At 73.5% G+C, this 112127-nt stretch carries 99 protein-coding genes, 1 pseudogene and 1 riboswitch (2 of these 101 cut by a window edge); of the genes and pseudogenes, 56 read left to right on the forward strand and 44 right to left on the reverse strand.

Annotated elements, in window-relative coordinates:
* A protein-coding gene (locus ACIGW4_RS01780) for a formylglycine-generating enzyme family protein (RefSeq protein ID WP_399577785.1) crosses the window boundary here: on the reverse strand, positions 1-591 show its 5' portion. It extends 306 nt beyond the left edge of the window; only the first 591 of its 897 coding nucleotides appear in the window; its start codon is at positions 589-591; the stop codon falls past the left edge of the window.
* Between the two features lie 83 nt (positions 592-674).
* Positions 675-2078 (reverse strand): sulfatase, encoded by a 1404-nt coding sequence (locus tag ACIGW4_RS01785; RefSeq protein ID WP_123457080.1) that lies wholly within the window; start codon positions 2076-2078, stop codon positions 675-677.
* A gap of 367 nt (positions 2079-2445) precedes the next feature.
* Here ACIGW4_RS01785 and ACIGW4_RS01790 point away from each other — a divergent pair, with 367 nt between their 5' ends.
* Positions 2446-3246 carry a crotonase/enoyl-CoA hydratase family protein gene (locus tag ACIGW4_RS01790; RefSeq protein WP_123457079.1) on the forward strand — a complete coding sequence of 267 codons (801 nt, stop codon included), beginning with the start codon at positions 2446-2448 and terminating at the stop codon, positions 3244-3246.
* 81 nt (positions 3247-3327) lie between these two features.
* Positions 3328-5520 carry an ATP-binding protein gene (locus ACIGW4_RS01795; protein ID WP_399577789.1) on the forward strand — a complete coding sequence of 731 codons (2193 nt, stop codon included), beginning with the start codon at positions 3328-3330 and terminating at the stop codon, positions 5518-5520.
* Between the two features lie 48 nt (positions 5521-5568).
* Here ACIGW4_RS01795 and ACIGW4_RS01800 read toward each other — a convergent pair whose 3' ends face one another.
* The 3 genes from ACIGW4_RS01800 to ACIGW4_RS01810 all read right to left on the reverse strand — a co-directional run bounded on the left by ACIGW4_RS01800 (position 5569) and on the right by ACIGW4_RS01810 (position 12832).
* Positions 5569-5793 (reverse strand): hypothetical protein, encoded by a 225-nt coding sequence (locus ACIGW4_RS01800; RefSeq protein ID WP_359590305.1) that lies wholly within the window; start codon positions 5791-5793, stop codon positions 5569-5571.
* A 10-nt stretch (positions 5794-5803) separates the two neighbouring features.
* Positions 5804-10660 (reverse strand): DNA repair ATPase, encoded by a 4857-nt coding sequence (locus ACIGW4_RS01805; protein ID WP_399577791.1) that lies wholly within the window; start codon positions 10658-10660, stop codon positions 5804-5806.
* Positions 10661-10771: 111 nt separating this feature from the next.
* A complete protein-coding gene (locus ACIGW4_RS01810; protein ID WP_399577793.1) occupies positions 10772-12832 on the reverse strand; it encodes a flotillin family protein in 2061 nt (686 codons plus the stop codon).
* A 217-nt stretch (positions 12833-13049) separates the two neighbouring features.
* On the opposite strand from ACIGW4_RS01810, the gene ACIGW4_RS01815 reads away from it, so the two are divergent.
* On the forward strand, positions 13050-14111 hold the full coding sequence (locus tag ACIGW4_RS01815) for a PucR family transcriptional regulator (protein WP_398706706.1): 1062 nt from the start codon (positions 13050-13052) through the stop codon (positions 14109-14111).
* A 186-nt stretch (positions 14112-14297) separates the two neighbouring features.
* The gene (locus ACIGW4_RS01820) at positions 14298-15329 is read left to right on the forward strand and encodes a hypothetical protein (protein ID WP_399577795.1); all 1032 of its coding nucleotides are present in this window, start codon (positions 14298-14300) and stop codon (positions 15327-15329) included.
* A gap of 27 nt (positions 15330-15356) precedes the next feature.
* Here ACIGW4_RS01820 and ACIGW4_RS01825 read toward each other — a convergent pair whose 3' ends face one another.
* The 6 genes from ACIGW4_RS01825 to ACIGW4_RS01850 all read right to left on the reverse strand — a co-directional run bounded on the left by ACIGW4_RS01825 (position 15357) and on the right by ACIGW4_RS01850 (position 20646).
* Positions 15357-16802: a cytochrome P450 gene (locus ACIGW4_RS01825; RefSeq protein WP_399577798.1), complete on the reverse strand. Its 1446-nt coding sequence runs from the start codon at positions 16800-16802 to the stop codon at positions 15357-15359.
* Complete coding sequence (locus ACIGW4_RS01830; protein ID WP_359590317.1) at positions 16799-17422, reverse strand: ATP/GTP-binding protein; 624 nt, start codon at positions 17420-17422, stop codon at positions 16799-16801. Before ACIGW4_RS01830 ends, ACIGW4_RS01825 begins: the two co-directional genes overlap by 4 nt.
* On the reverse strand, positions 17403-17759 hold the full coding sequence (locus ACIGW4_RS01835) for a DUF742 domain-containing protein (protein WP_123457071.1): 357 nt from the start codon (positions 17757-17759) through the stop codon (positions 17403-17405). The genes ACIGW4_RS01830 and ACIGW4_RS01835 overlap by 20 nt, the downstream gene beginning before the upstream one ends.
* Complete coding sequence (locus ACIGW4_RS01840; protein ID WP_260174617.1) at positions 17756-18163, reverse strand: roadblock/LC7 domain-containing protein; 408 nt, start codon at positions 18161-18163, stop codon at positions 17756-17758. Before ACIGW4_RS01840 ends, ACIGW4_RS01835 begins: the two co-directional genes overlap by 4 nt.
* 1 nt (position 18164) lies before the next feature.
* Entirely contained in the window at positions 18165-19700 is a 1536-nt protein-coding gene (locus tag ACIGW4_RS01845; protein WP_399577802.1) for an ATP-binding protein, read from the reverse strand.
* 364 nt (positions 19701-20064) lie between these two features.
* On the reverse strand, positions 20065-20646 hold the full coding sequence (locus ACIGW4_RS01850) for a sortase (RefSeq protein WP_398706700.1): 582 nt from the start codon (positions 20644-20646) through the stop codon (positions 20065-20067).
* 322 nt (positions 20647-20968) lie between these two features.
* Here ACIGW4_RS01850 and ACIGW4_RS01855 point away from each other — a divergent pair, with 322 nt between their 5' ends.
* Both ACIGW4_RS01855 and ACIGW4_RS01860 read left to right on the forward strand, forming a co-directional pair.
* A complete protein-coding gene (locus ACIGW4_RS01855) occupies positions 20969-22033 on the forward strand; it encodes a right-handed parallel beta-helix repeat-containing protein (protein WP_359590323.1) in 1065 nt (354 codons plus the stop codon).
* A gap of 52 nt (positions 22034-22085) precedes the next feature.
* On the forward strand, positions 22086-23123 hold the full coding sequence (locus tag ACIGW4_RS01860; protein WP_398706698.1) for a methyltransferase: 1038 nt from the start codon (positions 22086-22088) through the stop codon (positions 23121-23123).
* A gap of 76 nt (positions 23124-23199) precedes the next feature.
* Here ACIGW4_RS01860 and ACIGW4_RS01865 read toward each other — a convergent pair whose 3' ends face one another.
* The 7 genes from ACIGW4_RS01865 to ACIGW4_RS01895 form a co-directional block, all read right to left on the reverse strand.
* Positions 23200-23532: a TcmI family type II polyketide cyclase gene (locus ACIGW4_RS01865; RefSeq protein ID WP_030690533.1), complete on the reverse strand. Its 333-nt coding sequence runs from the start codon at positions 23530-23532 to the stop codon at positions 23200-23202.
* Between the two features lie 36 nt (positions 23533-23568).
* Entirely contained in the window at positions 23569-24048 is a 480-nt protein-coding gene (locus ACIGW4_RS01870; RefSeq protein WP_123457066.1) for an SRPBCC family protein, read from the reverse strand.
* 1 nt (position 24049) lies between these two features.
* Positions 24050-24307, reverse strand: a complete 258-nt coding sequence (locus tag ACIGW4_RS01875) for an acyl carrier protein (RefSeq protein ID WP_123457065.1) — start codon at positions 24305-24307, stop codon at positions 24050-24052.
* A gap of 26 nt (positions 24308-24333) precedes the next feature.
* A complete protein-coding gene (locus ACIGW4_RS01880; RefSeq protein ID WP_398706695.1) occupies positions 24334-25584 on the reverse strand; it encodes a beta-ketoacyl synthase N-terminal-like domain-containing protein in 1251 nt (416 codons plus the stop codon).
* The gene (locus tag ACIGW4_RS01885; protein WP_399577807.1) at positions 25581-26849 is read right to left on the reverse strand and encodes a beta-ketoacyl-[acyl-carrier-protein] synthase family protein; all 1269 of its coding nucleotides are present in this window, start codon (positions 26847-26849) and stop codon (positions 25581-25583) included. Before ACIGW4_RS01885 ends, ACIGW4_RS01880 begins: the two co-directional genes overlap by 4 nt.
* Positions 26846-27271: a cupin domain-containing protein gene (locus ACIGW4_RS01890; protein WP_123457062.1), complete on the reverse strand. Its 426-nt coding sequence runs from the start codon at positions 27269-27271 to the stop codon at positions 26846-26848. Before ACIGW4_RS01890 ends, ACIGW4_RS01885 begins: the two co-directional genes overlap by 4 nt.
* A 115-nt stretch (positions 27272-27386) precedes the next feature.
* Positions 27387-28511, reverse strand: a complete 1125-nt coding sequence (locus ACIGW4_RS01895; RefSeq protein ID WP_123457061.1) for a SchA/CurD-like domain-containing protein — start codon at positions 28509-28511, stop codon at positions 27387-27389.
* Between the two features lie 232 nt (positions 28512-28743).
* Here ACIGW4_RS01895 and ACIGW4_RS01900 point away from each other — a divergent pair, with 232 nt between their 5' ends.
* Together ACIGW4_RS01900 and ACIGW4_RS01905 are read left to right on the forward strand one after the other, a co-directional pair.
* Complete coding sequence (locus ACIGW4_RS01900) at positions 28744-30402, forward strand: FAD-dependent oxidoreductase (protein ID WP_399577810.1); 1659 nt, start codon at positions 28744-28746, stop codon at positions 30400-30402.
* 141 nt (positions 30403-30543) lie between these two features.
* Entirely contained in the window at positions 30544-31245 is a 702-nt protein-coding gene (locus ACIGW4_RS01905) for an adenosylcobinamide amidohydrolase (RefSeq protein WP_123457059.1), read from the forward strand.
* A 104-nt stretch (positions 31246-31349) separates the two neighbouring features.
* On the opposite strand, the gene ACIGW4_RS01910 is transcribed toward ACIGW4_RS01905, so the two are convergent.
* On the reverse strand, positions 31350-31997 hold the full coding sequence (locus ACIGW4_RS01910) for an alpha/beta fold hydrolase (protein ID WP_398706691.1): 648 nt from the start codon (positions 31995-31997) through the stop codon (positions 31350-31352).
* 398 nt (positions 31998-32395) lie between these two features.
* On the opposite strand from ACIGW4_RS01910, the gene ACIGW4_RS01915 reads away from it, so the two are divergent.
* Positions 32396-34633, forward strand: coding sequence for an alpha-N-acetylglucosaminidase (locus tag ACIGW4_RS01915; RefSeq protein WP_399577813.1), 2238 nt, complete (start codon positions 32396-32398; stop codon positions 34631-34633).
* Positions 34634-34690: 57 nt separating this feature from the next.
* Here the strand turns inward: ACIGW4_RS01915 and ACIGW4_RS01920 are convergent, their stop codons facing one another.
* Positions 34691-36223 carry a TerD family protein gene (locus ACIGW4_RS01920; protein ID WP_399577816.1) on the reverse strand — a complete coding sequence of 511 codons (1533 nt, stop codon included), beginning with the start codon at positions 36221-36223 and terminating at the stop codon, positions 34691-34693.
* Positions 36224-36442: 219 nt separating this feature from the next.
* Between ACIGW4_RS01920 and ACIGW4_RS01925 the strand changes: the two genes are divergently transcribed.
* The 3 genes from ACIGW4_RS01925 (at position 36443) to ACIGW4_RS01935 (ending at position 41444) form a co-directional block, all read left to right on the forward strand.
* Positions 36443-38518, forward strand: a complete 2076-nt coding sequence (locus ACIGW4_RS01925; RefSeq protein ID WP_399577818.1) for a DUF4139 domain-containing protein — start codon at positions 36443-36445, stop codon at positions 38516-38518.
* 8 nt (positions 38519-38526) lie between these two features.
* Positions 38527-40089 (forward strand): mucoidy inhibitor MuiA family protein, encoded by a 1563-nt coding sequence (locus ACIGW4_RS01930; RefSeq protein WP_399577821.1) that lies wholly within the window; start codon positions 38527-38529, stop codon positions 40087-40089.
* A gap of 275 nt (positions 40090-40364) precedes the next feature.
* On the forward strand, positions 40365-41444 hold the full coding sequence (locus ACIGW4_RS01935) for a nitric oxide synthase oxygenase (protein ID WP_399577824.1): 1080 nt from the start codon (positions 40365-40367) through the stop codon (positions 41442-41444).
* A 43-nt stretch (positions 41445-41487) separates the two neighbouring features.
* On the opposite strand, the gene ACIGW4_RS01940 is transcribed toward ACIGW4_RS01935, so the two are convergent.
* Complete coding sequence (locus ACIGW4_RS01940; protein WP_398706683.1) at positions 41488-42066, reverse strand: helix-turn-helix domain-containing protein; 579 nt, start codon at positions 42064-42066, stop codon at positions 41488-41490.
* A gap of 145 nt (positions 42067-42211) precedes the next feature.
* On the opposite strand from ACIGW4_RS01940, the gene ACIGW4_RS01945 reads away from it, so the two are divergent.
* The 3 genes from ACIGW4_RS01945 (at position 42212) to ACIGW4_RS01955 (ending at position 44188) form a co-directional block, all read left to right on the forward strand.
* Complete coding sequence (locus ACIGW4_RS01945; protein ID WP_123457051.1) at positions 42212-43048, forward strand: EamA family transporter; 837 nt, start codon at positions 42212-42214, stop codon at positions 43046-43048.
* A 39-nt stretch (positions 43049-43087) separates the two neighbouring features.
* Positions 43088-43777 carry a B3/4 domain-containing protein gene (locus ACIGW4_RS01950; RefSeq protein WP_123457050.1) on the forward strand — a complete coding sequence of 230 codons (690 nt, stop codon included), beginning with the start codon at positions 43088-43090 and terminating at the stop codon, positions 43775-43777.
* 114 nt (positions 43778-43891) lie between these two features.
* Positions 43892-44188, forward strand: coding sequence for a hypothetical protein (locus ACIGW4_RS01955; protein ID WP_123457049.1), 297 nt, complete (start codon positions 43892-43894; stop codon positions 44186-44188).
* Here the strand turns inward: ACIGW4_RS01955 and ACIGW4_RS01960 are convergent.
* The 5 genes from ACIGW4_RS01960 to ACIGW4_RS01980 all read right to left on the reverse strand — a co-directional run bounded on the left by ACIGW4_RS01960 (position 44175) and on the right by ACIGW4_RS01980 (position 48244).
* A complete protein-coding gene (locus tag ACIGW4_RS01960; protein ID WP_399577828.1) occupies positions 44175-44489 on the reverse strand; it encodes a hypothetical protein in 315 nt (104 codons plus the stop codon). The two genes, ACIGW4_RS01955 and ACIGW4_RS01960, sit on opposite strands and share 14 nt — an antisense overlap.
* A gap of 82 nt (positions 44490-44571) precedes the next feature.
* Positions 44572-44919, reverse strand: coding sequence for a DUF190 domain-containing protein (locus ACIGW4_RS01965; RefSeq protein ID WP_123457047.1), 348 nt, complete (start codon positions 44917-44919; stop codon positions 44572-44574).
* A 76-nt stretch (positions 44920-44995) separates the two neighbouring features.
* Positions 44996-45121, reverse strand: a complete 126-nt coding sequence (locus ACIGW4_RS01970; protein WP_255325155.1) for a hypothetical protein — start codon at positions 45119-45121, stop codon at positions 44996-44998.
* A 65-nt stretch (positions 45122-45186) separates the two neighbouring features.
* Positions 45187-48033 carry a class IV lanthionine synthetase LanL gene (gene lanL / locus ACIGW4_RS01975; protein WP_399577832.1) on the reverse strand — a complete coding sequence of 949 codons (2847 nt, stop codon included), beginning with the start codon at positions 48031-48033 and terminating at the stop codon, positions 45187-45189.
* Between the two features lie 52 nt (positions 48034-48085).
* The gene (locus ACIGW4_RS01980; RefSeq protein ID WP_185094730.1) at positions 48086-48244 is read right to left on the reverse strand and encodes a hypothetical protein; all 159 of its coding nucleotides are present in this window, start codon (positions 48242-48244) and stop codon (positions 48086-48088) included.
* A gap of 229 nt (positions 48245-48473) precedes the next feature.
* On the opposite strand from ACIGW4_RS01980, the gene ACIGW4_RS01985 reads away from it, so the two are divergent.
* The 10 genes from ACIGW4_RS01985 (at position 48474) to ACIGW4_RS02030 (ending at position 58972) form a co-directional block, all read left to right on the forward strand.
* Entirely contained in the window at positions 48474-49592 is a 1119-nt protein-coding gene (locus ACIGW4_RS01985; RefSeq protein WP_399577834.1) for a hypothetical protein, read from the forward strand.
* 46 nt (positions 49593-49638) lie between these two features.
* On the forward strand, positions 49639-51510 hold the full coding sequence (locus ACIGW4_RS01990; protein WP_399577837.1) for a serine/threonine-protein kinase: 1872 nt from the start codon (positions 49639-49641) through the stop codon (positions 51508-51510).
* A 130-nt stretch (positions 51511-51640) separates the two neighbouring features.
* Positions 51641-53335 (forward strand): sensor histidine kinase, encoded by a 1695-nt coding sequence (locus ACIGW4_RS01995; RefSeq protein WP_399577841.1) that lies wholly within the window; start codon positions 51641-51643, stop codon positions 53333-53335.
* Complete coding sequence (locus ACIGW4_RS02000; RefSeq protein ID WP_030690508.1) at positions 53332-53733, forward strand: roadblock/LC7 domain-containing protein; 402 nt, start codon at positions 53332-53334, stop codon at positions 53731-53733. Before ACIGW4_RS01995 ends, ACIGW4_RS02000 begins: the two co-directional genes overlap by 4 nt.
* Positions 53730-54083, forward strand: coding sequence for a DUF742 domain-containing protein (locus ACIGW4_RS02005; RefSeq protein WP_123457042.1), 354 nt, complete (start codon positions 53730-53732; stop codon positions 54081-54083). The genes ACIGW4_RS02000 and ACIGW4_RS02005 overlap by 4 nt, the downstream gene beginning before the upstream one ends.
* Complete coding sequence (locus tag ACIGW4_RS02010; protein WP_399577844.1) at positions 54064-54690, forward strand: GTP-binding protein; 627 nt, start codon at positions 54064-54066, stop codon at positions 54688-54690. Before ACIGW4_RS02005 ends, ACIGW4_RS02010 begins: the two co-directional genes overlap by 20 nt.
* Positions 54687-55916: a cytochrome P450 gene (locus ACIGW4_RS02015; RefSeq protein ID WP_398706669.1), complete on the forward strand. Its 1230-nt coding sequence runs from the start codon at positions 54687-54689 to the stop codon at positions 55914-55916. The genes ACIGW4_RS02010 and ACIGW4_RS02015 overlap by 4 nt, the downstream gene beginning before the upstream one ends.
* Positions 55913-57157, forward strand: a complete 1245-nt coding sequence (locus tag ACIGW4_RS02020; protein WP_123457039.1) for a cytochrome P450 — start codon at positions 55913-55915, stop codon at positions 57155-57157. The genes ACIGW4_RS02015 and ACIGW4_RS02020 overlap by 4 nt, the downstream gene beginning before the upstream one ends.
* A gap of 221 nt (positions 57158-57378) precedes the next feature.
* Positions 57379-58458 carry a tryptophan--tRNA ligase gene (trpS, locus tag ACIGW4_RS02025; RefSeq protein ID WP_123457038.1) on the forward strand — a complete coding sequence of 360 codons (1080 nt, stop codon included), beginning with the start codon at positions 57379-57381 and terminating at the stop codon, positions 58456-58458.
* A 76-nt stretch (positions 58459-58534) separates the two neighbouring features.
* Positions 58535-58972, forward strand: a complete 438-nt coding sequence (locus ACIGW4_RS02030; RefSeq protein ID WP_399578179.1) for an Lrp/AsnC family transcriptional regulator — start codon at positions 58535-58537, stop codon at positions 58970-58972.
* 9 nt (positions 58973-58981) lie between these two features.
* Here ACIGW4_RS02030 and ACIGW4_RS02035 read toward each other — a convergent pair whose 3' ends face one another.
* The gene (locus tag ACIGW4_RS02035) at positions 58982-59434 is read right to left on the reverse strand and encodes an SRPBCC family protein (RefSeq protein WP_123457037.1); all 453 of its coding nucleotides are present in this window, start codon (positions 59432-59434) and stop codon (positions 58982-58984) included.
* Between the two features lie 374 nt (positions 59435-59808).
* Here ACIGW4_RS02035 and ACIGW4_RS02040 point away from each other — a divergent pair, with 374 nt between their 5' ends.
* Genes ACIGW4_RS02040 through ACIGW4_RS02055 form a run of 4 tightly spaced genes read left to right on the forward strand, consistent with a single transcriptional unit; the run spans position 59809 to position 63550 of the window.
* Positions 59809-60897: a substrate-binding domain-containing protein gene (locus ACIGW4_RS02040; RefSeq protein ID WP_123457036.1), complete on the forward strand. Its 1089-nt coding sequence runs from the start codon at positions 59809-59811 to the stop codon at positions 60895-60897.
* Positions 60898-60955: 58 nt separating this feature from the next.
* Positions 60956-61735: an ATP-binding cassette domain-containing protein gene (locus ACIGW4_RS02045; RefSeq protein ID WP_123457035.1), complete on the forward strand. Its 780-nt coding sequence runs from the start codon at positions 60956-60958 to the stop codon at positions 61733-61735.
* Positions 61732-63009 (forward strand): sugar ABC transporter permease, encoded by a 1278-nt coding sequence (locus ACIGW4_RS02050; RefSeq protein ID WP_398706665.1) that lies wholly within the window; start codon positions 61732-61734, stop codon positions 63007-63009. Before ACIGW4_RS02045 ends, ACIGW4_RS02050 begins: the two co-directional genes overlap by 4 nt.
* Before the next feature lie 37 nt (positions 63010-63046).
* A complete protein-coding gene (locus ACIGW4_RS02055; RefSeq protein ID WP_123457033.1) occupies positions 63047-63550 on the forward strand; it encodes a DUF6328 family protein in 504 nt (167 codons plus the stop codon).
* A 27-nt stretch (positions 63551-63577) separates the two neighbouring features.
* Here ACIGW4_RS02055 and ACIGW4_RS02060 read toward each other — a convergent pair whose 3' ends face one another.
* Positions 63578-64585: an aminoglycoside phosphotransferase family protein gene (locus ACIGW4_RS02060; RefSeq protein WP_399577851.1), complete on the reverse strand. Its 1008-nt coding sequence runs from the start codon at positions 64583-64585 to the stop codon at positions 63578-63580.
* Between the two features lie 254 nt (positions 64586-64839).
* On the opposite strand from ACIGW4_RS02060, the gene ACIGW4_RS02065 reads away from it, so the two are divergent.
* A complete protein-coding gene (locus tag ACIGW4_RS02065) occupies positions 64840-66156 on the forward strand; it encodes an amidohydrolase family protein (protein WP_399577853.1) in 1317 nt (438 codons plus the stop codon).
* Positions 66157-66641: 485 nt separating this feature from the next.
* The gene (locus ACIGW4_RS02070; RefSeq protein WP_399577855.1) at positions 66642-67982 is read left to right on the forward strand and encodes an amidohydrolase; all 1341 of its coding nucleotides are present in this window, start codon (positions 66642-66644) and stop codon (positions 67980-67982) included.
* A gap of 127 nt (positions 67983-68109) precedes the next feature.
* Here the strand turns inward: ACIGW4_RS02070 and ACIGW4_RS02075 are convergent, their stop codons facing one another.
* The 3 genes from ACIGW4_RS02075 to ACIGW4_RS02085 form a co-directional block, all read right to left on the reverse strand.
* The gene (locus tag ACIGW4_RS02075; protein WP_123457029.1) at positions 68110-68484 is read right to left on the reverse strand and encodes a VOC family protein; all 375 of its coding nucleotides are present in this window, start codon (positions 68482-68484) and stop codon (positions 68110-68112) included.
* A 344-nt stretch (positions 68485-68828) separates the two neighbouring features.
* On the reverse strand, positions 68829-69206 hold the full coding sequence (locus ACIGW4_RS02080; protein ID WP_123457028.1) for a peptidase inhibitor family I36 protein: 378 nt from the start codon (positions 69204-69206) through the stop codon (positions 68829-68831).
* Positions 69203-69850 carry a hypothetical protein gene (locus ACIGW4_RS02085; RefSeq protein ID WP_399577858.1) on the reverse strand — a complete coding sequence of 216 codons (648 nt, stop codon included), beginning with the start codon at positions 69848-69850 and terminating at the stop codon, positions 69203-69205. The genes ACIGW4_RS02080 and ACIGW4_RS02085 overlap by 4 nt, the downstream gene beginning before the upstream one ends.
* A gap of 150 nt (positions 69851-70000) precedes the next feature.
* Here ACIGW4_RS02085 and coaD point away from each other — a divergent pair, with 150 nt between their 5' ends.
* Entirely contained in the window at positions 70001-70468 is a 468-nt protein-coding gene (gene coaD / locus ACIGW4_RS02090) for a pantetheine-phosphate adenylyltransferase (protein WP_399577859.1), read from the forward strand.
* On the opposite strand, the gene ACIGW4_RS02095 is transcribed toward coaD, so the two are convergent.
* Both ACIGW4_RS02095 and ACIGW4_RS02100 read right to left on the reverse strand, forming a co-directional pair.
* Positions 70423-71109: a hypothetical protein gene (locus ACIGW4_RS02095; protein WP_399577862.1), complete on the reverse strand. Its 687-nt coding sequence runs from the start codon at positions 71107-71109 to the stop codon at positions 70423-70425. The genes coaD and ACIGW4_RS02095 overlap by 46 nt on opposite strands.
* A gap of 112 nt (positions 71110-71221) precedes the next feature.
* On the reverse strand, positions 71222-71782 hold the full coding sequence (locus ACIGW4_RS02100) for a L,D-transpeptidase (RefSeq protein ID WP_123457025.1): 561 nt from the start codon (positions 71780-71782) through the stop codon (positions 71222-71224).
* Between the two features lie 198 nt (positions 71783-71980).
* On the opposite strand from ACIGW4_RS02100, the gene ACIGW4_RS02105 reads away from it, so the two are divergent.
* A complete protein-coding gene (locus ACIGW4_RS02105) occupies positions 71981-73192 on the forward strand; it encodes a hypothetical protein (protein WP_399577865.1) in 1212 nt (403 codons plus the stop codon).
* 57 nt (positions 73193-73249) lie between these two features.
* Here the strand turns inward: ACIGW4_RS02105 and ACIGW4_RS02110 are convergent, their stop codons facing one another.
* Positions 73250-74290: an NAD(P)-dependent alcohol dehydrogenase gene (locus tag ACIGW4_RS02110; protein ID WP_399577867.1), complete on the reverse strand. Its 1041-nt coding sequence runs from the start codon at positions 74288-74290 to the stop codon at positions 73250-73252.
* 392 nt (positions 74291-74682) lie between these two features.
* Here ACIGW4_RS02110 and ACIGW4_RS02115 point away from each other — a divergent pair, with 392 nt between their 5' ends.
* The 5 genes from ACIGW4_RS02115 to ACIGW4_RS02135 all read left to right on the forward strand — a co-directional run bounded on the left by ACIGW4_RS02115 (position 74683) and on the right by ACIGW4_RS02135 (position 79629).
* Positions 74683-75339 (forward strand): beta-glucanase, encoded by a 657-nt coding sequence (locus tag ACIGW4_RS02115; RefSeq protein ID WP_399578181.1) that lies wholly within the window; start codon positions 74683-74685, stop codon positions 75337-75339.
* Positions 75340-75484: 145 nt separating this feature from the next.
* Positions 75485-76216, forward strand: a complete 732-nt coding sequence (locus tag ACIGW4_RS02120) for a hypothetical protein (protein WP_359591094.1) — start codon at positions 75485-75487, stop codon at positions 76214-76216.
* A gap of 225 nt (positions 76217-76441) precedes the next feature.
* Positions 76442-77494, forward strand: coding sequence for an iron-siderophore ABC transporter substrate-binding protein (locus ACIGW4_RS02125; RefSeq protein ID WP_123457020.1), 1053 nt, complete (start codon positions 76442-76444; stop codon positions 77492-77494).
* Between the two features lie 15 nt (positions 77495-77509).
* Positions 77510-78544 (forward strand): FecCD family ABC transporter permease, encoded by a 1035-nt coding sequence (locus ACIGW4_RS02130; protein WP_399577872.1) that lies wholly within the window; start codon positions 77510-77512, stop codon positions 78542-78544.
* Positions 78541-79629: a FecCD family ABC transporter permease gene (locus tag ACIGW4_RS02135; RefSeq protein ID WP_399577874.1), complete on the forward strand. Its 1089-nt coding sequence runs from the start codon at positions 78541-78543 to the stop codon at positions 79627-79629. Before ACIGW4_RS02130 ends, ACIGW4_RS02135 begins: the two co-directional genes overlap by 4 nt.
* A gap of 65 nt (positions 79630-79694) precedes the next feature.
* Here ACIGW4_RS02135 and ACIGW4_RS02140 read toward each other — a convergent pair whose 3' ends face one another.
* A complete protein-coding gene (locus tag ACIGW4_RS02140; RefSeq protein WP_123457017.1) occupies positions 79695-80270 on the reverse strand; it encodes a histidine phosphatase family protein in 576 nt (191 codons plus the stop codon).
* Positions 80271-80435: 165 nt separating this feature from the next.
* Positions 80436-80513: riboswitch (cobalamin riboswitch) on the forward strand.
* 60 nt (positions 80514-80573) lie between these two features.
* Here ACIGW4_RS02140 and ACIGW4_RS02145 point away from each other — a divergent pair.
* From ACIGW4_RS02145 to ACIGW4_RS02155, 3 genes are all read left to right on the forward strand, one after another.
* Positions 80574-80801, forward strand: coding sequence for a CbtB-domain containing protein (locus tag ACIGW4_RS02145; protein WP_123457016.1), 228 nt, complete (start codon positions 80574-80576; stop codon positions 80799-80801).
* A 14-nt stretch (positions 80802-80815) separates the two neighbouring features.
* A complete protein-coding gene (locus ACIGW4_RS02150) occupies positions 80816-81643 on the forward strand; it encodes a CbtA family protein (protein ID WP_399577878.1) in 828 nt (275 codons plus the stop codon).
* Positions 81644-81853: 210 nt separating this feature from the next.
* The gene (locus tag ACIGW4_RS02155; protein ID WP_398706645.1) at positions 81854-82261 is read left to right on the forward strand and encodes a VOC family protein; all 408 of its coding nucleotides are present in this window, start codon (positions 81854-81856) and stop codon (positions 82259-82261) included.
* Positions 82262-82307: 46 nt separating this feature from the next.
* On the opposite strand, the pseudogene ACIGW4_RS02160 reads toward ACIGW4_RS02155, so the two are convergent.
* Positions 82308-82913 (reverse strand): annotated as a pseudogene (locus ACIGW4_RS02160) (integrase core domain-containing protein); the annotation flags it as partial.
* Positions 82914-83091: 178 nt separating this feature from the next.
* Between ACIGW4_RS02160 and ACIGW4_RS02165 the strand changes: the two are divergent.
* Positions 83092-84117: a LacI family DNA-binding transcriptional regulator gene (locus ACIGW4_RS02165; protein ID WP_399577880.1), complete on the forward strand. Its 1026-nt coding sequence runs from the start codon at positions 83092-83094 to the stop codon at positions 84115-84117.
* A 68-nt stretch (positions 84118-84185) separates the two neighbouring features.
* Here ACIGW4_RS02165 and ACIGW4_RS02170 read toward each other — a convergent pair whose 3' ends face one another.
* Positions 84186-86954 (reverse strand): glycosyl hydrolase, encoded by a 2769-nt coding sequence (locus ACIGW4_RS02170; RefSeq protein WP_399577882.1) that lies wholly within the window; start codon positions 86952-86954, stop codon positions 84186-84188.
* 257 nt (positions 86955-87211) lie between these two features.
* Here ACIGW4_RS02170 and ACIGW4_RS02175 point away from each other — a divergent pair, with 257 nt between their 5' ends.
* The 4 genes from ACIGW4_RS02175 to ACIGW4_RS02190 all read left to right on the forward strand — a co-directional run bounded on the left by ACIGW4_RS02175 (position 87212) and on the right by ACIGW4_RS02190 (position 91920).
* On the forward strand, positions 87212-88516 hold the full coding sequence (locus ACIGW4_RS02175) for an extracellular solute-binding protein (protein WP_123457012.1): 1305 nt from the start codon (positions 87212-87214) through the stop codon (positions 88514-88516).
* A gap of 126 nt (positions 88517-88642) precedes the next feature.
* Positions 88643-89605: a carbohydrate ABC transporter permease gene (locus tag ACIGW4_RS02180; protein WP_123457011.1), complete on the forward strand. Its 963-nt coding sequence runs from the start codon at positions 88643-88645 to the stop codon at positions 89603-89605.
* Complete coding sequence (locus ACIGW4_RS02185) at positions 89602-90468, forward strand: carbohydrate ABC transporter permease (RefSeq protein WP_399577885.1); 867 nt, start codon at positions 89602-89604, stop codon at positions 90466-90468. The genes ACIGW4_RS02180 and ACIGW4_RS02185 overlap by 4 nt, the downstream gene beginning before the upstream one ends.
* Positions 90469-90516: 48 nt before the next feature.
* Positions 90517-91920 (forward strand): GH1 family beta-glucosidase, encoded by a 1404-nt coding sequence (locus tag ACIGW4_RS02190; RefSeq protein WP_398706638.1) that lies wholly within the window; start codon positions 90517-90519, stop codon positions 91918-91920.
* 79 nt (positions 91921-91999) lie between these two features.
* Here ACIGW4_RS02190 and ACIGW4_RS02195 read toward each other — a convergent pair whose 3' ends face one another.
* The 3 genes from ACIGW4_RS02195 to ACIGW4_RS02205 form a co-directional block, all read right to left on the reverse strand.
* A complete protein-coding gene (locus ACIGW4_RS02195) occupies positions 92000-92533 on the reverse strand; it encodes a hypothetical protein (protein WP_399577888.1) in 534 nt (177 codons plus the stop codon).
* Positions 92534-92742: 209 nt separating this feature from the next.
* Positions 92743-93138, reverse strand: coding sequence for a hypothetical protein (locus ACIGW4_RS02200; protein ID WP_185094728.1), 396 nt, complete (start codon positions 93136-93138; stop codon positions 92743-92745).
* Between the two features lie 59 nt (positions 93139-93197).
* The gene (locus ACIGW4_RS02205) at positions 93198-94616 is read right to left on the reverse strand and encodes a chondroitinase-B domain-containing protein (RefSeq protein WP_399577890.1); all 1419 of its coding nucleotides are present in this window, start codon (positions 94614-94616) and stop codon (positions 93198-93200) included.
* Between the two features lie 642 nt (positions 94617-95258).
* Here ACIGW4_RS02205 and ACIGW4_RS02210 point away from each other — a divergent pair.
* Positions 95259-98945, forward strand: coding sequence for a choice-of-anchor D domain-containing protein (locus ACIGW4_RS02210; protein WP_399577893.1), 3687 nt, complete (start codon positions 95259-95261; stop codon positions 98943-98945).
* 61 nt (positions 98946-99006) lie between these two features.
* A complete protein-coding gene (locus ACIGW4_RS02215) occupies positions 99007-100353 on the forward strand; it encodes a hypothetical protein (protein ID WP_399577895.1) in 1347 nt (448 codons plus the stop codon).
* Between the two features lie 27 nt (positions 100354-100380).
* Here ACIGW4_RS02215 and ACIGW4_RS02220 read toward each other — a convergent pair whose 3' ends face one another.
* Positions 100381-101079: a substrate-binding domain-containing protein gene (locus ACIGW4_RS02220; protein ID WP_123457004.1), complete on the reverse strand. Its 699-nt coding sequence runs from the start codon at positions 101077-101079 to the stop codon at positions 100381-100383.
* A 96-nt stretch (positions 101080-101175) separates the two neighbouring features.
* Here ACIGW4_RS02220 and ACIGW4_RS02225 point away from each other — a divergent pair, with 96 nt between their 5' ends.
* The 8 genes from ACIGW4_RS02225 (at position 101176) to ACIGW4_RS02260 (ending at position 109021) form a co-directional block, all read left to right on the forward strand.
* Complete coding sequence (locus ACIGW4_RS02225; RefSeq protein ID WP_398706629.1) at positions 101176-101943, forward strand: IclR family transcriptional regulator; 768 nt, start codon at positions 101176-101178, stop codon at positions 101941-101943.
* Between the two features lie 103 nt (positions 101944-102046).
* A complete protein-coding gene (locus ACIGW4_RS02230; protein ID WP_123457002.1) occupies positions 102047-103258 on the forward strand; it encodes a 4-hydroxybenzoate 3-monooxygenase in 1212 nt (403 codons plus the stop codon).
* A 26-nt stretch (positions 103259-103284) separates the two neighbouring features.
* The gene (locus ACIGW4_RS02235) at positions 103285-104310 is read left to right on the forward strand and encodes an amidohydrolase family protein (protein WP_123457001.1); all 1026 of its coding nucleotides are present in this window, start codon (positions 103285-103287) and stop codon (positions 104308-104310) included.
* Positions 104311-104327: 17 nt separating this feature from the next.
* The gene (gene ligK / locus ACIGW4_RS02240; RefSeq protein ID WP_399577899.1) at positions 104328-105017 is read left to right on the forward strand and encodes a 4-carboxy-4-hydroxy-2-oxoadipate aldolase/oxaloacetate decarboxylase; all 690 of its coding nucleotides are present in this window, start codon (positions 104328-104330) and stop codon (positions 105015-105017) included.
* Positions 105018-105019: 2 nt separating this feature from the next.
* Positions 105020-105937 carry an amidohydrolase family protein gene (locus tag ACIGW4_RS02245; RefSeq protein WP_399577902.1) on the forward strand — a complete coding sequence of 306 codons (918 nt, stop codon included), beginning with the start codon at positions 105020-105022 and terminating at the stop codon, positions 105935-105937.
* 23 nt (positions 105938-105960) lie between these two features.
* Positions 105961-107268: a protocatechuate 4,5-dioxygenase subunit alpha gene (gene ligA, locus ACIGW4_RS02250; RefSeq protein WP_398706623.1), complete on the forward strand. Its 1308-nt coding sequence runs from the start codon at positions 105961-105963 to the stop codon at positions 107266-107268.
* Position 107269: 1 nt separating this feature from the next.
* A complete protein-coding gene (locus ACIGW4_RS02255; protein ID WP_123456997.1) occupies positions 107270-108244 on the forward strand; it encodes a Gfo/Idh/MocA family oxidoreductase in 975 nt (324 codons plus the stop codon).
* 183 nt (positions 108245-108427) lie between these two features.
* On the forward strand, positions 108428-109021 hold the full coding sequence (locus tag ACIGW4_RS02260; protein WP_399577905.1) for an aldo/keto reductase: 594 nt from the start codon (positions 108428-108430) through the stop codon (positions 109019-109021).
* Positions 109022-109187: 166 nt separating this feature from the next.
* Here ACIGW4_RS02260 and ACIGW4_RS02265 read toward each other — a convergent pair whose 3' ends face one another.
* The 3 genes from ACIGW4_RS02265 to ACIGW4_RS02275 form a co-directional block, all read right to left on the reverse strand.
* Positions 109188-109646, reverse strand: coding sequence for a MaoC family dehydratase (locus tag ACIGW4_RS02265; protein ID WP_399577908.1), 459 nt, complete (start codon positions 109644-109646; stop codon positions 109188-109190).
* A gap of 67 nt (positions 109647-109713) precedes the next feature.
* Positions 109714-111261, reverse strand: coding sequence for a long-chain fatty acid--CoA ligase (locus ACIGW4_RS02270; protein WP_399577911.1), 1548 nt, complete (start codon positions 111259-111261; stop codon positions 109714-109716).
* A 10-nt stretch (positions 111262-111271) separates the two neighbouring features.
* Positions 111272-112127, reverse strand: partial view of an amidohydrolase family protein gene (locus tag ACIGW4_RS02275; RefSeq protein ID WP_123456994.1) — the 3' portion only. 32 nt of this gene lie beyond the right edge of the window; the window shows 856 of its 888 coding nt (coding positions 33-888); its start codon lies beyond the right edge, outside the window — the gene reads right to left on this strand; its stop codon occupies positions 111272-111274.

Below are 112127 nucleotides of genomic sequence, written 5' to 3' on the forward strand. Positions count from 1 at the left end.
GCGGCCGTCGGGCATGAGCTCGTCGCCCCACGGGTACCGGCGCTGTTCCAGGCCGCCGCGGGCCGCGTACTCCCACTCGGCCTCGGTGGGCAGGCGGGTGCCGGACCAGGCGCAGTAGGCCTGGGCGTCGTGCCAGGACACGTGGACGACGGGGTGGTTCTGCCGGTCGGTGACGTGCGAACCGGGCCCCTCGGGGTGGCGCCAGTCGGCCCCCTCCACCGCCCGCCACCACGGGACGGCCGCCACGGGCGCGGAGACCGCGGCGACCTCGTCGGCGAGGAAGGCCCCGAAGGTGAAGGAGAAGCCGAAGCGTTCGGCGTCGGTGACGTGTCCGGTGGCTTTGACGAAGGTGGCGAACTGCGCGTTCGTCACCGTCGTGGCCGCGATCCGGAAGGGCTCCACGACCACCTCGCGGACCGGGCCCTCGGCGTCGGCGGGGAAGCCCACCGGGTCGTCGGTGCCCATGAGGAAGCGTCCTCCGGGCAGGGCGAGGAGCTGCCGGGCGATCCGGGAGGGGCGGGCCGGAGGAAGGGGCGGGGCGAGGGTCAGGACGGAAGGGTGGGCGCGGCCTGGGGTGCAGCATTCGGGCATGACGGCTCCGGCGGAATCGGAGGGGTGGGCGGCCGGCCCCGTGCGTCGCGGCACGGGGCCGGCCGGTGGTGCGGTGCGGCGGCTCAGGCCACGCGGTCGGCGGCGAGCCGCGCGGCCAGGGCGGGGACGCCGAGGGCCTGCTCGTCGGCCGGTGTGGCCTGGTAGAGCTTGTTGGTCAACTGGTACGGGTCGTCGACCAGGTCGTAGTACTCGCGGAACTTCACCTGTCCGGTGCCGGACACCGTGCCGTTCACATCGGTCGTCAGGTCGTAGTACTCCGTGTACTGCTTGTCCTTGGCCACGTACGAGGACCAGGTGGGCGCACCGCCGGTGCCGGTGCCCTGCTTCCACCACTCCACCAGCAGGTGGTCGCGGCTGTAGGAGGAGAGCAGGGACCGGCCGTCCTGCGGGGCGCTCGGGGTGATGCCCGCCGCGTCGAGGATGGTCGGCGCGATGTCGATGTTCGCCACGATGCGGTTGTCCTGGGTCCCCGCGCCCAGGCCGCCGGCCGGCCAGGAGAGGTAGAACGGCACCTCGTGGGCCGGACGGTAGGGCACCGACTTCGCGGTCCAGCCGTGGTCCCCCCAGCTGAAGCCGTTGTCGCCGATGTAGATGACGAGGGTGTTGTCGAGCTGGCCCAGGGCCTGGAGCTTGTCCTTGAACGCCTGCACCGCGTCGTCGACGGAGAGCAGGGTGCGCAGCTGCTCGGCGCGGATGGTCCGGCCGTCGGCGAGGGTGCCGGTGGCGTTCCTGATGTACGCCGGCTTGTCGCTGCGGTCGTTCTCGGGGACCGAGGGGCGGCCGTTCCAGTCCGGGACGACGGCGTCCGCGTACTTCGCCTCGGGGGTGCGGGGACCGTGGGAGGCGTACGGGGTGACGTACGCGAACCAGGGCCGGGTGTCGGTGGCGGCCTTGTCGAGGAAGTTCAGGGTGCGGTTCCTGACGATGGTGGTGGTGTAGCCGTTGATCGTCTGGACGGTGCCGTTGACGTTCCACTGGGCGTCGACGTAACCGGGCTGGAGAAGGGCGAACTCCTCGAAGTGCGGCGGATTGTCCGCCAGGGTCCAGGAGTTGAGGTACTTGCCGAACAGGCCGGTACGGTAGCCCGCCTGCCTGAGGTACTTCTGCACGGTGGTGCTCTGGTCGAGCGCGTACGAGGCCTTGTTGTTGCGCACGCCGTGGTTGTGGGCGTGGCGGCCGGAGAACACGCTGGAGCGCGAGGGCGCGCACAGCGGGGTGGTGACGTGGCCGTTGGTGAACTTCACGCCTTGGTCGGCGAGCCAGGCGACGGTCTTGGGCAGCGCCCATTCGGTGTGCTTGGGCTGGTCGTCGGTGACGATCAGCAGGATGTTCGGCCGGCCGGCGGCGGCAGCGGCGCCGGCTCCGGCGACCTGCGCGAGGGCGGGTACGGCGGTCGCGGCCGCGACGGCGGCGGCGCCGCCGAGGAAGCCTCGTCGGCTGACCTGCGGGCGTCGGTTCTCGCTCATGGTGTCCATTCCTCTGGGTGCGACTGCACAAGGGGCACGGCGGCCGGACGCACGGGGAACGTGTGGTCGGGCCGTCGCGGGAAGGGGAAGAGACGGGAGTCGGGCGGGGGCGCCAGGTGGGGATCCCGTGGGGGGGAAGGGGCGCGTTCAGCGCGCCGGGGCGACCGGACAGAGGGCGCTCGCCAGGTGCCCTTGGTCGACGTGGCGGCGCGCAGTGAGGATTCCTGCTGCCATGGGCACGACAGTATGGGGAGTGGCTCCCCGGTTCCATGTACGGCGGATGAAATGGCGACCGTCGTGCCCGCCCCTCCTCCGTGCCGGGCTCCCCGGTCTGGCCGCCGGACCGCGGTCGCGTGAGAATGCCCGCATGACCGATGCATCAGCGACACCGGCGGAGCAGGACGCCGTCCGCGTCGAGCGCGACGGGCCCGTGACCACGGTGGTCCTGTCCCGGCCCGCCGCCCGCAACGCCGTGGACGGGCCGACCGCGCGGCGGCTGGCCGACGCCTTCCGGGAGTTCGAGGCCGACGAGGAGGCCTCGGTCGCGGTGCTGTGGGGCGAGGGCGGCACGTTCTGCGCGGGCGCCGACCTCAAGGCCGTCGGCACCGGGCGCGGGAACCGGGTGGCGCCCGACGGCGACGGCCCGATGGGGCCGACCCGGCTGCGCCTGACGAAGCCGGTCGTCGCGGCCGTCAGCGGTCACGCGGTGGCCGGCGGGCTCGAACTGGCCCTCTGGTGCGATCTGCGCGTGGTCGAGGAGGACGCGGTCCTCGGGGTGTTCTGCCGCCGGTGGGGAGTGCCCCTGATCGACGGCGGCACGGTCCGGCTGCCCCGGCTGATCGGCGAGAGCCGCGCCATGGACCTGATCCTGACCGGCCGGCCGGTCCCGGCCGCCGAGGCCTACGCGATCGGGCTCGCGAACCGTCTCGTGCCGCCGGGCCGGGCCCGGGCCGCGGCGGAGGAACTCGCCCGGGAGATCGCCGCGTTCCCCCAGCTGTGCCTGCGCCACGACCGCCTGTCCGTCCGGGAGCAGCACGGCCTGCCCGAAGCCGAGGCGCTGGCGGCCGAACTGCGGCACGGCATGGTGCCCCTGTCGGCCGGCGAGACCCTCGGCGGCGCCGCGCGCTTCGCGGCCGGGGCGGGACGGCACGGTTCCTTCGACTCCTGAGCCGTCCGGGCCGTGACGGAGTCCCGGAACGTGATGGTGAATCAGGTGAGTCCGGTCGCGGGGCTCGCTACCATGTGCGACGTGAATTCACGCGCGCGCTGGCTCGTAGGGATCGCGAGTACCGCCGGGGCGTTCGCCGCCGCCGGTGCGGGGTGGGACGCGTTCGGGGACGTCGGCCCCGTGCAGTACGCACTCGCGGGAATCACCGCCCTGGCCAGCGGAGCCCTGGCCTATGCCCAGAGCCCCCGGAGCGGTCCGGGCGGGCCGGGGGGATCGGTGCCCCGGGAACTACCCCGCGACATCACCGACTTCACCGGCCGGGACGGTGAACTCGACGCCCTGGTAGGGCTCCTGCGCCGACGCGGTCGGTCGGCCGGCCCCCTCGTGGCCGCCATCGCGGGCAAAGGGGGCCTGGGCAAGACGACCCTCGCGATACGGGCGGCGCAACGCGCGGCGGACGACTATCCGGACGGCCAGCTGTTCGCGAACTTACGGGGATACGACCTCGTCCCCGCCGAACCGGCGGTGATACTGGGGCACTTCCTGCGGGCGCTGGGCACCGACCCTCGTGAGATACCGGACGCGCTGCACGACCGCGAGCAGCTGCTGCGCACCCTCACCGCCGGACGCCGTCTGCTCATCGTCCTCGACAACGCCAACGGCCCCCGCCAGGTGCGGCCCCTGCTGCCCGGCACCCCGGACGTCGCCGTGATCGTCACCAGCCGTACCCCGCTCAGTACCATCGAAGGAGCCCACACCATCGTGCTTGACCTCTTGGAACCCGAGGAAGCGGTCGAGTTGCTGGGCCGGGTGGCGGGAGCGCGGCGCGTGGCGGACGATCCGGCGGCCGCGCGACGCCTGGTGGCGCTCTGCGGGCACCTGCCCCTGGCCGTACGCATCGTGGGGGCACGGCTGGCCGAGCGGCCCGACGTCCCGCTGGCGGACCTCGCCGACCGGCTCGCCGACGAACGCGACCGGCTCGACCACCTGGAGATCGGCGACCTCGACGTCCGCTCCACGTTCATGCTCAGTCACCGAAGTCTGCCGGAAGAACAGCAGCGGGCCTTCCGCGTGCTCGGCCTCTTTCCCGGCACGGACTTCACGGCCTGGGCGCTCGCCGCGCTCATGGACGTCCCGCTGCGCACCGCCGAACACCACCTCGACGCCCTGGTGTCCGCGCAGCTGCTCGACGCGACCGGCCCCGACGAGACCGGCACCGTGCGCTACGCCTTCCACGACCTGATCCGAGCCCTCGCCCGCGAGCAGCCCGAGCCCGGGGCCGCCGCCGCGACGGAGCGGCTCCTGGGCGCCTACCTCACGCTCGCCGCCACCGCGGAGGACCGCTTCCAGCCGGGCGAGGTCCGCAAGACCGGCGCCCATCCGCGCCACCCGGTGGAGGCCCGCGCTCTCGATCGTCTGCTGCGGGACCCGGTGGTCTGGTTCATCAGCGAGCAGCGCAACATCGTCGCCTGCGTGCGGCTGGCCACGGCGCGCGGGTTCTGGGACGCGGCGTGGGAACTCACCCACATCGGCGCCCCGTTCTTCGAGATGCTGGCCGCCTGGGACGACTGGGAGACCGCCGTCGAGCTGGCCCTCGACGCGGCTCGCCGCTCGGGCGACCGCCGGGCCGAGGCCATCACCCTCTTCGACACCGGGGCGCTCCGTCGGGACCTGGGCCGGCTCGACGAGGCCCTGGTGGCGTACGAGGGTGCCCGTGCGGGGTACACCGCCTCCGGTGACGAGCACGGGCTGGCGGCCCTCCTGCTGCTCGAAGGCATCATCCACCGCAACCTGGGGGACTGGGAGCGGGCGGCCCGGCTGCTCGGCGACGGCGTCGTGCGCCTCGGGGCGGCCGGGGACCGCAGGCTCGCGGCCCAGTCCCGGCGCAGCCTCGCGATCGTCCTGGGGAACCAGGGACGGCACGGCGAGGCGATCCCGCTGTTCCAGGAGGCGCTGGCCGAGTTCCAGAGTCTGGGCGACCGGCGGGCCGAGGCGTACGCCTGGCGGAACCTGGCCCAGGCCCAGCTGGAGTTCGGCGAGCCCGAGGCTTCGGCGCGCTCGTTCGCCCGGAGTCTGGAGATGACCCAGCGGCTGCGGGACCAGCGGGGCGAGGCGAGGGCGCTGCAAGGCCTCGGCCGGGTGAGCGTCGCCGAGGGCGCCGCGGCGGCCGCGCTGCGGCGTTTCGCACAGGCCCGGCAGATCGCCGAGGCGACCCACGACCGCGTCCTCACCCGGGAACTGGACCGCGACATCGCCTCGGCGAACCGTTCGTGACGGGCGCCGGCCTTCCGGCGCCCGGGGCCACGGGCCGGCCGCGCGCTGTCATTCGCGCATCCGGTAGAGCCTGATGTCCCGGTTGACGAAGAGGTGGACGTAGCCGCAGGACCAGCAGATCAGTCCGGTCGCCGACTCGTTCGCCCAGGCCATGTTGAAGAACTCCATGCCCGTGCTGTTCAGCTTCACCTCCCGCTCGCGGAAGGTGTCGTTGTCGCACACCTGGCAGCGGATCGTCTTCTGCCCGATCGCCGCGTGCACCGGCTTGGCCATGCCGTCTCTCTCATCCTCCGCCGGTTCCGGCGGTGTTCCGTGGTGGGTGGGGCGCGTCCGTCGCGCGGGTGAGCGCCGCCTCGACGGCCGTGATGCGGTCGGCGAGCAGGCCGAGGGCGTCGACCGCGCGGGCCAGGGGGTCGCCGCCGGAGTCCCCGGGCGCGCGGGCGCGGGTGCGGGCGGCGTCCAGTTCCGTGCGGCGCGCGGACTGGGCCGGGGTGAGGGTGCCGCGCAGCGCGGCGAGTTCGAGGAGGTTGGCCTCGGCGTCGGTGGTCAGCGTCTGGGCCTCGGCGGTGTAGTGGTCGTCGATCAGGGCGGCGAGTTCGGCGTCGTCCATGACGGGCGAGAGGCGGGCCGCGATCTTGTTCATCGTACGGTACGACCCCTGGAGCAGGAACGGCGGTCCGGTGCGGGCCTCGTCGGCGGTGGCGGCGGAGGCGATGTACGCCGCGTTGACGGCGAGGACGGTCTCCCGGGCGGTGAGGAGACGGCGGAGGACGGCGAGGACCCGGTCGAGTTCGGCCGGGGCGTAGGGGTGGGCGAGCCGGTCGCGGCGTGCGGCCGGGTCCCCGGCGGCCAGCCGGGTGAGAAGCTCCAGGTCGGCGCGGTCGCGGCCGGCGAGCGGGGCGAGGAGCGGGTGGGAGGTGAGGGCGTTCTCGACGAAGCTGAACGCGAAGGCCTCCTCCTTGCCGGTCAGCACGTCGCCGAGGTTCCACACGTCGGCCCGGCTGGCGAGCATGTCCGGTACGCGGAAGGAGCGCCCGGACTCGGTGTACGGGTTTCCGGCCATGCAGACGGCGAAGCGTTTTCCGCGCAGGTCGTGGCCGTCCAGGGTCCGGGTGGCGTCGCAGAGGGGGATGAACTTCTGCAGGAACTCCGGCGAGGTGTGCTGGATGTCGTCCACGTACAGCAGGACGTTGTGGGCGGCGGCCAGGGCGAAGGCGATCTTCTCCAGTTCCCGGCGGGCGGCGGCGTCGGGTGCCGCGGCGGGGTCGAGGGAGGTCGTCCGCCGGCCGAGGGCGGGACCGTCGACCCTGACGAGCAGCAGGCCGAGGCGTTCGGCGACGTACTCGACGAGGGTGGTCTTGCCGTAGCCGGGCGGGGAGAGGAGCAGCAGCAGGCCGTGGGAGTCGCCGCGCCCGGCGGCTCCGGCGGCGCCGAGCTGCTTGGCGAGGTTGTCGCCGAGGAGCGGGAGGTAGACCTCGTCGACGAGCCGGTTGCGGACGAAGGACGACGTGACCCGGGGGCGGTGGGCGTCCAGGCGGAGGCGGACGCGCTCGGCGGCGAGGAGTTCCGCCCGCCGCCGCCGGTGGGCGCGGAAGGCGGGAGCGTCGACGGCGGCGAACCGCCGTGTCCGGGCGAGGAACTCGTCGAGCCGCAGCTCCAGCGAGCGGGCCCGGACCCGGGGGTGCTCGCCGAGGAGTCCGGTGACCGTGGCCGTGGTCGGGGCGTCGACCTCGTAGCGGTCGAGCCCCGGGCACAGTTCGACGGCGACGGCCTCGGCGAGCACCCCCGGGTCGTACGGTTCCCCGGACGCCGACGCGTACGAGGCGAGCCAGGCCTCGACGAGCCGGCGTCGTGCGTCCGGCCCGGTGAGGGCGGCGAGGGCGTCGTCGTAGGCGGAGGAGCCGGCGGTGCGGCGGAAGGCGGCGAGGAGGGCGCGGGCCGCGCCGGAGACGGCGAAGCCCGCCGGGCCCGAGGCGAGTTCGTCGGTCAGGTACGCGGCCGCCGCCGGGTCCCCGGTCGCTTCGGCGAGCTCCTCCCTCAGCCCGTCGAGGGCCGCGTCGGTGCCGAAGAGGTCCCGGGCCCGGGTCAGCGCGACCGCCTGGTGGGTCCACTGCTCGCGGCACTCGGCGGTGGCGGACGCCCAGAAGAGCTGGGCGGTCGCGCGCGCCGTCCCGGTGTGGCGCAGCGGTCCGGCGCCTTCGTCGAGTTTCAGCAGCGCCTCCAGGATCAGCGCCGCGTCGTGGTCGTGGACGCCGCGCTCGTGCCCCTCGTCGTAGGCGGCCTCGGCGGCCTGCCGGGCGAGCGCGCCGAGGTCCGCTCCGGCGAGGCGGTCCGTGCCGTGCTCGGCCAGGAGGCGCGCGGCGAGGTGCTCGGCCCGGTAGACCTCGGGCGATTCGGAGGGCAGGGTCCGGTCCCAGAGGTGACGGGTGGCGGCGAAGGCCGGGTCGGTGACGGGTGCGCGGTAGTCGGTTCCCGTCAGGGCGAGGACGAGGGTCCCCCCGCTCCCGCCGTCGCTCTCGGCCCCGTCCGCGTCCCCGTCCGCGTCCTCGTGCGGTACGAGGGTCAGCTCGGGGGCATGCCGGGTGACGGCGAAGCGGTGCCGGCCGAGGCGGATCGTGTCGCCGCCCTCGGAAAACAGCTCGGCGCGGTCCCGCAGTGCCCGCCCGGCCTCCTGGCGGGCGGCGCCGAGGCGGTTCTCCAGTTCCTCCGCCCTGGCCCGGTCGCCGAGCTCCCGGAGTTCGTCGCCGATGCGCCGGACCCGGGTGACCATGGGGTCGGAGGCGAAGTAGGTGTGCACCTCGTCCAGGTCGGTCAGGTTCGCCGCCTGCCGGGCGACGGATTCCAGGAGCCGGGCGGCCGAGCCGGCGAGGCGCGCGGCGCGGCGGGCACGGGCGTCCTGGAGGGACTGTCCGCGTGCGGTGAAGGCGTCGTGGATCTCGGTGCGCCGTTCGGCGACGACGGCGAGGAAGCCGTCGTGCCCGGCGAAGCGGGATTCCAGGTGCTCCAGCTGGAGCAGGAGCCGGCCGAGCTGTTCGGCGCAGCGGTCGGGGGTGTCGGCGGCGGCCAGGGCGCCGGTGACGGCCTGGCCGAGCAGGGCGAGTTCGGCGGCGAACTCGGCCCGCCCCTCCTGGTCGAGGAGTTCGGCGCGGCGGGCGGCGAGGCGGGCCCGGGCGCGGTTGAGCGCGCCCAGGACGTCGGCGACGCGCGCCAGGATCGAGGCGCGGACGGTGGCGTCGCCGACGTCGAGGCCGGCGATGACCTCGCCGAGGGTGCGCAGTTCGTGGGCGCGGGCGTCGATCCGTTCGCCGGCCGGGCCGGTCTCGGCGACGGTGGCGAGCGCCCCGGCCTCGGTGGCGAGGCGTTCGGCCTCGGCGCGGTGGGCGGTGAAGGCGTCTTCGCCCCGGAGGAACGCGACGGCCCGCCGGACGGCGGAGACGATGTCGGCCTCGACGTCCGCGGCGAGGGTGTCGATGCCCGCCGTGTCGGCGTACCGCATGTCCCTGAGGGTCTCCAAGTGCCCCTGTGCGGTGCGGAGTTCGGCGATGCGGGAAATCCACTCCCCGGCCGTGGCGGGCGCCTCGCTCCGAATGCGCCGGGCGAGGCGGCCGATCTCCCGGGCGGAGTCGGCGAGGGCCTCGGCCGCCTGCCGGGTGAGCGCCGTGACGGTGCCGAACTCGTCGAGGACCTGCGCGGCGACGGCCCGCAGCTCGGCCAGGGGGGTGCCCAGGTCGCCGGTGTCCGGGTCGCCCAGCCAGTGGTGGACGTCGCCCGCCCGTACGCAGGCGGCGACGAGCGCCTCGTACGCCTCGGCGGTGGGCGTCGGCTCGGTGGCCTGCCGGGCGATCGAGAGGCAGTCGGCGATCCCCCGGACGAGGTCGGCGTTGCCGACGCGGGCCAGGGGTCCGTTCCCCGCGGGGCGCCGGTGGGTGTCGGAGACGTACGGCGTGCGCCAGATCTGCACCGGGTGGGCGCGGCCCGGCTCGCCGGACCCGTCGCGGAGCACGGCCATCGTCCCGTCGTCGAGCAGGGCGTGTCCGCGGCAGAGGAGCGGGGTCGCGATCTCCTTGCCGATGGGCGCGTACGGGAGGAGCAGGGTCCGGCCCTCCGCGGGGGCACGGAAGACGAAGAGGAGGTGTTCACCGTCGGGCGAGCGGACCGTCCGGTCGTAGGTCTGCCCCGTCGTGTCGGTGTCGAAGGTCCTCACGGCGCCGGAGGCGAGGCAGTAGCCGCCGGGGAACACGATCCCCTCGTCCTCGGGCAGCCGCAGGCACGCCTGTCCTATGGCGTCGAGCCTGACGACGGCGCCGGTCAGGGTGTTGAGGACGAGGTGGCGGACGTCCTCCTTGTAGGGGCGGACGCGCACCAGGACCAGTGCGCCCACGACGGCGTAGGCCACCTCGGCGTCGGCGAGGGACTGCAGCGGCTCGTCGACCGGCTCCGTGTGGACGCTCCCGGCCGTGTCGGTGTCGTCGTCGGTCCTGACCGTCAGCGCCCCGCCGACCGTGGAGACGAACAGGCGGCCGCCGAGCGAGATGTGCGGGTGCCGGCCGGGGACGTGGTCGTCGCGGGTCGTCTCCACCCACGCGAGGTCGTCGGAGGGAGGGAGGACGTGGTCGCGTTCGCCCCGGGCGTCGAGGAACCGCACCTCGCCCGCGGGCCCGACGGACCAGCGCAGGACCCGCAGGTCGTCGCTCCGCTCCCCCGTCCGGAAGACGGCGAGGAGCCGGTCCTCGACACGGCGCAGCCGGATCAGGCGCGCGCCCCGGTAGTAGCGGTGCAGCGCGGAGAACTCCCGTACGAAGGCGGGGTCGTCGAGGAGTCCGGGGACCGCCTCCGGGGGCAGCGCGTTCAGGTCGCGGTCGTGGAGGGTGAGGACGTCGGCGACCGAGACCTCGGAGGCGCCCGTGCCGGAGGGCCGGGAGCCGAGGAGCAGGACGTCGCCGACGGCGACGACGTCCTGGGGCACGCAGGGGCGGCCGGTGTCGACGCGGCGGGTGGCGGTGAGCGCGAGCTCGCCGGAGCCGAAGGCCGCGATCCGCTCCTCGTCGAGGGCTCCGGCCCGCCTGGCCAGCTCGGCGGCCCGTGCCGCGAGCCGGTCGCGCAAGACCGTGTACGTGTCCTCGTCGATTCCGGCACCCATCTCGTCCCGCTCCTTGTACGGTGGTGAGTACGGGTCCGGTGCCGCCAACTCCCCCGTTTGCCGGCACCGGACCCTCTGCGACCGCTCCTCGTGCGGTCGGTTCCCCTGCGGTCAGTTCCCGGCGGCGCCGTTCAGCGCCGCCGTCTCCCTCGGCGCCGGCGTGGCCGGGCCGGGGATCCGGGCGTCGGGCGCACCGGGGTTCACGACCTTGGCGAGGAGCGCGGCGGAGGCGCTGAGGTTCTGCACGTCGGTCGTGGACAGCGAGCCCAGCACCTTGCCGAGGTCCTCGGTGAAGGAGCCCGAGCCGTTCAGCCAGGGGCCGGCGAGCTCCTGCGCGGTCCGGCTGTGGTCCACGAATCCGTCCACGGACTTCCCGAGCGCGATCGACTGCACCAGCCGGTCGAGGAAGACCGAGTCCCCGCCGACGATGTCGATGTCGGCGTGCTCCAGACCGGCCGCGAGGACGGTGGCCTGCGCCTCGGCGACCTGCCGCTGGACGTCGAGCCCGGCGAGCCGGATCTCCTTCTCGGCGGCCAGGCGCAGCCGGTACTCCTCGTGGGTGCGGGAGGCCTCGTCCAGCGCGGCCATCGCCGCCGCCTTCTCGGTCAGACCGGCCGCCTCGGCCTTCAGCTTCTCGCCGATCGCCGTGGCCTCGGCCAGCGCCTTCTCCCGTGTGCCGGCCGCCTCGGCGAGCGCCTTCTCGCGGGCCCCGGCCGCCTCGGCGCGCAGCCGGGCCTCGGTGGCCTCCGCCTCGGCGCGGCCGGACTTCTCGACGACGTCGGCCTCCATGTCCCGCACCCGCACGGCCGCGAGGCCCTCGGCTGCGGCCTCGGCCTGGATGCCCTCGGCGAGGCGGATCCTGGCGCGGGCGTCCAGGTCGGCCGCCTTGGTGCGGGCCTCCGCCAGGGTGAGCTCCTCCGCGGCCCGGTGGAGGGCGGCCTGCTCGGCCGCCTCCGCCGCCTTGATGTCCTTGACCAGCCTCTCCTGCGCCTCCGCCTCGGCGGCGATGACGACGGCCTGCCGGGTGCGCTCGGCCTCCTCGACCACACGCAGCCGCTTGATGGACTCCTCCTGCTCGGCGACCGTACGGTCCACCACGACCCGTTCCCGGATCACCTCGGCGATCTCGCGGCGCTCGGCTTCGACCTCCTTGTCGGCCGCGATGCGGGTCAGCTGGGTCTCCCGGTCGCGGGCGATGACCTCCAGGAGGCGGTCCTTCTCGATCCGCTCGTTCTCGACGGCGATGACCCGCTCGCGGTTCTTCTGCGCGACGGCCACCTCGCGGGCCTGGTTCTCGCGCTGGACGCCGAGCTGCTCCTCGGTCCTGAGGAAGGCGCTCTGCGCCCGCAGCCGCTCCTCCTCCACCACGCGCGCGGTCTCGGCCTCCTCGCGCGCCCGGGAGGTGTCGATCTCCCGCCGCTGCTTGATCTCCGCGTCGGCCTGACGGCGCTCCAGCTCCAGGATGGCCTCGCGGGCGTCGACGTTCTGCCGGGTGATCTCCTTCTGTTCGTTCTGCCGGTACTCGTTCGTCCGGATGTTCTCCACGGCCGTCAGTTCGGTGATCTTGCGGATGCCCTGGGCGTCGAGGATGTTGCCGGGGTCGAGCTGGCTCAGCGGCGTCTGCTCCACGTAGTCGATGGCGGCGTCCTCCAGGTGGTAGCCGTTGAGGTCGATGCCGATGAGCTCGATGATCCGGAACCGCAGTTCCTCGCGCTTGGTGTAGAGGTCGGTGAAGTCGAGCTGCTTGCCGACGGTCTTGACGGCCTCGGAGAACTTGGCGTGGAACAGCTCCTCCAGGGTCTCCTTGTGGCTGGCCCGGTCGGTGCCGATGGCCTGCGCGACCTTGACGACGTCCTCGACGGTCTTGTTGACCCGGACGAAGAAGGAGATCCGGATGTCGGCGCGGATGTTGTCCCGGCAGATCAGCCCGTCCCTGCCCATCCGGGAGATCTCGAAGGTCTTCACCGAGATGTCCATGACCTCGGCCTTGTGCAGGACGGGCAGCACGATCTGCCCCGTGAAGGTGACGTCGACCCTGCGCGTCCTGGAGACGATCAGCGCCTTGCCCTGCTCCACCTTGCGGAACAGCCGGCCGGCCGCGAGGAGCAGGACGACGGCGACGAGCAGGACGACGGCGATCAGCACGCCGGCGCCTCCGGTGATGGCATCCATGAGAAACCCCGTCCGCTTTCTGTCTCCCGGCACCGGGCCGACGCCCATGCCCTCCCGTGGGGCCATCCTGAGGCTTGGTCACCCGTCCGGCATTGCCGTGATCCGGCAGTCTTCGGCGTCTTTCCGATGCCGGTCGCACACCCCGGGGAGGGGCATGTCACCCTTGATCACCGCGCGTCGAGAACGTGTCGGGGACGCGTCGGGAACGGGGGGATCCATGACGGAGAGGGAGCCGGCCGAGGAGTACCTGGAGGGGTACGCCGAGATCCTGGCGGGGATGTGCGCGACCCGCCGCAGGCTCACCCGTGAGGAGCGCGAGGCCCTGGGCGCGCTCGGGGAGCGGGCCGCCGAGGCCGGCATCGGGCTGCGGGCCCTCGTCCGGGCCCATCTCTCCACCGCGCGGCGGGTGCGTCCCGGTCTGTCGCAGGCCGCCGCCGAGCACCTGCTCAGCGCCGTCGAGCAGGCCGTGGACGCCTTCGCCGAGGGGCACGAGCGGGCCCAGTACCTGGCGATACGCCAGGAGGAGGCGGCGCGGCGCGAGTTCATCGACGACCTGCTCAACGGCCGCAGCGACCTCGGCCGGCTGGCGGAGCGGGCCGAGCGCTTCGGGCTGCTCCTCTCCCACGCCCACGCCGTCGCCGTCGCCCAGGGCCCGGAGCCGTACGGCGACGGCTACGCGGTCCCCCGTACCGTCGAGTCCTCGCTCACCGCCCGCTTCGGCAACCGCCGCATCCTGCTCACCACCAAGGACGGGCGGCTGATCTGCGTCGCCCCGGCCGACGAGCCCGAGGTCCTCGCCCACTTCGCCAAGCAGGCGTACGCGGCGACCGACGGCGGCCGGGTGGCGATCGGCCGCGCGCATCCGGGCGCGGGGGGCGTCGTCCACTCCTACGAGGAGGCCCTCAACGCCCTCGCCCTGGCCGAGCGGATGGACCTGGACAATCCGGTCCTGTACGCCGCCGACCTCCTCGTCTACCCCGTGCTCACCCGCGACCGGCAGGCCATGGCCGAGCTCGTGGGCACCGTCCTCGGCCCGCTCCGCCAGGCCCGGGGCGGCGCCGAACCCCTCCTGGACACGCTCACGGCGTACTTCGACAGCGGATGCGTCACCGCGCAGGCGGCCCGGAGCCTCAGTCTCAGCGTGCGGGCCATGACGTACCGCCTCGACCGCATCCACCGTCTGACCGGCGCGGATCCCGGTGATCCCGTCCAGCGCTACACCCTCCAGACGGCCGTCATCGGCGCCCGGCTCCTGAACTGGCCCGCCCAGCCGCTGTGACACGTCTGGCGCCGGTCACCGGAGGGTCCGTTGTGTTTCGCGAGTGAACCCGAACTGATCGCCGATCTCGGTTAGTTGAACGGTTTCCGGTCGTCTCTGGTGGGCAGGTTTGCAGAGCCGTGGACCGGGCATCGTCCGGCCTCGCGGCACAGCGATGCGGGCCGGAGTGAGAAGGAGGTCGGTCCCATGACCGTGCGTGCCGTCGAGCTGCCGCAGTTGTGGATGCCCTACGCGCTGCGGGTGAATCCGTATCTCCCGGCCCTGCACGAGGAGAGCGAGTCCTGGGCGCGCGGCATGGGGATGCTGGACGACGACCGGTGGCCCCGGGCGCGCACCCCGATATGGACGCGGTCGAAGTTCCACGCCATGACCGTCGACCAGCTGACCGCATGGACCCTTCCCGACGCCTCCTTCGAGGCCTTACGGCTCAACCACCGGTTCAACATCTGGGCCCTCGCCTGGGACGACTACTTCGCCGCCGCCTTCAAGCAGACCGGGGACCTTCCCGGAGCCCGGGCCTTCACCGCCCGGCTGCACGCCTTCCTGCGGCCCGAGCGCGGCGCCCGGCTGCCCGAGCCGACGAACGCCGTCGAGCGGGGGATCGCCGACCTGCAGCAGCAGCTCTTCCCGCCGAGGCTGGCGCACTGGCGGACGGAGTTCAACCGGGCCCTGATGCGGTACGTCGACGCGGGGGTCGAGGAACTGGCCAACAGCCGCAGCGGCCGCGTCCCCCACCTGATCGACTACGCCCCGTTCCGCCGGGAGAGCTTCGCCGCCTACACCGCCCCCTACTCCGTGGAACTGGCCACCGGCGCGCGCATACCCGAGCGGATACGGCACACCCGGACCGTCCGCGCCCTGCTCGACGCCTTCATGGATTTCATGGGACTCGCGAACGACATCGCGTCCTACGAGAGGGAGGTGCACGAGGAGAAGGACGTCAACAACCTGGTCCTGGTCGTCGGGACCTCCCTGGGCATCGACCTCCACGACGCCGTGCCCGCCGCCCTGAACCTGGTGAACGCCCGGCTGCGGGACTTCGAGCACCTCCGGCGGAGCGAACTCCCGCCGCTCGTGAGGAACTCCGGCCTCGACCGCGACGAGCGGGCCGAGCTGGAGACCTGGCTCGGGGGAGCCTGCGGCTTCCTCTCCGGCCTCCACGCCTGGTACACCGGAGCACCCCGCTACGCCTCCGGGGACGTGCCGTTCCCGGGGTGAGGGCAGCGGGGTGCTCCCGGCGCGGGCCTACCTCCCGCGCAGGAGGCGCCTGAGGCGCGTCAGCCAGGAGGCGCGGGGCTCGGGCCCTCGTGCCGTCCCGGGGGCGGGCACCGGCCGCGGGGGCGGCACGGGCCTGCCGTTGCTCTGGGGCGGCGGGGCCGGGAGCGGGGCCGGGAGGTCGTCGGACTGGGGCGGGCGCGGGGCGAAGGTCACGGGGAGGGCCGTGAGGTGCCGGGCCCAGGTGGAGGAGCGCCAGCTGAGGCTCTCCTCGGGGACGGCCAGCGCGATGTCGGGCAGCCGGGTGAGCAGGATGTCGATGCCCGCGTCGGCGATGATGCGGCCGATGTCCTGGCCCGGGCACTCGTGCGTGCCGGCGCTGAAGGAGAGGTGGGCGCGGTTGTGGTGCACGGGGGTCGCGGAGTCCGGGCGGATCGTCCGGTCGACGTTGCCCGCGGCCAGACCGAGGAGGAGCATGTCGCCCGCCTTGATCTGCTGTCCCCCGAGGGTGGTGTCGCCGTTGGCCCAGCGGCCCGGGCACACCATGAGCGGCGGCTCGTCCCAGAGGACCTGCTCGACCGCCTCGGGCAGCGTCATCTGGCCGCCCGCCAGCGAACCGCGGAAGCGGGGGTCGGTGACGACCATGCGCATCACGTTCGACATCAGGTTGGCGGTCGTCTCGTAGCCGGCGAGCAGGATGAGCCGCAGGTGGTGCTGGACCTCCTCGTCCGTGAGGCCGGCGGGGTGGGCGAGGAGCGCGGAGGCGATGTCGTGTCCCGGCCGGGCGTGCTTCTCGGCGACGAGCTTTTCGAGGCACTCCAGTACGTAGGCGTTGCTGGCGAGCGAGGTCTCGGTGGCCTTGAACAGGTCACGGGCGGCGTGCACGAGCCTGGGGGCGTCCTCGTCGGACATCCCGAGCAGATGGCTGAGGGTGAGCATGGGCACGGCCTCGGTGAACTGCTCCACCAGTTCCGCCTCGCCGTTCTCGCAGAAGGTGTCGATCACCTGGTGGGCGAAGCGGGTGATGTGGCGCCGGACGCCCCGGTGGTCGAACTGGTCGAGGCCGGCCGTGACGGCGCCGCGCAGCCGCTGGTGCTCCTCGCCGTCCGCGCAGACGCAGTCGGGGCGCCAGCCGATCATCGGGATGAGCGGGGAGGTGGCGGGGTCGATCTCCCCGCTGCGCCAGCCGTGCCAGACGCGGGGGTCGCGGGAGAACTGGGTCGGGCGGCTGGCCACGTCGCGGTTCTCCAGGTACCCCAGGACGAGCCAGGCGCGCACGTCGCCGTCGAGCAGGACGGGCGCCACCGGGCCGTGGGCGGCGCGCAGCTTCTCGTAGAGGCCCATGGGGTCCGTCTCCGCGGCGGGGCCGTAGAGTCGGGTGGCCCCGCCGGGGCCGTCGGCGATGTGGGCCGGGCAGCCCGGGGGCGGGACGGCCCCGGGCTGCGCGGGGGCGTGTTCGGTGGGCGGGACGGTCATGCGGTCTCCTGGGCGGCGGCGAGGGTGCACAGGTAGCCCATCAGCGAGAGCAGGGCGTCGCGGCAGGACGCCCGGTCCCGTGCGTCACAGGTGACGATGGGCACGGTCTCACTGAGGGCCAGAGCGGTGCGGAGGTCTGCTACGGGGTACTTCGGGGCCTCCGGGAAGGCGTTGACGGCCACGACGAACGGGACGCGGCGGTCCTCGAGCCGGGTGATGACCTCGAAGGAGACTTCGATCCTGCGGGTGTCGACGAGGACCACCGCGCCGAGCGCGCCTTCGAAGATGCCGTTCCACAGGAACCAGAAGCGCTCCTGTCCGGGGGTGCCGAACAGGTAGAGGATCAGCTCCTCGTTGATGCTGATCCGTCCGAAGTCCATCGCGACGGTCGTGGTCTTCTTGTCCTTGGCGCCGGGGTTGTCGTCGATCCCGACGCCCGCCTGCGTCATGGTCTCCTCGGTGGTCAGGGGCGGGATCTCGCTCACCGCCCCGACCATGGTGGTCTTGCCGACCCCGAAGCCGCCGACGACGACGACCTTGACCCCCCTGGCACCGTGGGGCAGCAGCAGGTCGGTGTCGCGCCGGCCGACGTCGAGGACGTCAGAGCTTGCGTAGTCCATGGATCACCGCCTCCAGCAGGCCGCGTTCGGGGTAGGCCGCCACGGGGACGGGCGCGATCGCCTCGACCCGTTCCTCCTCGACGAGTTTGGAGAGCAGCACGGTGACGACGCTGAAGGGGAGGCTGAGGTACGCGGAGACCTCGGCCACCGAGAGCGGGTAGGAGCACAGGGAGAGGATGGCCGCGTGCTCGGGCTGCATGGCGGGGTCGGGCTCGGACCTCGTCGCGATGAGGGTGACCAGGTTGAAGGACTTGGCCACGGAGTCCGGGTCACCGGTAATGACGTAGAGCGGAACGGGTGTGCCTTCATTCCAGGGATCCTGGTTCTCCGATGTCACATCGCCTGCCCGACGTCCTCACGGGGCGGGCTGGTCATGTGCTGACCGATCCGGATCACCAGCGTCCGCATGCGGTCGCCGAGGAGCCCAGCGTCCACCTCCTGGTCGGCGAGGACCGCGAGATAGGCCCCGGGGCCGGCCGCCATCAGGGAGAAGTAGCCGCCGTCGGCCTCGATCCCGACCATCCGCGTCGACCCGTCCCCCTCCGGGAACATCTGCGCGATGGCCCGCGCCAGGCTCTGGATGCCGGAGCAGGCGGCGGCGATCGCGTCGGCGGCGTCGGGGGCCGTGTTCGCCTTCCCGATGCACAGGCCGTCCGACGACAGGAGGACCACGTGTCGCACGTACGGGACGCTGTTCGCGAGCTCCGTGAGCATCCAGTCCATGTTCGGCAGTGGCTGCATGTTACTCGTCCTCATCTGACGGTTCGCTGGGGGAAGGGGAAGGTTCGGCGACCGCTCTCCTGTCGCCTCGCTTGTCGCCGTTGAACGCCTCCCACATCAGGCCCGGCTGGCGGGCTCCGGCGGAGGTGCCCCGGGAGGCCGCCGGATCGGCGGGCGCGGGCCCCGTCTGGACGACCGGGGTGGGGACGGGCGACTCGCGTCGTCGCTGCGGGAGCACGGGGGACTCCCGTCGTCGTTGCGGGAGTCCGCCGGCGGTCTTCCCGACCTCGCCGGAGCCCGTGGCGTCGGGCGCCGGGGTCGGCCGGGGCAGGACGGGGCCGCCGCCCGCACGCCTCCGGGCGATGTCCGGGATCCGCAGGGCGGACGGCGGGACCGTGGTGATCAGGTTGCGGGGGACGAGGACCACGGCCCGTACGCCTCCGTAGGCGGAGGTGCGCAGGTCGACCTCGCAGCCGTGCTCGCGGGCCAGCCGGCTGACGACCGGAAGACCGAGCTGGGTGAGTTCGCCCAGGCCCGAGAGGTTGATGCTGTTCTGCGACTGCGCCATGACGCGCTCGACGCGCTGCCGGACCTCTTCGGTGAGTCCGACGCCGCGGTCCTCGATCTCGATGGCGATGCCGGAGGGCACCTCGCTCGCGGTCACCTCCACGGGGGTGTGCGGCGGCGAGAACGTGGTGGCGTTGTCCAGGAGTTCGGCGAGGAGGTGCATCAGCGGTTCGGCGCCGGGGCCGATCACCGCCACCTCCGCGATCGACGTCAGCTTCACCCGGGGGTAGTCGACGATGCGCGACATGGCCCCGCGCAGGACGTCGTAGAGCGGGATCGCCTTGGACCACTGGCGGCCGGGCCGGGCGTCGCCGAGGACCGCGATGCTGGCCGCGAGGCGGCCGATCAGGGCGTTCCGGTGGTCGACGTTCTGCAGGCCGCGGGAGACCACGAGGTCCGTGCCGTGCAGGATCTGCATGGCGTGGAGGTCCTTGGCGAGCTGGTGCACGATCGCCTGGACCCGGCGCGCGACCGCCACCAGGGCCCGCTGGGAGGCGTCCCGGGTGTGCTCCTCGGCCTCCACGGCCTCCAGGAAGGTCCGCATGGCCCCCTTGAGCGCCTCGGTGTAGTCGGGGTCGAGGTGCTTCCCGAAGGTGATGGCCGCCAGGATCTCCGAGGCGGGGTCGCCCTTCTGGAGACGGGCGACGGCGGCGGGCAGGAGCTCCTCGCCGAGCCAGGAGACGGCGGCCCGCTGGTCGGCCAGGCGTCCGAGCAGTTCGGCCTCGCGCTGGGCGTGCCGCTCCGTCGCCTCGGCGCTCGCCCGGGTGTGGCGGTCCGCTTCGGCCGCGCGGGTTCGGCGCGCGGCGGTGGCGGAGGTGAGGGCCGTCAGGAGGACCGCGGCGAGTCCGCACCAGGCGATCGGTGTCCGTATCGGCGCGGGACAGAGCAGCAGCGCCGTGACGGAGGCCGCGGCCAGAACTCCGGGAGGGAGGAGCCATACCCGGGCGACGGCGGTCGGCCGGGGTCTGGAAATTGAACCTGCACGAACCATCAAGGGGTCCCTAAACCGTCTGAAATGAACGGACTGAGGTGATGCGATGCGCCGACGGTTCGCTTCGAGATCGCGTCGATGGCCGTTTTCCTCGCGGCCGCGCTCCGTCCGTGCGCTCGCAGCGTTCATGACTCGCTGTGAGCGCTCCGCAACACATCGGGGAGCATAGTCAGTTCGGGTTCGCCATGTGACCTTGCTGGAGGGACAGCCTCCACCGGTCATTCCATGGAGATAAAAACGACCAATCACCGCATTGAAAATGCAATAAACCGATCACGTTCTGGCTTACGTGACACAAGGGAGTGGCCGCCACCCGGACGTCCGGATGGCGGCCACTCCCCGTCGAGGAACAGCTCCTCGATGATCAGACAGAGATACGGGCTCCCCTCGTACGCCGGCGCAGCCGGACCGCCCCGGCCGCCGCGGCACCGGCCAACAGGACACCGCCCAGGACGAGCGGGCCGCGCGCGGAGTCCGTCGTGGCTTCCCCCGCGGGGGCCGCCACGGACTTTCCGACGGGGGCGGCCGCCACGGGCCTTCCGGCGGGGCCCGCCGCTCCGGCCGCCCAGCCGAAGCCGGCCTCGACCCCGCCGTGGGGCCGGCCGGAGATCTGGTACGTGACGGTCTGCTTGATCCGCGGCGGGCACTTCAGGGTGACCGTGTCCGTGCCGGCGGCCGCGCCCTCCGGGACGACGAACCGGCCCACCAGGACGCCCGGCCGGTCGCCCGGCAGGAGGTGGAACCGACCGCCCGCTTCCGACTCCCCCTTGCCGTAGGTCTCCTTGCCGCACGCGGTGGTGGAGACGGTGACGGTGGTGCCGGGCGAGGCGTTCAGGGGGGTGATGCGGACATCGGACTCCCCGGGCGCGGCGAGCGCCGTGGGGGCGGACAGGACGACGGCGCCGACGATCAGGCTGACCTGCAGACCGGTACGTGCGCGACGCATGCTTCTCTCCTTCGGTGGAGCTTTCCGGCCGGCTCCTTCGCGCGGCACCCGTGCTGTGCTCCGTGCACGAGGCAAAGGCCGTTGCGCGGCCCCCGCAACGCGGGGAGCGCGTTCGGCCGTCCTCCGGTCGGGCTCACGGCCGTCGTCGGCCGCACCCGTCGCAGCAGGTCACCGCGGTGGGCGTACCGCCCCACGGGTGATCTCGCCCCGCACGCGAACGGCCCAGTGCCGGTACGCCCGTCCGCCGAGGCCCTCCGCCCGCCCCGTCCCGGCCGGGGGATCAGCGGTGGCGGGCCGGAACACCCGCTCATAACTTCGCGATATGACGAAACGACAGATCGCCCTCCTGGCGTGCACCGCGGCCCTCACGGCCTCTGGTCTCGGCGCCGCCGCGCCGTCGGCCGACAGCTGGTCGGTGCACCGCGTGAAGCCGGGCGAATCGATCCAGAAGGCCGTGGACTCCGCGCGCCCCGGCGACACGATCCTCCTCTCCCCGGGCACGTACCGCGAGAGCGTCCGCATCACCACCCCGCACCTGACGCTCCGCGGTTCGAGCGTCTTCCCCACCGTCATCGCGCCCCCGGCCGCCCCGGGCACCGACGCCTGCGCCCGAGCGGGCAACGGCGTCTGCGTCACCGGCACCGAGGCCCGCCCCGTCCAGGGCGTGACCGTGCGCTCGCTGACCCTCCGGGGCTTCGCCAAGAACGGCCTGTGGGCCAAGTGGACCGACCGCCTGCGCGTCCAGGGGGTCACCGCCGAGTCCAACGGCACCTGGGGCATCGCCCAGGAGCGTTCCGTCCGCGGCGTGCTGCGGCACAACACCGCCCGGAACAACGGGGACGCCGGGATCTTCCTGGCCAACACCGTCACCGAGGAGGGCGGGGCCACCGACACCCACGGCACCGTCGTCAGCGGCAACCGCGTCTCCGGCAACCGCATCGGCATCACCGTGCGGCGGCTGCGGAACCTGACCGTCGACCACAACGAGGCGACCGGCAACTGCGCCGCCGTGTTCGTCGTGGGCGACGAGTCCACGCCGCGCGCCGGGGCGATGACCGTGCGACAGAACCACGTCCACGAGAACAACAAGCTGTGCCCGAAGACCCCGCGCCTGCCCGCCCTGCAGGGCTCGGGCATCGTGCTCACCGGCGCCGAGGACACCGTCGTCGCGCACAACAGGGTCGAGGACAACGTGGGCGGCTCGCCGCTGTCCGGCGGCATCGTGCTGTTCAAGAGCTTCGTGGGCGTCCCCAACGAGCGGATCGAGATCCGCGACAACGTGGCGCTGCGCAACGGCGCCGCCGACCTGGCCGACCGGGACACCGGAAAGACCAACACCTTCCGCGGCAACACCTGCGGCGTCTCCGAGCCCGCGGGCATGTGCTGACCCTCCCCCTCCCCCACCCGTACGGCACGACAGCAAAGGCAAGGCGAAACAGATGACGACCGTCGAATCCGCCGCATCCGCTCCCCCGCCGCCCATGCGGCTGAGAGAACTCGTCTTCGGCGCGGCGTGCGCCGCCGCCGTGCGCGCGGCCGCCCGCCTGGGCGTGGCCGACGCCCTGGGCGACGCGCCCATGACCGTCGAGGACCTCGCGGCCGCGGTGAAGACCGAACCGCGGACCCTGCGGCGGCTGCTGCGCGCCCTGTCCTGCCAGGGCGTGTTCACCGAACAGTCCGACGGCACCTTCGCGCACACCGAGATGTCCCGTCTGCTGCGCGAGGACGACCCGCACAGCCTGCGCTACATCGCGCTGTGGTGCACCGAGCCCTGGACCTGGGACGTCTGGCCCAAGCTCGACGAGGCGGTGCGCTCCGGCCGGAACGTCTTCGAGGACGTGTACGAGCGGGAGTTCTTCTCGTACCTCAACGAGGAGGCGCCCGAGTCCGCGTACGTGTTCAACCGGGCCATGACGACGTCGAGCAGGCAGTCGGCCGAGGACGTCGCCGAACTGCTCGACCTGAGCGGGGCCTCCTCCGTCGCGGACATCGGCGGCGGCCAGGGCCACGTCCTGGCGAGCCTCCTGGAGAAGCACCCGGCGCTGCACGGCACGCTGCTCGACCTGCCGGCGGTGGTCGGCAACGCCGATCCCCGGCTGCGGGAGGGCGGCTCGCTCGCCTCCCGGGTCCGGATCGAGCCCGGCGACTGCCGCGAGGACGTCCCCGTCCAGGCCGACGTCTACATCATCAAGAACATCCTGGAGTGGGACGACGACAGCACCCGCAGGCTGCTGGCGAACCTCCGGAAGGCGGCGCGGCCCGGAGCCCGCGTCGTCGTCATCGAGAACCTCGTGGACGACACCCCGTCGATGAGGTTCACGACCGCCATGGACCTGCTCCTGCTGCTCAACGTCGGCGGCGCGAAGCACACCAGGCAGAGCATGGTGGAGCGGCTCACGGACGCCGGGCTCGTCATCGGCGAGATCCGTCCGGTCAACGCGTACCTGCACGCCTTCGAGTGCACCGTCCCGGCCTGATCGGCCGGAAACCCGAGGCCGCCCGCTCCGCGTCTGACGCGGGGCGGGCGGCCTCGGGTTTCACCGGGTTCCCGGCTCAGGAGCCGGCGTCCCGCTCCCAGCGGTAGAAGCAGTGCGCCATGGCGTCCTTGGGGCTGCGCCAGGTCGTCGGGTCGTACGCGCTGACGTACGCCGACAGACGCTCGCTGACGCCGCGGAACTCGGGGTGTCCGGCCAGCCTGGCGACGTTCGGCGCCGGGTCCTGCTCGGACTCGATGAGGTGCAGGTAGACGTCGCCGAACTGGAACAGGCTGCGACGGGCGACCCCCACCAGGTGCGGCAGTTCGCCGCGGTCGGAGTCGGCGAACACGTCCGCGATCGCGGGCGCCGAGCCGGGCGCCATGCGGGCGACGATCAGTGCGTGGTGCATCGTTTTCCTTCCTCGGACGGTTCTGTCCGGGATCCGTCAGGCGGGCGTGACCGGGGCGCTCTGCCGCTCGCGCGCGGCCTGCACGATGCGGTCCCGGATGAGGGCCATCTGGGTGCGGGAGTTGCGGTTGATGTTGTCCGTCATCCACGCGTCGTCGACGGGGGCGTCGGGCTTCATCGCGAAGTCCTGGATCCAGCGCATCTGGACGCCGCCGGGCAGCTCCTCGTACTCCCAGGCGATGTCCATGTGCGCGAACGGCCCGGTCTCGACGCGGCGGGCCCGGACCCGCCGGTTCGCGCGGTCCGTGGTGCGCTCCGACACCCAGCTCCAGACCGTCCCGTTCTCGTCCGGGTGCATGGTCAGCCGGAACCTGGTGGTGTCGCCCTTCCGTTCGAGGACCTCGACGGAGGCGTACTCGCTGAAGAGCCGGGGCCAGTTCTCGATGTCGTTGGTCATGTCCCAGACGAGGTCGAGGGGGGCGTCGATGGTGATGCTGTTGTCGGTGTGTCCGGACACGTCAGACTCCTGCGAGGGTGTTGTTGACGAGGGCGACGAACTCCGCCGGCGTCTTGCAGCGCTCGGCGTCGGTGGGCAGCGCCACGCCGTGCCGGTTCTCCAGCTCGCCGACGATGCCGAGGAGGCCGAGCGAGTCGACGCCGAGGCCGCTGAACGGGGTCTCGGGGTCCTTCTCGAGCTGTGCGGGGTCGACGGTGACGCCGGCCGACTGCTTCATCAGCGCGGCCAGTTCGCCGAAGGTGAGTCCGGTGGTGATCATGTGCGTTTCTCCTTCCCCGCCCGGTCCTACCGGGCGAGTCCGCCACCGCGGCGCACGACGAGCGCCGCGTTGGATCCCATGAGTCCCCTGCTGAGGACGAGGGCCGTGCGCAGCTCGGCGGGCCGAGCCGCGGACATCACCACGTCGAGGTCGCAGTCGATGTCGTACACGTTGGGGGTGGGGGGCACGAGGCCGTGTTCCATGGCGAGCACCGCGGCCGCGGCGTCCAGGACGGGCGCCCCGCAGTAGGCCCGGCCGTAGCCGGTCTTGGGTGCCGTCACCGGGACGCGCGTGGCGTGCGCGCCCAGCACGTCGGCGAGCGCCAGGGCCTCGGCGCGGTCCGCCTCCGGCACGCCGAGGGCGTCGAGGAGGACCACGTCGATCTCCTCCGGGGCGCAGCCGGCCTCGTCGAGGGCGACCCGGACGGCCTGGGCGAGCCCCTCCCGGGACTCCTTCCAGCGGGAGGCTCCGGTGAAGGTGGCGCCGTGGCCGGCGACGGTGGCCCGTACGGTCGCGCCCCGGTCGAGGGCGCGGGCCTCGTCCTCGACGAGGAGCATGGCGCCGCCCTCGGCGGGGACGAAGCCGCAGGCCTTGGCCGTGAAGGGCCGGTAGGCGCGGTCCGGGTCGTCGACGGTGCTCAGCTCCGGGTAGCCGAGCTGGCACACCATCGAGTACGGGGCGAGGGGGGCCTCCGCGGCTCCGACGACCACCGCGCCGGTCCCCCGCCGGACGGCGCGGGCGGCGTGGGCGAGGGCGTCGAGGCCGCCGGCCTCGTCGCTCGCGACCACCCCGCACGGGCCCTTGAAGCCGTGCCGGATGGAGATCTGTCCGGTGCTCGCGGCGTAGAACCAGGCGATGGACTGGTACGGGCCGACGAACTTGGAGCCCTGGCCCCACAGCTTCTGCAGTTCGCGCTGGCCGAACTCGCCGCCGCCCGATCCGGCGGCGGTGACGACGCCGACGGAGAAGGGGTCCTCGCCCCCGTCCTCGTGGGCCAGGCCGGCGTCGTCGAGGGCGAGCGCCGCGGCCGCCATGGCGTAGTGGGTGAACCGGTCGGTCTGGACGAGGAAGCGCTCGTCGATGAGGGCCGAGGCGTCGAAGCCCTCGACCTGGCCCGCGACCTTGAGGGGCAGGTGCTCGCAGCCCTCGCGGGTGATCCGTCCGAGAACGCCGAGGCCTTCCCGGACGGACTTCCAGTACGCGTCGGTGCGCAGTCCGTTGGGGGCGATCACACCGATTCCGGTGACGACCGCCCGCCGTGGCCGCTGTGTGCTCATGGTGTCCTCCCGCCCGGCCCGGTCAGGAGCACGGCGGACTGGAAGCCGCCGAAGCCGCTGCCGACGGAGAGCACGTTCCTCAGCTTCCGGGGGCGGGCGGTGCGCGGCACGTAGTCCAGGTCGCACTCGGGGTCGGGGATCTCGTAGTTGGCGGTGGGGGGCACCACCTGGTGCTTCAGGGCGAGCACGCAGGCGGCGACCTCTATCGCGCCGATCGCCCCGAGCGAGTGGCCCACCATGGATTTGATGGAGCTCATGGGCGTGTCGTAGGCGTGGGAGCCCAGGGAGCGCTTGACGGCGGCGGTCTCGTGCCGGTCGTTCTGGCGGGTGCCCGAGCCGTGCGCGTTGACGTAGTCGATCGCCGTGGGGTCGAGCCTGGCCTGGTCGAGCGCGGTGTCGATCGCCCGGGCCATCTCCAGCCCCTCGCCGGTCAGTCCGGTCATGTGGTAGGCGTTGCCGTAGGTGGCGTAGCCGCTGATCTCGCAGTAGATGTGCGCGTCGCGGGCCCTGGCGTGTTCGTACTCCTCCAGGACGAGGACCGCCGCGCCCTCGCCCATGACGAAGCCGTTGCGGCGGTCGTCGAAGGGCTTGGAGGCGTGCTCGGGGTCGTCGTTGTCGGGCGACGTGGCCTTGATGGCGTCGAAGCAGGCCATGGTGATCGGGGAGATCGGCGAGTCCGACGCCCCGGCTATGACGACGTCCGCCCGGCCCTCCTCGATGGTGTGGAAGGCGTAGCCGACGGCGTCGAGGCCGGAGGTGCAGCCGGTGGAGACGGTCTGCACCGGGCCGCGGGCCCCGAACTGTTCGGCGACCACCGCGGCGAGCGTGCTGGGCGCGAAGGCCAGGTGCAGCTTCGGGTCGGCGGCGCGGTGGTCCACGTCCCACCGCCGCCCGCCCTCGCTGACCAGGACGTAGTCGTGCTCCAGCCGGGTGGTGCCGCCGACGGCGCTGCCGAGGCTGACGCCGACGCGCCAGGGGTTCTCGGCGGCGGTGTCGAGCCCGGAGTCGCGTACGGCCTCTCCCGCGGCGACGGCCGCGAACTGGACGTACCGGTCGTTGTGCTCGCTCAGTTCGGGAGGCAGCCCGTGGGCGTACGGGTCGAAGTCGCACTCGGCGGCGATGCGGGAGCGCAGGCCGGCGGGGTCGAACAGGGTGATGCCCCGGGTCGCCGTCCGCCCTTGGGCGAGGAGGTCCCAGAAGGCCGCCGTGCCGGTGCCGCCCGGTGCGACCACACCGATGCCGGTGACGGCCACGCGCCGGGTCACTCGAGGGCCCCCTCCCGCTCCAGGGCCCGATCGGCCTCGGTGTCCTCGGTGTCGACGTGGCCGAGGCTCGGGTGCGGGGCGAGGGGCCCCAGGTGGAAGACCATGCGGGCCTCCACCTCGCCGACGTTGCGGAAGCGGTGCCGGACGTCGATCGGGATCAGCAGGCCCTGGTCGGGCACGAGCGTGTGCGTCTCACCGTCCAGGTCGACTTCGAGCAGGCCCTGGACGACGTACACGAACTCCTCGGAGTACGGGTGGTAGTGCTCGCCGATGCGGTCGCCCGGCTGGACGATGGCCAGCCCCATGAAGCCGCTGGTGGAGCCCACCGTGGCGGGGGTGAGCATGGCCCGCAGGTCACCTCCGCGTCTGCGGTTGGGTTCCGTGTCGCTCAGGTTCACGATGAGCGGACGCTGCTGGAGCATGGTTGATACCTCCGGGTGTGGCGATGACGGGTGACGCACGGTCGGGCGCGGGACCCACCGTGGGGAGCCAGGGGCGAGGCCCACGGTGGGGGCCGGGGAGCCTGGGACCGTTCCCTCAGGAGTCGGCCGCGCGACGGTCGGTGACGGGCAGCATGTCGGCGTGCGACAGGAGGCGGTTGAGGTTGCGCTCGGTGTCCAGGGATCCCTCGATGCCGATCGCGGCGCCGTCGAGGAGCCGTTCGAGCACCTTGGCCTTCCGTTCGCCCTTGACGCCGAGGGCGGCGACGGGATCGAGGTCGAGGTCGCCCTCGACGTCGATGAGGCGCACCACGACGTCGTCGCGCTGGAAGACGGTGCTGCCGTACACGGGGCTGTCGGGGTCGACCGCCGCCTCCGCGTCCTGCTGGGCGAGCAGCCGCGCCAGGTCCGAACCGCGGCCCTGCTTCGCGGGGTAGTACAGGGCGTGGCGCCGCAGGCCGGCCGGTTCGGGGCGGGCGGAGACCACGTGGTGCACGGCGGGGAGGGCCGCCCGGGTGAAGAAGACGCGGGCCGACTCGGGGTCGGTGAGGTCCCGGTCCTGCTCCAGGTAGGGGTTGATGGCCTCCTCGACGGCCCGGACCCCGGGCTGCCGGGCGACGTGCCGCAGCGCAGACAGGAGGTCGCCCTCCACCTCGACGGCCCGCACGACGCGGTTGCCGTGCATGAACAGCGAGGTGCGGCGCAGCCGCGTGTTCTCGTCGACCTGGGCCTCGGGCGACTCGTAGCCGGCCAGGAGCTCCGCGACCTTCGACTCGGAGCCGGGCTTGACGGTGAAGGTGAGCGCGTGGCGGGTCACGCCGTCGCCCACGCGGGCCGCCACCTGCTCGCCCGAGGCGGTCTCGGGCGTGAGCGGCCGCTGGGCGCCGGTCTCCCGGAGGATGCTGTAGCGCATGGACCGGGTGTCCCGGACGCAGCTGTGCATCGGCTTGACCATCTCGACGTGCTCCTCGCTGTTCACCCAGGCGAGGAAGGGCGGGGCGCTCTCCCACTCGCTGGTGATCAGCCACTGCGAGGGGTTCTCGATGGACTGGCACAGCTGGTCGCTGATGTGTCCGGGGACGCCGGCCACCTGCTTGCGCATGACCTCGTACGCCTCCAGGAACTGCTGCTGGGCTCCGTCGTACAGGTCGAGCAGCAGGATCACCCGCAGCCTGGACCCGTCGAACACCGACTGCGATATGCGCGGCGTGGTGGTGGTCATCCGGCGCACCTCTTTCTCTTCTGCGAGAGCGGGAAGGGACCGCCTGACCGGGAAGGCCGGGGTCGTCATGTACCGAACCTTCACGCGGCCCCGACGTCCCCGCGAGCCCCACGGGGCGGATGAGTGAACCGCGCGTCATTCGGGTGGCCCGCGCGCACGGTCCCGGGCTCGGCCGGGCAGGCATCTGCATCCCATCCCCGACCCGCGTCACCGGTGACGCTGGAGGCCATCGATGAAACGAAGCGAAGCGACCGGTGAGATCGGACACCGCACGCCCGTACTCATCGTGGGCGGCTCCCTGGTGGGCCTGTCCACCTCGCTCTTCCTGGGACGTCTCGGCGTGCCGCACACGCTCGTCGAGCGCCATGCGGGCACCTCGATCCACCCGCGCGGACGCGGGAACAACGTGCGCACCATGGAGGTCTTCCGCGCCGCCGGTGTCCGGGGGCGCATCCACGAGGCCGCGAAGACCCTGTCGTCGAACAACGGGATCCTGCAGACGCCGACCCTGGTGGGCGATGCCGGCGAGTGGCTGTTCCGGCACATCGACCCGGGCGGCGGCCTGGCCCGGTTCAGCCCCGCCGAGTGGTGCCTGTGCAGCCAGAACGACCTCGAACCGGTGCTTCTGGAGAGCGCGCGGGAGCTGGGCGGGGACCTGCGGTACTCGACCGAGCTGATGTCGTTCGAGCAGGACGCCGAGGGGGTGACGGCGCGGGTCAAGAGCCGGGAGACCGGCGAGCACACCACCATCCGGGCGGACTACCTCGTCGCGGCGGACGGCCCGCGCAGCCCGATCCGCGAGCAGCTCGGCATCGGGCAGACCGGGCCGGGCGACCTGTTCCACAACGTGAGCGTCACGTTCGAGTCGCGCGACCTCGCGGCCGTCGTCGGCGACCGCCGCTTCATCGTCTGCTACCTCACGAGCCCGGAGGGGGACGGGGCGCTGCTGCCGGTGGACAACGCCGAGCGGTGGGTCTTCCACGCCCCCTGGCACCCCGAACTCGGTGAGACGCTGGAGGAGTTCACCGACGAGCGGTGCAGGGAACACATCCGGCGCGCCGTGGGCGTACCGGACCTGCACGTGGAGATCACGGGCAGGGCGCCCTGGCACGCGGCCGAGCGGATCGCCGAACGGTACGCGGACGGGCGGGTGTTCCTCGCGGGCGACTCGGCCCACGAGATGCCGCCCACGGGGGCCTTCGGCTCCAACACCGGCATCCAGGACGCGCACAACCTCGCCTGGAAGCTCGCCGCGGTACTGGACGGCTGGGCCGGTCCCGGTCTGCTCGCGTCCTACGACGCGGAGCGCCGGCCGGTCGCGGAGGCGACCAGCGCCCGCGCCTCGTCGCGCTCGGTCGAGCACAGCCACCCGGGGTACACCCCCGACCCGGGGGCGGGCGGCCCGGGCGGGAAGCGGGGCGGCATCCTCAACGTCGCGCTGGGCTACCGCTACCCGCGCGGCGCGGTCCTGGGCGCGGACCCGGCGGTGCCGGTCGTTCCGGACGGGCTGCGGCTGACGGGCGAGCCCGGCAGCCGCGCGCCGCACCTGTGGCTGGACCGCGCGGGCGAACGGATCTCCACCCTGGACCTGTACGAGCGGTCCTTCGTGCTGCTGAGTTCGGCGGGGGCCATCGGCGGCTGGCACACGGCGGCGGCGCGCGTCGCCGAGCGCCTGGCGGTGCCCCTCGACTCGTACCGGATCGGCGACGGGCCCGACGCGGAGCTCTCGGCAGCGGACGGCGAGGACTGGGCGGAGGCCCACGGCGTCACCGTGAACGGTGCGGTGCTGGTCCGCCCGGACGGGTTCGTCGCCTGGCGGTCGGAAGGGACGTCGGAGGACCCGGAATCGGCCGTGCGGGCGGCCCTCACGGCCGTACTCGCCCTGGACTGACGGGCGGCCGCACGGACGGGCGGGGCGGTCCGCGTTCCCACGGGAGCGGACCGCCCCGCCCGTCGGCGTCAGGGGGAGGTCGGCGTCAGGTGGAGGGTCGGCCGGTCCGGACCGGTCCGAGGCCGCGCGTTAGGGTGTGGGGTGCTTCCGCGAACCCTTCTCACCGGCCCGTCGCTCGCCGACGCCGCGCTCCTCTCCCACGGAGACCAGGGCCGGGAGTGGCCGCTCCTCGTGTGGGCCCCGGGTCCGGGCGTCCGCATGGTGTCGAGCGCCGTCCTCGGCGGAGGTATCGGCGAGCGCCGGTGGGTCGTCAACGCCCAGGTCCCGCCCGGCTACGCCCGGCTCGACCCCGTCGCCCACCTCCGTGACCTGGCCTCCGGGGCCGGGCTGGAGGGCGCGGGCGTGGGCCTGATGACCGCGGCGTCGGTCGCGGACCGGCGGCACGCCGTGGACGGCGGCGCGCAGGCCCTGGTCACCGCCGGGATAGGGGTGCGGGGCTGGGCCGCGGCCCCGGGGGCGGGCAGCGCGGCGGCGCCGCGGCCCGGCACGATCAACATCGTCGTGTCCCTGCCGGTGCCGCTCACGGACGCCGCACTCGTGAACGCGGTCGCCACCGCCACCGAGGCCAAGGTGCAGGCCCTGGTCGAACTGGGCGCCGACGCCTCCGGCACGCCGACGGACGCGGTCTGTGTGGCCGCGCCCTCGCCGGCCGGCGCCGGGGGCTCCGTCGAGTCGTTCGCCGGACCGCGGTCGGTGTGGGGCGCGCGGCTCGCCCGCGCCGTGCACACGGCGACGCGGGCGGCCTGCGCGGGGCTGCTCGCGCCCCCGGCCGGCACCCGCTGACCGCGGGGCGTACGCGTCCCCGCCCGGCACCCGCTGACCGGGGCGTACGCGTTCTCGGCCGGACCCGCCGTTCCCGCCCCGTCCCCGTCTCTTCCCTCCCGTTCTCAACCGTGCGACAGCAGCGCCGCGGTGAGTTCGGCCGCGCGTCGGTGCCAGAGGTCCGCGCCCCGGAGCATGGCGTGCCCGCCGGTCGGCATGGGGATGCCCGCCGCGTCGGCGCCCGCCTCCCGGGCCCGGCGGACGAACTCCCAGGACTGGCGGGCCGAGGTGACCCGGTCGGTCTCGTCGTGGAGCAGGTAGAGGCGCCGGCCGCCGAGGTGGTCCACGGGCTCGTCGGCGGGGCACCACGGCGCGAGCGCGACGACCCCGCGCACGGCGGGGTCGCCCGCCGCGCGGAGGGCGGCCCGGCCGCCCATGGAGTGGCCGAGGAGCACGACGGGCACGGGCCCGGCCCGCTCCCGGAGCCGTGCGAGGGCGGCCTCGGCGTCCCGGGCGGCGTCGGCCCGGGCGCCGTTCCAGCCGCGGTGGCGGTAGCGCACCTCGGCGATCAGCACGCCCCGGCCCCGGACGGCCCGGGTCACGGCGGCGGCGAAGGGGCGCATGCGCAGGGCCGGCAGGTTGAGCGCGGGCGGCGGCTCGGGGCCGTCGGCGCGGCCGCCGTGGAGCAGCAGCACGGCGGCGGTGGGCACGGCGGGCGCGCTGCGGACGACGAGCGCGGTGGGATCGGCGCGCCGGGTCGGGCACAGGTTCATCGCGCCGCCGTCCCGGCCGGACGGGCCCGGGGGCGCCGGCGTGAGGGCCGGGGGACGTACCCGCTCGTGCGGGCCGTGCGGGCCGTGTGACCGGGCCGCTGCGCCATGGGGGCCTCCAGGAGTCGCTTGCCGTCTGAGGGCCGAAGTCTGCCAGGCCGCACCGGTCGTCAGATACACCGCGCCCCGCCGACGGGCCACCGGACGTGGGCGCCCCGGGCGGCCCGTCCCACGAAACCCGGTTCGCACCCCCGAGTCGAACGCGTGCACCCGCAAGGATGAGCGCCGCCGGTCCTCCGGCTCCGCTTGCGCGGCCGGGGGCGCGGGGCGGCGGAGAGTGATCGTGCCGGGGACGGCAGGGGACGGGCCCCGGCCGTCGTCCCGTTCGAGCAGGGAGCCAGATGGACAGCCGCCTGATCCGTCGTTGCCGCAACACCCTCGTCGTCGTGGTGCTCGCCGTCGTGACCGCCGCCATGCCCGGCGTGCCGGCTCCGCCGGACGGCGCCGCCTCCGCCGCCGTGCTCCCCTTCGACCCCGGCCCGGCCCGGGCGGGGCTGAAGCGGCTGCTGCCGACCCGGGCCGCGCAGTTCACCCTGGTCCCCGTGGCGGAGCCGGGCTCCGGGGACTACTTCTCGGTCTCCGGCAGGGCGGGGGCGATCCAGGTGCGGGGCACCTCGCCGGCCACGCTGCTGACCGGTGTGGGCTGGTACCTGGAGCGGGTCGCGGGGGTCGACATCGGCTGGCCGGGCGACAGCGTCGGCCGGCTGCCGGTCACGCTTCCCGCGGTGCCGGGGACGATCACCCGGTCGGCGAACGTGCCGCACCGCTACGCCCTGAACGACACCGACGAGGGCTACTCCGGCGCGTACCGCGGCTTCGCCTCGTACCGGCGCGACATCGACCTGATGGCGCTGCACGGCGTGAACGAGGTCTTCGTGCCGACCGGGGCCGAGTACCCGTACTACCGGGCCCTCCAGGGGTTCGGCTACGACGCGGCGGAGCTGCGCGCCTGGATCCCCGGCCCCGCGCATCAGGCCTGGTGGCTGCTGCAGAACATGTCGGGCTTCGGCGGGCCGGTGTCGGAGCGGCTGATCGAGGCCCGGGCGGCGCTGGGGAGCCGGATCGCGCACCATCTGCGCGCCCTGGGGATGAAGCCCGTCCTGCCGGGCTTCTTCGGGACGGTGCCGCCGGGCTTCGCCGCCCGGAACCCGGGCGCGGTCACCGTCCCGCAGGGCAGGTGGGTCGGGTTCGCCCGGCCCGACTGGCTGGATCCGACCGGGCCCGTCTTCGCCGAACTGGCCGCCGCCTACTACCGGGAGCAGCGGCACCGGTTCGGTGACAGCGCCATGTTCAAGATGGACCTGCTGCACGAGGGCGGCACCCCCGGGCCGGTCGACGTCGGGCGGGCGGCGGAGGCCGTGCAGCGGGCCCTGGACACCGCGCGTCCCGGGGCCACCTGGGTCATGCTCGGCTGGCAGAACAACCCCTCCGCGGCCCTCCTGAGCGGTGTGGACCGGAGCCGGGTGCTGATCGTCGACGGCCTCTCCGACCGTTACGAGGGACTCGACCGCGAGACGCAGTGGGGCGGTGCGCCCTACGCGTTCGGCGCGATCGCCAACTTCGGCGGGCACACCAGCCTGGGCGCCAACACCGGCGTGTGGACGGACCGTTTCCACGCGTGGCGGAACCGGCCGGACAGCGCGCTGCGCGGCATCGCCTACCTCCCGGAGGGCACCGGCGGGAACCCCGCCGCGTTCGACCTGCTCACCGAACTCGCCTGGGAGCCGGGCCCGGTCGACCAGCGCGCCTGGTTCGCCGCGTACGCCGCCCGGCGCTACGGCGGCGCCGACCCGCACGCGGCCGCCGCGTGGGAGCAGCTGCGCCTCGGCCCGTACAGCGGCGCCTCCGGTACGTGGAGCGAGCCGCAGGACAGCCTCTTCACCGCGCGGCCGAGCCTGACGGCGGTCAGGGCGGCGCGCTGGAGCCCCGGCGCCATGCGGTACGACGCCGCCACGGTGGAGCGCGCCCTGTCGGAACTGCTGAAGGTGGATCCGGCGCTGCGGGGCTCGGACGCGTACCGCTTCGACCTGGTGGACGTGGCGCGCCAGGCGCTCACCAACCGCGGGCGTCTCCTGCTGCCGCGGATCAGGGCCGCGTACGAGACGAAGGACCTGGAGGGCTTCCGGGCTCTGGTGCGCGAGTGGAACGCCTCGGAGGAGCTGCTCGGGCGGCTCGTCGCCTCCGACCGCCGCTTCCTGCTGGGCCCCTGGCTCGCCGACGCCCGCTCCTGGGGGGCCGACGCGGAAGAGAGCGACCGGCTGGAGTACGACGCCCGCTCGATCCTCACCACCTGGGCCGACCGGGGGCCGAGCGAGAACGGCGGTCTGCACGACTACGCCAACCGCGAGTGGGACGGTCTCGTCCGGGACGTGTACGGGCCGCGCTGGGCCGCCTACTTCGCGAGCCTCGACACGGCGCTCGTCCGGGGCACGGCGCCGGTAGCCGTCGACTGGTTCGCCGGGGACGACGCCTGGGCCCACGGCCGGCAGGCCTATCCGACGTCACCGGCCGGTGATCCGGTCGCCCTGGCGGGCGAGGTCGGCGCGGCCCTGGCCGCGGCGACCGCCGCCGGACGGTGACGGGGCGCGCGGCCGGGCCCGCCGTGAGGCGGGTCCGGCCGCCGGTGGCCCCGGCGGTCAGTCCCGGCCGCGTGAGAACCAGTTCTTCCGCGGGGCGGGCCCGTCCTGCTTGTCCGGCCGGGTTGGTTCGCCGGGGGCGGCGAACGGGACGGGTGCCGCCGCGCCCGGCGGGGCCGGGGGCAGGGGCCGGGTCGGCGGCTGCAGACGCTTCAGCCTCGCCCGCCACGGCCCGTCCGCCATCTCGAAGTGGACGATGAGCGGCCCCTCGGGAAGCGGAACGGTCTCGCGCCGCTTGCCGATCTCGTTCACCGCGTTGTCGTACGGGGGCAGGGTCGTGTGGTCGTCGTGCCCCGCGAGTTCGTAGACGTGGACGATGAGGTTGTCGTCGCCGCGGTAGTGGACGGCCAGGTCGGCCACGCCTCCCGTGTGCAGCAGGACGTCGGGGCCGCGGAACTCCGCCTCCTCCTCCGTCAGCCGACGGGCCGCCGCCAACGGCGACACCTGGACCTGCCAGGGCCCCTCGGCCTGGAGCTTCAGACGCAGGGTCCCGTTCTCCGGGACCGTGGCGAGCAGGCGGCCCCGGAAGTCCTCCTCCGTGCTGTTGACGAGGTTGTCCTCCTCCTTGTTGCGCTTGTTGAGCACCCAGAGTCCCGTGTACCCGTCGCCCCTGACGTCGAGCTGGACCACGACCGGCCCCGGCGGGAGCCCGCCCACGGTGATCACATCGTTGTCCCGGCCCGTCTCCGTGTACGGCTCGAAGACGGGTCCGTACGTCCACCGGTCGGCGCCGCCGGGAGGGACGGGGGTCATGGGCGGGACCGCCGCGGGAGGGACGGCGGCGGGAGGAAGCGCCACCGGAGGGGGCGCCAGGGGCGGAGGTACGAAGCCGGGCACGGGAGCCTGCCCTGCCGGCGGAGCCGCGAAGCCGGGCACGGGAGCCGGAAGCGCGAAGCCGGGCACGGGAGCCGGAGCCGCGAAGCCCGGCGCGGGCGTGGGAGTCGCGAAGCCCGGCGCGGGCACGGGAGTCGCCGCGGCAGGCGGAGGCGCGAAATCCGGCGCGGGCACGGGAGGAGTCACGGCCTGCGCCGGCACGCCACCGCCGGGCGGCGCTCCGTTCCCTCCCCCGTCGGCCACGTCCACGCCGTGGTCCGTGGCCAGACCCGCGAGACCGCTCACCCACCCCTGGCCCACGGCGCGGAACTTCCAGCCGCCCGCCCGCCGGTAGAGCTCGGCCAGCACCATCGCCGTCTCCCCGGCGGCGTCCGTGACGTCGTACCGCGCGACCGAGGTGCCGTCGGGGGCGAAGGCCTCCACCGACAGTCCGGCGGCGTCGCGCATCGCGCCGCGCTCCGTCGAACCGACCACGAGGACGCGGGTGATCTGCTCCTCCACCACGGTGAGTCCGACCTCCAGCCACGCCGTACCGGGCTGTGCCGACCCCGGCGTCGCCTCCGTCAGGCGGACGGCTCCGGAGGGGTGCGCCGGGGCGCCGTGGAAGACGACGTCCGCGTCGCCCCTGACCTTTCCGGTCTCGCCGAGCAGCAGCGCCATGGCGTCCACGCCACCGCGTACGGCGATCCTCAACGGCACGGACGGAACGAACCCGTTGCCCCCCTTGGTCATCTCCCCCACGGCGCCCCGCCCTTTCCCTCTCCGCTCCCACCCGAGTCCCTCACACAGAGGATCTTGCAACCGTCGGCGCTCCCGGGACAAGGTCCCGGCCGTGCGCCGCCGCCGGTGCTCCGGAACCGCGCGGACCGGTCCGGCGTAGGCTTCCCCCGACACGGACGGGGCAGAGGGGGAGGCCGCATGACGGTCGGTACGGTGCCGGGGTGGGGGTCGAGTCTGGACTCGGTCGTGGTGTACGCGCGGGGTGCGCTCTGCCGGCGCCTGGCCCGGGGCGTCGTGCCCCCGGACGGCCGGGTGCGGGTGACGGGGCTGCCGCGCGCGCTGGACCCGGGTTCGCTGCGGGCCCGGGTCCTGGGCGCCTCCGGGGCGCGGGTCACCGAGGCGCGGGTGGAGGTCGAGGCGGAGCCGTACGGTGACGGCGTCCCCGACGGACTGCGGCGCGAGGTCGACCGGCTGCGGGAGGCGCACGCGGCGGCGCAGGCCCGCCGTGACCGGCACCGGACCCTGATCGAGGAGGTCGGCGGCCTGCGCCCGGTCCCGCCCGGCCGCAAGCGCGAGGACCCGCACCGCCGCACCCCGGTCGACGCGTGGCTGGAGCTGGCCGACTTCGTCGACGAGCGGCTGGCGGGGCTGCACGCCCGGCTCGCCGAGCTGGACGAGGCGCTCCGGCTCGCCGAGCACGAGCTCGACGTGGCCCGCGACAGGCTCGACCGTGCCTCCACCGACGCGCCGTCGGGGCGGGTCGAGACCTCCGTCGGCGCCGTCCTGGTCCTCCACGGCGCCGAGGAGGCGGAGGAGGTGGAGCTGGAGCTGGAGTACGGCGTGCCGGGTGCCGTCTGGGTGCCGACGTACCGCCTCTCCCACCGTCGGGGCGACGGCAGCGGCCGGCTGGTGCTGCGCGCCTCGGTCGCGCAGCGCACCGGCGAGGACTGGACCGGGGTGCGCCTCGCCCTGGCCACTGCCGACCTGGGGCGCCGCACCGATCTGCCGGCGCTCCGTTCGATCCGGATCGGGCGCCGTCAGTCCGCGCCCGCGCCGTCCGGCTGGCGCGAACCCCCGGCGGGGCTCGCCGACCTGTTCGCGGGGTACGAGGCGGCGGGCCCGGCACCTCTCCGCCTCGGTCCCGCGGTGGGCGGGGCGCCGGGCTCCGCGGCCGGGGGCGCTGCCGTGGATCTCCCCGTGGCGGCTCCCGAGCCGGTTCCGGCGCCGGTGCCGATCGCGCCTCCGGCGTTCACCGGGCCGCCGCAGCCCGGTGGTGCGTACGGCGCCGCCCCGGAGGCCTTCGGCATCGCGCCGCCGGCCCCGCAGGCGCCGGGCGGCCGGTCTCGGGCCGGTGGCGGGGCCGGCTTCGGGGCCCGTCCCGCCCCGGCCCCCGCGGCTCCGGGCGCTGCGCCGCCACCGCCGCCGCCGACGGTGGGTCCGCCGCGGCCGAGCGGCGCCGAACTCGACTACGCCTCCCTGGTGCTGGCCGGCCCGGAGGAGCCGGCCAGCCGCCGCGGGCGACTGTTCCCCGGCTCCTCGTCCGACGCGGTGGCGGCCGAGTACCGCCGCCGCGCCGAGGCGGTCGCCGCGCTGCCGCTGCCCCCGCACGCGGTGCGCCCCCGCGCGTCGGCGGGTTCGTTCGACCACCGCTACGACGCCCCCGCCCGCGCCGACGTGCCCTCGGACGGCACCTGGCACACCGTCACCGTCGGCGAGGTCCCGGTCGTCCTGCGGACCGAGCACATCTGTGTGCCGTCCGTGGAGCAGACCGTGTACGCGACCCTCCTGGTCTCCAACACCACCCGTCAGGCGCTGCTCGCCGGCCCGGTGGAGGTCACCGTCGACGACGACTTCCTGCTGACCGCAGCCCTGCCCACGCTGGCGCCCGGCGGCGTCCGGCGGCTGGGCCTCGGTCCCGCCGAGGGCGTCCGCGTCACCCGGCGCACCCATCTGAAGGAGTCGACGGCGGGCCTGCGCAACAACGTGACCGTCCTCGACCACCGCGTCCACGTGGAGCTGGCCAACCGCCTCGCGGGGCCGGTCACCGTCGAGGTCCACGAGCGGGTGCCGGTCTCCTCCGAGCCGGACGTCCGCATCGAGGAACGCGCCGACTGGACGGCGCCCGAGGACGGCGCCGCACCGGAGCACCACGCCCCGGGCACCCGCGTCTGGCGGGTGGAGCTGCCCGCCGGCGGCACCGCCGTGCTCGACGGCGGCTACGAGATCCGCATACCGGCCGGCAAGGCCCTGGTCGACGGCAACCGCAGGAGCTGACACACGCCATGTCCACGGAGACCAAGCCGATCGCTCTCCCCGTCACCGCCGTCACCTGTCTGGAGGACCGCGCGCACGTCGAGCGCACCGCCGTGCTCGACCTGGAGGCCGGCGTGCAGCGCCTGCGCCTCGGGCCGGTCGGCGCGCTCGCCGTCGACCGCACCCTGCACGCCGAGTTCTCCCCCGGACAGCCGGCCACCGTCCTCGACGTGCGGCTCGTCCGTGACTGGACGCCGCGCGGACCGGTGCCGCCCGCCGAGGACGACTCCGCGCTCCGCCACCGGGCCCACGCCCTCGAAGAGGAGCGCCGCTCCCTGGAGCAGCGCCGCGACCGGCTGCGGACCCGCCTCGACCTGCTGGGCCGGCTCGCGGCCGACCTGCTGCGGGAGATCGGCGAGGGTGCCGGTTCCGGGGAGTCCGAAGGGCCCCGCTGGAGCCGCGAACTGGACCGGGTGGACGCCGAGCGCGACACGTACGGCGAGGAGCTCCGCGCCGCGGAGTCGCGCCTGGCCGCCCTCCGCGCCGAACTCTCCGAGGTCCGCCGGGCCATGGAGCTCGCCGAGGAGGAGCCGGCCGAGCTCGTCGCCCACGTCGAGCTGACCGTGCGGGCCACGACCGCGGGATCCGCACGGCTGCGGCTGAGCCATCTCACCCCGTGCGCGCTGTGGCGGCCGGCCTACCGGGCCGTGCTCGACGGGGAGTCGCTGACGCTGGAGACCGACGCGGTGGTCTGGCAGCGCACCGGCGAGGACTGGTCGGACGTGCGGCTGACGCTGTCGACCGCGCGGTCGGCCCTGGCCGGCGATCCGCCGCGGCTGGTCGAGGACCGGCTGACGCTCAAGGACCGGACGCCGGCGGAGCGCCGCACGATCGACGTCGAGGTGCGCGAGGAGGAGGTCGCGACGCTCGGACCGGCCCCGGTGCTCGGCCTGCCGGGCGTGGACGACGGCGGCGAGGCGCGGGTGCTGCGCTCCCCCGCGCCGGTCTCCGTGCCGGGTGACGGGCGCGCCCACCGGGTGCCGCTCTCGTCGTTCACGACGGCCGCCGACAGCGAGTACGCCTGCTCGCCGGAGCTTTCCCCGCTGGTCACGCAGGTGGTGCGGTTCGACAACCTGTCCGGTCACGCGCTGCTCGCCGGTCCCGTGGACCTCGTCCGGGGCAGCGGGTTCACCGGCCGCGGCACGCTGGACTTCACGGCTCCCGGCGCCGCCGTCGAGCTCGCCTACGGCAGCCGTGACGACCACAGGGTGGTCCGGCGGACCGAGGAGACCCGTGACACCACGGGCCTCACCCAGCGGACCGTGGTCACCCGCACGGTCCGGCTGCACCTGTCCCGGTTCTCGCCGCCCGGGGAGCGGGACGAGCGGGTGGTCGTCCTCCGCGAGCGGATCCCCGTCTCCGAGGTGTCGGCGGTGGAGGTGCGCCTGCGCGAGGAGGCCTGTTCCCCCGCCCCGGACGCGGTCGACGCCGAGGGCATCGTGCGCTGGGACGTCACCCTGCCGCCCGGTGGCCGGCGGACGGTCACGCTGGTGTACGAGCTCTCGGCGGCGGCCAGGGTCGGGGGGATCTGAGCCGGGGAGCACCGGCCCGCGGCGCACCGTCGGCCGCCCTCGGGATCTCGGCGCCGGGCACCTTATCAGCCCGGCGCCCTTTCCATCCCGAACTCTCCTCACTCTCCACAACCGTGCGAACGCGTGCGGTAGTCATGGGGGCAGGAGGGAACACCTTGGTCTTCAGTCTGGGTCGCCGCCGCAAGGCCGCCGCCGTCAGCACCTGTCCGTTCACGTCCGCGTCCGCGCCCCCGGCCGACGCGCCACGACTCCAACAGCATGGCGACGTACAGCTCGTGACGGACCGTCGGGAGGCGGAGAGTTTCGTCCGGCAGTTCCATCACGAGCAGCCCGACGCCGGGGACGTGGAACGCCGGGTCCGCGAGGTGCTGGCCGAGATCGACCGGACCGGCACGTACGAGCACACCCCGGCCGAGCTCTCCTTCGGCGCCCGGGTCGCGTGGCGCAACGCGGCCCGTTGCATCGGCAGGCTCTACTGGCGCAGCCTCGTGGTGCGCGACCTCCGGCACGTCACCTCGGCCGACGGCATCGCCGCCGCCTGCTTCGAGCACCTGAGGACCGCCGGGAACGGCGGCCGGATCCGCCCGGTGATCTCGGTGTTCGCCCCCGACCGGCCGGGGCGCCCCGCGCCGCGGATCGTCAACGACCAACTGGTGCGCTACGCCGGGCACAGCACCCCCGGGGGCCGCTGGATCGGCGATCCGCGCGGTGCCTCATCGACCGCCCGTGCCCGCGCGTTGGGGTGGAAGCGCGACGAAGAGGCCTTCCAGGTGCTTCCGTTGATGGTGGAGGAGCGTCCGGGGGCGCGACCGGAGTGGTACGAGCTGCCGGAGGACTCCGTCCTGGAGGTGCCGCTCCGGCATCCGGACCACGCGTGGCTGGCGGAGCTGGGGCTGCGCTGGTACGCGGTGCCCGCGATCAGCGACATGACGCTGGAGATCGGCGGGGTGCGCTATCCGGCGGCGCCGTTCAACGGCTGGTACATGGGGACGGAGATAGGCGCCCGCAACCTCGCCGACGTCGAGCGCTACGACCTCCTGCCGGTGGTCGCCGACCGCCTGGGCCTCGACCGCTCCTCGGAGCGCACGCTGTGGCGGGACCGGGCGCTCGTGGAGCTCAACGTGGCGGTGCTGCACTCCTTCCAGGAGGCCGGGGTGACGATGGCGGACCATCACACCGAGTCCGAGCGGTTCCTGCGGCACATCGCGCGGGAGAGCCGGCACGGCAGGCCGACGCCCGCCGACTGGAGCTGGATCGTCCCGCCCGTGTCCGGCTCCACGACTCCGGTCTTCCACCGGTACTACGACCCGGTGGACGCGTCCCTGCGTCCCGCCTTCCTGCCCCGGGAGCGGTGAGGGGCCCCGCCTCGGGCGGGGGCCGGGACGACTCGGGTCCGTCTCAGGAGGCCGGGCCGGGCGGCAGGTGGACGGTCATGATCAGCCGGCAGGTCGTCTCTCCCGCGCCGCGGTAGGTGTGGGTGGCGTCGCCGTCGAAGGTGGCGGTCTGCCCGGCCTCGACGGCGTGTTCCGTGCCGTCGACGACCAGGGTCATCCGGCCGGCGGTGACGCTGACGGTCTCCACGACCCCGGCCTGATGGGGGTGGCTGGGGTACTCCTCGCCCGGTTCCAGCGTCCAGCGCCAGACCTCGACCGGCGCCGGGCCCGAGGTCGTGAGCATGAGCCGGGCCTCACTGCCCAGCCTTCCGGTCCAGAGCGGCGCGACGGCGTCGGCGGTCACGACCCGGACGTGGCCTTCGGCCGGCCCTTCGAGCAGGGCGGAGACGGAGATGCCGAGGGTGTCGGCGAGCCGGACGAGGGTGGCGAAGTTCGGGTTGCCCTGGGCCTTCTCCAGGCCCACCAGGGCGCCCTTGCTGACCTGGGCGCGTCTGCCGAGTTCGTCCAGGGACAGGCCGGCGCGAGTGCGGGCCGTCCTCACGTTGCGGGCGAGGGTCCGCAGGGCTGCCTCTGTCTCGGCCATCCGATCACCGTTCTCGCGAGGGGACAGGGGGTGTGGAACGGGAGGGGTGGAGCACTGGAATGCACCAGGCGGTCGTTTGGTTGACCTGCTCGGTCGATCCACTGTACGGTCCGGTCGTTCCATTGAAAAGAGTAAGGGATGTGCCGTGATCGCTCTGCTGCTGGCCCTGGGCAGCTCCCTCGCCTACGGGTGCGCCGACTTCCTCGGCGGCCTCGGCGCCCGCAAGGCCCATGTGCTGCGGACCGTGCTGATCGCCGCCCCGGCCTCCCTCGCGGTGGAGCTGCTGCTCTGGCCCTTCCTCGGCGCCTCGTTCGACGCCGGGACCCTGGGCTGGGGCGCCGCGTCCGGCGTCGCCTCCGCCGTGGCCTTCGCGCTGCTCTACCGGACCCTGGCGATCGGACCGATGAACGTCCTCTCGCCCGTGACCGCGCTCGTGTCCGCCATGCTGCCCGTCGGCGTGGGCCTGCTCCAGGGCGAGCGGCTCGGCGCGGCCGGTCTGGTCGGGCTGCCGCTCGCCCTGGTGGCGGTGGTCCTGGTCAGCGCCGGACACGGCTCCGGTACGGCACGCCCGTCCCGTACGGCGCTGCTGCTGGCCCTGGGCGCGGGCGCCGCGATCGCCCTCCAGCTGGTCTTCCTGCACCAGGCGCCCTCGGACAGCGGGGTGGCCCCGCTGATCGTGGGCCGTGCGGTCTCCTCGGCCGTGACCCTCGCCGCGGCCGCGGTGCTGTACCGCAGGCTGGGCTCCGAGCGCCCCGCGTACGCCATGTCGGCGGCCGCGGGCGTGCTGGACTCGGTGGCGAACCTGCTCTTCCTGCTCGCCGCGCGCGGCGGGGACCTCGCCGTCGTCGCCGTGATCACCGCCCTCTACCCGGCCGGCACGGTCCTGCTCGCCCGTGGCGTGCTCGCCGAGCGCATCCACCGCGGTCAGCTCCTCGGCCTGGGGACGGCGGCGGTGGCCGTCAGCCTCCTGGCCCTGACCTGACCGCCCCCGCCTCGTCCGCCCGTACGAACGGAACTCCCCATGACCGCCTTCCACCTCGCCCCCGCCGTCGCGGAGGCCTTCCCCGGCACCCTGATCGCCCTGGTCACCGCCACCGGCCTGCGGGGCCGCGAGCCCTGGCCCCGGACCACGGCCGCCCTGGCCGAACTGGAGCGGCGGCTCGCCGAGGGAGCCTGGCTCCCCGCCGACGAGACCGACCCCCGCATCGAGGACTGGCACACCGCCTACCGGTCCTTCGGCACCAACCCGCGCCGCGTCCGCCCCAGCGTCGACGCGCTCGGCCGCCGCCTCGCGAAGAGGGGCGTCCTGCCGCGCGTCAACCCCGCCGTCGACTCGTACAACGTCGTCTCCGTGCGCCACGGCCTGCCCGCCGGCGCCTTCGACCTGGACCACGTCGCCGGCGAGGTCTCGATCCGTCCCGCCGACGGCACCGAGACCTTCACCCCGCTCGGCGAACCGGACACCGTCGAGAACCCCCGGCCCGGCGAGATCGTCTACGCCGACGACACGGGCGTCCTGACCCGCCACTGGAACCACCGCGACGCGCACCGCACCCGCGTCACCGAGGACTCCACGCACGTCGTCTTCGCCCTGGAGACCCTCAGCGCCGGGCGGGACGGCCACCTCCTGAAGGCCGCCGCGGCCGAACTCCAGGAGCTCCTGGCCCCGCACGCCGACGGAACGACCGTGCGGTACCTGGGCCCGGGCTGACCGCCGCCCCTGCCGAGTGGTCCCCGCGGAGGGGAAGGGGGACGCTGGTACTGAGCGCGTCCGGGGTCCCGGGCGCCCGAAGGGAGCGCCCGCCCGGCCGGGAAAGGCCGCGTCATGCGCATGCTGCTGAAGGTTCAGATGGACACGCCGGCCTCCAACGAGGCCATCAAGCAGGGCAGGCTCCTCGAAACCATGGAGAGCACGCTCAAGGAACTCAGCCCCGAGGCCGCGTACTTCACCGTGGAGGACGGCTGTCGGACCGGGTACATGTTCTTCGACCTGGAGGACCCCTCCCAGCTGCCGAAGATCTCGGAGCCCTTCTTCATGCAGATGGGCGCCAAGGTCCACTACTCACCGGTCATGAACCCGGACGACCTCCGCAAGGGCCTCTCGGCGATCATGCCCTCGTGAGCGTTCTCTCCCAGATCAAGGAGTACCGGCGGAGCAGGTGCCGGCGGTGGCGCACGCCGGGGAGCAGCCGTCGCGCCTCGGCACGCACCTGCCCGTAGTTCATCTCCGGCTCGGTGACCGGCGTCCCCTCCCGCAGCGGCTCGGTGATCCGGACGACCGGTGCGGCGCCGATCCCGACCGCCCGCTCCGTGGCGCTCGCGTCACGGGCGAGGCCGACGACCACCGACGTCCCGCCGGGCCGGAGCAGTTCACGCGTGCGGGTGAGGGCCGCCCCGGCGTCCCCGGGGTGGCTGGTGGTCACCGGGCAGATGAAGCCGTGTTCCGGTACGGCTCCGGGGCGGACTCGCGCATCGGGCCGTCCTGGGACCGGATCCGCCGGCCCCTCAGGCGGGCTTCTCGCGGCCGACGTGGCGGACGACCTCGCAGTCGTCGAGGATCACCAGGCCCTCGTCGACCAGTTCGTCGAGCTGGGGCAGGAAGGCCCGGATCTTCTCCTCGGTGTCGACGACGACCACGGCGACGGGGAGGTCCTCGCTCAGCGAGAGCAGACGCTGGGTGTGGATCAGCGAGGAGGCGCCGAAGCCCTCGATGCCGCGGAAGACGCTCGCGCCCGCGAGGCCCGCCTCGCGGGCCCGAGCGACGATCTGGCTGTAGAGCGGCTTGTGGTGCCACAGGTCGGTCTCCCCCACGAAGACCGTCAACCGCAGGGCCCTGCCCGTCAGCCTGGTCATGGTTCGAGTCTACGGTCGTGCCTCCGGGAGGGAGGGGGTCGGCCGGGGCGCCGGCCCCCTCCCCGGGCGGAGTCGGTCAGCAGCCGCTCGTGAGCCAGCGGCAGGCCGTGATCAGCGCGGCGGCGTGCTCCTCGCCACGGGCGTCCTCGGTGCGGACCTCCTCCGGCAGGACCTGCAGGGCGTCGATGTCGTACTCGGTCATGAGGGTCTCCTTCGAGATGATGTGGATGTTCGGTGGTACGCCGGCGGCCTGGGGCCGCCGGACACTCAGGGGTGGGCCGGCCCGTCCTCGGGCAGCCAGGCGCGCGGGCCTCCGCACCGCAGGCGCAGCAGCAGGGACAGGCTTCCGGCCAGGCCGGTGGCGTACTCGGCGAGGACGGTCCTGCGGTTCTCGTCGGGCACCAGGAGCCGCCCGTCGCGCAGCACGGCCTGTGCCGCCAGGTGTTCGACGAGGAGTTCGGCGGCGGCGCGGTGGCTCTCGTCGCCCGTGCGCACGGCGGCGTCGAGGAGGAACTCGGCGTTGCCCGCGAGCCCGTGGCAGGTGGCCGGCGAGTCGGTCGTCCGGCCCGCCCGGACGGCGCGGGCGGCACCGTCCACCAGATCGCGTACGAGCTTGTCGGACGCGCCGGTCGCCGCCCAGAGCCGGACCAGGAAGGTGCCGACGCCGGAGGAGCCGCTGCACCAGTGGCGGGCGAGGTCCGGGGAGTCGGAGAGGTGGCGGGCCCGGTCGACGGGCCAGAGCGTGCCGGCCGGTCCACTGCGGGCGGCGGTCGCGAGGGTGGCACCCGCCTCGGTGGCCGCGGCGAGGAACCGTTCGTCGCCGGTGGCCTCCGCCGCGAACAGGAGGAAGGTGCCGACCCCGGCCACGCCGTGCGCGAAGCCGTAGTGCCAGGCGCCGGCGAGCGCGGTGCCGAAGTCCTCCGGCACCGGCCAGAAGACCCCCTCCGGGGTGCGGCGCGCCGCGTCGAGCAGCCCGTTCGCGGCCTCGGCGGCGCGGTCCAGGAACCGCGGGTCTCCGGTGGTGCGCCAGAAGTGCAGCTGGGTCAGGCCCGAGCCGGCGACGCCGTGGCAGACGTCCGGGTTGGGCCCGTGGACCGGCAGGCCGAGGGCGAGGGCGACGGCCCGGTCCGCCAGGGCGGGGTCGTCCAGGGCCCGCGCGGCGTCGAGCAGGGCCCAGGCGGTGCCCGAGCGGCCGAAGTGCAGCCCCGGCGGGTCGCTCGGCAGCGTCTCCTGCCGCTCCGCGGTCCAGCGGGCGGCGGAGCGGAGGCCCTCGGCGAGCGCCTCGCGGGTCACGGCCGGCCCGTCGGCGGTCTCCGGGAGGCGGAGCCCGGCGTCCCCGTGGCCGAGGGCCCGGGCGAGCAGGGCGACGCCGCCGGCCGAGCCGTGCTGCAGGGCCACCGGGTCGCAGGTCTCGCCGAACGCGTCCGAGGCCCACAGCCGTTCGGGGTCGTACGGGCGCATCGTGGCCAGCAGGTGGGCGATGCCGTCGTGCAGGAGACGCGCGCGCGTGGCCGCCGCGTCCGGGCGTGCCGCCGGCTGCGGACCGGCGGTCGGTCGTGCCGTCGCTCCCGCCCGGCGTCCGTCCAGGAACTCCCGGGCCCGGTCGAGCGTCCAGCGGTCTTCGGGCGCGTCCCGGGTCAGCCCCAGGACCAGCGGCGCGAAGCGTCGTACGAGAGCGTGGTCACGGGCCAGGAGGTCCACGAGGTCCGCGAGGCGTCGTTCGTCCGGCCGGGCGGCCTCCCGTGGGAGGTCCTCCGCGAGGACCGGGTCGGCGCCGCTCAGGGTGTGCAGGACGGTCGCGCCGAGGGCGTACAGGTCGGCGCCCGGCGGCAGAGCGGGGGCCACCTGGTCGAGGGCGCGCAGCTCGGGGGCGGTGTAGCCGGGGGTGGCACCGAGCACCCACCGCTCCCCTTCCGGGGCGGCCATCTCCAGGTCGATGAGGACGAGCCGGCCCTCGGGGGTGACCATGACGTTGTTGGGGTTGAGGTCGTGCAGGGTGACGCCCAGTTCGTGGGCGGTGGCGACGAGTTCGACGAGCTGTCCCACCCGGGAGGCGGCCGTGCGGTCGTCGGGGCAGGCGTCGCCGTGCCGCGCCAGGTGCTCGGCGACGGCGCGCCGCAGCGTCGCCCCCGGGACCGACGCGGTGGCGAGGAACACGCTGCCCTGCTGTTCGAACAGCTCGACGAGCCCGGGGACCCGGTCGGGGTGCTTCCGCCCGAACCGTTCGAGCAGCGCGGCCTCGCGGCGCAGCAGGTCCCGGACGTCCAGGCCTTCGAGTCCGGCACCGACGTGGGGCCGTGCCTGCTTGACGACGACCTGTGCGCCGGTGCGGGTGTCCTCGGCCCGGAACACCCCTCCCTTGTTGGAGTGCTGGATCGCGCCCCGTACGAGGAAGCGGTCGCCGAGCAGGACGGGCCTGGCGGTGGCCGTGCTGCGGGCGGGTGCGACGGGACGGTCGGGGAACGGGTCGCCGGCCCAGGCGGGCGGGCTGAACCAGGCGTTGCGCTCGTCGGCGACCGGGCGGCCGTCGGGGTCGGTGAGGCGGGCGGCGAAGGAGCCGTCGGCCGTCAGTTCCCGGACGCCCTTGAACACGCCGTACCGGTAGAAGACCTGGCTGCCGGGGCGGTAGCGCCGGTCGGAGAGCACGGCGGGGCCCGGCAGTCCCTCGGTGGCCCGGTGGAGTTCCTCGGCGAGGCGTCGCAGCTGCTCGTCGTCGGCCGGGTACACGGTCAGGAACTTGCCGCTCCCGCCGCGCGCGAAGCGACCGGACACCAGCGCGGCGACCCCGGCCGGGCTCCCGGCGAACTTGAAGGCCGCGCGGTGGGCCACGAGGACCTCGGCGGACCGGGCGAGGACCAGGGGAGCCGAGAGCGGGGTGGCCGGGACGTGGAGCTTCCAGCCCTGGGACCGCCCGACGGCGCCGCCGGGCACGACGTGGCACCAGAACTCGCCGGGTTCGACGCTCCAGCCGGGCGCGCCCGGTTCCGCCGCGGCCCCGCGCCGGGCGATCACGGCGCGGACGATGTCGGGCAACAGGGCCCGGTCGGCGGGGCTTTCGGCGCGCGACCGCCGGGGGCCGGGGCCGGACGGGGAATGCGCGGTGGGTGACGACACGCTCTTCGTCCTCGCGTTTCGCAGGGCTGACGAGTGGGGGTCCGAGCGGGTCCTACTGCAGGGGCTTGTCGTACTCGTCGCCCCAGCTGGTGTCCATGGGGCTCCCGGCGACCGTCCGCGTCGTCTCCGGTGCGTCGCCGGCCGTGGCGGCGGTCGCTCCGCCGGCGAGCAGGACGGCGAGGAGGAGGAAGCAGCGGACGGCAACGGACATGGTGCGGCTCCTGGTTCGGGAGAGAAGAGGGCGGGCGGGAAGCTCCGCGTCTGACGGGTTCACGCCGTATGTCGGCCTGATGGGGTTTCCCTCGGCCGGACACCCCCCAGTCCACCCCGGCGAGCCCGCTTGGTCCAGCGCCATGACCTGGCAATACCCTGCATGGCACGGAAGTAGCAGGGCCGCATCACGGGGGAAACGTGTGACTACTGGGGTGGATGTGGACGGAATGCCTCGACTGGACGCCGGGGCCGTCGCCGTCTTCGCGTACGTACTGGAGCGCGGCAGCCTCCCGAACCGCGCGCCGGACGGGCCGGCGGACGGACCTCGCGACGGACTTTCGGACGAGCCGGCGGACGGACCTCGCGACGGGCTTTCGGACTGGTGGGCGGACGGGCTTCCGGCCCTCGGGCTGAGCCGGGACGAGGTCGAGGCCGCCTGCCGCACCCTGGAGCGGCTCCGCCTCCTGCGCCCGGCGCCCGGCCGCCCCGGGGAGCTGATCCCGGTGAACCCGGACGCCGCCGCGGCGGAGGTCGTCGGGCCGCTGGAGGCGGAGCTCGCGCGGGCCGCCGCGCACGCCCAGTCGCTCCGTGACGACCTGCACTCCCTGATGCCGCGCTACCGCGCCGCCCGGCGCGAACAGGGCCGCCGGGAGGGCTTCGACGTGCTGCCCGACATGGCGTCCGCCTCCGCGATGCTGACCGAGGAGTCGGCGCGCTGCCGGGAGGAGGTGTTCAGCATCCAGCCGGGCGGCGGGCGGGCCGCGCACCGCCTCGGGGACGCCGTCGAGCGGGACCTGGCGATGCTCCGCCGGGGCGTGCGGATGCGCACGCTGTACCAGCATTCGGCGCGGACCAGCCTGTCCACCCAGGGGTACGTGGAGCGGCTCACCGAGGCCGGCGCCGAGTACCGCACCGCGGCCGAACTCCCCGACCGGGCCGTGGTCTTCGACCGGGCCGTGGCCTTCCTGCCCCGGCGCGCCGACGGCGGCGCGGGCGAGGGGGCGATCCTCGTCCGGGACCCCGACGTGGTGGCGTACCTCTGCCGGGTGTTCGAGCAGCACTGGTCCGGGGCGGTCCCCTTCCGGGGCACCAGCGAGGCGGCGTACAAGGAGGTCGGCCCCAGTCTGCGGCGGGCGCTCGTGGGGCTGCTCGCGGAGGGCGCGAAGGACGAGGTGATCGCCCGGCGCATGGGGATGTCGCTGCGCACCTGCCGCCGTCACATCGCCGATCTCCTGGAGGAGTTGGGGGCGGAGAGCCGCTTCCAGGGCGGTGTGCTCGCGGAGCGCGCCGGGCTCACGGACGCGGAGGTCACGGCGGACGCGGCCGAGGACGCGCCCCAGCGGTAGGGTGCCCTCCGGCAAACAGTGTTCTGCGTGGGGAGACATGGGTTTCATGGGCGGTCAGCAAGCGGACCGGGGCGGCTCCGAAGTGTTCAAGCCGCTGGCGGCGGACGACCCGACGACGGTCGCCGGGTACCGGCTCGCCGCCCGGCTCGGCGCCGGCGGCATGGGCAAGGTGTACCTGTCGTACACGCCCGGCGGCCGGCCGGTGGCGATCAAGCTGATCCGTCCCGAGTTCGGCGAGGACGCGGAGTTCCGCCGCCGGTTCGCCCAGGAGGTGCGCTCGGCGCAGCGCGTCCAGGGGCTGTTCACCGCTCCCGTCATCGACGCCGACCCCGACGGCGCGCAGCCCTGGCTGGCCACCGCGTACGTGCCGGGCCCTTCGCTCGCCGACGCGGTCGTGGCGCACGGCGCGCTGCCCGTGGAGACGGTGCTGCTGCTCGTCGCGGGCATGGCCGAGGCCCTGCACGTCATCCACGGCGCGGGCATCGTGCACCGCGACCTGAAGCCGTCGAACGTGCTGCTCGCCGCCGACGGGCCCCGCGTCATCGACTTCGGCATCGCGCACGCCGCCGACGCGACCTCCCTGACGGGCAGTGGGGTCACCATAGGGACGCCGTCGTTCATGGCGCCCGAGCAGGCGGCGGGCCGGCGGGTCACCCCGGCCACGGACGTGTTCGCGCTCGGTCAGGTCGCGGCGTACGCGGCGACGGGCGTCCCGGCCTTCGGGGAGGGCACCGGGCACGGGGTGCTGTACCGGATCGTGCACGAGGAGCCGGACCTGAGCGCCGTGCCGGAGCGGCTCACCGAACTGGTCACGCGCTGCCTCGCGAAGGAGCCCGAGGACCGGCCGACGCTCTCCGAGATCATCCGGCTCTGCCAGGCCGCGAACGCGGCGACGGTGCTGCGCCGGCCCGAGGACTGGCTGCCTGGCGCGGTCTCCGCCGAGATCACGGCCCGGGCGGCGGCGCCCGCTCCCCCGCAGGCTCCCCCGCCGCCGACCGTCGCGCCGTCCGCGCCGACCGCGCCGCCGGTGGCGTACTCGCCGACGGCTCCGGCCGGGCCCTCCGCGCCGTCGACCCCGCCGCCCGGCTACGGTCCGCCGCCGAGCACCGTCTCCGGCGCCCCGGTGGCCCCCGTCGCTCCGCAGGCGCCGGCCGCCGCCGCTCCGGCGCCCGGCTTCGCGTACGCGCCGACGCAGGGTCCCGGCGCTCCCGGGTACCCGCAGCAGTCCTGGCCGGGGGCGACGGGCCATCAGCCGCCGCGGCCGTCCCAGCAGAAGAAGAAGGGCGGCGGGCGCGGTCTGGTCATCGCCCTGGCCGCCGTCCTCGCCTTCGCCGTCGCGGGCGGGGCGACCGCCTACGTCGTGCTGAAGGACAAGGACGGGCAGACGGCCTCGAACGCCGGCGGGAAGCCGGACGGAAAGAGTTCGGCGAGCGCGGGGAGCTCCGGAGGCACGGGGACCGGAACGGGGACGGGCACGGGGACCGGGAGTTCGGCCCCGAAGCCCTCGACGGCACCGGCCCCGCAGGCGGCCACGTACAAGGACATCGACCTGACGGCCGGCTACCACCTGACCCTCGGGGACGAGAACATCCGCCCGCAGGACGGCGAGGACAACAACTACGAGCTCTCCTACGACACGGGCGGCTACCTCGACGCCGAGAGCAGCGGCGGCAACCTGGTCCTGCTCGACCCGGGCCAGGAGGGCTCCCTCGAGGCGTGCCGCGCGGAGACCCGGTTCACCCAGAACATCCATGTGAACAAGCTCTCGCCGGGCCGTCAGGTCTGCGTCACGACGGGCACGGGCCATCTCGGCCTGCTCACCGTCAAGGGCTTCTCCCCGGAGGACTCGCCGAGCACCTACATGACGCTCGATCTGACGGTGTGGCGCAACGCGGCTCCCTCCGCATCGTCGAGCTGATCACTTTTGATCACATATTCCGTGATCTGAATACCGATCCGATCAAGGGAGGTTCCGAACCGATCAAGGTCGGATCTATAGTGCCGTCGTTACGACTCCCCCCGCGTGCCTGTTCTCGAGAGTCTGGTTGATGTCGGCGCCGTCCACCCCTTTCCGCCCTGCCCTGCTCGCCTCGTTGCTGACGGCCGCCGTGGGTGGTGCGCTCGCCGCCGCGGCGACCGCCGCGGCGCCGCCCGAGATCCGTCCCGCACTCGGCTGGTTCTCCGGCGGCGGGGTCCTGCTCCTCGCGGCCGCGGCCTTCGCGGTCACCTGGTACGGGCGGACCTCCCGCTCCCTGAGCCGGCGGGCCGAGGCCCTCGCCGCCGAACTCGCCTCCCGGGAGGCCCAGGTCGCCCGGCTCGCGGCGGACTCGGCACGCGAGACGGCGGCCCTGAAGGAGCGGTACGAGACGGAGGCCGCCGCCTCGGAGGCGGCCCACCGGGCGCGGACCGGGGAACTGGTCCGCGCCCACGAGGCCCGGACCGCCGAGCTGACCGCGGCCCGGGCCGCCGACGTGCGGCGGCTCGAAGCCGAGCTGCGCCGCGCCGAGTCCGGCCGGTCCGCCGCCATGGCCGCCGCCGCCAACGCGGCCGGCCGCATGCAGGCCCTCGCCACGAGCATGCTCGCCGACCTGCGGGAGATGGAGCACCGGCACGCCGACGAGGACGTCCTGGCCGATCTGCTCCACCTCGACCACCGCACCGCACAGGCCGGGCGGCTCGCCGACTCCGTCGCCGTGCTGACCGGTGCCCGCTCCGGCCGCCGCTGGGCCCGCCCCATCGTCATGGAGTCGATCCTCCGCGGCGCCATGGGACGGATCGGCGGCTACCAGCGGGTGCGGCTGCACTCCAGCAGCGACGCGGCCGTCGCCGGGCACGCGGCCGAGGGCGTCATGCACGCCCTGGCCGAACTGATGGACAACGCCGCGAACTTCTCGCCGCCCACCGCCGAGGTCCACGTCTACGTCGAGGAGGTCCCGGCCGGAGTCCTCATCGCGGTCGAGGACAGCGGTCTGGTGATGAGCGACGTGCAGCTGCGCCGCGCGGAGGCCGCGGTCGGCTCGACCGCGCAGGACCTGGCCGGCCTCTCCGGCACCCGGCTCGGCCTGGCGGTCGTCGGCCGGCTGGCCCGGAAGCACGGTCTGACCGTGTCGTTCCGCCCCTCGGCGCGCGGCGGCACCGGCGCCCTGCTGATGCTGCCTCAGGAACTGATCAGCCACGCCCCCGTCGAGCCGCCGGCCGCGCCCGCCGCAGTCCTGCCGCCCGTGACGGGCCGCGGACTGACGGCCCCGGCCCCGGCCCCGGTCCCGGTCCCCGACGAGCCCGCCTCCGAGCCCGAGGCCGTCCACGACAGCGCGGCCGAGAGCACCGGCGAGCACCCCCGGTTCGGCGAGAGCGGCCTGCCGCGGCGCCGGCGCGGCCGGGCGATGGCCGCCGCGCACCCCGAGGGCCCCGAGGCCGCCGCGAAGCCGCGCGCGGCGGGCCCGCGCACCGGCGCCGCGGCCGGGGCGGCCACCCGCTTCGGCTCCTTCCGCCAGGCGGTCCGCGGCACCGGCGCCCCGGCGGGCGAGCCCGGCGCCACCGAGGGCCCCGCCACCGAAGACCCCACCGCCGAGACCGCCGCCACGCCTCCCGCTCCCGAAGCGGCCGCCGCACACCCCGCTCCCGGATCCGTGGCCGCGCCCGCCCCCGTCGTACCGTCCGATCCCGCCGACGGCCGGCCCTCCGCACCGCGGACCCCGCCGCCGTCCTCGAACTCCCCGCACCCGGAAGGCACCCCGTCATGACCGGCACCACCACCGACGAGAAGCTCAGCTGGCTCCTGGAGGGCCTGCTGGAACGCACCCCGGGCACCCGTCACGCCCTGGTGCTCTCCCGTGACGGCCTCAAGCTCTGCCGCACCCCCGAGCTCTCCGTCGACCAGGCCGACCAGCTCGCCGCGATCGCCGCCGGCATCCAGAGCCTGTCGCACGGCGCCTCCGTGGAGTTCGGCGACGGCACGGGCGGGGTCCGCTCCGCGATGGCCGAGTTCTACGGCGGCATCCTGTTCATCGTGGAGGCGGGCGAGGGCGCCCACCTCGCGCTGGTGGCCGACGAGGACGCCGACGCCGGGCTCGTGGGCCACAACATGTCCGAGCTGGTGGAGCAGTTGGGCGAGTACCTGGTCGCGAGGCCCCGGGGATGAGCCGCGGCAGGCCGGGCCGGGACGATTCCCCCGACCGGCTCTACACCCTGACCGGCGGTCGCAGCCGCGCCGGGTCCGACGCCTTCGACCTGGTGACGCTCGTGGTCTCCGAGAGCGATCCGGTCGCCGGCATGCAGTCCGAGCACGCCGCCATCCTGCGCATGTGCCGCTTCCCCACGGCGGTGGTGGAGGTGGCGGCGGGGCTCGGCCTGCCGGTGTCGATCACGCGGATCCTCCTCGCCGATCTGCACGCCACCGGACGGATCAGCGCACGGCACCCCCGTGCCTCGTACCGCCTTCCCGATCACGACATCCTGGAGCAGGTGCTCGTTGGACTCCGTAACCTCTGAACAGCGCCGGACCCTGCACAGCACCGCCGACAACGGACTGAAGATCGTCGTCGTCGGCGGTTTCGGAGTCGGCAAGACCACCCTGGTCCGCTCGGTCAGCGAGATCCGTCCGCTGAACACCGAGGAGACCATGACCCAGGCCGGCGAGGGCGTCGACGACACCGTCGGCGTCGCCGCGAAGACGGCCACCACGGTCGCCTTCGACTTCGGCCGGATCTCGCTGGACGCGCACAACGTCCTGTACCTGTTCGGGGCGCCCGGCCAGGAGCGCTTCTGGTTCCTGTGGGACCGGCTGTTCTCCGGGACGCTCGGCGCGGTCGTCCTCGTCGACACGCGGCGCCTCGCCGACTCCTGGTACGCGATCGACCGCCTGGAGCACCACGGCACGCCGTTCGTCGTCGCCTGCAACGACTTCGGAGGCCCCGTCCACACCCCCGCCCAGGTCCGCGAGGCCCTCGACCTCGCCGACGAGGTGCCGCTGGTCTTCTGCGACGCCCGGTCGCGCGAGTCCAGCAAGCAGGTGCTGATCTCGCTCGTGGAACACCTGCGGTCCGTCGTCGCGGCCTCGCGGCCGACCCCCCACCCGATCCCGGAGCCCACCCCGTGACCCTCCCCGAGCCCCAGCCGGTCCCGCTGGGCGGCCCCCGCTTCCAGACCGACCCCACCGAGCTGTACCGGCAGATACGTCGCGAGCACGGGACCGTCGCCCCCGTCGTGCTCGACGGGGACGTGCCCGCCTGGCTGGTCCTCGGCTACCGCGAGCTGCACCAGGTCACCGGCGACCCGGTCCTCTTCTCCCGCGACTCCGAGCTGTGGAACCAGTGGGACGCCATCCCGGCGGACTGGCCGCTGCTCCCGATGATCGGCCGCAAGCAGCCGTCCGTCCTCTACACCGTCGGCGAGCGGCACCGCGAGCGGGCCGGGGTGATCTCCGACGCCCTGGAGGCGATCGACCCGTTCGTCCTGCGGGAGCGGGCCGAGCGCTTCGCCGACGAGCTCATCGACGGGCTGTGCGGCAAGGGCTCCTGCGACATCATCGCCGAGTACGCGATGCTCCTGCCGGTACGGGTCCTCGCCAGCTGCTACGGCTTCGCCGACGAGCAGGGCCCGGGCCTCGTCACCGCCATGAACGACATGATCAACGGTCAGGAGGGCGCGCTGGAGGGCCAGCGCCACCTGGCCGAGTCGATGTTCGCGCTGCTCGCCGCCAAGGCCGAGGCGCCGGGGGACGACGTCGCCTCCCGGATGCTCGCCAACACCGCCGGGTTCACCGTCGAGGAGGTCGCCCAGGACCTCATGGTGATGATGGCCGCGGGCCACCAGCCGACCGCCGACTGGATCGGCAACTCGCTGCGCCTGATGCTCACCGACGACCGGTTCGCGGCCTCGCTCGCCGGCGGCCGGCACAGCGTCGGCGAGGCGATGAACGAGGTCTTGTGGGAGGACACCCCGACGCAGAACGTCGCCGGGCGGTGGGCCTCGCGCGACACCCACCTCGGCGGCCGGCGGATCGGCCGCGGCGACCTGCTGCTGCTCGGTCTGGCCGCGGCCAACTCCGATCCGCACGTGCGCACCGACTCCGGCGCGTTCACCGGCGGCAACAACGCCCACTTCTCCTTCGGTCACGGCGAGCACCGCTGCCCGTTCCCCGCCCAGGAGGTCGCCGAGACGATCGCCCGGACGGGGATCGAGGTGCTGCTCGACCGGCTCCCGGACGTGGACCTCGCGGTCGCCGAGGGCGCCCTCGCCCGCCGCCCCTCCCCCTGGCTGCGCGGTCTGACCGCGCTCCCCGTGACGTACACCCCGACCCCCGCCCTTGGAGCCCTCGGATGAGCTGCCCGTACGACCACACCGCCGCGTCCGGCACCGATGTGATCGAGCTGGACCCCTTCGTCACCGACCTCGACGGCGAGAGCGCGCGGCTGCGCGCCGCCGGTCCGCTGGCCCGTGTCGTCCTGCCCGGCGGGGTGCCCTGCTGGGCCGTCACCCGGCACGCCGAGGCGCGCAAGCTGCTCACCGACGCCCGTCTCGTCAAGGACATCGACGTCTGGGGCGCGTGGCAGCGCGGCGAGATACCCCTGGACTGGCCGCTGATCGGTCTGGCCAACCCCGGCCGGTCGATGCTGACCGTCGACGGCGAGGAGCACCGGCGGCTGCGCTCGCTGGTCGCGCAGGCGCTGACGGCCCGTCGGGTGGAGCGGCTGCGGGCGGGCATCGAGGCGCTCACCGAGGGGATGCTCGACCGGCTGGCCGAGCGTCCGGCGGGCGAGGTCGTGGACCTGAAGGCGGAGTTCGCCTACCCGCTGCCGATGAACGTGGTGGGCGAGCTGATGGGCGTGGACCCGGCCGACCACCCGCGGATGAAGGCGCTGTTCGACAAGTTCTTCTCGACGCAGACGCCGCCCGAGGAGGTGCCGCAGATGATGGCGGACCTGGGCACGCTGTTCGCGGGGATCGTGGCGGGCAAGGCGGAGAACCCGGGCGACGACCTGACGAGCGCGCTGATCGAGGCGTCGGAGGGCGGTGACCGGCTGACCACGGAGGAGATCACCAACACCCTCCAGCTGATGGTGGCGGCCGGGCACGAGACGACGATCAGCCTGATCGTGAACGCCGTGGTCGCCCTGGAGACCCACCCCGAGCAGCGGGCCCTGGTGCTCAAGGGCGAGGTGCCGTGGGAGAACGTGATCGAGGAGACCCTGCGCTGGTCGACGCCCACCTCGCACGTGCTGATCCGCTTCGCCACCGAGGACATCGAGGTCGGCGACCGGGTGCTGCCGAAGGGCGAGGCGCTGATCGTGTCGTTCGGCGCGATCGGCCGGGACGAGGAGCAGCACGGTCCGACGGCGGGCGAGTTCGACGTGACGCGGACGCCGAACCGGCACATCTCCTTCGGTCACGGCCCGCACGTGTGCCCGGGGGCGGCGCTCTCCCGGCTGGAGGCGTCGGTGGCGCTCCCCGCCCTGTACGGGCGCTTCCCGGAGCTGCGCCTCGCGGTGCCGCGCGAGGAGCTCCGCAACAAGCCGGTCGTCACCCAGAACGACCTCTTCGACCTCCCGGTCCTGCTGTCCTGACGGCTTCCGGCGGGTCCTGATCGAAACGCCCCGTGGTTCCGGCCGCGGGGCGCTATGCTGGCTCCATGCATCTGTCGTCGTGCCTCAGCTGGTGGCGCTCCTCCTAGGAGCGGCCACCACTCGCGCACGACCGGGCCGTTCGGACGAACGGCCCTTTTGCGTTTCCCGGCTCATGGGTCCCGTCGTCCCGACGGCGCCACCGACCCCCACCAGGAGACGCCATGACCACCTTCGCCCCCGCCACCCCCGCCGACGACGTCCTCGGCACGTCCGCCGCACGGACCCGCAGCGCGGTCCTGGAGCGACAGATCCGCGAGAACCCGGGACGCTTCCGCATCCTGACCGGCGACCGCCCCACCGGGCGGCTGCACCTGGGGCACTACTTCGGCACCCTGCACAACCGGGTCCGGCTCCAGGACCTGGGGGTGGAGCTGTTCGTGATCATCGCGGACTACCAGGTCCTGACCGACCGCGACGTGGCGGACCACCTCACCGAGCACGTCGAGGAGCTGGTCCTCGACCACCTCGCGATCGGTGTGGACCCGGAGCGCAGCACGGTCTTCACCCACAGCGCCGTCCCCGCCCTGAACCAGCTGCTGCTGCCCTTCCTCAGCCTGGTGTCGGTGGCCGAGCTGAACCGCAACCCCACCGTCAAGGACGAGATCGCGCACTCCCGGCAGTCCTCCGTCAGCGGCCTGATGTTCACCTATCCCGTCCATCAGGCCGCCGACATCCTGTTCTGCAAGGCGAACCTCGTCCCCGTCGGCCAGGACCAGCTGCCGCACCTGGAGATCACCCGGACCGTCGCCCGCCGGTTCAACGACCGCTACGGCGCCGTCTTCCCCGAGCCCGACGCCCTGTTGTCGGACGCCCCGCTGCTGCTCGGCACGGACGGCACGAAGATGAGCAAGAGCCGGGGCAACGCCGTCGCGCTCGCCGCCGGCGCCGACGAGACGGCCCGGCTGATCAAGGGCGCGAAGACCGACTCCGAGCGTCACATCTCCTACGACCCGGCCGGCCGGCCCGAGGTGGCGTCCCTCCTGCTGCTCGCGGCCCTCTGCCAGGGCCGTGCCCCGGAGGCGGTCGCCGCCGACATCGGTTCCGCGGGCGCCGCCGCGCTGAAGCGGACCGTGACGGAGTCGGTCAACGAGTACCTGGCACCGATCCGGGCCCGCCGCGCGGAGTACGCCCGGGACCGCGCGTACCTGCGCCGGGTCCTGCGCGAGGGCAACGAGCGGGCCCGGTCGGTCGCCGACGCGACGCTCAGCGAGGTGCGCGCGGCGATGAACAGTCACTACTGACGTATGTTTCCGGCATGGGAGCGACCGTTTCCGGCAGGGGAACGAGGGAGGGGAGTCGGGGATGACGGAGGGGATCGTGGACGCCATCGACCGGGCGCTGCTCGCCGAGCTGCAGCGGGACGCCACGCAGGCGTACGCGGTGCTGGGCAAGGCGGTCGGTCTGTCGGCCGGCGCCGCGCACGAGCGGGTGCGGAAGCTGCGGGAGCGCGGCGTCATCCGCCGCACCACCGTGGACGTCGACCCCGCCGCGCTGGGGCAGGACGTGCTCGCCTTCGTCATGGTCGACTCGTCCGCCTGGATCGGGGACTCGGCGGCGGCGTTCGCCGCGATCCCCGAGATCCAGGAGGCGCACGTCATCGCGGGGAGCGCCTCGGTCCTGGTGAAGGTGCGCACCGCGACCACGGTGCAGCTCCAGGACGTGCTGCGCCGGCTGTACGCGATCGAGGGCGTGAACGGCACGCAGGCGACGGTGTCCCTGGAGACCTTCTTCGAGCGGCCGGTCTCCACGGACTGAGGCCCGTCGTCAGGCGGTCGTGCCGCTCTCCAGGATGCTCTTGAGGGTCAGTTCGTCCTTCGGCATCTCCCTCCGCGCCTGCGGGCGGACCACGAGGGGGACCAGGGCCTTGCCGACGCCGTGGCCCTCGAAGTCGAGGGAGAGCGTCAGGCGGGAGTGCTCGCCGTCGTCCAGGGGCTCGACGGTGCCCTGCACGTCGCCGCGCACGGGGCCGTCGATGCCGTGCACGTGCCAGTGCCTCGGCGGCTCCCACTCGATGACCTGCATGGTCGAGGTGAACTCCCGCTTGCCGAGCCGCCGGGTGACGGCGACCTTGGAGCCGACCGTCAAGGGGGTGTCGACGATCTTGCGGACCGAGACCGCGCTCTCCTGCCACTCGGGCAGGTGCGTCGGGTCGGTCACGTAGGAGAAGACCTCCGCGGGCTTGCGGGAGATGTCGATGGTTTCGGTGATGACAGGCATGGCGCCTTCTCCGTTCGACGGGAGGCCCCGCCGGAAGCCGGTGCGCCGACGCGGGCCCGTAGTCGCTTCGTACGAATCGTCCCACTCCCGGCGGTGCCCCGCCAGCCTCGGTCCGGGCGCCCGGGTCCGGGCACCTGAGGAGCGGCACTCGTGCCGGGACCCGGCTCCGGCGGAACGCGGCGGCCGACGGGACGGCCGGCCCGGCACCGTCCTGACCGAAGGTGGCCGCCCCGCGACGCACCGTCACCGCGAAGAGCGACTCACCCGCTTGCCGGTCCCCAGGTTGCCGCTAATGTCGATATATAGGCGATAGGTGCATCCTCGTTCCCGCGCTCACGAGGTGAGGGAGAGGGGGCGTACGAAAGGAGCCTTCCATGACCCGTACTCTGCGGAGCGCGATAGCCCTGGCCGGAGCCGCAGCCCTGTCTCTCGGAGCGATGGCGACGACCGCGACGGCCTTGGGAGCGGGCAGCGAGAAGCAGGGGAACATCCGGATCGGGCTGCTGCTGCCGGAGAGCAAGACCACCCGGTACGAGAAGTTCGACCGGCCCTACATCGAGCAGAAGATCAAGGAACTGGCGCCCGACGCCCAGATCGACTACTACAACGCCGCCGAGAGCGCCACCACCCAGCAACAGCAGGTCAACACCGCGCTCGCCAAGGGCGACAAGGTCCTCATCCTCGACGCCGTGGACGCCAAGTCCATCCAGTCCTCCGTGCAGAAGGCCCATGACGCGGGCGTCAAGGTCGTCGCGTACGACCGCCTCGCGCAGGGCCCCGTCGACGCCTACGTCTCGTACGACAACCACAAGGTGGGCGAGCTGCAGGGCAAGGCGCTCCTCGCCGCGCTCGGCGACAAGGCCAAGAGCGGCGAGATCGTGATGCACAACGGGTCGCCGACGGACCCGAACGCCGCCGAGTTCAAGGCCGGAGCACACTCCGTCCTCGACGGCAAGGTGAAGATCGGCAAGGAGTACGACACGCCCAACTGGGACCCGAACAACGCCAACCAGCAGATGTCCGGCGCCATCAGCTCCCTCGGCAAGGACAAGATCGTCGGTGTCTACTCGGCCAACGACGGACTGGCCGCCGGCATCGCCACCGCCCTCAAGGCGGCCGGCATCAACGTGCCGCTGACCGGCCAGGACGCCCAACTCGACGCGATCCAGCGGATCCTGATCGGCACCCAGACGATCACGGTCGAGAAGCCGTACAAGCCGGAGGCCGACATCGCGGCCACCATGGCCGTCAACCTGGCGGAGGGCAAGAAGCTGTCGTCCGACCTGGTTCCCACCAGTGTCACCAGCGACGGCGACCGCAAGGTCGCGGCCCGGCTGCTCAACCCGGTCGTGGTGCACAAGGACAACATCAAGGGCACCGTCGTCAAGGACGGCCTCTACACGGTCCAGGAGATCTGCACCCCGACCTATGCGGCGGCCTGCAAGGACGCCGGTCTCGAATAGCCGCGGCCGACGGCGGACAGCCGCGGAGCGGTTCGCGCGAGCGGAGGAGGCGGTTTCCTTGCCGGAGCCAGCCGTGCTCACCCTGCGGGGGATCTCCAAACGGTTCGGTGCGGTCCAGGCGTTGAAGGACTTCGATCTGGAGGTCCACGCCGGCGAGGTCGTCGCCCTCGTCGGCGACAACGGCGCCGGCAAGTCCACCGCCGTCAAGTCGATCGCGGGGGTGAACCCGCCCGACGAAGGCGTCATCGAGTGGGAGGGCCGGCCGGTCTCCATCAACCGGCCCCACGACGCCCAGCACCTCGGCATCGCCACCGTCTACCAGGACCTCGCCCTGTGCGACAACCTGGACGTGGTCGGGAACCTCTTCCTCGGCCGCGAGCTGCGCCGCTTCGGCGTCCTGGACGAGGTGCGGATGGAGCAGCGCTCGCGCGAACTGCTCGACACGCTCTCCATCCGCATCCCCAGCGTCCGGATCCCGGTCGCCTCCCTCTCGGGCGGCCAGCGCCAGACCGTCGCGATCGCCCGCTCCCTGATCGGCGACCCGCGGATCGTCATCCTCGACGAACCCACCGCCGCACTGGGAGTGGAGCAGACCGCCGAGGTGCTCGACCTGGTCGAGCGGCTCCGCGAGCACGGTCTCGGCACCATTCTGATCAGCCACAACATGGTGGACGTGATGGCGGTCGCCGACCGCATCGCCGTCATGCGCCTGGGCCGGAACAACGGCCTCTTCGAGAAGCGCTCCACGACCACCGAGGAGATCATCTCCGCCATCACCGGGGCCACCGACAGCGCCGTCACCCGCCGCCAGGCCCGCAAGCGGGAGGAGGAGCGATGAAACGGGACCGCACCCCCGGCGACGCCTCCGCCCAGGAACCGGCACCCGAGTCGATGCCCGCGGTGGACACCCGGCTGCTCGTCCGCGAGGAGGGCCTGAAGGGGTACCTCGGGGAGTTCCGCCGCAAGGTGCGCAGCGGAGAACTGGGGTCGCTGCCCGTCGTCATCGCCGTGATCATCATCTGGACGGTGTTCGGCAGCCTCGACAGCACCTTCCTCTCGGCGCAGAACCTCTCCGACCTCAGTCAGCAGATCGTCGGCACCGGCATGATCGCCGTCGGCATCGTCTTCGTCCTGCTGCTCGGCGAGATCGACCTCTCCGTCGGCTCCGTCAGCGGCCTGTGCGCCGCCATCTTCGCCGTGCTCAACGTCCTGAACGGCATGAACGAGTGGCTGGCGCTCCTCGTCGCCATCGCGGGCGGAGCGGCCGTCGGGCTCATCCACGGCTTCTTCTTCGCGAAGGTCGGCGTGCCCGCGTTCGTGGTCACCCTCGCGGGCAACCTCGCCTGGAACGGTCTGATGCTCCAGATCCTGGGCAGCAGCGGCACGGTCAACATCCCGAGCGAGAGCATCGTCTCCAAGCTCTACTCGACGATCTTCCACAGTCCCGCCGCGGCCTATGTGACCGCGGCCGTGGGCGTCGGGCTCTTCCTCGCGGCCTCGCTCCTGGACGCCAGACGCCGCCGGTCCGCCCGGGTGCCGTTCCGGCCGGTCGCCGAGATCGTGCTCCGTACGGCCGTGATCGCCGCGATCGCGTTCGTCACGGCGTACATCCTCAACCGGTACCAAGGACTTCCGCTCGCGCTCCTCATCTTCCTGATCCTGCTGGTGGTGCTGGACTTCGTGCTGCGCCGTACGACCTACGGGCGGCGGATCTTCGCCGTCGGCGGGAACATCGAGGGCGCGCGCCGGGCCGGCATCAGCGTGCCGTTCGTCCGGATGACCGTCTTCTCGATCTCCGGGACCATGGCGGCGATCGGCGGCATCTTCCTGGCCGGGCAGATCCAGTCCGCGAGCCAGACCTCCGGCGGCGGCAACCTGCTGATGAACGTCATCGCCGCGGCCGTCATCGGCGGCACGAGCCTGTTCGGCGGGCGGGGCTCGGTCTGGTCCGCCCTCCTCGGCGCGCTGGTCATCGGATCCATCCAGTCGGGCATGAACATCATGGGAGTCAGCAACGCCGTCCAGTTCATGATCACCGGATCGGTGCTGCTGGCCGCCGTCGTCGTCGACTCGCTGTCCCGCCGGAGCCAGAAGGCCGCGGGCCGCGCCTGACCACCGGGCTCCCCCGGGGAAGGAGACGGAAGACCTCATGGAGGCGGAGCCGAACCGGAGGGAGGGGCGTCGCCGCGGCCGCGACGAGACCGAGGACGAACGGGCCGACCGGCGTTGGACGGATCTCATGCAGGAGATCCGGGTGGCGCAGACCGGCGTGCAGATCCTCCTCGGCTTCCTCCTCACCGTGGCCTTCACCCCGCACTTCCAGGGACTGGAGCAGACCGACAAGACGATCTACGTCGTCACGATCGTCCTCGGGTCGCTGGCCACGGGCGCGCTCATCGGCCCCGTCGCCTTCCACCGGATCGTGGCGGGGCGGCGGATCAAACCCCAGGCGGTCGTCTGGGCCTCACGCCTCACCTTCATCGGACTCGTCCTGCTCCTGGCGACCCTGACGTCGGCCCTCTTCCTCGTCCTGCGGGTGGTCACGCACGACACGTACGTGCCCTGGCTCGTCTCCGGCGTCCTCGCCTGGTACCTGCTCTGCTGGTTCGCCCTGCCCCTGTGGACGCGTTTCCACTACACCGAGGGGGACTGAACGCCGGGCCGGCCGGGGAGCGCGGGTTCAGAGAACCACCGACTCGGCGAAGAGCTCGTTCACCCAGTACGCGCTCGCCTCCGCGCACCCCGTGGTCGGCGTGCCGGGGAAGAGACGGAACCAGGAGACCGCCCGGCCCAGCGCGGCGAGCCGCGTGGCGAGCGCCGCGGCGCGGCGGAGCTCCGGCAGGGAGGGCCCCAGGTCGGTCCAGGGCTCCAGATAGGCGTCGCGCAGCCGCTCCACGTGCTCGGGGCCGTGACGCTCCCGGACGGCGCCGACGGGGACGAGCAGGCTGCTGAAGGGATGGGCGACGTTGGCGTCCCCCCAGTCGAAGAAGGTGAAGCGGCCGGCGGCGGGGGCGAGGAGCTGGGCGTCGTGCAGGTCGCAGTGGTCGAGCGAGTCCGGGATCCCGTACGCGTCGAGCTCGGCACACCAGTCGAGGAGCCGGGGGCGCCGGTCCCTGAGGATGCGGCGGGCGTCGGGGTCCAGGGTGGCGTTGCCCTCGACGAGGCCGTCGAAGATCCCCGGCAGCTGGGCGGTGCAGCCGCCGGGCACGCCGAGGGCAGTCATCCGGTCCGCGTACGGGGTCAGCGCCCGCTGCATCCGCGCGTACTGGCCGAGCGCCTGCGCCCAGGACTCCGGCCCGGCGCCGCCGGCGTCGAGGACGTCCCGGAAGAGGGGGCCGCCGTCGGGGAGGAGCGACCAGCCGCGCTCGGCGTCGACCGCGAGCGGTGTCACGACGTGTTCGGGCACCCAGTCGGCGAGCGCTCCGCCGAGGGCGGCCTCGAAGGCGGCGTCGGGGGCGCTCGCCTTGAACCACACCGCGTCCCGCTCGTCGGCTCCGGTCCGGAACCGCACGAGGACCGACCAGGGCCGGACCCTGACGTCACGGGGCCCCGTCTCCTCCAGCCCGTGCCGACCGAGCTCCCGCTCCGACCAGCCGAGGGCTTCCGCCCGCCAGTCCTCTTCCTCCCAGGGGGTGACCGCGTCGGCGAACCGCCCGCGGTCGACCGTCATGGATATCGCTCGTCCCATCGGGCGATTGCACCACCGGGGCGGGTCGGGCGCACCCGAATATCGGGGCGGACACCGGGGGCCACGGGCTGGGGCCCACGCGAAGCCAGAGACCCCAGGGAGATATTCGTATACCAAAATCGCAGACGTCGAAACCCCACTTTGCAACCACACCTCGGCCAATCGCTCCTGCCGATCTTCACCCTTGTCCACCTACCCAAAATTGGTATACAAAACGAGGAGCCGTCGTCGGCCCACTCCCCCAAGGAGCTCCCATGTGCCTCGAAGCCATCCCGCCGCCCTCCCCCTCGGTGACCCGCCGCGGCGTCCTCGCGGGCGCGGCCGCGCTCGCCGGCACCGTGGCCGTGTCCGGCACGGCGGCCGCGGCCTCTTCGGCCGGCGCTGCCTCTTCCGCGGGCGCGACCTCTTCCCCGGGCGCGGCACGGGGCGGGGGGACTCCGGCCGGAGGCGACCTCGTGATCCGGGGCGGCACCCTCCTCGACCCCGCCACCGGCGAGGTCACCGAGAACGCCGTCGTCGTCATCGAACGCGGAACGGTGCGCGCGGCGGGCCGCGAAGGATCCGTCGCCGTGCCGCAGGGCGCCGAGACCCTCGACGCCCACGGCCAATGGGTCCTGCCGGGCCTGGTGGACGCGCACATCCACCTCAGCACCGCCGCCGAGGCCCGCGACGCCGTCCGCCAGGGCGCGACCAGCGCGCGCAGCGGGTCGACCACCTTCTACCAGGACATCGCCGTCCGCGAACTCGCCCGGCACAGCCCGGCGCTCGCCCCCCGCCTGACGGCCGCGGGCGTCTTCGTCACCCCGGACCTCGGCGACACCGTCCTCGCCGACCCCGACCTCACCCCGCTCGCCCGCCTCAAGGACGGCGTGCGCTCGGCCGAGGCGCTGCGCCGGGTCGTCGAGGTCAACCTCGCCCGGGGCGCCGACGTCATCAAGACCCGCGTCAACGAGCGCGCCGGACTGCCGGAGCAGGATCCGCTGGCCCAGGTCTACTCGTACGAGCAGCTCGCCGAGATCGTCGCCACCGCCCGGCGGCGCGGCAAGGGCGTGCTGTGCCACAGCTACAGCGAACAGGGCTGCCACGACGCCGTCACGGCCGGCATCCGCTCCCTGGAGCACGGGGCGTTCGTCGGCGAGCGCACCCTGCGCGAGATGCGCCGCAGGGGTACGTACTTCACCCCCACCCTCACCGCCATCGCCGGTCTGGCGGAGTCCACGAACCCGATCCTCGCCGAACGCGGCCGCACCTACCTGCCGGTGTTGAAGCGGGCCGTCCTAGCCGCGCACGAACTCGGCGTCCCGCTCGCCGCCGGGACCGACTCGTCCGGCGGCACCGTGCGCCCGATCGGCCGCGAGGTCGAACTCATGCGGGCCGCGGGGCTGTCCGCGCTCGACGCGATCCGCACCGCGACCACCGGGGCCGCCCGTCTGCTGGGCGTGGACCGCACGGTGGGGCGCCTCGGCCGGGGTTACGCGGGCGACGCGATTCTGGTGCCGGGTGATCCCCTGACCGACGTGACGCTCCTCAAGCGCCCGACCCGGGTGATACGAGCGGGCATCCCCCTCTGACCCCGGGGCCGCCGCCGGGCGGGCGGTTCCTGACGGGGCGACTCCCCCACCCGGACCGCGCGCCTGCCGGGCGCCCGGCAGGGCGGCCCCCTCCCGCCACCCGCCGCGCGGGCTCGCTCCCCTGCTGGACGGTGCCCCCGTCCACCCGCCCGTGTGGGCAATCGTCCCGCTGGGGCGGGACGGGTGGGCACACGGGACGGCGCCCTCCAGCGGCGCCTCCGCGTTCCGCGCCTTGGCCCGCACCCCGTGTGCGCCATACCTGTCGGTGCGGGTCAAGGCGCAGGAGCCTAGGCCCGGCAAAGGGCGCCGTTCCGTTGTGCCCACCCGTTCCGCCCCAGCGGAACGACTGCCCACAACGGGGGGCGCGGGGGCACCGCACCAGCAGGCGCAGCCCGCAACGGGGGCGGCAGGGGCACCGACGGAGGACCGGCCCCGCACCCCACCCCGTACCGACCCTCACAACCTCCCCCTCCCAAGGAGCTTCCATGCAGCCCCAGTCCGCCCCCTCCCGCCGCACCATGCTCGCCGGTGCCGCCGCCCTCGCCGGTGCCACGGCCGCGGCGGCCGTCACGGCCGGCGCCGCGCAGGCGGTGGCCGCTCCGACCGCGGCCGGAGCCGCGGCACCGGCCCGCGCCGGCCGCCGCGACAGGACCGTCGTGTTCCGCAACGTGCGCCCCTTCGGCGCGGCGAAGCCCACGGACCTCGTCGTCGTCGACGGCCGGATCTCGGACGGCCCCGCGCCGCACGGCGCGAAGGTCGTCGACGGCGGCGGCCGGATCGCCCTCCCGTCCCTCGTCGACGCGCACATCCACCCCGACAAGACCACCTGGGGCGGCTCCTGGGTGTCGCGCCGGCCCGCCTCCGGCATCGCCGACTATGTCGCGCAGGACGTGGAGCTGTTCCGCAGCCAGCGCCGCCCCGTCGCCGAGCGCGCCTACGGCCTGATGAGCCACGCCGTCGCCCGCGGCACCCGCGGCATGCGCGCCCACGCCGACGTGGCCCCGGCCTACGGTCTGGCCGGTGTGGAAGGCGTGGCGGAGGCCCGCGAGCGGCTGCGCCACGCCCTCGACGTCCAGATCGTGGCCTTCCCGCAGCACGGCGTCATCCGCACCCCGGGCACGGCGGCGCTCCTGGAGAAGGCGGCCCGCGAGGGCGTCATCGACATGATCGGCGGCATCGACCCGATCGGCTTCGACCAGGCCCTCGACGAGCAGCTCGACGTCGTCTTCGGCATCGCGGACCGCCACGGCGTGGGCGTGGACATCCACCTGCACGACCGCGGCGAGAAGGGCATGCGGGCGATGCGCGGCATCGTCGAGCGCACCCGCGCCCTCTCCCTCGCCGGCAAGGTCACGGTCAGCCACGTCTTCTGCCTTCCGGGCCTGACGGACAGTGAACTCGGCTCCGTGGCGAAGGACTTGGGCGAGCAGGACATCGCGCTCACCACGGTCGCCCCCTCGGACTCCCTGGTGCTCCCGATCGCCCGGCTACGCGAGCACGGCGTACGGGTCGGGCTCGGCTCGGACGGTGTCCGGGACTCGTGGAGCCCGTTCGGCGACGCCGACATGCTGCACCGCGCGCACATCCTCGGCTGGGTGACGGACGTGCGTCTCGACGACGAGCTGTCGGAGTGCTACCGCGTCGCGACCCACGGCGGCGCGGACGTGATGGGCCTCGCGCACGCCGACTTCCGGGCGGGCGCCCCGGCCGACTTCGTCCTGGTGCGCGGCGAGTGCCTGCCGCAGGTCGTCGTCGACATGCCGCGCCGGGACGTGGTCGTCCACGGCGGTGTGGTCGTGGCCCGCGACGGGGAGTTCCTCGCCTGACGAGGCCGGCACCGGGTGCGGGGCGGGGGGGGGGGGGGGGGGGCGGCCCCCCCCCCCCCCCCCCCCCCCCCCCCGCGGACGCTCCCCCGGCATCGGAGGAGCGTCCCGGGGCCACGGCTCCGCCGGACTACAGGTACGGGCGCGTGATCAGCTCGATCGCGTGCCCGGCCGGGTCCTTGAAGTAGACCCCGCGCCCGCCGTGTTCGGTGTTGGTCTCACCGGGGCGCCGCATCTGCGGGTCGGCCCAGTGCTCGATGTCGCGCTCGCACAGGCGCCGGTACGCCCGGTCGAACAGTTCGTCGTCGACCAGGAACGCGTAGTGCTGCATCTGGATGTCCACCGGGGGCTCGGCGAACTGGAGCAGGACGCCGTCGGCGAGCTGGATGTTGAGGAAGGGGCCCCAGGACGGCGCCTCGGGGAGTTCCAGCAACTCGCGGAAGAACCGCGCGGATTCCTCGCGGTTCTTGGAGGCGATGATGGTGTGGTTGAACGTGACTGCCATGTGGATGACCTCGCTGTTGATTCGACACGTGGACGGGGTTCGCAGTGCCGGCGCACTGGGGGTCCTCGTGCCGAACCTTCGGGGTGCCTGTCGCGCACCCGCCGAGCGATCAGCCTTCCACCGGATCGCCCGTCCGTGCATGGCGTATAGCCGGTCCGGTGTTCATGACGGGCGACGCTACTTGATCAGCCGCGCCGGGACAAGGCGGGCCTCCCGCTTCCGCCCCGAGATGGCCGAAAGCGCATGCCCACCCCACAGGGCGCGCCCTTCCGCGAGCGGCTGGGCCCGTGTGCGGCCCGGGGCCCTGCCGGGCAACGGCCGGCAGGGCCCCGGGGCGTGGTGTCTCAGCAGCCGTGGGCCCACCGGTGGGAGTCGCCGCGGTCGTTGGCCACGCCGTTCCAGCTGACCTCCTGGCCGGGGGCGAGGCACAGGGTCATGTCGCCGCCCTGCCACGCCCCGTCGAAGATCTGCACGTGGGCCGGGATGCCGGGGCCCACGATGCCGTGGTTGGCCCAGGAGGAGTCGTTGTCGGCGATGTAGCCCTCCCACCAGCCGTCGTCGCCCTGCCAGTTCGCCCGCTGGCCCTGGTAGTCGGCGTGCTCCCAGGCGCAGAACTGGCCGCTCGGGCAGTCGACGGCGCCGGCCGGTGCGGCGGCGGCGAGGCTGCCGGTGAGGACGAGGAACGCCGCGGCGGCAGAGGTCAGGAACCTGCTGGTGGTCATGGGGAAGGAGTGCCTTTCTCAGGGGGGCGGCCGGCCAGGAGACCGGCCGCGCGCTGCACCGCGCGGTCGCGCAGGCGGTCATAGGTGGTGAGGTCGTCGCGGTGCGCGGCCCGGACACGGGCGAGACGGGCGGGCTCCAGCTTCGTCCGCAGCTGTTCCAGACCGCTGGCCCGGACGCACGCGGTGTCGTGGTCGGCGCAGGCGTCCCGGCGTGCCAGCGCGGCCCGGTAGGCGGCGTCCTCGCGGAGCGCGGCCCGGGCCTCGGGCCGCAGGTTGTTGACGGTGACCTCGGCGCGGAACCAGCGGGCCTGGTCGCCGTAGAGGTACCGCTGCGCTTCGGCCAGACAGCCGTCGGTGTGCGCGCGGACGGTGTAACCGGTGGCGAGCCTGATCGACAGCTCGGCGGGCCCGGTACCGAACAGGACCTCTTGCCGCGGGGGCGGCCCGGCGGCTCCGCACGCTCGCAGGCACCGGCCCACGAGGACCTGCTCGGCGGCGTGGATCAGGTCGCTGCGGCCCTGTTCCGAGACGGGCAGCGCCCGGTGCGGCCGCTCCGCCGTACAGGCCCCGGTGAGCAGTGCCGTCAGCATCACGGCCACCGCGGCCCGGCCCTTCACCCGCCTCGGGGGAGCGTCGATCCTCACGACAGCCCGAACGATCATGAGGCGCCGAGGGCACGGCACCCGTGGAACCGGTCACCGCATCGGAGCAGTCGTCCCGCCACGCCCCCTCGGGGCACCGTCGAAGCGGTCGTCGGACGGGGCGGCCGACCGATGTTGTTACCCTCTCCGATCATGCGAGCCCTCTTCCCAGGATCCTTCGACCCGGTCACACAAGGGCACCAGGACGTACTCCGGCGCGCCGCCCACCTGTTCGACGAGGTCGTCGTGTGCGTGATGTCCAACGCGAACAAGACCGGCCGCTTCCCCGTCCCGGAACGGCTGGACCGGCTCCGCGCGGCAGCGGCCGGCCTGAGCAACGTCACGGTCGACTCCCACACCGGCGGCCTGCTGGTCGACTACTGCCGCCGAACCGGAATCGACGTCGTCGTCCGCGGGGTCCGCGGCGTCGCCGACCTGGACCACGAGATGCCGATGGCCCGCATGAACCGCGAACTGGCGGGAGTCGAGACGTTCTTCATCGCCGCCGACCCCGCCCTGGCCCACGTCTCCTCCACCCTCGTCACCGCGATGAGCCGACAGGGCCGCGCCCCGGCTCACTCCTCGCCGGTCACGAACTCCCGGTCGCCGTACCGCACCTGAGCCCGGTCCCAGTCGGCGCCGAGGGCGGTCGTGAACCTGCGGGCCAGCGGCAGGTCGCCGACCGGAGCCACGAGGACGAGCCGGCCGTCGAGGGTGACGGAGCCGCCTCCCAGCTTGTCGCGGGCCTCCGGGTCCGCGACGAGCGCCTCCCGCAGGCCGCTCACGCGGACGCCGGGGACCTCGATCTCGACCGCGTCGGTCTCCGGCGACGTGCGCGGCAGGCAGCGGAAGGTGAGGACGGCCTCCTGCCTGTACTGCTTGGCGATGACGCCCGCGATGTGGCGGAGACCGTCGCGGCCGACCCTCTCGACGTCGAACTCGCGGGACCGCTCGTAGGTCGCCTGCTTCAGCTCCTCGGACCAGAAGACGCCGTCCAGCAGCTCCGACGCCCCCGGGCGGGCGCCGTGGGCGCGGATGATCCGCCGCCCCTCGTGTCCGAAGCGGGTGAGGCGGGTGTCGAGCCTCGGGTCGTCGGGGTCCGTGATGATCGCGGTGTTGTCGGTCGCGAAGACCTCCGCCGCCGGGCAGTCCTGCGGGGCGGGAACGGCGTACGCGCCCGGCGCGCTCGCGACCCCCAGCAGCAGGGCGGCGACGGTCGAGGCGAGGAGGCGGGCGCGGCGCCCGGTTTCGGCGTTCTTCATGGCGTGATCAACGAGCCCCGGTGAAGACCGTTGCGCCGCGTTCCGGGGACGCGCCCGCGTCCCGGGCGCGCCGGCCTGGGGCGGGCGCTCCCGGGACGCGGTGGGAGGCGGGTCAGGCGATGACCTTGAGGGTCTTCGCCTCTCCGTACGTGTCGAGGGTCCTGAACAGGGCCTTGATGTGGTTCGGGTGCAGCTTCACGCAGCCGAGGGACTTGTAGTCCCGGTCGCCGCGCCAGCGCGAGGCGCCGTTCACGGTCATGCGGCTGTGGATGAAGAGCTGGTCCCGGTTGGCGCCCTTGCCGCCCCTGCACCTCTTGTCGGCGAGCCGGATCGCGTACCCGTCGATGGCGTCGCCGTCGTAGGTCCTGGTGCGGAAGGAGATGGCGTACGTACCGTTCGGCAGCCATCCGCCGCTGTCGCCCCGGCCGACCCGGCACTCGTCGGTCGTCGTGCCCGAGCCGGCGCGCCACTGGCCGAGCACCCGCTTGCCGAGGTACGCGGTGAGCTTGGAGTACGTGGGGTGCTCCGGGTTCTTGTCGAAGACCAGCGTCACCGGGCCGCGGGCCTCACGGGTCCGGGGCGCGGCGGTGGCGGCGGTGCCCGCGGGGACGGCCAGGGCGAGGGCGAGGACGGTAGAGGCGAGGGCGAGGGCGCGTGTCCTGGAACGAAGCATGATCGTTCTCCTCCTGTCAGACGGTGGGAGCGCCGGGCCGTCGAGCGGCTCGGCGGAATCAGAATCCCGGGGGCCCGGCGGGGGTGGCAGTACTTTCGCCGGGGCGGCTCACCCGGCGTCGTTTCATCCCGGTCCCGGGGCCGACTCACTTCTCTGACCTGCGGGTTCGATCGGTCGTGGGACGGCGGAGGGATGACGATGGGTGAGGCGTTCGGCGCGACGGAGGGCGGCGCGGCCCGCGCGGAGCTCGCCCGCCGGATCGGTGCGGCGTGGACGCGGTCGGGTTGTCTGGCGCAGGAGCGGATCGAGGCCCGGCTCAAGTCCCGTTTCGCCGGCCGGGGCATGCGGGGGCTGAGCGATTCCAGCTTCAACCGCTACAAGGATCCGGAGGCCACCGCGTTGCCGGACGCGGAGGTGCTGGCGGCGTTGGCCGAGCTCTTCGGCGTCGGGGACGACGAGGGTGAGCGGTGGGCGCGGCTGTTGGAGGAGGCGCGGACCGAGGCGCGCAGGCGCAGGGCCGCCGTACGGGGGACGAAGGCGCCCCCGGAGCCGTCGGGCGGGGGCGAGGGCGCGGCGCCCGCCGATCCGACGGAACCGCCGGAGGAACGGCCGGGTCCGAGCACTCCGGCCGCTCCGACTCCTCCGGCCGTTCCAGCCGCTCCAGCCGCTCCAGCCGCTCCGAGGGCGGATCCCCCGACCTCCGACCCGCACCCGTCCCAGGCCCCGGCCGCGCACCCGCACCCATCCGCTGCGCGCGCCGGGGGACCCTGGTCCGGGCGGCGGCGCGTCGGTCGGCGGGTGGTCGTGGGCCTGGGCGTGCTGGGAGTGGTCGTGGCGGTCTGGGCGGTGTCCCGGCTGCCGTCCTCCCCCGCCGGCGGCCCGCCGACCGTCCCGTCGGCCGGTCGGGCCGCGCCGCCGGGCGGTGACGCGGCGGGGCCCCGCGCAGACGCCCTCGGAGGGCCGGTCGGGCCGCCGGCGGTCACCGGCACGGCGGCCCCCGGACCGATGACGGGCGACTACCGCTGCGGCAAGGTGCGGGCGGTGGAGCAGGCGGCGTGGAGCGCCTGCAGCCAGGTCCTCGACGGCGGCGACACCCTGCGGTTCGCCGTGCGGATCGACAACCCGGGCAGTCGCGCCGTGACCGTACGCGCGCGCCTGTCCTGGGTGCGGAGCCGTGTGGTGACGCCCTGTCCCGCGCCCTGGGGCACCGGGGTGCGTCTGACCGTCCCGGCCGGGCGGTCCGCCGTCACGCCGCTCGACGCCTGCCCCCGGAAGACCTCGCGTCCGAGTGCCTACCAGGCGATGGCCTGGGTGATCGGCGAGTCGGACATGGACTGGGGAGAACGGGAGACCTCCATGACGGTGCACGTCCAGCCGGACCGCTACCGCTGGAACGACCAGCTCCCCTGACCGGGCGTCACCGGGCTCGCCCCCACGGGGAACTGGCCGCCCGGCGCCCGCCGGGGTTCAGCCGTTCGGGAGGATGACCGCCCGGCCGTCGATCCGCCCCTCGTGCAGGCGCTCGTACGCCTCCGGCGCCTCCTCCAGGCCGTACGTCTCGACGTGGACGTCGACGGCGCCGGTCCGGGCCAGGTCGAACACCTCGATCAGTTCGGCGCGGGTCCCCCAGTACGGGGAGGTGACGGAGACCTCGTACGGCAGGGCGCCGAAGCCGACGGGCAGGGTGCCGCCGCCCAGGCCGACGATGGTGACGTCGCCCTCCACCGCCGCCATCACGCCGGCGGCCATCACGGTGGGCTGGGCACCGACGAAGTCGAGCACCGCCTCCGCGCCGCGGCCTCCGGTCAGGGCACGGACCGTGGGGGCGGCGGCCGCGTCGGACAGGACGGTGTCGTGCGCGCCGACGGTGCGGGCGAGGGCGAGCTTCTCCTCGGTGACGTCCAGGGCGACGACCCGGGCCGCGGTCATGGCGCGCAGCAGCTGGATGGCGACGTGGCCGAGCCCGCCGGTGCCGATGACGACGGCGGTGCTGCCGGGGACGAGCTTCGGCAGCGAGCGCTTGATGGCGTGGTACGGGGTGAGACCGGCGTCCGTGAGCGGCACGGCCCGCACCGGGTCGAGGTCGCCGAGCGGCACCAGGTGGCGCGGGCTGTCGACGATCATGTACTCGGCGATGGCGCCGGGCGCGCCGAGTCCGGGCGGCCTGATGCCGAGCTCCGCGGCTCGCAGGCAGTAGTTCTCCTTGCCCTGGGCGCACATGAAGCAGGTGCCGCAGCCCCAGGGTCCGTAGACGGCGACGGAGTCGCCGACGGCGACCCCCTCGGCGCCGGGGCCGAGTGCTGCGACGGTGCCGACGCCCTCGTGGCCGAGGGTCAGGGGCAGCGGGAAGGGCAGCTGGTCGGCGGACCAGCTCATCACGGCGATGTCGGAGTGGCAGACACCGGCGGCGGTGACCCGGAGGAGGACCTGACCGGGGCCCGGTTCCGGGTCGGGGACGTTGACGACCTCGGGCGGGGCGCCCACGGTGTGGTACTGGAGTGCCTTCATGACGTTGTCCTTCCGGTGGCTCGGCGGGCGGCGGGGGCGGCGTGCGCCTCCCGGCCGTGTCCGGCGAGGAGAGGGGTGTCGGTGCGACCGGGGCCGACGGCGTCGAACGGCGTCGAACGGCGTTGATACGTACCCCTTCCGGGGTGCGTTCGAGTGCCGCCGTCCCGGTGAGGCCGGGGGCGCCGGGCCGCGTCGCGGACGGTACCGCCCGGTCCGGCACGGTCGGTGACGACTTGTCGCCAATCGACCGCTCTCCAGGCGTGCACCGGGCGAGGCGGGGCAGATTGCCGGTGGGCCGACGGGGCCCGCGCGAAAGGAGGGACGCCGTGCTGAAGGACTTCTTCGCCCGGCTCCGGCGGGGCGGCGGGCGTCCCGGTGGAGGCGGTCCGGCAGTGACTCCCGCCGACCTCGTCCTCGACGCGGACTTCTCCTCCGTCGAGCAGTGGGTGGCGGGCCGCTCGTGGGCCTATCCCGACGGGGGGCCGACGAACCCCGGCGACAACAAGCTCGATCACCTGGTGGAGGACCCCTCGTACAGCCGGACGGGGACGTTCCGGGCCACCCGCAGGAGCGACGGCCTCTGGGACACCGGGCTGCTCACGACGGAGGGCAGTGCGGAGGGCTTCCAGGTGCGGGCGGGCGACGTCCTGGAGGCCCGGGTGCGCCTGCCCGAGGAGACGGGTGCCTGGCCGGCGATCTGGACCTGGCTCGACGGCGGGCAGGAGGTCGACGTCTTCGAGTACCACCCCGACAACCCCGACCTCCTGGAGCTGTCGAACCGGGTGCGGGGCCGGTACCTCTACTTCCGGGACCCGGCCGTCCGGCCCGGCGCGTGGGTGGACCTCCGGGTCGAGTTCGGGGCGCGGTCCGTGGTGTGGTGGGTCAACGGCGCCCGCGTCTTCGCCGACCGCCGGGGAGTGGGGCGTTCCTGGCGGGCCCATCTCATCGTGAACCTGTCGGTCTGCGCGGGCCGGTACCACCCGGCGCCCGACCCGGACGCGTCGGAGATGTCGTACGAGGTGGCGGAGTTGCGCGTGTACCGGCGCTGAACGTTCGCGCCCGGTCCTCTCCGCCGTCGACGCGGGCGCGGCGCGGGCGGGAAGGGTGCGTCGGGACGACGGGTGTTGCGTAGGCTCGAACGGAGCGTTCCGTGTGGCCGAAGCACCACGCCGTCCCCATGACGAGGAGGATCCTGTGAGCACCGCCGGAGAAGGACGGCAGCAGCTGGACGAGGCCAGTGTCCTCAACGCGAAGAGGACGCTGCTCCAGTTGCTCGCCCGAGCGGGCGTCTGGTCCGGCGACGCGGAGGAGCTGATCGGGTTCGTCGAGGCGGGCGCGCTGGCCCTCGCGTACGAGGAGGTCGGCGCGGCCGGGCGGAGCGCGCCCGAGGGGAAGGGCGAGGCGTACGCCTCCGGCTGGCTCGACGGGGCGCGGGCCGTCGCCGACGAGCTGGGCGCCGTCGCCGAGCGGGCGCTGAGGCACGCCGTCGCCTCGGATCCTTCGGCGGCCTCTCCGGACGACCGTCCGCCCGTGGGGCGGACGGAGCTGGAGCGGACCAAGGTGGCGGTGACTCCGCTCTACCTCTCCTTCGCCGACGTCTCCGATCTCGACCCGGAGGTCACCGAGCAGGTGCTGCGGGCCCTCCTCGGCACGATGAGCTCGCGTCAGCGGGCGGGGTACGCGGGGCGGCTCACCGAGTTCACCTCGTCCCACCGGGCGCGCCTGGAACGGCTGTACGCCGAGTACGGGCCGGGCAGCGCGATCGCGATCCACGGCCGGTACTCCCTGATCCACTCCCCCACCAGCGTCGCCGTCCTGGAACGGCTCGCCACGTCCCCGGCGGACCTGCACGAGGAGTGGGACGCCGCCGAGCTGCCGCCGGCGTGGCTGGACGGTCTGACGACGGCGTGGGAGGCGTCCGCCTGACGGCGCTTCACACGGCGGCCGGGCGACCGGCGCTCCCCGCACCCGCACCCCGCACCGGCCGGCCCGTCGCTCCCCGCCGAACGGGACCTGGCACTCCACCCCCAACAGAGATAGGTTAGGCTCACCTAACAAGCGCCTCGCGATGGCCGCTGCCTCGGCATTCCCATGCCTGGAGGGGCGTCGGGCGGGGCGTAGCACACCTCTGCCCGGAGACAAGGATCCGCCATGCCTTCTGTGTTCACCCCCTTCCGCCGCCGCGTTCTCGTGGCGGGCGCCGCCGCGGTCTCGCTCGGCCTCATGGTGACCGGGTGCGGCTCGGACGACGAAAAGGACGACGCGAAGGACACGGCGGCCAAGGCTCCGGCGGGGGCGTTCCCCGTCACCATCAAGAGCGCGCTCGGCGAGGCCGTCATCAAGGAGAAGCCGAAGCGCGTCGTCACCCTCGGCCAGGGCTCCGCCGAGACCGCCATCGCCCTCGGCAACGTCCCCGTCGGCATCGAGAGCTACCCGTGGGGCAGCGACAAGACCGGCTACCTGCCCTGGATCCACGACGCCGTGAAGAAGGCCGGCGCCACGCTGCCCAAGCAGTTCGACGGCGGCGAGGAGCTCGACATCGAGGCCATCACCGAGCTGGAGCCCGACGTCATCCTCGCCCCCTGGTCGGGCATCACGCAGAAGCAGTACGACCTCCTCAAGGACATCGCGCCGACCGTCGCCTACCCCGACAAGGCGTGGAGCACCGACTGGGACCAGCAGATCGAGATCGTCGCGAAGGCGCTCGGGCAGCCGGAGAAGGCCAAGGAGCTCACCTCCAAGATCGACAAGCAGCTCGCCGACGCCGCCGCCACGCGCCCGAACTACAAGAACGTCACGTTCTCGTACATCTACAACACCGGCCCCGGCACCCTCGGCGTCTTCAAGCCCGAGGAGCAGCGCGTCGCGATGGTCTCCAAGCTGGGTCTGAAGGTCGACCCGGTCGTGAACACCTTCAAGGAGACCGAGGGCACCGACTCCGCCCTCATCGGCCTGGAGAACGCCAACAAGCTCGCCAAGAGCGACATCGCCTTCACCTTCTACACGGACGAGAAGTCCCGCAAGGAGATCGAGGCGCAGCCGCTGTACGCGGCCATCCCGGCCGTGAAGAAGGGCGCCCTCGTCCACAGCGACGACCAGCCCTTCGTCACCGCCTCGTCGATGATCAACCCGCTGACGGTGCCGTACAGCATCGAGCGGTACCTCCCGATGATCGACAAGGCCGTCGCCAAGGCCGGGAAGTAGCGGCGGGCCTCCGGCGTGACCACTCTCTCCCGGATCGGGCAGGGCCCCGCCGTCGTACGGCGGGGCCCTGCCCGGCACCTCGCAGCCGCCGCCCTGTGTCTGGTCCTGCTCGCCCTGGCGGTCCTCGCCAGTGTGATGTTCGGCAGCAAGCCGACGTCCGCCGCCGACGTCCTCCGGGTCGTCACCGGTGACGGCAACGGCTATCTCCGCACCGTCGTCGAGAGCCGTTATCCACGCACCGCGCTCGGCCTGCTCGCGGGCCTCTGCCTGGGCGTCGCCGGCACGTTGATGCAGGGCATCACCCGCAATCCGCTCGCCGAGCCGGGACTCCTCGGCATCAACGCGGGCGCGTCCGCCGCCATCGTCTCCGCGACCGCGTTCCTCGGTGCCGCCGGGCAGCACGAGACCATCTGGTGGGCCCTCGCCGGTGCCCTGGCGACCGGTGTGGTCGTCCACCTCATCGGCACGGCGGGCGGCGGCAGCGGGCCGGTCCGCCTGGTGCTCGCCGGGGCGGTGCTCGCCGCCGTCCTCGCCGCGTTCATCCAGGCCGTCGCGCTGTCCCGGCCGCAGGTCTTCGACACGTACCGCTACTGGGTGGTGGGTTCGCTCGGCGGGCGCGGCTTCGACGCCTTCTGGGCCGTCCTGCCGTTCGCCGCCGTCGGTTTCGTCCTCGCCGTGCTCCTCGCGCCGGGGCTCAACGCCATGGCGATGGGCGACGACAAGGCCACCTCCCTCGGCATCAGCCCCGCCCGCGTCAAGGGCGCGGGGCTCCTCGCGGCGACGCTGCTCAGCGCCGCCGCGACGGCCGCCGTCGGCCCCATCGCCTTCGTCGGACTCGCCGTCCCGCACCTCGTCCGGGCGCTCGTGGGCACCGACTTCCGCCTGCAGATCCTCTTCACCTCGCTCACGGGACCCGCCCTGCTGCTGTTCGCCGACGTCATCGGCCGGGTGCTGCTCCGTCCGCAGGAGCTCATGGTCGGCGTCGTCACCGCCTTCGTGGGCGCGCCCGCGCTGCTGTTCGCCGTCCGTCGTATGAGGGGAGCGGCATGAAGACCGCCGAGCGGATCGAGACCCCGGCCGTGACGGCGTCGCGGCCCGTACGGCCCGCGGGCCGTGGCCTCCTGCGGATCGGGCCGTGGGTCGCCGTCCCCGTACGGCGCCGCACCGCGATCGCCGCCGCGGTGACGCTGCTGCTGCTCCTCGGGGCGGCCGTGGCGACCCTCTCCCTGGGCCGTCTCGGCATCGACCCGGCCGACCTTCCGTCGGCACTGGCGGGCGAGGCCAGGGGCAAGAACGCCTTCGTGCTGAACCGGCTGCGCGGTCCGCGGCTCGTCGTCGCCCTCGCCACCGGCGCGGCCTTCGGCCTGTCCGGGGCCCTCTTCCAGTCTGTCACCCGCAACCCGCTGGGCAGCCCCGACGTCATCGGGCTCGGCGCCGGTTCCGGTGCGGGCGCGGCGGCCGCCGCGCTGTTCTTCCCCGACCTCGTGCCGGTGCCCGTCGGCGCGCTGCTCGGTGCCGTGATCGCCATGGCGGTCGTCTACTTCTCCACGGGGTCGGGCTTCCGCAATCCGGGGCGCCTGGTGGTGGCCGGCATCGGTGTGTCCGCGATGTCGACGGCCCTCACCCAGTACGTGGTCTACGCCGTCGAGCGGGACAAGGCGAGCGCGCTGACCGCGTACATCAACGGCAGCCTCGCCGCCCGCTCCTGGGAGGACGCGCGGACGATCTGGCTGGTGCTGCTCGTCTGCCTGCCGCTCGCCGCGCTCCTCGCCCGGCCGCTGGGCATCGGCGAGATGGGCGACGACCTGGCGACCGGCCTGGGCGCCCGCCCGGCCCGTACGGCGACCGCGGCGGTCTCGCTGTCGATCGTCCTCTCCGCCGGGGCGGTCAGCGTCGCCGGACCGATCGCCTTCGTCTCCCTGACGGCACCGCAGATCGCCAAGCGGATCACCCGCGGCGGCGGCCCGCACCTGGTCATGTCGACCCTGCTCGGCGCCCTGCTGCTGGTCCTCGCCGACCTCGCCGCCCAGCAGCTGCCGCTCTTCGACAACCTCCCGGTCGGCCTGTACACGATGGCCGTCGGAGGCGCGTACCTCGGCTATCTGCTGCTGCGGGAGTGGAAGCGTCCGGCCTGACCGGTCCGGCCCGACCGGTCGGGCCCGACCCAGCCCCCTGACCGGCCCCCGGCCTGACGGGCCGTCTACCGCGGCGGTACGAGCGGCTCGCCCGGGCGCAGGTTCCAGCGCCCGGCACGGCCGCTGAGGTGGACGGCGGTCAGGGGGCGGACGTCCAGACGCCAGGCCGTCGCGTCCGGCGCGGCGAGGGCGTGCACCATCGCGGCGCGGATCACGTCCGGTTCGGCGACCGCGGTGACACGGCCGGATCCGTCCCGGAGGCCGTCGAGCCAGCGGCCGACCCTGACCCGCAGGTCGCGCAGGGACTCCCCGCCGTGCGGGGCCGCCGCGGGATCGGACAGCCAGGCGGCGACCCCGGCCTCCTCGGCGGCGGCCACGGCCTCCAGGGTCCGCCCGCGCCACCGGCCCATGGCGCAGCCGGCGAGTTCGTCGAGGGGCTCCGCGGACAGGCCCAGGGCCCGCGCCGTGTCACGGCAACGCCGGGACGGGGAGGCGTACGCGCGCGGGGACGGGCCGACGGCGGAGGCGACGGCCTCGGCGCGGGCGGTGCCCGCCGGGTCGAGAGGGCCGTCGTCGTCGAACCGCACCTCGCGGAGCGCTTCGCCCGTCGCGGGCGAGATCAGCGTCAACCGGACTGTCATCGGGATCCTTTGCGGCGGGCGGGACGGCGGGGCCGTGGTGGCCGGAGTGGTGCGCGGGACTCTACCCGGGAGCGTACGAAGGTGATCCAGGCCTCACGCCCTTGGCGGCGGCTCCCCCGCGCGGTACGGTCAGGCGACATTTGAACAGCGTGACGACGGCGAGACGGAAGCCCGGTGAGAATCCGGCACGGTCGCGCCACTGTGAGCCGCGGCGCCCCCAGGGGAGGTCACGGCGAGTCAGACCCGTGGACCGTCGTCCTGCACCACCGTATGGGACGCGAGTTCCCAACAGGAGGTTCCATCATGGCCGAGGCCGTCGTCTCCGCTGCCGTTCCCGCCCCTTCCGTCGCCGTACCGGCTCCGCTCCCCGTGCGCGCGGTGCTCCCCTGGGCCTTCTTCGTCGGGCTCCTCGCACTGGTCGCGCTGTACTTCGTCGGCGCCGAGCAGGGCGCCACCTCGCTGATCGCCGGCACCGACGTGCACGAGTGGGTGCACGACGGACGCCACCTGCTCGGCTTCCCCTGCCACTGAGGGGCGACCGGCACATGCACGCCTCGACCGTTCGATCCCTGCTGGTCCGCGGCATGCTCGCGGGCCTGATCGCGGGGCTGTTCGCCTTCGCCGTGGCCTATGCGGTGGGTGAGCCCCCCGTGAACGGCGCGATCGCCGTGGAGGAGGCCAAGGCCGCCGGGGAGGCCCCGGCAGGCCACGGGTCCCACGCGGGACACGGCGGCGGCACCGTCGCCGTGGAGGCCGCCGAGGAAGAGGAGGAGGGGATCAGCCGCTCCGCCCAGTCGACCTTCGGCCTCGCCACCGGTGTCCTCGTCTACGGCGTGGCGCTCGGCGGCATCGCGTCCCTGGCGTTCTCCTTCGCGCTGGGCCGCGTCGGCCGCTTCAGTCCCCGGGCGACGGCGGCGCTCACGGCAGCCGCCGCGTTCGCCACCGTCTATCTGGTGCCGTTCCTCAAGTACCCGGCGACCCCTCCGGCCGTCGGCAATCCGGACACCATCGGGAAGCGCACCACCCTGTTCTTCCTGATGATCCTGCTCAGCGTGCTGCTCGGGATCGCCGCCCTGATCGCCGGGCGGCGGCTCGCGCCGCGCCTGGGGAACTGGAACGCCACCCTGGCGGCCGGCGTCGGCTTCGTCGTCGTGACGGCGGTCGCCTTCGCCGTCCTGCCGGACAACGAGGACGCCGTCGCGACGGGCTTCCCGGCCGGGCTGCTCTGGGAGTTCAGGCTCGCCTCCCTGGCCGTCCAGGCGGTGCTGTGGGCGGTGTTCGGGATCGTCTTCGGCGTCCTCGCGCAGAAGACGCTTGCGCCCCGGGCGGCCGCCGACCAGGAGGCCCGGCTCGGGGCCGCCACCGTCGGCTGACCGGCGGGCCCTTCCGCGACGCCGCCCCGTCCACCCCTCCGGTGGGCGGGGCGGCGCCGTCGTCCCGGCTGCGCGCGCCCACGACGACGGCCAGCCGGGGCGGCGGCTCGTCCGTCCGTCCATCCATCTGTCCGTCCGTCCGTCCGTCCGTCACATTCTCCCGCCGGGATCCGTCAGTGCGGCAGGAACGACGGACGAAAGGACACCACCATGCTGACGAACATCATGTACGTGACGCTCTACGTCACCGACCAGGAGCGCGCGCTGCGGTTCTACACGGAACAGCTCGGCCTGGAGAAGCGCGTCGACCACTCCGGCGCCGAGGGACGCTTCCTCACCGTCGGCGTCCCCGGCAGTGCGACCGAGATCGTCCTCTGGCCGCACGCGGCGTCGGCCGGGCAGCCGGCCGGGGCACAGGCGGGCACCGCGCCCGGCCCGCTGTTCCTCGAATCGGACGACCTGCGGGCGGACTTCAAGGTGCTGCGCGACCGCGGCGTGACCTTCGACCAGGCCGAACCGGACGACTACGGGTTCGGGATCCGCATCGAGGCGGTGGACCCGGACGGCAACCGGATCTCACTGCGCCAGCGCGGCGGGGCGAGCCGCGGCGACGGCTGACGCGCCGGGCGGGGCGGCCCCGGTCGCACGGGGCCGCCCCGCCGGGCTAGGTGTATTGACCGGCAGCGTTGTTGACGCGGCTGATCGGCGGGTGTCCGTCGAGTGCGGTGTGGCAGCGGTGGTGGTTGTAGGTGTGGAGGAAGTCTGCCAGGGCTTCGGTCCGTTCGGTGTTGGAGGTGTAGGGCCGTAGGTAGGCCCACTCGTCCAGGAGGGTGCGGTTGAAGCGTTCGACCTTGCCGTTGGTCTGCGGCCGGTAGGCCCGGGTCGGCTTGCCGTTCGCGCCGAGTTTGGCGAGGGCGGCCTTCCAGGCCAGGCCCTTGCGGTAGGCCCAGGCGTTGTCGGTCAGGACCCGCTCGATGCGGTCGATGCCCTGGCTGTGGAAGAAGGCGGCCGCGCGGGTCAGGAAGCCGGCGCAGGTGGCGACCTTCTCGTCGCCGTGGATCTCGCTGTAGGCCAGGCGGGAGTGGTCGTCGACGGCGGAGTGGACGTAGTCGAAGCCCATGCCGCGGATCGGGCGGCCGGCCTGGCGGCCGTTGGTCTTGTGGCCGCCGCCGTCGGGGATCCGGCCGAGCTTCTTCACGTCCACGTGGATCAGCTCGCCGGGTCGCTCGCGCTCGTAACGGCGGATCACCACTCCGGTCGGGCGGTCGAGCGCGGGTCAATACACCTAGTCCCGGCCCGGGAGGGGGCAACGAGGTTTTCGCGGGCTCTGGGAGCGCTCTCAAAAAGGGGCGGCCACAGATATCCTGGTCCGCGCGGGACCGCGCGCCACCCCTCGGACGCGCCCGCCGCACGCCCCGTACAGCCGACGCAGCAGAGGAGCGCACGCCTTGCCCGAGCAGAGCACGGGGCCCCGTCCCACGCTGGAAGCCGTCGCCGACCGCGCCGGGGTCTCCCGCGCCACGGCCTCCCGGGTCGTCAACGGCGGGGCGGGCGTGCGTGCTCCGCTGGTGGAGAGGGTGCTCCGGGCCGTCGAGGAGCTCGGGTACGTGCCGAACCACGCGGCCCGCACCCTGGTCACCCGGCGCAACGGCGCCGTGGCCGTGATCATCGCCGAACCCGAGTTCCGGATCTTCTCGGACCCGTTCTTCGAGCAGCAGGTGCGCGGGATCAGCCGGGAACTGACCGCCCACGACGCCCAGCTGGTGCTCCTGTGGGTGGAGGGCCCCGGGGACCACGAGCGGATCTCGCGCTACCTCGGCGGCGGGCACGTCGACGGCGCGCTGGCGTTCTCGCTGCACAGCGACGACGCCCTGCCGGCCGTGATCGAGCGGGCCCGGATCCCGGTGGTCTTCGGCGGGCGGCCCGCGCCGGGGACCGACCCGGCGGTGCCCTTCGTCGACTGCGACAACCGCGGTGGCGCCAGGGAGGCGGTGCGGCACCTGGTGGGGCTCGGGCGGCGGAACGTCGCGCACATCTCCGGTCCCCCCGACCAGACGTCCGCGATCGACCGGATCCACGGCTACCGGGACGTCCTCCTCGACGCCGATCCCGCGCTGCTGTGCCGCGGCGACTTCACGGAGGAGAGCGGGGCCCGCGCGATGGCGGAGCTCCTCGGCCGGCGGCCCGACGTCGACGGCGTGTTCGTCGCCAACGACCTGATGGCCTCGGGGGCGTTGCGGACCCTGCGGGAGCGCGGGGTGCGGGTTCCGGAGGACGTGGCGGTGGTCGGTTTCGACGACATGGCCTCGGTGGTCGACCGGACCGTCCCGGCCCTCACCACCGTGCACCAGGACATCGAGGGGATGGGCCGGCTGATGGTGAAGCTGCTCATGCGCCTGCTCGACGGCACCGGGCCCGCGGTCCCGGCCTCCGTGATCACCCCGACCTCGCTGGTCCGCCGCGCCTCCGCCTGACGGCGTGCGGAAGGCGGCGGGTCCCGGGGAGCACCCGGGGCCCGCCGCCTTCTCGTGTGACGGCCGGGTCAGTCGTACGGGATGACGAGGACGGACCGGTCCGTGCCCGTCCGGAGGCGTGAGTCGCCGTTGCCGATCGCGCTCCAGACCTCCAGCCGGACCGTGCCGCCGCGCAGGTCGCCGAGCGTGCCGGTGGCGGACTTCAGGCCGCGGGACTGGGCGTACTCCTCCCAGCCGGTGACCGGGTCCGTCGCGAAGTACTGGTACGTCTCCGTCCGGTCGAAGGTGCCGTCGCCGGTGAGGTCGTAGCTGACGCGGGCCTGCTGCCCGAGTCCGACCGTCGCGCCGGCGTCCACCTGGAGGCGGAAGGCGGTCGAACCGCCGCTCCTGAGCGTGCCGTTGACGTTCCTTGCCTCGTAGACGAGGGGGCGGTACGGGGTGCCGTCGTGGTTGGCGCCCTGTGCCGAGGCGATGGTGTCGCTGCCCTCCGTGGCTCCGCCGGCCGTGGTGAGGGTGCCGCCGGTGCGGAGCTGGAAGGTGTCGCCCGTGGAGGGCTCCGGGCCCGGGTCGGTGCCGCCCGTGCCGGTGCCGGTCGCGGTGGAACGGGCGGGTACGGAGAGGGACTTGCCGTCGGAGAAGGTGACCGTCCGGGCGGTCGAGCCGTGGTTGTGGGCCACGTAGGTGCGGGTGGTGCCCTTGGTGAAGACGGCGGAGGTGGGGAGGGAGCCGGTGACCGTCGCGTCGGGCGCGCCGAGGGTGTCGAGCGCCGTGAGCCAGTGGTAGGTGTGGGCCTTGGACTCCCCCGCCTCCGGGGTGTATCCGCCGTTGCCGGCGTCCCACTTGGCCTTGGCGGCGCCGGGGTCGGCCAGGGACTGGAACTCCCAGAGGATGTCGCGCCATTCGACGGCGGGGCCGCCGTTCTCGCGTTCCATCTCGGCGATGTTGCGCCGGACGGCGTCCTTGTGGCCGGCGAGGTGGAGCGAACCGCCCGTGATCGGAAGCGCGTTGATGCCGTGGATCTCCTCCGGGTTCGCGGTCCACCAGGTGGAGTAGGCGGCGCCGCTGCCCCAGACCATGCCGACGGTGTCGTGCTGGAAGGCGGCCGGGAAGACCTGCTGGTCGGCGTCGAACCAGTACTGGGCGACGGCCTCGCCCTCGGTGGTCAGCAGGTAGGTGCCGAGGTCGCGCAGCTGGGTGTCGCCGGTGGCCGAGCCCCAGAGGACGAGTGCGGCGCTGAGGTTGGTCGACTCCGAGGAGGACTCCTGGTTGTTTCCGGCGGCGAAGCCCTGGTGGCCGCTGGCCCAGCTGTGTCCGGCGTAGACGTCGAAGCCGCGGAGGAAGGGGAAGGCGCCGTCGGTGCGGCTGGGGTTGGCGGTGTCCCGGACCAGGGTCTTCACCATCGCGCCCCACCCGGAGTCGGCGGCCCAGGCCGGGTCGTACTGGGCGACGATCGCGGCCGCGTACACGTAGTAGCCGTAGTGGAAGTGGTGGTCGTTGAGTTCGGTGTCGCTGCCGTAGGAGGCCGGGTAGCCGATGAGGGTCTTCCAGGTCCGGTCGTACGAGAACTCGTTGGCGCCGCCGGCCGTGAACCAGTCCTGGAGCCGGCCCTTGATCAGGCCGAGGAGCTTGTCGCGGATCGCGCCCTCGCCGATCTGGTCGGCGAGCGGGACCAGTTGGGCGAGCTTGCCGAGGGCCTTGCCGGTCCAGTACGTGTCGACGGCGCCGGAGAAGGGGTCGGCGGAGTTCGCGACCTCGTTGAGGTGGCCGCGCAGCCGGGCGGGGTCCACGCCGGCGCCGGGGAGCGCCGGCAGGGTGGCGGCGGCGCGCTGGGAGGTCGTGAAGGAGGTGGCCTCGCGGACCTTCATGGTGCCGCGCGGGGAGACGTACGTGTACGGGGTGAGCGGGTCGGCCGTGTGCAGCCACTGGTGGCGGTAGAGCGCCTGGAGGGTGCCCCGTTCGGTGCCTTCCTTCGCCTCGGTGGTGAGGGTGTAGGTGGCGCGGACGGTGCCCGCGTCGTAGCTCCAGTTCACCGTGGAGCCGGTGACGAAGCTGTACGCGTACTTCCGGTAGGTCGCGAGGGCGTCGGTGGAGGGCAGGACGGCGACGGAGAAGTAGTCCTTGCCGCCGAGGCCGGCGGTGACGGTCGTGCCGGAGACGTTCCAGTCGGTGCCGGTGGGCGCGAAGAGGGCGTAGTGGTGGCCCGCGACGGTGACGCCGAGGACGTTGCCCTGGTCGGCGAAGACGGCGGGCGGCTCGGCGGTGGTGATCCGGGCGTCGCCGCCGCTGCCCTTGGCGTACACGAAGGGCAGGCCGTGGCCGATGGTGGTGCGCAGGGTGCGGGTGCCGTCGGACCAGTAGGGGGTGACGGTCCAGTCGGACCAGGCGTCGGCCCTGGTGTCGGGCGAGTTGAGACCGGTGAGGCCGAGGGTGAGGTCGCGCTTGTGGGCGAACTCGTACTGCCGTCCGTCGCCGACGACGGCGGGGTTCGTGGGGTAGCCGATCTCCAGGCCGCCGGCGACGGCCTGATAGGTGAGCGGGTGGCCGTACATGGGGGTGGAGTACGGGTTGTCCCCGTACCGCTGGAAGGCGAGGGAGGACCACCAGTCGTTGGTGGGGACCGGCTTGCCCTGGGCGGCCGGGGTGACCTTGGGGGTGACGGGGGCGCCGGTGTCGGTGGTGGGGCCCGAGGTTCCGGCGGGGCGGGTGTCGGAGTAACTTCCGGCACCCGCCGGGACGGTGGCCGCCGCCGCGGGACCGGCGGCGGGGCCGAGTCCCAGGGCGGCGAGGGCGGATACCAGGACCAGCGCTGCGGCCGGCCTGCTGCGGGGGGCTGGCATGAAGGAGCACCTCATGTCGTCGCGGCGGATGGGGGCGTGTACGGGGAGAGGTGTGAGAGCGCTCTCAGAGCGTCGGAAACGTAAAACCCGCGAAACGACCGTGTCAATGGTTTGAACACAAGCGGGAGTTGAGCCCGTCTCCCGTCCGATACGCCTTCGAGTCTTGACGGGCCGCCCTCTCCCCGGGCACGCTCCCCCCGCAGGCTTGAGAGCGCTCTCAGACGCTCTCGCTCGTTCCGGAGCCAAGGAGGCTTCCCATGCCCATCGCCCGAGCCGCCAGAAGAACCGCCGCCCGCCTGGGGGCGGTCGTCCTCGCCGGGGCCCTGCTCGCCGCCTGCGGAAGTTCGACGGACGGCGCGTCCGAGGACGCCGCCGGGGGCGAGGTCACGATCACCGTGGACCTGTTCGGCTCCTTCGGGTACAAGGAGGCCGGGCTGTACGCGGAGTACGAGAGGCTCCACCCGGGCGTCACGATCAAGCAGACGGACACCGAGGACGAGGCCGACTACTGGAAGTCCCTCCAGACCCGGCTCGCAGGCGGCGCCGGCCTCGCCGACGTGCAGGGCATCGAGGTCGGCCGGATCGCCTCCGTCACCCAGCAGCAGGCCGAGCGCTTCGAGGACCTCGGGAAGTACGGGGCGAAGGCGCTCGAGGACCGGTTCGCCCCGGCCAAGTGGGCCGCCGCCACCGGCAGGGGCGGCGAGGTCCTCGGCCTCGGCACGGACGTCGGCCCGGAGGCGCTGTGCTACCGCACCGACCTCTTCGAGCAGGCCGGACTGCCCACCGACCGCGAGGAGCTGGCGAAGAAGTGGGCCACCTGGGACGGCTACCTGGAGCTCGGCAAGCGGTACAAGGCGAAGGCTCCCGGCCGGAGCGCGTGGATCGACAGCGTCGGCAGCCTGTACTCGATCATGATCGGGCAGGAGAAGGAGCGGTACTACGACGCCTCCGGAAAGCTGATCTGGGAGGACAACCCCGCTCTGCGCACCGCCTGGGACCACGCCGTCGAGGCCGCGCAGGGCGGGCTGAGCGCCAAGCTCGACCAGTGGTCCCCGCAGTGGAACCAGGCCTTCGCCGCCGGCTCCTTCGCCACGATCCCCTGCCCCGCCTGGATGCTCGGGTACATCAAGGGCCAGGCCGGTGAGGCCGGCAAGGGCAAGTGGGACGTCGCCGCGCTCCCCGGCGGCGCGGGCAACTGGGGCGGCTCCTACCTGGCCGTGCCCAGGGCGGCGAAGCACAAGAAGGAGGCGTACGAGCTGATCGAGTGGCTCACCGCGCCCGAGCAGCAGACCCGGCTCTTCGAGAAGCAGGGCAACTTCCCCTCCGCCACCGGCGCGATCGACAAGGTCGCCGGCGCGAAGGACCCGTTCTTCTCCGACGCCCCGATCGGGAAGATCTTCGGCGACGCGGCGAAGGCGGCCCCGGTCCAGGTCCTCGGCGTGCACGACCAGAACATCGCGCAGCAGATCACCAACGCGCTGAGCGAGGTCGAGCGCAAGGGGACCTCTCCCGAGAAGGCCTGGTCGAACGCCAGGAAGGGCGTCGAGAACACCATCGGCTGACACGGCCCCGGCCACCGGACCACCGCGCCCCCCTCCGACGCCACTCCACCCCTCCGACGCCGCTCCACCCCTCCGGCGCGCTCCACGCCCCCCTCTCGTCCCGACCCCTCACCGAAGGGCCGCACCGTGACCCTCACCGCACCCCAGGCACCGTCCGTGCCGCGCGTCGTCCCGCCGGCCCGGCCGGGGGGCGCCCGGCGGGCCTGGCGGACGGTCTCGCCGTACGCCTACATCGCCCCGTTCTTCACCCTGTTCGTCGCCTTCGGCCTCTTCCCGCTCCTCTACACGGCCTTCGTCTCCCTCTACCGGGTGGAGCTCCAGGCCCCCGGCGACATGGAGTGGCGCGGCCTCGGCAACTACACCGCGCTCCTCGGCGACGAGTACTTCTGGGTGTCGCTGCGCAACACCTTCACCATCGGCGTGCTCTCCACCGTGCCGCAGCTGGTCATGGCCCTCGGGCTCGCGCACCTGCTGAACTACCGGATGCGGGGCCGCACCTTCCTCCGCACGGCGGTCCTGCTGCCGTACGCGACCTCGGTCGCCGCCGCCACCCTCGTCTTCGCCCAGCTCTTCGGCCGCGACTTCGGGCTGGTCAACTACGCGCTCGGCCTCGTCGGCGTCGACCCCGTGGACTGGCAGAACGGCACGGTCGCCTCGCAGATCGCGGTGTCCACGGTCGTCATCTGGCGCTGGACCGGCTACAACGCGCTGATCTACCTGGCCGGCATGCAGTCCATACCGGACGAGCTGTACGAGGCGGCCGCGATGGACGGCGCCTCGCGGTGGCGCCAGTTCTTCCACGTCACGCTGCCGGGGCTGCGGCCCACCATCCTCTTCACCGTCATCGTCTCCACGATCGGCGCGACCCAGCTGTTCGGCGAGCCGCTGCTCCTCGAAGGCTCGGTCTCGGGCGGCATCTCGCACCAGTACCAGACGCTCGGCCTCTACATGTACGAGCAGGGCTGGGGCTTCTTCCACCTGGGGCGGGCCGCGGCCGTCGCCTGGGTGATGTTCCTGCTGATCGTGGTGCTCGTCGGGCTCAACGCCCTGGTCGCGCGCCGCCGTTCCCGCAAGGAGGCCCGCCGATGACCGCCCTCGCCCCTCCGGTGCGCAGCGGCCCCTCCCGGGCGGGGCGCACCCTGCACGCCGGGCCGCTCGCCTACGCGATCCTCGTCGTCGCCGTGCTGTTCTCCGCCTTCCCGTTCTACTGGACGATCGTCGCCGCGAGCCGCTCCAACGCCGACCTGGCGAAGGTCTCGCCGGCCCTGCTGCCCGGCCCGCACCTGATGCGGAACTTCGAGGCGGTCCTCGAAGAGGCCGACATCGGCAAGGCGCTGCTGAACTCGCTGCTCGTCTCCGGTTCGATCACCCTCGGCACGGTCCTGTGCTGCACGCTGGCCGGTTTCGCCTTCGCGAAGCTCCGCTTCCGGGGCCGGGGCGCGCTGCTCGCGGTCACCGTGGGCACCATGATGATCCCGCCGCAGCTGGGGGTGATCCCGCTGTTCATGCTGATCGCCGAGCTCGGCTGGGTGAACCAGCTCCAGTCGGTGATCCTGCCGGGCCTGGTCTCGGCGTTCGGGGTGTTCTTCATGCGGCAGTACCTGGCGCAGTCGCTGCCGGACGAGCTGATCGAGGCGGCCCGGGTCGATGGCGCGTCCACCGCCAGGATCTTCTGGTCGATCGTGGTGCCGATCGCCCGGCCCGGCATGGCCGTGCTCGGTCTGCTGACCTTCATGGCCGCGTGGAACGACTTCTTCTGGCCCGTCGTCGCGCTCTCCTCCTCCGAGCCCACCGTCCAGGTCGCGCTGCGCCAGCTCGGCGGCGGCTACGTCCACGACCAGTCCGTGATCATGGCGGGCACCCTGCTGGGCACCCTGCCGGTGCTGCTCGTCTTCGGCCTCCTCGGCCGCCAGATCGTCGGCGGGATCATGCAGGGCGCGGTCAAGGGCTGACCCCCTGTCCCTCTTCACACATCTCTTCTGAAAGGGAGTTGACATCCCATGACCGCGCTCGACACCCATTCCGACGTCACGGCCTCCCTACGTTTCCCCGAGGGCTTCCGCTGGGGCACGGCCACGGCCGCGTACCAGATCGAGGGGGCGGCGGCCGAGGACGGCCGCGGTCCCTCGATCTGGGACACCTTCAGCCGCACGCCCGGCAAGGTGCGCAACGGCGACACCGGTGACATCGCCGCCGACCACTACCACCGGGTCGACGAGGACGTCGCCCTGATGCGGCGGCTCGGCGTGACCGACTACCGCTTCTCGGTCTCCTGGCCGCGGGTCCAGCCCACCGGGCGCGGCCCGGCCGTCCGTACGGGCCTGGACTTCTACCGGCGGCTCGTCGACGCGCTCCTGGAGGCCGGCATCCGGCCGGTGGCGACGCTCTACCACTGGGACCTGCCGCAGGAGCTGGAGGCCGCCGGCGGCTGGCCGCACCGGGAGACCGCGTACCGGTTCGCCGAGTACGCGCACATCATGGCGGACGCGCTCGGCGACCGGGTCGCCACCTGGACCACGCTCAACGAGCCCTGGTGCTCGGCCTTCCTTGGTTACGGGAACGGCGTGCACGCCCCGGGACGGACCAGCGACGTCGCCGCACTGCGCGCCGCGCACCACCTCAACCTGGCGCACGGCCTCGCGGCCCGGACGTTGCGCGGTGCGCTGCCCGGTTCTGCGGAGGTGTCCCTGACCCTCAACCTCCATGCCGTACGGGCGCGTTCGCAGGACCCGGGGGATCTGGACGCGGCCCGGCGGATCGACGCCGTCGGCAACCGGATCTTCCTCGACCCGGTCTTCCACGGACGGCTGCCGGAGGACCTGGTCCATGACACGGCGGCCGTCACGGACTGGTCGTTCGTCCGGGACGGCGACCTGGCGACGGCGGCCGCGCCGATCGACTCGCTGGGCATCAACTACTACTCCCCGGCGGTCGTCGCGGCCGGCACCTCCGAGTCGCCGTCGCCGTGGGCGGGCGCCGAGCGGTACGTGCGGTTCGAGCCGGCGCCCGGGCCGCGCACGGCCATGGACTGGCCGGTGGACGCGGACGGACTGTACGAACTCCTGGTCCGGCTGCGGGACGAGCTGCCGGGCGTACCGCTGGTGATCACCGAGAACGGCGCCGCGTACGACGACTACGCCGACCCCTCGGGGAACGTGAAGGACCCGGAGCGGGTGGCGTACCTGCACGCGCATCTGGCGGCGGTGCACCGGGCGCTCGCGGACGGCGCCGACGTGCGCGGCTACTTCCTGTGGTCGCTGCTCGACAACTTCGAGTGGGCGTACGGCTACAGCAAGCGGTTCGGCATCGTCCACGTGGACTTCGCGACGCAGCGGCGGACCCCGAAGGACAGCGCCCGCTGGTACGCGGAGGTCATCGCCCGGGGCGGCCTCGGGGAGGCCTGAGAACGCCCCGGCCCCGGGTCGTGTCCTGCGGAGTCCTCCGGATCGGCCCGGGATCGCCCGGCACCGCGCCGCGGGCCCGTCAGCCGGGGAAGGAGAAGTAGAGCGCGTCGCTGTAGAAGGACGCGAAGTGCCTCTGCCAGTCGGCCCGGACCGAGGCCAGCCAGTCGTCGTTCCGTCCGACGATCGCGGCCTCGGCCCGGGCGACGGCGTCGGGGATGTCCTCGGCCACCAGACGCCGCACGCTCGCTGCCGGATCCTCGTCCGTCATCGAGACGATCTCCCCGGTCTCCAGGACGAAGTACTTCGCCTGCTGCTTGTCGAGGTGGGCCGTGGTCCTGGCGACGCATGCGGCGAACTCGGCGTCGTCCTCCAGACCCTCGCCGACCGCGCGCAGGAGGTCGCGGAGCAGGGCCGCCCCGCCGGCGTAGTCCGCGGCGATGCCGATCGGAGGATTCCAGATCATGGACGGGACCATCGTCGTCCCGCGCCCCACCAGGAGTTTGTGCGCGAGCGGGACGTCCCGGTTGTGCTCGGATATGCATCGGATCCGCTGGGGGATCTCCGCCTCGTTCGGCATCGAGTCCGCGGAATAGAGATAGGAACGGTTCGCCATGGCGGCGACGTTAACACCGGGGACCGACAACGCCGGCGCCGTCGGACTCCTCCCGCACGGCCGGAACGCGCGGGAGGGCCTCGGCCCGGGCGGGTTCCTCCGCTGATCCGACATCGGCACGGCGACGGCGGTGCGGCGGGTGCCGGTCGGACGCGATCCGGTCGGAGGAAGCCCGCTCGGAGGGCGGGGAGGAGCGGCGGACGAGCCCTTCAGGCGGCGCGTCGGTCCACGGAGAGCAGCCAGGTCCAGCGGCGGCGCTCCGTGACGACGGTCGCTGCGGCCAGCGCGGTCACGGGCACCGCCGCCCAGGCGGGCCAGGCGAGCCACGAGGAGATCACGGCGGCGGCCAGCTGGAGCAGCACCAGCAGGATCGTGACCCGCCCCGGCACCGCGACGATCACCTGCGCCTTGTCCCCCGGGGTGGAGAAGAGGGTCGGGAGACCGATCAGGACCACCACGGACAGGGCGGCGAGCAGCCACGAGTGCCCGGCCAGCGCCCAGGGCGTGGCCACCCAGGCGACGAGTTCCGTCGCGAACCGCAGGGCGGACGCGGCACCGTCATCGGGTCGTCCTGAATCCGTTTCTCCACCGGCGACATCCCTCACCCGCGGACGATCTCACGGCGGGCGGGCGGACGGAAGGGGCTCGTGCCGTCCCGGCGGGTTCAGGAGGCGTTCGGGCCCACGTCCGTCGGGGTGAGGGGGCGGCGGACCGGCGCCAGGGTCGAGTACTCGTCGGAGCCGACGTCACGCGCCGTGCCGCGCGCGTGGCCGTCGATGTCCTCCGGGACCGCCACCGTGGTGAGGGTCGCGGCTCCGATCGCGGGGCTGCCCGCCGAGAGGCGGAAGACGCCGTCCGGGGACTGCGTCAGGCGGGGGTCGACGCGGGTGTAGCCGGCGTTGGGGAGGGTGCCGTCGGAGGCCGCGCCCCAGAGGATGTTGCCCTGCCAGATGAAGCCGGTGTTCGCGCCCAGCGCGACGAGGCTGCCGCTGTCCCCGACGATGAGGTTGTCGGCGACGACCACGTCGCGCGGCTCGTAGGTGCGGGTCTCGCCCGAGAGGGAACTCTTGTTGCCGCGCAGGGTGTTGTGCACGATCACCGCGCGGTCGCAGGCGTCGTTGCCGCGCCGCTCCTCGGTGGTCTCGCCCTCGTGGTGGTCGCGCGTGGTGCCGCTGCCGATGACCAGGGCCCGGCCGGTGAGGCCGGCGAGGTGGTTGTTCACGACGAGGTGGTCGTTTCCGTAGAGGCGGATGCCCTCCTTGCCGCCGAGGAGCCAGTTGCCCTCGACGGTGGAGCCGTTGCCGTGGCGGAGCACGATGCCGCCCTGGCTGGCGCGGATCGTGTTGTACCGGATCGTGTTGCCGGAGGACTTCACCGAGATGGCCTCGGGGTCGCCGTCGCACCGCTCGAACAGGTTGTACTCCACGATCGCGTCCGCGGTGGACAGCGCCCGGCTGCTGACGCCGAGCCGGATCGACTCGCCGCCGTTGGTGCCGGTGTAGCCGTGGTCGGAGAAGTGGTTCTTGAAGACGTGGAGGCGCTGGGCCACGGCGGTCGTGCCGGGGCCGTCGACGACGAGGAAGATGCCCTGGGTGGTGCGCTCGTGGAAGTGGTTCCGGTCGATCTTGGCGTCGTCGCCCTCCACGAGGACCCAGTCGAGGCCGTCCACGTCCGCGAACCGGATGTCGTTGCGGGTCAGCCGGATGCCCTTGCTGTCGGCCGGGATCTCCAGGGTGCCGCTCTGCCGCAGCGCGAAGCCGCTGATGGTGACGGCGTTCGCGCCGTCGAGGACGAAGCTGCGCTCGCCGCGCAGGACGGCGCCGCCGCGGGTCTGCGAGACGATCGTGATGCCGCTGCGTCCGGAGACGTCGATGGCACCGCCCGACGGGACGGTGTACGTGCCGTCGGCGACGACGATCCGGTCGCCGGGGACCGCGCGGTCGATCGCGCTCTGCAGCGCGCTCAGGGAGGTGACCGGTGCCGGTTCGGCCGCCGAGGCGCCCGTGGCGAGCAGGGTGTCGAGCGGGACGGCGGCGGCCGCCGCGCCCAGCAGTGAGCCCTTGAGGAAGGTACGTCGTCGCATGATGTCTCCTGGTAGTAGGGGAGGTCGTCGTTCTGCGCCCTGTCACCAGGGACGCGCCGGCACGAGGCCGCTGTGTCGCCGGGACGTCTGGTCGGAGCCCCGTACGTCTGGTCGGATCCCGGGACGCCTCGTCGGAGCCCGGGACACCTCGCCGGAGCCCGGGACGGGCCCCCACGGCCCGTCCCGGATCCCGACCGGGCGGAGCCCGGTTCGGGGGCCCCTCCCCGACGGCCCTGCCCCGTCCTGCCCGGTGCCGCCCCCACGGCGGCACCCTTCAGGACGACGGCCGCCACCGCGCCCGTCCCGGTCCCGTTCCTTCCGGTCCGCTGCCCGGAACGGGCCGGCGGGCACGCCGGGCGGGTGGTCGTCCCTCCCCGGCCTGCCGACACGCACCAGCCTGCCGCGTGCCGCTCACGTCTCGCTCACGTTCCGCTAACGCCCGGGAACATGACGGGCCGACGGGAAGGCCGCCGAACCCCGCCGTTCAGGTGGATTTGGGGTGGGGAACCCGACACGATGGCGTCCGCGCCAGATGGCAGGTCCACGATGAGGCCGGCGGAGCGTCCCGGTCTTCGTCCTCGTGCGTCCACGTGAAGGGGAGAGATGGCCGGCCGACGCAGAGCGATCGCCCGATTTCTGACGATGTCCCTCACGGCGGGCCTCCTCGGCGGCGCGGCCGTCGGGACGGCCGCGCCCGCCGGAACCCGGCAACCGGCCGCTCCCGCCGCCGACCAGACGACGATCTCCCACGACGACCTGCGCACCGGCTGGGACCGGGACGAGCCGGGGCTCGCCCCCGACCAGGTGTCCAGCTCGGACTTCGGGCTGCAGTTCTCCACCACCGTCGACGGCCAGGTCTACGCCCAGCCTCTGGTCGTGGGGCGCACCCTCGTCGCGGCCACCGAGAACAACAAGGCGTACGGGATCGACGCGGCCACCGGGGCCATCGGCTGGTCGAAGGACTTCGGCGCCCCCTGGCCCGCCTCCGCCGTCACCTGCGGCGACCTGGTGCCGAACATCGGGGTCACGTCGACGCCGGTGTACGACCCGGCGAGCAACGCCGTCTACCTCACGGCCAAGGTGAACGACGGGCCGGACGTCCAGCACCCCAACTGGTACGTGCACGCCCTCGACCCGGCGACGGGCGCCGAGCGGGCGGGCTGGCCCGTGAAGGTGGCGGGCGCGCCGGTGAACGACCCGGGCCGGGCGTTCAACCCGTACACCGCGGCTCAGCGGCCCGGGCTGCTGCTGATGGGCGGGTCGGTGTACGCGGCGTTCGCCTCGCACTGCGACCGGGGCCCCTACGTCGGCTACGTCATGGGGGTGAACACCTCGACGCGGAAGACGACGCTGTGGGCCACCGAGGACTCCTCCGCGAACGGCATGGCGGGCGTGTGGATGAGCGGGGGCGGTCTGGTCTCCGACGGTCCGGGCCGGATCCTGTTCTCGACGGGCAACGGGGTCTCCCCCGCGCCGGGCCCGGGCAACCGGCCGCCCGGCCAGCTGGCGGAGTCGGTGGTCCGGCTCGGGGTGAACAGCGACGGGACGATGTCGGCGCAGGACTTCTTCAGCCCGTCCGACGCGCCGGTGCTCGACCTGAACGACACGGACCTGGGGTCGGGCGGCCCGGTGGCCCTCCCCGAGCCGGCCTTCGGGACCAGCCGGTACCCCCGGCTCCTCGTCCAGATCGGCAAGGACGGGCGGCTGTTCCTGCTCGACCGGGACGACCTCGGCGGCCGGAGCCAGGGCCCCGGCGGCACCGACAAGGTGCTCGGCACCTTCGGCCCGTACGAGGGCGTCTGGGGGCATCCCGCGGTGTACGGCGGGCAGGGCGGCTACGTGTACACGATCGGCAGCCGGGGGCCGCTGCGGGCGTTCGCGTACGGTCTCACCGGCTCGGGCCTCCCGGGGCTCACCAACACGGGCAGCAGCGCGGAGCGGTTCGGCTACACCTCGGGTTCGCCGGTGGTGACGTCGACGGGGACGAACCCGGGCTCGGCGCTGGTGTGGGCCGTCGCGTCGGACGGGGCGAACGGCGCCAACGGGCAGCTGCGCGCGTACGACGCCGTGCCGGTGAACGGGGCGCTGCGGCTGCGCTGGTCGGCGCCGATCGGCACGGCCTCGAAGTTCGCGGTGCCGGCCACCGACGGCGGGCGGGTCTACGTGGGGACGCGGGACGGGCACGTGATGGCCTTCGGCCGTCCCGCCAACTCGGCGCTGACGGGTGAGCCGGTGGACGCCGGCGAGGTCGCGGTCGGGGCGACGGGGACGGTGACGGCGACCGTCACGGCGACGCGGGACGTGACGGTCAACGGGGTGAGCACGCCGGCGGGCAGTGCGTTCTCGGCGTCCTCCTCGGGTCTGCCCCGGACGCTGCGGGCGGGCGAGACCCATGCGGTGCGGGTGTCGTTCTCGCCGACGGCCCCCGGGCCCGACACCTCGGCCCTGACCTTCGCCACCGATCTGGGGGAGAGCGCGCTCGGCCTCACCGGGTACGGGACGAGGCCCGGCCTCCTCGCGTCCCCGGCCGCGCTGGACTTCGGGACGGTGGCCACGACGACGCGGAAGACGCTCGGCGTGACGTTCACCAACACGGGGACGGCCGACGAGACGATCGTCTCCGTCTCCCCGCCCGCCGGTCCGTTCACCGCGTCCGACCCGCCCGCGGCCGGCACGGTCGTCCCGCCGCGGCAGTCCGTCACCGTGCAGGTGGCGTACGCGCCGACGACCGCGGGACAGGACGCCGGAACGCTCGCCGTCACCGGGACGAACGGCACGGTGTCCGTCGCCCTGAGCGGCACGGCCGTGACCGGGCGGGCGCAGCTCACCGTCACGCCGACCTCGACGGACTTCGGGCAGGTGAGGGTCGGCGAGTCCGTGACGAAGACCTTCGACATCAGCAACACCGGCAACATCCCCCTCACCGTCACCAAGGCGAAGCCTCCGGCGGCCCCCTTCCAGGTCACCAATCCGATCAGCGAGGGCCAGGTGCTCGGCCCCGACGACGTCGTCCACCAGGCCGTCACCTTCTCCCCCACGTCCATCGGCGCGGTGACGGCCGCGTACGAGCTGACCGCCGACGACGGGAGCGGTCCCCACAACGAGGCGCTGACCGGATCCGGGACCGGCGGGACCACGGTCACCGTCCCCACGCCCGGCGCGGGCGGCTGGAAGCTGAACGGCTCCGCGCGGATCTCCGGCGACGACCTCCAGCTGACCCAGGCGAGCGCCTCGCAGAAGGGTTCCGCGGTCTGGCCCGTGCCGGTCCTGACGGACGGTCTCAAAGCCTCGTTCACCACGGTGATCGGCGGCGGCACCGGCGCCGACGGCCTCACGTTCTCGCTGCTCGACCCGGCGGGGACCACGCCGTCCGCGCTCGGCGGCGTCGGCGGCGGCCTCGGGTACGCCGGTCTGCCCGGCGTGGCGGTCGCCTTCGACACGTTCAGGAACACGGGCGAGCCGTCCGCCAACTTCGTCGGCATCGCCACCGGGGGCACCACCTCGGGCCTCACCTACGCGTCGACGACGACGAGCGTGCCGAACCTGCGGTCGGGCACCCACACGGTCTCCGTAGCGGTCGCCGGCAAGACCGTCACGGTCTCCGTGGACGGCACCCAGCGGCTGCGGACCACGGTCGCCTCGCTCCCCCCGGCCGCGCTGCTCGCCTTCACCGGCGGCACGGGCAGCATCACCGACATCCACGCCGTGCGGGGCGCGTCGATCACCGCCGCCTCGTACGCCGTGCCGCCGCCCGGCCCCAACGGCTGGAAGTACAACGGCAGCGCCGCCCTGTCGGGCACCACGCTCGTCCTGACCCCGGCCCAGACGTACCTGAAGGGTTCGGCGGTCCAGGCCACCGCCGTGCCCTCCGCGCGGCTCAGGGCCCGCTTCACCGCCACGCTCTCCGGCGGCACCGGCGGCGACGGGCTCGCGCTGATGCTCCTCGACGCCTCCCGTACGACGTCCGGCGCCCTCGGCGGCGGAGGCGGTGGCCTCGGCTTCGCCGGCCTGCCCGGGGTCGCGGTCGCCCTGGACACGTACCGCAACACCGGAGAGCCCTCGTCGAACTTCGTGGGCGTCGCGACCGGCGGCTCGGGCACCACCCTGCGGTACGCGGCCACCTCGACGGCCGTGCCCGCGCTGCGCACGGGCAGCCATGTGATCGACGTCTACGTGACCTCCGCCGGGCGCCTCGTCGTCCTGGTCGACGGCGCGCAGGTGATCGACGTGGCGGTGACGCTCCCCGAGAACGTCCTGGTCGGTTTCTCCGCCGCCACCGGAGGACTGACGGATCGTCATGCGGTCACGGGGGTGCGGATCGGTTACTGAGGTAACCTGCTCGCCGCTCGGAGCACGTACCCGATCTCTTCAGAAGAAGCGAGCGACATCGATGACCGACCTGAGCCGGACATACGTGGACGCGTGCCTGCGCGGGGAGGGCGGGCTGGCGACGGCCGTCGCGCGGGCCGCGCTGCCACCGGCCTTCGAGGAGGCCTGGCGGGCCCATCTGCTGCCGCGGCCCTGGTTCGTCCGGGCCTCGGAGACGGCCGCGTTCGCGCGGGACCTGGAGGGCCTGTTCGACCTCCTCCTGTCGCTGCCGGAGCGGCTGTTCGGCGGGGACGTCGAGCGGTACGCGGCGGAGATCGGGCTCGCACCGGCGCTCGTGGCCCTGCTCCGCCGGGGCGGGTCGGGCGTCCCCGCCAAGCTGGGACGCGCCGACGCGTACCACGACGGCACCTCGTTCAAGCTCCTGGAGTTCAACCTCGGCAGCGAGGTCGGCGGCCTCGACATGGACGTCCTCGACCGGGCACTGCTGCGGGTGCCCGAGTTCGCCGCCTTCGCGCACGAGCACGGTCTCGGCCATGTGGACATCGCCGAGCGGATGGCCGCCGTCCTGCGCGACCGCGCCCGCCCCGCGCTGTCCGGCTCCTCGGAACCGGTGATCGGCCTGATCGAGGGGCGCGGCGGCGTCGGCCCGTACGGGCGGCTGATGCGCTCCACCCAGGAGGCGATGGCCGAGCAGGGGCTCGACCTGAGGATCGGCGAGATCGGCGACGTACGCGCGCGTGCCGACGGAAAACTCACCCTGGACGGCACCCCGCTCGACCTGGTGCTGCGGAACTTCGCGGCGAGCCAGCTGTTCGACGACCCCGGGGGGCCGGACGTGGCGGAGCCGTTCTTCCGGGCCCACGAGGCGGGCAGGACCGTGCTGTTCACATCGCTGGAGAGCGGCCTCTACTCCCACAAGAGCGCTCTCGCCCTCCTCTCCGACCCGCGCTCGGAGCACGCCTTCGACGCCGGTGAGCGGGCCCTGATCGAGCGGGTCCTGCCGTGGAGCCGGGCGCTGCGCGCCTCCGGTCCCGCCGAGCCGGTCGAGCTGGTCGAGCTCTGCCGGGAGCGGCGGGAGCGGCTCATCCTCAAGCCCGGGGCCGGGTACGGCGGTCTGGACACGTTCGTCGGCTGGGAGTGCACCGACGCCGAGTGGCGCAAGGCCCTGGACCTCGCGGTGGAGCGCGGTGGGTACGTGGCGCAGGAGCGGGTCGTGCCGCGGCCCGAGCCCGTGTACGACCCGGCGACCGGGGCCGTGGACGACTGGATCGCGGCGCTGGGGTTCTTCCTCACCGACGACGGCTACGCGGGCGCGCACGCGCGCGTCAACCGTGCCGACGGCGGCGCGATCGTCGGGATGAGCAGCAATCCGGACACCCGCATGGTCGGGGTGTTCACGCACCCGTGACGACGGCCGTGGCGCGTGGCGGAGGGATCACCGGCCCCCGGCGGCCCGCATGCCCCTGGCGCGGGCGGCCTTCGACGCCGCGTCGGAACCGAGGAGGTCGAGGACGTCGCCGGCGCGGGCCGGTTGGGAGGAGACGGCCAGTACGCCTCCGCTGAACGTCGAGGTGATCGCGGTGTCGCCCGGCAGCGGGCCGGCGACGACGACGCCCGGCAGGTCCATCAGCTCGCTGTGCTGCTGGAAGGCCAGGTCCGCACGGCCGGATGACAGCAGGCTGCCGGCGGGCACGCCGGGCGACGCCTGGACGAGCCGGTCCCGCAGCACGTCGGCGAGGTCCAGCCGGGCGATCAGATCGAGGAGGGCCGTGCCGCTGGGGCCCGTGGAGTAGGCGATCCTCTTCGCCGACCGCAGCGCGGTCCGCAGGTCGGATTCCGAGCGCAGCGGAGGAACCGGTGTCCCCTCCGGCACGGCGGCGACGACCTCCGAGACCCACAGGGGGCGCACCGTGCCGCCGAGGACGTGTCCTTGCTCGGTCAGCCCGGCCAGCGCCCCGTCGGCCAGCACGAGCACGTCGGACTCGGCGCCGTCGCGCACCCGCCGCGCGATCTCGACGCCGCCCGCGGAGTCGAAGCGGACCGCGAGTCCGTGGGCGAGCCGGATGTGTTCGGTGAGTTCGGCGAGTACGGGGCGCGTCGCCATCGAGGACAGCCCAGAGATCTCTCGGTCCACGTCTCCTCCTTGGTGTCCGGCAGATGGTACGGCAGGTCCGGCAGCTGGTACGACGCGCGAGGGGGCGCCTCGACGACGGTCTGCGAGACTGATCGCGTGAGCACGCCCCAGAGCACCGCGGCCGGAAAGGTCCTCCTGGTCCTGTCGGCCTTCGACCGCGAGCACCCGTCGCAGACCCTGTCGGACATCGCCCAGCGAACGGGGCTGGCCCTCAGCACCGCGCACCGCGTGGTGGGGGAACTGGCGGCATGGGGGGCTCTGGAGCGTGCGGAGGACGGGTCGTGGCACGTCGGGCTGAGGCTCTGGGAGATCGCCTCGGGCTGCCCCCGTACGCAGATCCTGCGCGATGCGGCCCTGCCGTTCATGCAGGACCTCTACGAGGTGACGCACGAGAACATCCAGCTCGCGGTGCGGGAGGGCACCGAGCTCGTGTTCGTCGAGCGGATCGCCGGGCACCGGTCGGTACGGCTCCTGACGATGGTCGGGACCCGGTTCCCCGTCGGTTCCACCGGAATGGGCCGGGTGTTGCTGGCGCACGCGCCGCGGGACATCCAGGAGGAGGTCCTCGGATCGCCGCTGCGGGCGTGGACCCCGCACACGGTCACCGACCCGAAGACGCTGCGCAGACAGCTGGACCGCATCCGCCGCGAGCAGGTCTTCGTCAGTGACCGCCAGCTTTCGGAGGACACGGTCGCGGTGGCCGCGCCCGTGCGGATCGGCCGGACCGGGCCCGTCAGCGCGGCGCTGGGGATCGTCGTCGCGGCGCGCAGCGCGAGCCGTGCGCGGGGGCTGCGCGAACCGCTGCTCAGGGCCGTGCGCGGAATCTCCGACGAGCTCGGCCGACGGGCCCGCACGGCGCTCTGACCTCCGAGGCACTTCCGCCTGACGGAAACGCCGGCGACCGGCCTCCGCTCCGGGTGCGAACGTTCGGGTCACCCCGAACGTTCGCGTCCACGCTGGAGATGTCATGGCCGATGCCCCCGTCGACACCGTCGCCTCGGTGCCCGTCGCCGTAGTCGGCGCCGGCCCCGCCGGCCTGATGCTGGCCCACCGGCTCGGACGGGCGGGTGTCGGGACGATCGTGCTCGACACCCGCACCCGGCACGAGATCGAGACGACGCAGCGGGCCGGCATCCTGGAGGCCGACGTGGCCCGGGACCTGGTCGAGACCGGCGTCTCCGACCGGATCCTGCGCGAGGGACACGAACACGAAGGCACCGAGATCCGGTTCGGAGGCCGGGCGCACCGGATCCACTTCAAGGCGCTGGTGGGCGAGTCGGTCTGGCTCTATCCGCAGACCGACGTCTTCATCGACCTGGCCGACGCCCGGGAGCGGGACGGCGGCACGGTCCACTTCGGCGTCCGGGACACCGAGGTCCTCGACGTCACCACCGACGCCCCGCGGGTCCGCTACACCGCCGCCGACGGCTCCCGGCACGAGATCCGCGCGCGGTACGTGGTCGGCGCCGACGGCTCCCGCAGCATGTGCCGCAACCTGGTCCCCGAGGACCGGCGGGTGCGGTACGGCAAGGAGTACCCCTTCGCCTGGTTCGGCATCATGGCCGAGGCCCCGCGCAGCGCGCCCGAGTTGGTCTACGCCCACTCCGAGCACGGGTTCGCGCTGATCAGCCAGCGGACCGAGACCGTGCAGCGGATGTACTTCCAGTGCGACCCCGACGAGTCCGTCGACGCGTGGCCCGACGACCGGATCTGGGAGACGCTCCAGGCCCGGGTGGCCGGCGAGGACGGCTTCCGCCTCGCCGAGGGACCGGTCCTGGAGAAGTCGGTGCTGCGGTTCCGCTCGTTCGTGCAGGAGCCGATGCGCTGGGGCTCGATGGTGCTCGCGGGAGACGCCGCGCACACGGTGCCGCCGACCGGCGCCCGCGGGCTCAACCTCGCCCTGCACGACGTGAAGGTGCTCGCCGACGTCCTCCTGCGGGCGCTCGGCGGCGAGGGAGAGGCCGCGCTCGACGACTACCAGCCGCGGGCGCTGCGGCGGATCTGGCGGGCGCAGAACTTCTCCCACTGGCTGACCGAGCTGCTGCACACACCGCCCGGTGCCTCGCCGTTCGACCGGCGCCGTCGGCTCGGCGAGCTCGACAACGTGGTGGGAACGCGTGCCGGACGCCTCTACCTTTCCGAGCAGTACACCGGCTGGCCCGTCAGCGCCCAGGGTTGATTCCGACGACTCCCAGGAGCACATCCATGATCATCGACTGCCACGGTCACTTCACCACCGCGCCGCCGCAGTTGGGCCGGTGGCGCGACCGCCAGATCGCGGCGGCCGAGGGCCGCGGCCCCGCCCCGGACCCCGACGAGCTGGTCATCACCGACGACGACCTGCGACAGGCGATCGAGGGCAACCAGCTGCGGCTCATGAACGAGCGCGGCAGCGACCTGACGATCTTCTCCCCGCGCGCCAGTTTCATGGCCCACCACATCGGTGACTTCGCGGTCTCCTCGGTGTGGGCCCGGATCTGCAACGACCTGGTCCACCGCGTCGGCACGCTCTACCCCGACCGCTTCGCGACGGGCGCGATGCTGCCGCAGTCGCCGGGCGTCGACCCCGCGACCTGCCTGCCCGAGCTGCGCCGCGCGGTCGAGGAGCTCGGGGCGGTCACGGTCAACCTCAACCCCGACCCTTCGGGCGGCGGATGGACCGCGCCGCCGCTGACGGACCGCAGCTGGTACCCGGTCTACGAGGCGATGGTCGCGTACGACATCCCCGCGATGATCCACGTCAGCACCTCGTGCAATCCGGCGTTCCACACCACCGGCGCCCACTACCTCAATGCCGACACCACGGCGTTCATGCAGCTGCTCCAGGGCGACCTGTTCAAGGACTTCCCGACGCTGCGGTTCGTGATCCCGCACGGCGGCGGCGCCGTCCCGTACCACTGGGGCCGGTTCCGCGGCCTCGCCATGGCGCTCGGCCGGCCGGACCCCGAGACCCTGCTCGACAACGTCTTCTTCGACACCTGCGTCTACCACCAGCCCGGCATCGACCTGCTCACGCGGGTCGTCCCCAGCCGGTCCGTGCTCTTCGCCAGCGAGATGATCGGCGCGGTCCGCGACATCGACCCGCACACCGGCCACCACTTCGACGACACGAAGCGGTACGTCGACGTCACCCCGCACCTGACGGACGAGGCCCGCGCCGCCGTGTACTCCGGCAACGCCCTGCGCGTCTACCCCCGACTCGCCGCCCGCCTCGCCGCGGCCGGCCGCTGACCCCAGGAGGAACACCCATGGAACACACCGAACTCGGCGTCGTCCACACGAAGATCGACCGGGCCGACCCGGAGGCCGTCGCGGAGCTGGCGAAGTACGGCGTCGCGACGATCCACGAGGCCATGGGCCGGGTGGGCCTCATGCGCCCCTACCTGCGCCCCGCCTACCCGAGCGCCCGGATGTGCGGCACGGCCGTGACCGCGCTCCTCCAGCCCGGCGACAACTGGATGCTCCACGTCGCCGCCGAGCAGATCCAGGACGGCGACGTCGTCGTCGCGGCCTGCACGACCGAGAGCGAGGACGGCTTCTTCGGTGAGCTGCTCGCCACCTCGTTCCGCGCCCGCGGCTGCCGGGGCCTGATCATCGACGGAGGCGTCCGCGACGTCACCGACCTGGAGAGGATGGACTTCCCCGTCTTCTCCCGCGCGATCAACGCCAAGGGCACCGTCAAGGCCACCCTCGGCTCCGTCAACGTGCCCGTGGTCTGCGGCAACGCCCTCGTGCGCCCCGGCGACGCGATCGTCGCCGACGCCGACGGCGTCGTCGTGGTGCCGCGCGAGCGGGCCGCCGACGTGGCCGCCGCCTCCGCCGCCCGCGAGGCCGCCGAGGAAGACAAGCGGGCGCAGTTCCGCGCGGGCAGGCTCGGCCTGGACATGTACGGCATGCGCGGCCCGCTGGCCGGGCTCGGCCTGCGTTACGAGGACTGAGGATGACGACCTTCGAGAAGACCCCGGGCTGGCTGGACTGGTACGCCGGTCCGAGCCGGCCGCGGTTCCGGCTCCCCTCCGGCGCCGTCGACGCGCACTGTCACGTCTTCGGGCCCGGCGCCGAGTTCCCGTACGCGCCCGAGCGCAAGTACACGCCGTGCGACGCCTCCAAGGACCGGCTCTTCGCGCTCCGCGACCACCTCGGCTTCGCCCGGAACGTCGTGGTGCAGGCGACCTGTCACGGTGCCGACAACACCGCCATGGTGGACGCCCTGCGGGCCTCCGGCGGGCTGGCCCGGGGCGTGGCGACGCTGCGCCCCGACGTCACCGACGCCCAGGTGCGGGAGCTGCACGAGGCGGGCGTCCGCGGGGTGCGGTTCAACTTCGTCAAGCGCCTCGTGGACGCGGCGCCACGGCAGGACCTGCTGGACGTGGTCGAGAAGATCGCGCCGTACGGCTGGCACGTCGTCGTCTACTTCGAGGCGGCGGACCTCCCGGACCTGCGGGACTTCCTGCTGTCGATCCCCGTCCCGCTGGTCGTCGACCACATGGGGCGGCCGGACACCGCGAAGGACCCGGAAGGGCCCGACTTCGAGGCGTTCCTGGACTTCATGCGGGCCCGTCCGGACGTCTGGTGCAAGGTGACGTGCCCGGAGCGGCTCTCGGTGACGGGCCCGCCGGCCCTCGGCGGGGAGCAGGCGGCCTACCGTGACGTGGTCCCCTTCGCCCGGCGCGTCGTCGAGGAGTTCCCCGACCGCGTCCTGTGGGGCACCGACTGGCCCCACCCGAACCTCACCGACCACATGCCCGACGACGGCCTGCTCGTCGACTTCGTCCCGCACATCGCGCCGACCCCGGCCCTGCGGCACAAGCTCCTCGTCGACAATCCGATGCGCCTGTACTGGCCGGACGCCGACTGACCCGCCCACGACCGGAGGCCACCATGTCACTGGACAAGACCTACAAGCTGGTGCCGGGGACGACCGTCTTCGACGCCGAGCAGTCCGCCAAGGGCTATCACCTCAACCAGTTCTGCATGTCACTGATGACCGCGGAGAACCGCGCGGCCTACCTCGCCGACGAGCGCGCCTACCTGGACTCGTGGCCGCTGCGGGAGGAGCAGAAGCAGGCCCTGCTCGACCGCGACCTCAACGCGGCCGTGCGCGAGGGCGGCAACATCTACTTCCTCGCCAAGTGGGGCGCGACCCTGGGGTTCTCGTTCCAGCAGATGGCGGGGTCGATGACCGGCATGACCGAGGAGGAGTACCGCGCGATGATGGTCGGCGGCGGCCGCTCCGTCGACGGCAACCGCATCGACCACGCGGTCCTGGAGGCGGCGCACGCCGATCCGACGCCCCCGGCCGAGCACGCCGTGATCACCGGTGCGGTCTTCACCTCCCACGTGCCGGCGATCGGCGCGGCGATGGACCACGAGAAGACCGAAGAGCCTTACTGGCGACCGGTCTTCGAGGGGTACGCGTTCTCCAGGGAGTGGGAGCGGGAGAACGTCCCCGACGTGGTCTTCCTGGTCTACAACGACCACGCCTCCGCCTTCGACCTGTCCCTGATCCCCACCTTCGTCCTCGGGACCGGCGCCGCCTTCCCCACCGCCGACGAGGGGTACGGGCCCCGCCCCGTGCCCGGCGTCGAGGGCGACCCGGACCTGGCCGCGCACATCGCGCACTCGCTCGTCCGGGACGACTTCGACCTCACGCTCGCGAACGAGCTGACGGTCGACCACGGCCTCACCGTCCCGTTGTCGCTGATGTTCGGCGACGTCGAGAAGTGGCCGTGCAGGGTGATCCCCTTCCACGTCAACGTGGTGCAGTACCCCGTCCCCTCGGGGGCCCGTTGCTTCGAGCTCGGCCGGGCCCTGCGCCGGGCGATCGAGTCGTACGACCGGCCGCTCAAGGTACAGGTGTGGGGCACCGGCGGCATGAGCCACCAGCTCCAGGGACCGCGCGCCGGCCTCATCAACCGGGAGTGGGACAACGCCTTCCTGGACCGGCTGGTCGAGGACCCCGCGGACCTCGCGCGGGTGCCGCACCTGGAGTACGTCGAGGAGGCCGGCTCGGAGGGCATCGAGCTGGTCATGTGGCTGATCGCCCGCGGTGCGATGAGCGACGTCGACGGCTCCGGCGAGGTCGAGGTCAAGCACCGCTTCTACCACGTCCCGGCGTCCAACACCGCCGTCGGACACCTGATCCTGGAGAACCACCCCCGGGCCGAAGAGCCCGCCGTGAAGGAGTGACATGACTGACGACCGGATCCTGCGGATCGCCCTCGCCGGCGGCGGCGCCTTCGGTGCCAAGCACGCGGCCGCGCTGAAGCGGATCGAAGGCGTCGAGGTGGCCGCCGTGGTGAGCAGCGGCCTCGAACGCGCCCGGAAGTTCGCCGCGGAGCAGGGCGTGGGACGCGCCGTCGCCTCCCTGGACGAGGTGCTGGCGATGGACGACGTCGACGCCGTCGTCCTCGCCACCCCCACGCAGCTGCACGCCTCGCAGACGCTGGCGTGCCTCGAAGCGGGCAAGCACGTCCAGGTCGAGATCCCGCTCGCCGACTCGCTCGCGGACGCCGAGGCGTGCCGGGCCGCGGCGGAGCGCACGGGACTCGTGGCGATGGTGGGTCACACCCGCCGGTTCAACCCGAGCCACCAGTGGGTGCGGCAGCGGATCGAGGCCGGCGCGTTCAACATCCAGCAGATGGACGTGCAGACGTACTTCTTCCGCCGGAAGAACCTCAACGCGCTCGGCCAGCCGCGCTCCTGGACCGACCACCTGCTGTGGCACCACGCCGCGCACACGGTCGACCTGTTCGCGTACCAGGCGGGTTCGCCGATCGTGCAGGCCAACGCCGTGCAGGGCCCCGTCCACCCCGAGCTGGGCATCGCGATGGACATGTCGATCCAGTTGCGGGCGGAGAACGGCGCCATCTGCACGCTGTCGCTGTCGTTCAACAACGACGGGCCGCTCGGCACGTTCTTCCGCTACATCGGCGACACCGGCACGTACATCGCCCGGTACGACGACCTGTACACCGGCAAGGAGGAGCCGATCGACGTCAGCGGGGTCGACGTGTCGATGGACGGCATCGAGCTCCAGGACCGCGAGTTCGTCGCCGCCATCCGCGAAGGCCGCGAGCCGAACTCCTCCATCGCCCAGGTCCTTTCCTGCTACCGGACCCTGGCGGCGCTGGAGGAGCAGCTGAACGCGGTCGCGGGCTCGTGACCGCGCCGTCTCCCGCCGGCGCGGGGCGTGCCCCGCGCCGGCTCGGTCCGTTCGAGGTCCCGGCGGTCGGCCTGGGCTGCATGAACCTGAGCCACGCGTACGGTGTCCCGCCGACCCCGGAGGCCGCCGAGGAGTTGCTGCTGACGGCGCTGGCGGGTCCCGGTGGAGGAGAGCGTCGGGGCGATGGCCGAACTGGTGGCGGCGGGGAAGGTGCGCGCGCTCGGGCTCTCCGAGGTCTCCGCGGCGACGCTGCGCCGGGCGCACGCCGTGCACCCGATCGCCGCCCTGCAGAACGAGTACAGCCTCTGGTCACGCAACCCGGAGCAGGGCACGCCGGCGGCGGCCCGTGAACTGGGCGTCGCCCTGGTGGCGTTCAGTCCGCTGGCCCGTGGTTTCCTCACGGACGCTCCCCCGGACGTGGACGCGCTGCCGGCTTCCGACATCCGCCGGGGCATGCCCCGCTTCGGCTCCGCGCACTACCCCGCCGACCTGGCCCTGCGGCACGAGGTGGCGCGGATCGCCGCGGACGCGGGTCTCACCCTTCCGCAGCCGGCCCTGGCGTGGGTCGTCTCCAGGGGTCCGCACGTCATCGCCCTTCCCGGGACCCGGTCGGTGACCCATCTGCGGGAGAACCTTTCGGTGCTCGACCTCGACGTACCGGGCGAGGCCCTCGACGCGGCGGACCACGTGCTCGACGCCACGACCGTCCACGGGGCCCGCTATGACGAGTCCACGCTCGCCGAGATCGACACCGAGCGCTGCGGCCGAGCGGGCTGACGCACGGGAAAGGGGCGGTACCGGCCACAAGGCCGGTACCGCCCCTTTCCCGTGCCATCCGGCGGGCGGGGTCCTCGTGGCCCCGCCCGCCGCGGCGGCCCGCCGCAGGCCTCCGCCCGTGCGGTGAGCGGAGGCCTCCCCCCGTGCGGGCCCGATGGGGGTCCCGTCAGGCGTAGTGGCGGTACACGGCCTCGGCGACGCAGGCCGGCTTGTCGTTGCCGTCGACCTCGACGGTGAACGTCAGGGGCATCTGCACGCCGTTGCCCTTGACCTCCTCCACCGTGCCGACGACACCGCGGAGACGGATCTTCGCACCGACGGGGACGGGGCTGGGGAAACGGACCTTCTCCAGGCCGTAGTTGACGCTCATCTTGGTGCCGGTGATGGTGAGCAGCTCTCCGAAGAGCGGGATCATGAGGGAGAGGGTGAGGTAGCCGTGGGCGATGGGGCCGCCGAACGGACCGTCCTGGGCCTTTTCCGGGTCGGTGTGGATCCACTGGTGGTCGTCGGTGGCGTCGGCGAAGGTGTTCACCCGGTCCTGGGTGATCTCGAGCCAGCGCGTGTGGCCGAGGTCGGCTCCGCTGAGGGACTTGAGTTCGTCGAGGCCGTTGGCGGTGGTGGACATGGAAGGACCTTTCGTTGGCAGGGCGGATGGCGGGGGCGCTCCCGGGAGCGTGTCGCCCCCGGGTCCGTCACGGGTGGGGGTGCTCGGCGGGAGCGGGGGCGTGGGCGTCGCGCACAGCGGGCTTGATGATCTTCCCGGAGGGCGTGCGGGGCAGCGCCTCGGTCACCACGAGCGACTTGGGGATCTTGTACTTGGCGAGCCGGCCCGTGAGGTGGCCGAGGATGTCGTCCCGGTCGGCGCGGACGCCGGGGCGCAGGACGACGACGGCACGGCCCACCTCGCCCCAGACCGGGTCCGGCACACCGATGACGGCGCATTCGGCGACGGCGGGATGGTCCAGGACCGCGTCCTCCACCTCGGCCGGGTAGACGTTCTCCCCGCCCGAGACGAACATGTCCTTGGCCCGGTCGACGATGTAGGCGAAGCCCTCGTCGTCGATGCGGGCGATGTCGCCGGTGCGCAGCCAGCGGCCGTCTGTGAAGGCGGCCTCGGTGTCCTGGGGCCGTCCCCAGTAACCGGACATGACGTTGGGGCCGTGGACGAGGACCTCGCCGCGCTCCCCGGGACCCACCTCGCGGCCGTCGGGCCCGACGACACGGGTGTCGGTGAAGAAGTGCGGAACCCCGGCAGACCCCGCCTTCTCCGAGGCCTTCTCCCGGTCCAGGAACAGGACTCCGGGGGACGCCTCGGTCATGCCGTAGCCCTGGCTGAAGGCCAGGCCGCGGTCGAGGTACGTGGCGATGGTGCGGGCGGGCACGGGGGCACCGCCGCAGTTGAGGGTGCGCAGGCTCGACAGGTCGGCGGTCGCCCAGCGGGGCCGGGCGGCGATCGCGTCGTACATGGTGGGGACGCCGAACATGTACGTCACCCGCAGGTCCTCGATGAGCCCCAGGACGCGTTCGGCGTCGAAAGCTCCGAGGAGGACCACGCGGCCGCCCTTGAGGAGGGTCGGCAGACAGGTCATGTTGAGCCCGCCGGTGTGGAACAGCGGGGCGACGACGAGGGTGACCTCGTCGCCGGACAGGTCGGTGTCGACGAGGACGTTGACGCTGTTCCAGGTGATGTTGGCGTGGGAGAGGACGGCGCCCTTGGGGCGGCCCGTGGTCCCGGAGGTGTACATGATCATGCACGGGTCCTCGGGTGCCACGGCCTCGTCCATCGGATCGGTCCCGGCGCCGGCGAGCAGCTCCTCGTAACCGAGGCCTCCGTCCTCGTCGGGGCCGGCGAGGGCGATCCGGTGCGGTACGCCCGCCTCGGCCACCGCGGCACGGGCCGTCCCGTCCTGCTCCGGCGCGTGGACGAGGACGGTGCTGCCCGAGTCGGCCAGGTTGTAGGCCAGCTCCGGCGCCGCGAGCCGGGTGTTGAGCGGGACGAAGACCGCGCCCAGCGCCCCGGCGGCGAACAGGCCCTCCAGGAAGGCCGGATGGTTGGGGCCGAGATACGCGACCCGGTCGCCCCTCGCCACGCCGAGGGCGCGCAGGGCGTGGGCGAGGCGCAGGACGCGCTCGTGGAGCTCGCCGTACGTCAGGGTGCGGTCCTCGTGGACCACGGCGACCCGGTCGGGGGTCTTGCGGGCCCGGCGCGCGGGCCAGGAGCCGATGCCTCGGTTCAACATGGTGTCTCCTTCAGTCCGCCGTCAGTCCCAGCAGGTAGGCGGCGTTCCCCTTGAGGATCTTCGGCCGGACCTCGGGCTTGATGTCGAGCTTCTCGAAATCGGCGAGCCATCGGTCGGGGGTGATGACGGGATAGTCGGAGCCGAAGAGCACCTTGTCCTTGAGCAGGGTGTTGGCGTACCGGACGAGCTGCGGAGGGAAGTACTTCGGGGACCAGCCGGACAGGTCGATGTACACGTGCGGCTTGTGGGTGGCCACCGCCAGGGCTTCGTCCTGCCAGGGGAAGGACGGGTGGGCCAGGATGATCCGCAGCTCGGGGAAGTCGACGGCCACGTCGTCGACCAGCATCGGGTTCGAGTACTTCAGCCGGATGCCGCCGCCGCCCGGGACGCCGGCGCCGATGCCCGTCTGACCGGTGTGGAAGAGCGCGGGCACGCCGAGCTCCTCGATGGCCTCGTACAGGGGGTAGGCGAGCGGGTCGTTCGGGGCGAACGCCTGGATGCTCGGGTGGAACTTGAAGCCGCGGACGCCGTACTCCTCGACCAGGCGCCGGGCCTCCCGCACGCCCGCGCGTCCCTTGTGCGGGTCGATGCTCGCGAAGGGGATGAGCGCGTCTGCGTGGGCGGCGCAGCTCTCCGCGATCTCCTCGTTGGAGATCCGCGGGTGGCCGGTGGCGTGCTCGGCGTCGACGGTGAACACCACCGCCGCCATGCGGCGCTCCCGGTAGTGGTCGGCCATCTCGTCGATGGTCGGCTGCCGGTGGCCGTGGGCCTTGAAGTACTCCTCGGAGGCTCCGAAGAGCTCGGGACTCAGCGCCCCGTGGCCGTCCTTGGAGATCTCCGCGTGCGTGTGCACGTCGATGGCCGTG

The sequence above is a fragment of the Streptomyces sp. NPDC053513 genome, from assembly GCF_044544765.1.
Taxonomy (GTDB): domain Bacteria; phylum Actinomycetota; class Actinomycetes; order Streptomycetales; family Streptomycetaceae; genus Streptomyces; species Streptomyces litmocidini.

What these genes read in the sequence shown, in the direction of transcription:
- ACIGW4_RS01865 (WP_030690533.1), bottom strand. Translation starts at nt 23,532, where the DNA reads ATGCACCACGCACTGATCGTCGCCCGCATGGCGCCCGGCTCGGCGCCC.
- ACIGW4_RS02260 (WP_399577905.1), top strand. Translation starts at nt 108,428, where the DNA reads ATGGCCGAACTGGTGGCGGCGGGGAAGGTGCGCGCGCTCGGGCTCTCC.
- ACIGW4_RS02105 (WP_399577865.1), top strand. Translation starts at nt 71,981, where the DNA reads ATGGGTGAGGCGTTCGGCGCGACGGAGGGCGGCGCGGCCCGCGCGGAG.
- ACIGW4_RS01995 (WP_399577841.1), top strand. Translation starts at nt 51,641, where the DNA reads ATGTCGGCGCCGTCCACCCCTTTCCGCCCTGCCCTGCTCGCCTCGTTG.
- ACIGW4_RS01895 (WP_123457061.1), bottom strand. Translation starts at nt 28,511, where the DNA reads ATGACCACCACCACGCCGCGCATATCGCAGTCGGTGTTCGACGGGTCC.
- ACIGW4_RS01790 (WP_123457079.1), top strand. Translation starts at nt 2,446, where the DNA reads ATGACCGATGCATCAGCGACACCGGCGGAGCAGGACGCCGTCCGCGTC.
- ligA (WP_398706623.1), top strand. Translation starts at nt 105,961, where the DNA reads ATGTCACTGGACAAGACCTACAAGCTGGTGCCGGGGACGACCGTCTTC.
- ACIGW4_RS01910 (WP_398706691.1), bottom strand. Translation starts at nt 31,997, where the DNA reads ATGAACCTGTGCCCGACCCGGCGCGCCGATCCCACCGCGCTCGTCGTC.
- ACIGW4_RS01860 (WP_398706698.1), top strand. Translation starts at nt 22,086, where the DNA reads ATGACGACCGTCGAATCCGCCGCATCCGCTCCCCCGCCGCCCATGCGG.
- ACIGW4_RS02170 (WP_399577882.1), bottom strand. Translation starts at nt 86,954, where the DNA reads ATGCCAGCCCCCCGCAGCAGGCCGGCCGCAGCGCTGGTCCTGGTATCC.
- ACIGW4_RS02190 (WP_398706638.1), top strand. Translation starts at nt 90,517, where the DNA reads ATGACCGCGCTCGACACCCATTCCGACGTCACGGCCTCCCTACGTTTC.
- ACIGW4_RS02255 (WP_123456997.1), top strand. Translation starts at nt 107,270, where the DNA reads ATGACTGACGACCGGATCCTGCGGATCGCCCTCGCCGGCGGCGGCGCC.
- ACIGW4_RS02265 (WP_399577908.1), bottom strand. Translation starts at nt 109,646, where the DNA reads ATGTCCACCACCGCCAACGGCCTCGACGAACTCAAGTCCCTCAGCGGA.
- ACIGW4_RS01855 (WP_359590323.1), top strand. Translation starts at nt 20,969, where the DNA reads ATGACGAAACGACAGATCGCCCTCCTGGCGTGCACCGCGGCCCTCACG.
- ACIGW4_RS02150 (WP_399577878.1), top strand. Translation starts at nt 80,816, where the DNA reads ATGCACGCCTCGACCGTTCGATCCCTGCTGGTCCGCGGCATGCTCGCG.
- ACIGW4_RS02210 (WP_399577893.1), top strand. Translation starts at nt 95,259, where the DNA reads ATGTCCCTCACGGCGGGCCTCCTCGGCGGCGCGGCCGTCGGGACGGCC.
- ACIGW4_RS01805 (WP_399577791.1), bottom strand. Translation starts at nt 10,660, where the DNA reads ATGGGTGCCGGAATCGACGAGGACACGTACACGGTCTTGCGCGACCGG.
- ACIGW4_RS02020 (WP_123457039.1), top strand. Translation starts at nt 55,913, where the DNA reads ATGAGCTGCCCGTACGACCACACCGCCGCGTCCGGCACCGATGTGATC.
- ACIGW4_RS02245 (WP_399577902.1), top strand. Translation starts at nt 105,020, where the DNA reads ATGACGACCTTCGAGAAGACCCCGGGCTGGCTGGACTGGTACGCCGGT.
- ACIGW4_RS01915 (WP_399577813.1), top strand. Translation starts at nt 32,396, where the DNA reads ATGGACAGCCGCCTGATCCGTCGTTGCCGCAACACCCTCGTCGTCGTG.
- ACIGW4_RS02065 (WP_399577853.1), top strand. Translation starts at nt 64,840, where the DNA reads ATGTGCCTCGAAGCCATCCCGCCGCCCTCCCCCTCGGTGACCCGCCGC.
- ACIGW4_RS02185 (WP_399577885.1), top strand. Translation starts at nt 89,602, where the DNA reads ATGACCGCCCTCGCCCCTCCGGTGCGCAGCGGCCCCTCCCGGGCGGGG.
- ACIGW4_RS02110 (WP_399577867.1), bottom strand. Translation starts at nt 74,290, where the DNA reads ATGAAGGCACTCCAGTACCACACCGTGGGCGCCCCGCCCGAGGTCGTC.
- ACIGW4_RS01875 (WP_123457065.1), bottom strand. Translation starts at nt 24,307, where the DNA reads ATGATCACCACCGGACTCACCTTCGGCGAACTGGCCGCGCTGATGAAG.
- ACIGW4_RS02075 (WP_123457029.1), bottom strand. Translation starts at nt 68,484, where the DNA reads ATGGCAGTCACGTTCAACCACACCATCATCGCCTCCAAGAACCGCGAG.
- ACIGW4_RS02140 (WP_123457017.1), bottom strand. Translation starts at nt 80,270, where the DNA reads ATGACAGTCCGGTTGACGCTGATCTCGCCCGCGACGGGCGAAGCGCTC.
- ACIGW4_RS02215 (WP_399577895.1), top strand. Translation starts at nt 99,007, where the DNA reads ATGACCGACCTGAGCCGGACATACGTGGACGCGTGCCTGCGCGGGGAG.
- ACIGW4_RS01980 (WP_185094730.1), bottom strand. Translation starts at nt 48,244, where the DNA reads ATGTCCGTTGCCGTCCGCTGCTTCCTCCTCCTCGCCGTCCTGCTCGCC.
- ACIGW4_RS02095 (WP_399577862.1), bottom strand. Translation starts at nt 71,109, where the DNA reads ATGAAGAACGCCGAAACCGGGCGCCGCGCCCGCCTCCTCGCCTCGACC.
- ACIGW4_RS01970 (WP_255325155.1), bottom strand. Translation starts at nt 45,121, where the DNA reads ATGACCGAGTACGACATCGACGCCCTGCAGGTCCTGCCGGAGGAGGTC.
- ACIGW4_RS02145 (WP_123457016.1), top strand. Translation starts at nt 80,574, where the DNA reads ATGGCCGAGGCCGTCGTCTCCGCTGCCGTTCCCGCCCCTTCCGTCGCC.
- ACIGW4_RS01990 (WP_399577837.1), top strand. Translation starts at nt 49,639, where the DNA reads ATGGGCGGTCAGCAAGCGGACCGGGGCGGCTCCGAAGTGTTCAAGCCG.
- ACIGW4_RS02175 (WP_123457012.1), top strand. Translation starts at nt 87,212, where the DNA reads ATGCCCATCGCCCGAGCCGCCAGAAGAACCGCCGCCCGCCTGGGGGCG.
- ACIGW4_RS01955 (WP_123457049.1), top strand. Translation starts at nt 43,892, where the DNA reads ATGCGCATGCTGCTGAAGGTTCAGATGGACACGCCGGCCTCCAACGAG.
- ACIGW4_RS02100 (WP_123457025.1), bottom strand. Translation starts at nt 71,782, where the DNA reads ATGCTTCGTTCCAGGACACGCGCCCTCGCCCTCGCCTCTACCGTCCTC.
- ACIGW4_RS01825 (WP_399577798.1), bottom strand. Translation starts at nt 16,802, where the DNA reads ATGACCGTCCCGCCCACCGAACACGCCCCCGCGCAGCCCGGGGCCGTC.
- ACIGW4_RS01850 (WP_398706700.1), bottom strand. Translation starts at nt 20,646, where the DNA reads ATGCGTCGCGCACGTACCGGTCTGCAGGTCAGCCTGATCGTCGGCGCC.
- ACIGW4_RS02060 (WP_399577851.1), bottom strand. Translation starts at nt 64,585, where the DNA reads ATGGGACGAGCGATATCCATGACGGTCGACCGCGGGCGGTTCGCCGAC.
- ACIGW4_RS02000 (WP_030690508.1), top strand. Translation starts at nt 53,332, where the DNA reads ATGACCGGCACCACCACCGACGAGAAGCTCAGCTGGCTCCTGGAGGGC.
- ACIGW4_RS01815 (WP_398706706.1), top strand. Translation starts at nt 13,050, where the DNA reads ATGACGGAGAGGGAGCCGGCCGAGGAGTACCTGGAGGGGTACGCCGAG.
- ACIGW4_RS01925 (WP_399577818.1), top strand. Translation starts at nt 36,443, where the DNA reads ATGACGGTCGGTACGGTGCCGGGGTGGGGGTCGAGTCTGGACTCGGTC.
- ACIGW4_RS01985 (WP_399577834.1), top strand. Translation starts at nt 48,474, where the DNA reads ATGCCTCGACTGGACGCCGGGGCCGTCGCCGTCTTCGCGTACGTACTG.
- ACIGW4_RS01800 (WP_359590305.1), bottom strand. Translation starts at nt 5,793, where the DNA reads ATGGCCAAGCCGGTGCACGCGGCGATCGGGCAGAAGACGATCCGCTGC.
- ACIGW4_RS02270 (WP_399577911.1), bottom strand. Translation starts at nt 111,261, where the DNA reads ATGTTGAACCGAGGCATCGGCTCCTGGCCCGCGCGCCGGGCCCGCAAG.
- ACIGW4_RS02155 (WP_398706645.1), top strand. Translation starts at nt 81,854, where the DNA reads ATGCTGACGAACATCATGTACGTGACGCTCTACGTCACCGACCAGGAG.
- ACIGW4_RS02040 (WP_123457036.1), top strand. Translation starts at nt 59,809, where the DNA reads ATGACCCGTACTCTGCGGAGCGCGATAGCCCTGGCCGGAGCCGCAGCC.
- ACIGW4_RS01820 (WP_399577795.1), top strand. Translation starts at nt 14,298, where the DNA reads ATGACCGTGCGTGCCGTCGAGCTGCCGCAGTTGTGGATGCCCTACGCG.
- ACIGW4_RS02235 (WP_123457001.1), top strand. Translation starts at nt 103,285, where the DNA reads ATGATCATCGACTGCCACGGTCACTTCACCACCGCGCCGCCGCAGTTG.
- ACIGW4_RS01940 (WP_398706683.1), bottom strand. Translation starts at nt 42,066, where the DNA reads ATGGCCGAGACAGAGGCAGCCCTGCGGACCCTCGCCCGCAACGTGAGG.
- ACIGW4_RS02230 (WP_123457002.1), top strand. Translation starts at nt 102,047, where the DNA reads ATGGCCGATGCCCCCGTCGACACCGTCGCCTCGGTGCCCGTCGCCGTA.
- ACIGW4_RS02205 (WP_399577890.1), bottom strand. Translation starts at nt 94,616, where the DNA reads ATGCGACGACGTACCTTCCTCAAGGGCTCACTGCTGGGCGCGGCGGCC.
- ACIGW4_RS02055 (WP_123457033.1), top strand. Translation starts at nt 63,047, where the DNA reads ATGGAGGCGGAGCCGAACCGGAGGGAGGGGCGTCGCCGCGGCCGCGAC.
- ligK (WP_399577899.1), top strand. Translation starts at nt 104,328, where the DNA reads ATGGAACACACCGAACTCGGCGTCGTCCACACGAAGATCGACCGGGCC.
- ACIGW4_RS02080 (WP_123457028.1), bottom strand. Translation starts at nt 69,206, where the DNA reads ATGACCACCAGCAGGTTCCTGACCTCTGCCGCCGCGGCGTTCCTCGTC.
- ACIGW4_RS01965 (WP_123457047.1), bottom strand. Translation starts at nt 44,919, where the DNA reads ATGACCAGGCTGACGGGCAGGGCCCTGCGGTTGACGGTCTTCGTGGGG.
- ACIGW4_RS01950 (WP_123457050.1), top strand. Translation starts at nt 43,088, where the DNA reads ATGACCGCCTTCCACCTCGCCCCCGCCGTCGCGGAGGCCTTCCCCGGC.
- ACIGW4_RS02050 (WP_398706665.1), top strand. Translation starts at nt 61,732, where the DNA reads ATGAAACGGGACCGCACCCCCGGCGACGCCTCCGCCCAGGAACCGGCA.
- trpS (WP_123457038.1), top strand. Translation starts at nt 57,379, where the DNA reads ATGACCACCTTCGCCCCCGCCACCCCCGCCGACGACGTCCTCGGCACG.
- ACIGW4_RS01890 (WP_123457062.1), bottom strand. Translation starts at nt 27,271, where the DNA reads ATGCTCCAGCAGCGTCCGCTCATCGTGAACCTGAGCGACACGGAACCC.
- ACIGW4_RS02005 (WP_123457042.1), top strand. Translation starts at nt 53,730, where the DNA reads ATGAGCCGCGGCAGGCCGGGCCGGGACGATTCCCCCGACCGGCTCTAC.
- ACIGW4_RS01930 (WP_399577821.1), top strand. Translation starts at nt 38,527, where the DNA reads ATGTCCACGGAGACCAAGCCGATCGCTCTCCCCGTCACCGCCGTCACC.
- ACIGW4_RS01810 (WP_399577793.1), bottom strand. Translation starts at nt 12,832, where the DNA reads ATGGATGCCATCACCGGAGGCGCCGGCGTGCTGATCGCCGTCGTCCTG.
- ACIGW4_RS02195 (WP_399577888.1), bottom strand. Translation starts at nt 92,533, where the DNA reads ATGGCGAACCGTTCCTATCTCTATTCCGCGGACTCGATGCCGAACGAG.
- ACIGW4_RS02070 (WP_399577855.1), top strand. Translation starts at nt 66,642, where the DNA reads ATGCAGCCCCAGTCCGCCCCCTCCCGCCGCACCATGCTCGCCGGTGCC.
- ACIGW4_RS01900 (WP_399577810.1), top strand. Translation starts at nt 28,744, where the DNA reads ATGAAACGAAGCGAAGCGACCGGTGAGATCGGACACCGCACGCCCGTA.
- ACIGW4_RS02125 (WP_123457020.1), top strand. Translation starts at nt 76,442, where the DNA reads ATGCCTTCTGTGTTCACCCCCTTCCGCCGCCGCGTTCTCGTGGCGGGC.
- ACIGW4_RS01880 (WP_398706695.1), bottom strand. Translation starts at nt 25,584, where the DNA reads ATGAGCACACAGCGGCCACGGCGGGCGGTCGTCACCGGAATCGGTGTG.
- ACIGW4_RS01785 (WP_123457080.1), bottom strand. Translation starts at nt 2,078, where the DNA reads ATGAGCGAGAACCGACGCCCGCAGGTCAGCCGACGAGGCTTCCTCGGC.
- ACIGW4_RS01830 (WP_359590317.1), bottom strand. Translation starts at nt 17,422, where the DNA reads ATGGACTACGCAAGCTCTGACGTCCTCGACGTCGGCCGGCGCGACACC.
- coaD (WP_399577859.1), top strand. Translation starts at nt 70,001, where the DNA reads ATGCGAGCCCTCTTCCCAGGATCCTTCGACCCGGTCACACAAGGGCAC.
- ACIGW4_RS01840 (WP_260174617.1), bottom strand. Translation starts at nt 18,163, where the DNA reads ATGCAGCCACTGCCGAACATGGACTGGATGCTCACGGAGCTCGCGAAC.
- ACIGW4_RS02135 (WP_399577874.1), top strand. Translation starts at nt 78,541, where the DNA reads ATGAAGACCGCCGAGCGGATCGAGACCCCGGCCGTGACGGCGTCGCGG.
- ACIGW4_RS02035 (WP_123457037.1), bottom strand. Translation starts at nt 59,434, where the DNA reads ATGCCTGTCATCACCGAAACCATCGACATCTCCCGCAAGCCCGCGGAG.
- ACIGW4_RS01845 (WP_399577802.1), bottom strand. Translation starts at nt 19,700, where the DNA reads ATGGTTCGTGCAGGTTCAATTTCCAGACCCCGGCCGACCGCCGTCGCC.